Origin of the sequence: Nitrosomonas oligotropha (assembly GCF_009833085.1) — a bacterium.
Lineage (GTDB): Bacteria > Pseudomonadota > Gammaproteobacteria > Burkholderiales > Nitrosomonadaceae > Nitrosomonas > Nitrosomonas oligotropha.
On sequence record NZ_QRBZ01000002.1, the window covers coordinates 1 to 114,834 of the forward strand.

119 protein-coding genes, 4 tRNA genes and 1 pseudogene (1 of these 124 only partly in view) are annotated in these 114,834 nt (G+C 49.2%); 89 read left to right on the top strand and 35 right to left on the bottom strand.

The features are described from left to right. Window positions 1-230: 230 nt before the first annotated feature. The 7 genes from ABD07_RS00250 to ABD07_RS00285 all read right to left on the bottom strand — a co-directional run bounded on the left by ABD07_RS00250 (window position 231) and on the right by ABD07_RS00285 (window position 5,269). The gene (locus tag ABD07_RS00250) at window positions 231-437 is read right to left on the bottom strand and encodes a hypothetical protein (RefSeq protein WP_160816615.1); all 207 of its coding nucleotides are present in this window, start codon (window positions 435-437) and stop codon (window positions 231-233) included. Between the two features lie 562 nt (window positions 438-999). After that, window positions 1,000-1,584 (bottom strand): FxDxF family PEP-CTERM protein, encoded by a 585-nt coding sequence (locus ABD07_RS00255; protein WP_160816616.1) that lies wholly within the window; start codon window positions 1,582-1,584, stop codon window positions 1,000-1,002. Window positions 1,585-2,812: 1,228 nt separating this feature from the next. After that, a complete protein-coding gene (locus ABD07_RS00265) occupies window positions 2,813-3,250 on the bottom strand; it encodes a hypothetical protein (RefSeq protein WP_160816618.1) in 438 nt (145 codons plus the stop codon). Window positions 3,251-3,262: 12 nt separating this feature from the next. After that, window positions 3,263-3,607 carry a hypothetical protein gene (locus ABD07_RS00270; protein WP_160816619.1) on the bottom strand — a complete coding sequence of 115 codons (345 nt, stop codon included), beginning with the start codon at window positions 3,605-3,607 and terminating at the stop codon, window positions 3,263-3,265. 23 nt (window positions 3,608-3,630) lie between these two features. Next, window positions 3,631-4,188 carry a PEP-CTERM sorting domain-containing protein gene (locus tag ABD07_RS14855; protein ID WP_240142348.1) on the bottom strand — a complete coding sequence of 186 codons (558 nt, stop codon included), beginning with the start codon at window positions 4,186-4,188 and terminating at the stop codon, window positions 3,631-3,633. A gap of 25 nt (window positions 4,189-4,213) precedes the next feature. Further along, complete coding sequence (locus ABD07_RS00280; RefSeq protein WP_160816620.1) at window positions 4,214-4,726, bottom strand: hypothetical protein; 513 nt, start codon at window positions 4,724-4,726, stop codon at window positions 4,214-4,216. A gap of 63 nt (window positions 4,727-4,789) precedes the next feature. After that, window positions 4,790-5,269 (bottom strand): helix-turn-helix domain-containing protein, encoded by a 480-nt coding sequence (locus ABD07_RS00285; protein ID WP_160816621.1) that lies wholly within the window; start codon window positions 5,267-5,269, stop codon window positions 4,790-4,792. A gap of 94 nt (window positions 5,270-5,363) precedes the next feature. On the opposite strand from ABD07_RS00285, the gene ABD07_RS00290 reads away from it, so the two are divergent. The 37 genes from ABD07_RS00290 (at window position 5,364) to ABD07_RS00470 (ending at window position 35,051) form a co-directional block, all read left to right on the top strand. Continuing rightward, on the top strand, window positions 5,364-5,651 hold the full coding sequence (locus ABD07_RS00290; protein WP_164502707.1) for a Cro/CI family transcriptional regulator: 288 nt from the start codon (window positions 5,364-5,366) through the stop codon (window positions 5,649-5,651). Between the two features lie 257 nt (window positions 5,652-5,908). Then, window positions 5,909-6,298 (top strand): hypothetical protein, encoded by a 390-nt coding sequence (locus tag ABD07_RS00295; RefSeq protein ID WP_160816622.1) that lies wholly within the window; start codon window positions 5,909-5,911, stop codon window positions 6,296-6,298. A 226-nt stretch (window positions 6,299-6,524) separates the two neighbouring features. Beyond that, entirely contained in the window at window positions 6,525-7,007 is a 483-nt protein-coding gene (locus tag ABD07_RS00300) for a phage regulatory CII family protein (RefSeq protein ID WP_160816623.1), read from the top strand. Beyond that, window positions 7,007-7,216 carry a hypothetical protein gene (locus tag ABD07_RS00305; RefSeq protein ID WP_160816624.1) on the top strand — a complete coding sequence of 70 codons (210 nt, stop codon included), beginning with the start codon at window positions 7,007-7,009 and terminating at the stop codon, window positions 7,214-7,216. The genes ABD07_RS00300 and ABD07_RS00305 overlap by 1 nt, the downstream gene beginning before the upstream one ends. After that, complete coding sequence (locus ABD07_RS00310) at window positions 7,191-7,625, top strand: hypothetical protein (RefSeq protein WP_160816625.1); 435 nt, start codon at window positions 7,191-7,193, stop codon at window positions 7,623-7,625. The genes ABD07_RS00305 and ABD07_RS00310 overlap by 26 nt, the downstream gene beginning before the upstream one ends. A 63-nt stretch (window positions 7,626-7,688) precedes the next feature. Then, window positions 7,689-8,735, top strand: coding sequence for a BRO-N domain-containing protein (locus ABD07_RS00315; RefSeq protein WP_205010640.1), 1,047 nt, complete (start codon window positions 7,689-7,691; stop codon window positions 8,733-8,735). Then, on the top strand, window positions 8,732-11,164 hold the full coding sequence (locus ABD07_RS00320; RefSeq protein WP_160816626.1) for a VapE domain-containing protein: 2,433 nt from the start codon (window positions 8,732-8,734) through the stop codon (window positions 11,162-11,164). Before ABD07_RS00315 ends, ABD07_RS00320 begins: the two co-directional genes overlap by 4 nt. A 257-nt stretch (window positions 11,165-11,421) precedes the next feature. Beyond that, window positions 11,422-11,700, top strand: a complete 279-nt coding sequence (locus ABD07_RS00325) for a hypothetical protein (RefSeq protein WP_160816627.1) — start codon at window positions 11,422-11,424, stop codon at window positions 11,698-11,700. A gap of 16 nt (window positions 11,701-11,716) precedes the next feature. Next, entirely contained in the window at window positions 11,717-11,896 is a 180-nt protein-coding gene (locus ABD07_RS00330) for a hypothetical protein (RefSeq protein WP_160816628.1), read from the top strand. 11 nt (window positions 11,897-11,907) lie between these two features. Next, complete coding sequence (locus ABD07_RS00335) at window positions 11,908-12,330, top strand: hypothetical protein (protein ID WP_160816629.1); 423 nt, start codon at window positions 11,908-11,910, stop codon at window positions 12,328-12,330. A 46-nt stretch (window positions 12,331-12,376) separates the two neighbouring features. Beyond that, a complete protein-coding gene (locus ABD07_RS00340) occupies window positions 12,377-12,706 on the top strand; it encodes an HNH endonuclease (protein WP_160816630.1) in 330 nt (109 codons plus the stop codon). 112 nt (window positions 12,707-12,818) lie between these two features. After that, window positions 12,819-13,286: a phage terminase small subunit P27 family gene (locus ABD07_RS00345; RefSeq protein WP_160816631.1), complete on the top strand. Its 468-nt coding sequence runs from the start codon at window positions 12,819-12,821 to the stop codon at window positions 13,284-13,286. Beyond that, window positions 13,243-14,967: a terminase large subunit gene (locus tag ABD07_RS00350; protein WP_160816632.1), complete on the top strand. Its 1,725-nt coding sequence runs from the start codon at window positions 13,243-13,245 to the stop codon at window positions 14,965-14,967. Before ABD07_RS00345 ends, ABD07_RS00350 begins: the two co-directional genes overlap by 44 nt. A gap of 154 nt (window positions 14,968-15,121) precedes the next feature. After that, window positions 15,122-16,462, top strand: coding sequence for a phage portal protein (locus ABD07_RS00355; protein WP_160816633.1), 1,341 nt, complete (start codon window positions 15,122-15,124; stop codon window positions 16,460-16,462). Beyond that, on the top strand, window positions 16,455-17,027 hold the full coding sequence (locus ABD07_RS00360; protein WP_160816634.1) for an HK97 family phage prohead protease: 573 nt from the start codon (window positions 16,455-16,457) through the stop codon (window positions 17,025-17,027). Before ABD07_RS00355 ends, ABD07_RS00360 begins: the two co-directional genes overlap by 8 nt. Window positions 17,028-17,147: 120 nt before the next feature. Further along, a complete protein-coding gene (locus tag ABD07_RS00365) occupies window positions 17,148-18,374 on the top strand; it encodes a phage major capsid protein (protein WP_160816635.1) in 1,227 nt (408 codons plus the stop codon). Window positions 18,375-18,430: 56 nt separating this feature from the next. Then, window positions 18,431-18,874 (top strand): hypothetical protein, encoded by a 444-nt coding sequence (locus ABD07_RS00370; RefSeq protein WP_160816636.1) that lies wholly within the window; start codon window positions 18,431-18,433, stop codon window positions 18,872-18,874. A gap of 62 nt (window positions 18,875-18,936) precedes the next feature. Further along, window positions 18,937-19,419: a hypothetical protein gene (locus ABD07_RS00375; RefSeq protein ID WP_160816637.1), complete on the top strand. Its 483-nt coding sequence runs from the start codon at window positions 18,937-18,939 to the stop codon at window positions 19,417-19,419. Window positions 19,420-19,421: 2 nt separating this feature from the next. Further along, on the top strand, window positions 19,422-19,646 hold the full coding sequence (locus ABD07_RS00380) for a hypothetical protein (RefSeq protein ID WP_160816638.1): 225 nt from the start codon (window positions 19,422-19,424) through the stop codon (window positions 19,644-19,646). Window positions 19,647-19,649: 3 nt separating this feature from the next. Beyond that, window positions 19,650-20,573, top strand: a complete 924-nt coding sequence (locus ABD07_RS00385) for a head-tail connector protein (protein WP_160816639.1) — start codon at window positions 19,650-19,652, stop codon at window positions 20,571-20,573. Between the two features lies 1 nt (window position 20,574). Further along, window positions 20,575-21,177, top strand: coding sequence for a motility associated factor glycosyltransferase family protein (locus ABD07_RS00390; RefSeq protein ID WP_160816640.1), 603 nt, complete (start codon window positions 20,575-20,577; stop codon window positions 21,175-21,177). Further along, complete coding sequence (locus ABD07_RS00395; protein ID WP_160816641.1) at window positions 21,174-21,500, top strand: head-tail adaptor protein; 327 nt, start codon at window positions 21,174-21,176, stop codon at window positions 21,498-21,500. The genes ABD07_RS00390 and ABD07_RS00395 overlap by 4 nt, the downstream gene beginning before the upstream one ends. After that, a complete protein-coding gene (locus ABD07_RS00400) occupies window positions 21,497-22,069 on the top strand; it encodes an HK97-gp10 family putative phage morphogenesis protein (RefSeq protein WP_160816642.1) in 573 nt (190 codons plus the stop codon). The genes ABD07_RS00395 and ABD07_RS00400 overlap by 4 nt, the downstream gene beginning before the upstream one ends. Next, window positions 22,066-22,467: a hypothetical protein gene (locus tag ABD07_RS00405; protein ID WP_160816643.1), complete on the top strand. Its 402-nt coding sequence runs from the start codon at window positions 22,066-22,068 to the stop codon at window positions 22,465-22,467. Before ABD07_RS00400 ends, ABD07_RS00405 begins: the two co-directional genes overlap by 4 nt. A gap of 98 nt (window positions 22,468-22,565) precedes the next feature. Further along, window positions 22,566-23,030, top strand: a complete 465-nt coding sequence (locus tag ABD07_RS00410) for a phage tail protein (protein WP_160816644.1) — start codon at window positions 22,566-22,568, stop codon at window positions 23,028-23,030. 111 nt (window positions 23,031-23,141) lie between these two features. After that, the gene (locus ABD07_RS00415) at window positions 23,142-23,552 is read left to right on the top strand and encodes a hypothetical protein (protein WP_160816645.1); all 411 of its coding nucleotides are present in this window, start codon (window positions 23,142-23,144) and stop codon (window positions 23,550-23,552) included. Window positions 23,553-23,569: 17 nt separating this feature from the next. Then, on the top strand, window positions 23,570-23,962 hold the full coding sequence (locus tag ABD07_RS00420) for a hypothetical protein (protein WP_160816646.1): 393 nt from the start codon (window positions 23,570-23,572) through the stop codon (window positions 23,960-23,962). A 1-nt stretch (window position 23,963) separates the two neighbouring features. Continuing rightward, window positions 23,964-28,190: a phage tail tape measure protein gene (locus ABD07_RS00425; RefSeq protein ID WP_160816647.1), complete on the top strand. Its 4,227-nt coding sequence runs from the start codon at window positions 23,964-23,966 to the stop codon at window positions 28,188-28,190. After that, complete coding sequence (locus ABD07_RS00430; protein WP_160816648.1) at window positions 28,187-29,122, top strand: hypothetical protein; 936 nt, start codon at window positions 28,187-28,189, stop codon at window positions 29,120-29,122. Before ABD07_RS00425 ends, ABD07_RS00430 begins: the two co-directional genes overlap by 4 nt. After that, a complete protein-coding gene (locus ABD07_RS00435) occupies window positions 29,123-30,838 on the top strand; it encodes a hypothetical protein (RefSeq protein WP_160816649.1) in 1,716 nt (571 codons plus the stop codon). Window position 30,839: 1 nt separating this feature from the next. Beyond that, window positions 30,840-31,400 (top strand): DUF4376 domain-containing protein, encoded by a 561-nt coding sequence (locus ABD07_RS00440; RefSeq protein WP_160816650.1) that lies wholly within the window; start codon window positions 30,840-30,842, stop codon window positions 31,398-31,400. A gap of 17 nt (window positions 31,401-31,417) precedes the next feature. Next, the gene (locus tag ABD07_RS00445; protein ID WP_160816651.1) at window positions 31,418-31,711 is read left to right on the top strand and encodes a hypothetical protein; all 294 of its coding nucleotides are present in this window, start codon (window positions 31,418-31,420) and stop codon (window positions 31,709-31,711) included. Window positions 31,712-31,727: 16 nt separating this feature from the next. Continuing rightward, entirely contained in the window at window positions 31,728-32,048 is a 321-nt protein-coding gene (locus tag ABD07_RS00450; RefSeq protein ID WP_160816652.1) for a phage holin family protein, read from the top strand. Window positions 32,049-32,145: 97 nt separating this feature from the next. Next, window positions 32,146-32,454 carry a hypothetical protein gene (locus ABD07_RS00455; protein WP_160816653.1) on the top strand — a complete coding sequence of 103 codons (309 nt, stop codon included), beginning with the start codon at window positions 32,146-32,148 and terminating at the stop codon, window positions 32,452-32,454. Further along, window positions 32,454-33,353, top strand: coding sequence for a hypothetical protein (locus tag ABD07_RS00460; RefSeq protein ID WP_160816654.1), 900 nt, complete (start codon window positions 32,454-32,456; stop codon window positions 33,351-33,353). The genes ABD07_RS00455 and ABD07_RS00460 overlap by 1 nt, the downstream gene beginning before the upstream one ends. Before the next feature lie 8 nt (window positions 33,354-33,361). Then, window positions 33,362-34,477 (top strand): hypothetical protein, encoded by a 1,116-nt coding sequence (locus tag ABD07_RS00465; RefSeq protein ID WP_160816655.1) that lies wholly within the window; start codon window positions 33,362-33,364, stop codon window positions 34,475-34,477. Window positions 34,478-34,490: 13 nt separating this feature from the next. Then, window positions 34,491-35,051 carry a hypothetical protein gene (locus ABD07_RS00470; protein WP_160816656.1) on the top strand — a complete coding sequence of 187 codons (561 nt, stop codon included), beginning with the start codon at window positions 34,491-34,493 and terminating at the stop codon, window positions 35,049-35,051. A gap of 114 nt (window positions 35,052-35,165) precedes the next feature. Here the strand turns inward: ABD07_RS00470 and ABD07_RS00475 are convergent. From ABD07_RS00475 to ABD07_RS00490, 4 genes and pseudogenes are all read right to left on the bottom strand, one after another. Continuing rightward, window positions 35,166-35,264: pseudogene (locus tag ABD07_RS00475) on the bottom strand (PEP-CTERM sorting domain-containing protein); the annotation flags it as partial. A gap of 1,087 nt (window positions 35,265-36,351) precedes the next feature. Continuing rightward, window positions 36,352-36,427: transfer RNA gene (locus ABD07_RS00480), tRNA-His, on the bottom strand. A gap of 83 nt (window positions 36,428-36,510) precedes the next feature. After that, window positions 36,511-36,587, bottom strand: a tRNA-Arg gene (locus tag ABD07_RS00485). 34 nt (window positions 36,588-36,621) lie between these two features. Next, window positions 36,622-36,698 (bottom strand) — tRNA-Pro (locus ABD07_RS00490). Window positions 36,699-36,972: 274 nt separating this feature from the next. Here ABD07_RS00490 and dksA point away from each other — a divergent pair. Further along, on the top strand, window positions 36,973-37,398 hold the full coding sequence (gene dksA / locus ABD07_RS00495; RefSeq protein ID WP_090316207.1) for an RNA polymerase-binding protein DksA: 426 nt from the start codon (window positions 36,973-36,975) through the stop codon (window positions 37,396-37,398). A 103-nt stretch (window positions 37,399-37,501) separates the two neighbouring features. Here the strand turns inward: dksA and pnp are convergent, their stop codons facing one another. The 3 genes from pnp to ABD07_RS00510 all read right to left on the bottom strand — a co-directional run bounded on the left by pnp (window position 37,502) and on the right by ABD07_RS00510 (window position 41,843). Beyond that, complete coding sequence (pnp, locus tag ABD07_RS00500) at window positions 37,502-39,622, bottom strand: polyribonucleotide nucleotidyltransferase (protein WP_160816657.1); 2,121 nt, start codon at window positions 39,620-39,622, stop codon at window positions 37,502-37,504. Between the two features lie 126 nt (window positions 39,623-39,748). Then, on the bottom strand, window positions 39,749-40,018 hold the full coding sequence (rpsO, locus tag ABD07_RS00505) for a 30S ribosomal protein S15 (RefSeq protein WP_108698442.1): 270 nt from the start codon (window positions 40,016-40,018) through the stop codon (window positions 39,749-39,751). A gap of 361 nt (window positions 40,019-40,379) precedes the next feature. Then, a complete protein-coding gene (locus tag ABD07_RS00510) occupies window positions 40,380-41,843 on the bottom strand; it encodes a dynamin family protein (RefSeq protein ID WP_108698443.1) in 1,464 nt (487 codons plus the stop codon). Between the two features lie 426 nt (window positions 41,844-42,269). Between ABD07_RS00510 and ABD07_RS00515 the strand changes: the two genes are divergently transcribed. Continuing rightward, window positions 42,270-42,980, top strand: coding sequence for a DUF502 domain-containing protein (locus ABD07_RS00515; protein WP_160816658.1), 711 nt, complete (start codon window positions 42,270-42,272; stop codon window positions 42,978-42,980). A 35-nt stretch (window positions 42,981-43,015) separates the two neighbouring features. Here the strand turns inward: ABD07_RS00515 and ygfZ are convergent, their stop codons facing one another. Beyond that, on the bottom strand, window positions 43,016-44,056 hold the full coding sequence (gene ygfZ, locus ABD07_RS00520) for a CAF17-like 4Fe-4S cluster assembly/insertion protein YgfZ (protein ID WP_160816659.1): 1,041 nt from the start codon (window positions 44,054-44,056) through the stop codon (window positions 43,016-43,018). Window positions 44,057-44,179: 123 nt separating this feature from the next. Here ygfZ and ABD07_RS00525 point away from each other — a divergent pair, with 123 nt between their 5' ends. After that, the gene (locus tag ABD07_RS00525) at window positions 44,180-44,626 is read left to right on the top strand and encodes a protein YgfX (RefSeq protein ID WP_160816660.1); all 447 of its coding nucleotides are present in this window, start codon (window positions 44,180-44,182) and stop codon (window positions 44,624-44,626) included. Between the two features lie 237 nt (window positions 44,627-44,863). Beyond that, window positions 44,864-45,142, top strand: coding sequence for a hypothetical protein (locus tag ABD07_RS00530; RefSeq protein WP_108698447.1), 279 nt, complete (start codon window positions 44,864-44,866; stop codon window positions 45,140-45,142). Window positions 45,143-45,228: 86 nt separating this feature from the next. Here ABD07_RS00530 and nadB read toward each other — a convergent pair whose 3' ends face one another. Beyond that, window positions 45,229-46,824 carry an L-aspartate oxidase gene (nadB, locus tag ABD07_RS00535; RefSeq protein ID WP_160816661.1) on the bottom strand — a complete coding sequence of 532 codons (1,596 nt, stop codon included), beginning with the start codon at window positions 46,822-46,824 and terminating at the stop codon, window positions 45,229-45,231. Window positions 46,825-47,099: 275 nt separating this feature from the next. On the opposite strand from nadB, the gene rpoE reads away from it, so the two are divergent. From rpoE to lpdA, 14 genes are all read left to right on the top strand, one after another. Continuing rightward, window positions 47,100-47,699 (top strand): RNA polymerase sigma factor RpoE, encoded by a 600-nt coding sequence (gene rpoE, locus ABD07_RS00540; protein WP_090316177.1) that lies wholly within the window; start codon window positions 47,100-47,102, stop codon window positions 47,697-47,699. Window position 47,700: 1 nt separating this feature from the next. After that, entirely contained in the window at window positions 47,701-48,258 is a 558-nt protein-coding gene (locus tag ABD07_RS00545; RefSeq protein ID WP_160816662.1) for an RseA family anti-sigma factor, read from the top strand. Then, entirely contained in the window at window positions 48,255-49,250 is a 996-nt protein-coding gene (locus ABD07_RS00550; protein WP_160816663.1) for a MucB/RseB C-terminal domain-containing protein, read from the top strand. The genes ABD07_RS00545 and ABD07_RS00550 overlap by 4 nt, the downstream gene beginning before the upstream one ends. A gap of 156 nt (window positions 49,251-49,406) precedes the next feature. After that, a complete protein-coding gene (locus tag ABD07_RS00555; RefSeq protein WP_160816664.1) occupies window positions 49,407-50,822 on the top strand; it encodes a DegQ family serine endoprotease in 1,416 nt (471 codons plus the stop codon). Beyond that, entirely contained in the window at window positions 50,806-51,096 is a 291-nt protein-coding gene (locus ABD07_RS00560) for a glutaredoxin family protein (protein WP_160816665.1), read from the top strand. The genes ABD07_RS00555 and ABD07_RS00560 overlap by 17 nt, the downstream gene beginning before the upstream one ends. A 94-nt stretch (window positions 51,097-51,190) precedes the next feature. After that, window positions 51,191-52,987 carry a translation elongation factor 4 gene (gene lepA, locus ABD07_RS00565; protein WP_181257998.1) on the top strand — a complete coding sequence of 599 codons (1,797 nt, stop codon included), beginning with the start codon at window positions 51,191-51,193 and terminating at the stop codon, window positions 52,985-52,987. Between the two features lie 91 nt (window positions 52,988-53,078). Beyond that, a complete protein-coding gene (gene lepB / locus ABD07_RS00570) occupies window positions 53,079-53,885 on the top strand; it encodes a signal peptidase I (protein ID WP_160816666.1) in 807 nt (268 codons plus the stop codon). Between the two features lie 31 nt (window positions 53,886-53,916). Next, window positions 53,917-54,288, top strand: a complete 372-nt coding sequence (locus ABD07_RS00575; RefSeq protein ID WP_160816667.1) for a DUF4845 domain-containing protein — start codon at window positions 53,917-53,919, stop codon at window positions 54,286-54,288. Window positions 54,289-54,308: 20 nt separating this feature from the next. Further along, on the top strand, window positions 54,309-55,016 hold the full coding sequence (gene rnc, locus ABD07_RS00580) for a ribonuclease III (RefSeq protein ID WP_160816668.1): 708 nt from the start codon (window positions 54,309-54,311) through the stop codon (window positions 55,014-55,016). A gap of 50 nt (window positions 55,017-55,066) precedes the next feature. Next, window positions 55,067-55,960: a GTPase Era gene (era, locus tag ABD07_RS00585; protein ID WP_160816669.1), complete on the top strand. Its 894-nt coding sequence runs from the start codon at window positions 55,067-55,069 to the stop codon at window positions 55,958-55,960. A 47-nt stretch (window positions 55,961-56,007) separates the two neighbouring features. After that, entirely contained in the window at window positions 56,008-56,733 is a 726-nt protein-coding gene (gene pdxJ, locus ABD07_RS00590) for a pyridoxine 5'-phosphate synthase (protein ID WP_160816759.1), read from the top strand. Continuing rightward, the gene (gene acpS, locus ABD07_RS00595; RefSeq protein WP_108698459.1) at window positions 56,730-57,107 is read left to right on the top strand and encodes a holo-ACP synthase; all 378 of its coding nucleotides are present in this window, start codon (window positions 56,730-56,732) and stop codon (window positions 57,105-57,107) included. The genes pdxJ and acpS overlap by 4 nt, the downstream gene beginning before the upstream one ends. A 2-nt stretch (window positions 57,108-57,109) precedes the next feature. Next, the gene (gene nagZ, locus ABD07_RS00600) at window positions 57,110-58,159 is read left to right on the top strand and encodes a beta-N-acetylhexosaminidase (RefSeq protein ID WP_160816670.1); all 1,050 of its coding nucleotides are present in this window, start codon (window positions 57,110-57,112) and stop codon (window positions 58,157-58,159) included. Window positions 58,160-58,253: 94 nt separating this feature from the next. Beyond that, the gene (gene lpdA / locus ABD07_RS00605; RefSeq protein WP_160816671.1) at window positions 58,254-59,714 is read left to right on the top strand and encodes a dihydrolipoyl dehydrogenase; all 1,461 of its coding nucleotides are present in this window, start codon (window positions 58,254-58,256) and stop codon (window positions 59,712-59,714) included. A 72-nt stretch (window positions 59,715-59,786) separates the two neighbouring features. Here lpdA and ABD07_RS00610 read toward each other — a convergent pair whose 3' ends face one another. Next, entirely contained in the window at window positions 59,787-60,218 is a 432-nt protein-coding gene (locus tag ABD07_RS00610; RefSeq protein WP_108698462.1) for a hypothetical protein, read from the bottom strand. A gap of 474 nt (window positions 60,219-60,692) precedes the next feature. On the opposite strand from ABD07_RS00610, the gene ABD07_RS00615 reads away from it, so the two are divergent. From ABD07_RS00615 to grxD, 6 genes are all read left to right on the top strand, one after another. Continuing rightward, window positions 60,693-60,769: transfer RNA gene (locus ABD07_RS00615), tRNA-Val, on the top strand. 296 nt (window positions 60,770-61,065) lie between these two features. After that, window positions 61,066-61,566 carry a CreA family protein gene (locus ABD07_RS00620; RefSeq protein ID WP_160816672.1) on the top strand — a complete coding sequence of 167 codons (501 nt, stop codon included), beginning with the start codon at window positions 61,066-61,068 and terminating at the stop codon, window positions 61,564-61,566. A 128-nt stretch (window positions 61,567-61,694) separates the two neighbouring features. Then, complete coding sequence (gene hemA, locus ABD07_RS00625; RefSeq protein ID WP_108698464.1) at window positions 61,695-62,948, top strand: glutamyl-tRNA reductase; 1,254 nt, start codon at window positions 61,695-61,697, stop codon at window positions 62,946-62,948. Next, window positions 62,945-64,024 (top strand): peptide chain release factor 1, encoded by a 1,080-nt coding sequence (gene prfA / locus ABD07_RS00630; protein WP_108698465.1) that lies wholly within the window; start codon window positions 62,945-62,947, stop codon window positions 64,022-64,024. Before hemA ends, prfA begins: the two co-directional genes overlap by 4 nt. 35 nt (window positions 64,025-64,059) lie before the next feature. After that, complete coding sequence (gene prmC / locus ABD07_RS00635) at window positions 64,060-64,896, top strand: peptide chain release factor N(5)-glutamine methyltransferase (RefSeq protein ID WP_160816673.1); 837 nt, start codon at window positions 64,060-64,062, stop codon at window positions 64,894-64,896. 92 nt (window positions 64,897-64,988) lie between these two features. Then, window positions 64,989-65,297 carry a Grx4 family monothiol glutaredoxin gene (gene grxD / locus ABD07_RS00640; protein WP_108698467.1) on the top strand — a complete coding sequence of 103 codons (309 nt, stop codon included), beginning with the start codon at window positions 64,989-64,991 and terminating at the stop codon, window positions 65,295-65,297. A 75-nt stretch (window positions 65,298-65,372) separates the two neighbouring features. Here the strand turns inward: grxD and ABD07_RS00645 are convergent, their stop codons facing one another. Beyond that, window positions 65,373-65,792, bottom strand: a complete 420-nt coding sequence (locus tag ABD07_RS00645; protein ID WP_160816674.1) for a YqaA family protein — start codon at window positions 65,790-65,792, stop codon at window positions 65,373-65,375. A 291-nt stretch (window positions 65,793-66,083) separates the two neighbouring features. Between ABD07_RS00645 and ABD07_RS00650 the strand changes: the two genes are divergently transcribed. The 4 genes from ABD07_RS00650 to ABD07_RS15250 all read left to right on the top strand — a co-directional run bounded on the left by ABD07_RS00650 (window position 66,084) and on the right by ABD07_RS15250 (window position 69,037). Next, window positions 66,084-66,563, top strand: a complete 480-nt coding sequence (locus tag ABD07_RS00650; protein WP_160816675.1) for a tautomerase family protein — start codon at window positions 66,084-66,086, stop codon at window positions 66,561-66,563. A gap of 92 nt (window positions 66,564-66,655) precedes the next feature. Further along, window positions 66,656-68,062, top strand: a complete 1,407-nt coding sequence (locus tag ABD07_RS00655) for an NAD-dependent succinate-semialdehyde dehydrogenase (RefSeq protein ID WP_160816676.1) — start codon at window positions 66,656-66,658, stop codon at window positions 68,060-68,062. Window positions 68,063-68,151: 89 nt separating this feature from the next. Further along, window positions 68,152-68,673 carry a Fic family protein gene (locus tag ABD07_RS14860; RefSeq protein WP_240142349.1) on the top strand — a complete coding sequence of 174 codons (522 nt, stop codon included), beginning with the start codon at window positions 68,152-68,154 and terminating at the stop codon, window positions 68,671-68,673. After that, entirely contained in the window at window positions 68,654-69,037 is a 384-nt protein-coding gene (locus tag ABD07_RS15250) for a Fic family protein (RefSeq protein ID WP_338040425.1), read from the top strand. The genes ABD07_RS14860 and ABD07_RS15250 overlap by 20 nt, the downstream gene beginning before the upstream one ends. A 174-nt stretch (window positions 69,038-69,211) precedes the next feature. Here ABD07_RS15250 and ABD07_RS00665 read toward each other — a convergent pair whose 3' ends face one another. Together ABD07_RS00665 and ABD07_RS00670 are read right to left on the bottom strand one after the other, a co-directional pair. Then, window positions 69,212-69,673: a hypothetical protein gene (locus tag ABD07_RS00665; protein ID WP_160816677.1), complete on the bottom strand. Its 462-nt coding sequence runs from the start codon at window positions 69,671-69,673 to the stop codon at window positions 69,212-69,214. A gap of 300 nt (window positions 69,674-69,973) precedes the next feature. Next, window positions 69,974-70,873, bottom strand: a complete 900-nt coding sequence (locus tag ABD07_RS00670; RefSeq protein WP_160816678.1) for a LysR family transcriptional regulator — start codon at window positions 70,871-70,873, stop codon at window positions 69,974-69,976. A 104-nt stretch (window positions 70,874-70,977) separates the two neighbouring features. Between ABD07_RS00670 and metE the strand changes: the two genes are divergently transcribed. The 3 genes from metE (at window position 70,978) to ABD07_RS00685 (ending at window position 74,599) form a co-directional block, all read left to right on the top strand. Beyond that, a complete protein-coding gene (gene metE, locus ABD07_RS00675; RefSeq protein ID WP_160816679.1) occupies window positions 70,978-73,275 on the top strand; it encodes a 5-methyltetrahydropteroyltriglutamate--homocysteine S-methyltransferase in 2,298 nt (765 codons plus the stop codon). A 70-nt stretch (window positions 73,276-73,345) separates the two neighbouring features. Further along, entirely contained in the window at window positions 73,346-74,089 is a 744-nt protein-coding gene (locus ABD07_RS00680; protein WP_108698359.1) for a 4-aminobenzoate synthase, read from the top strand. A gap of 147 nt (window positions 74,090-74,236) precedes the next feature. Beyond that, a complete protein-coding gene (locus ABD07_RS00685; protein WP_160816680.1) occupies window positions 74,237-74,599 on the top strand; it encodes a hypothetical protein in 363 nt (120 codons plus the stop codon). Window positions 74,600-74,611: 12 nt separating this feature from the next. Here the strand turns inward: ABD07_RS00685 and gshB are convergent, their stop codons facing one another. Continuing rightward, a complete protein-coding gene (gshB, locus tag ABD07_RS00690) occupies window positions 74,612-75,571 on the bottom strand; it encodes a glutathione synthase (protein WP_160816681.1) in 960 nt (319 codons plus the stop codon). An 8-nt stretch (window positions 75,572-75,579) separates the two neighbouring features. Continuing rightward, the gene (gshA, locus tag ABD07_RS00695; RefSeq protein WP_160816682.1) at window positions 75,580-76,875 is read right to left on the bottom strand and encodes a glutamate--cysteine ligase; all 1,296 of its coding nucleotides are present in this window, start codon (window positions 76,873-76,875) and stop codon (window positions 75,580-75,582) included. 115 nt (window positions 76,876-76,990) lie between these two features. Between gshA and ABD07_RS00700 the strand changes: the two genes are divergently transcribed. The 3 genes from ABD07_RS00700 (at window position 76,991) to ABD07_RS00710 (ending at window position 80,996) form a co-directional block, all read left to right on the top strand. Next, a complete protein-coding gene (locus ABD07_RS00700) occupies window positions 76,991-78,973 on the top strand; it encodes a cation:proton antiporter (RefSeq protein ID WP_160816683.1) in 1,983 nt (660 codons plus the stop codon). Window positions 78,974-79,211: 238 nt separating this feature from the next. Next, window positions 79,212-80,357 carry a copper-containing nitrite reductase gene (nirK, locus tag ABD07_RS00705; RefSeq protein WP_240142350.1) on the top strand — a complete coding sequence of 382 codons (1,146 nt, stop codon included), beginning with the start codon at window positions 79,212-79,214 and terminating at the stop codon, window positions 80,355-80,357. 111 nt (window positions 80,358-80,468) lie between these two features. After that, window positions 80,469-80,996: an adenine phosphoribosyltransferase gene (locus ABD07_RS00710; RefSeq protein ID WP_160816684.1), complete on the top strand. Its 528-nt coding sequence runs from the start codon at window positions 80,469-80,471 to the stop codon at window positions 80,994-80,996. A 40-nt stretch (window positions 80,997-81,036) separates the two neighbouring features. Here ABD07_RS00710 and mpl read toward each other — a convergent pair whose 3' ends face one another. Beyond that, window positions 81,037-82,383 carry a UDP-N-acetylmuramate:L-alanyl-gamma-D-glutamyl-meso-diaminopimelate ligase gene (gene mpl, locus ABD07_RS00715; protein ID WP_160816685.1) on the bottom strand — a complete coding sequence of 449 codons (1,347 nt, stop codon included), beginning with the start codon at window positions 82,381-82,383 and terminating at the stop codon, window positions 81,037-81,039. Window positions 82,384-82,568: 185 nt separating this feature from the next. On the opposite strand from mpl, the gene gluQRS reads away from it, so the two are divergent. The 5 genes from gluQRS to ABD07_RS00740 all read left to right on the top strand — a co-directional run bounded on the left by gluQRS (window position 82,569) and on the right by ABD07_RS00740 (window position 86,418). Further along, entirely contained in the window at window positions 82,569-83,471 is a 903-nt protein-coding gene (gene gluQRS / locus ABD07_RS00720) for a tRNA glutamyl-Q(34) synthetase GluQRS (RefSeq protein ID WP_164502708.1), read from the top strand. Between the two features lie 109 nt (window positions 83,472-83,580). Then, window positions 83,581-84,744 (top strand): FAD-dependent oxidoreductase, encoded by a 1,164-nt coding sequence (locus ABD07_RS00725; protein WP_160816686.1) that lies wholly within the window; start codon window positions 83,581-83,583, stop codon window positions 84,742-84,744. Window positions 84,745-84,768: 24 nt separating this feature from the next. Further along, window positions 84,769-85,233 (top strand): SRPBCC family protein, encoded by a 465-nt coding sequence (locus ABD07_RS00730; RefSeq protein WP_108698349.1) that lies wholly within the window; start codon window positions 84,769-84,771, stop codon window positions 85,231-85,233. Between the two features lie 73 nt (window positions 85,234-85,306). Continuing rightward, on the top strand, window positions 85,307-85,759 hold the full coding sequence (locus ABD07_RS00735; RefSeq protein WP_160816687.1) for a PAS domain-containing protein: 453 nt from the start codon (window positions 85,307-85,309) through the stop codon (window positions 85,757-85,759). Window positions 85,760-85,905: 146 nt separating this feature from the next. After that, a complete protein-coding gene (locus ABD07_RS00740; protein WP_160816688.1) occupies window positions 85,906-86,418 on the top strand; it encodes an aspartate carbamoyltransferase in 513 nt (170 codons plus the stop codon). A 70-nt stretch (window positions 86,419-86,488) separates the two neighbouring features. Here ABD07_RS00740 and ABD07_RS00745 read toward each other — a convergent pair whose 3' ends face one another. Next, window positions 86,489-87,886 (bottom strand): PAS domain S-box protein, encoded by a 1,398-nt coding sequence (locus ABD07_RS00745; protein WP_160816689.1) that lies wholly within the window; start codon window positions 87,884-87,886, stop codon window positions 86,489-86,491. 35 nt (window positions 87,887-87,921) lie between these two features. Further along, a complete protein-coding gene (locus ABD07_RS00750) occupies window positions 87,922-90,363 on the bottom strand; it encodes an EAL domain-containing protein (RefSeq protein WP_160816690.1) in 2,442 nt (813 codons plus the stop codon). A 493-nt stretch (window positions 90,364-90,856) separates the two neighbouring features. On the opposite strand from ABD07_RS00750, the gene ABD07_RS00755 reads away from it, so the two are divergent. From ABD07_RS00755 to ABD07_RS00780, 6 genes are all read left to right on the top strand, one after another. Then, window positions 90,857-91,423: a DUF2780 domain-containing protein gene (locus tag ABD07_RS00755; protein ID WP_108698343.1), complete on the top strand. Its 567-nt coding sequence runs from the start codon at window positions 90,857-90,859 to the stop codon at window positions 91,421-91,423. Window positions 91,424-91,701: 278 nt separating this feature from the next. Next, window positions 91,702-92,601: a hypothetical protein gene (locus ABD07_RS00760; protein ID WP_160816691.1), complete on the top strand. Its 900-nt coding sequence runs from the start codon at window positions 91,702-91,704 to the stop codon at window positions 92,599-92,601. Window positions 92,602-93,048: 447 nt separating this feature from the next. Continuing rightward, the gene (gene ppa, locus ABD07_RS00765) at window positions 93,049-93,582 is read left to right on the top strand and encodes an inorganic diphosphatase (protein ID WP_160816692.1); all 534 of its coding nucleotides are present in this window, start codon (window positions 93,049-93,051) and stop codon (window positions 93,580-93,582) included. 301 nt (window positions 93,583-93,883) lie between these two features. Then, a complete protein-coding gene (locus tag ABD07_RS00770) occupies window positions 93,884-94,729 on the top strand; it encodes a carotenoid biosynthesis protein (protein WP_160816693.1) in 846 nt (281 codons plus the stop codon). A gap of 159 nt (window positions 94,730-94,888) precedes the next feature. Next, window positions 94,889-95,350 carry a hypothetical protein gene (locus ABD07_RS00775; RefSeq protein WP_108698339.1) on the top strand — a complete coding sequence of 154 codons (462 nt, stop codon included), beginning with the start codon at window positions 94,889-94,891 and terminating at the stop codon, window positions 95,348-95,350. Window positions 95,351-95,389: 39 nt separating this feature from the next. Continuing rightward, the gene (locus tag ABD07_RS00780) at window positions 95,390-95,719 is read left to right on the top strand and encodes a hypothetical protein (protein WP_160816694.1); all 330 of its coding nucleotides are present in this window, start codon (window positions 95,390-95,392) and stop codon (window positions 95,717-95,719) included. A gap of 110 nt (window positions 95,720-95,829) precedes the next feature. On the opposite strand, the gene ABD07_RS00785 is transcribed toward ABD07_RS00780, so the two are convergent. Continuing rightward, entirely contained in the window at window positions 95,830-97,233 is a 1,404-nt protein-coding gene (locus ABD07_RS00785) for an alkaline phosphatase PhoX (protein WP_160816695.1), read from the bottom strand. Between the two features lie 354 nt (window positions 97,234-97,587). On the opposite strand from ABD07_RS00785, the gene ABD07_RS00790 reads away from it, so the two are divergent. Next, a complete protein-coding gene (locus ABD07_RS00790; RefSeq protein WP_160816696.1) occupies window positions 97,588-98,037 on the top strand; it encodes a hypothetical protein in 450 nt (149 codons plus the stop codon). Window positions 98,038-98,109: 72 nt separating this feature from the next. On the opposite strand, the gene ABD07_RS00795 is transcribed toward ABD07_RS00790, so the two are convergent. From ABD07_RS00795 to ABD07_RS00805, 3 genes are all read right to left on the bottom strand, one after another. Continuing rightward, a complete protein-coding gene (locus tag ABD07_RS00795; protein WP_160816697.1) occupies window positions 98,110-98,472 on the bottom strand; it encodes an exosortase system-associated protein, TIGR04073 family in 363 nt (120 codons plus the stop codon). Window positions 98,473-98,533: 61 nt separating this feature from the next. Further along, on the bottom strand, window positions 98,534-99,058 hold the full coding sequence (locus tag ABD07_RS00800; RefSeq protein WP_160816698.1) for a hypothetical protein: 525 nt from the start codon (window positions 99,056-99,058) through the stop codon (window positions 98,534-98,536). Between the two features lie 294 nt (window positions 99,059-99,352). After that, on the bottom strand, window positions 99,353-99,895 hold the full coding sequence (locus ABD07_RS00805) for a hypothetical protein (RefSeq protein ID WP_160816699.1): 543 nt from the start codon (window positions 99,893-99,895) through the stop codon (window positions 99,353-99,355). Between the two features lie 203 nt (window positions 99,896-100,098). Here ABD07_RS00805 and ABD07_RS00810 point away from each other — a divergent pair, with 203 nt between their 5' ends. Then, entirely contained in the window at window positions 100,099-100,968 is an 870-nt protein-coding gene (locus ABD07_RS00810) for a phosphoribulokinase (RefSeq protein WP_108698333.1), read from the top strand. A gap of 151 nt (window positions 100,969-101,119) precedes the next feature. Next, window positions 101,120-103,318: a UvrD-helicase domain-containing protein gene (locus tag ABD07_RS00815; protein WP_160816700.1), complete on the top strand. Its 2,199-nt coding sequence runs from the start codon at window positions 101,120-101,122 to the stop codon at window positions 103,316-103,318. A gap of 19 nt (window positions 103,319-103,337) precedes the next feature. Here ABD07_RS00815 and ABD07_RS00820 read toward each other — a convergent pair whose 3' ends face one another. The 4 genes from ABD07_RS00820 to ABD07_RS00835 all read right to left on the bottom strand — a co-directional run bounded on the left by ABD07_RS00820 (window position 103,338) and on the right by ABD07_RS00835 (window position 106,459). Then, entirely contained in the window at window positions 103,338-104,204 is an 867-nt protein-coding gene (locus tag ABD07_RS00820; RefSeq protein WP_240142351.1) for a BPSS1780 family membrane protein, read from the bottom strand. Between the two features lie 44 nt (window positions 104,205-104,248). Then, a complete protein-coding gene (locus ABD07_RS00825; RefSeq protein ID WP_160816701.1) occupies window positions 104,249-105,199 on the bottom strand; it encodes a homoserine kinase in 951 nt (316 codons plus the stop codon). Window positions 105,200-105,277: 78 nt separating this feature from the next. Further along, entirely contained in the window at window positions 105,278-105,730 is a 453-nt protein-coding gene (locus tag ABD07_RS00830; protein ID WP_240142352.1) for a DUF2782 domain-containing protein, read from the bottom strand. Between the two features lie 9 nt (window positions 105,731-105,739). Further along, a complete protein-coding gene (locus ABD07_RS00835) occupies window positions 105,740-106,459 on the bottom strand; it encodes an LOG family protein (protein ID WP_108698330.1) in 720 nt (239 codons plus the stop codon). Window positions 106,460-106,474: 15 nt separating this feature from the next. Between ABD07_RS00835 and polA the strand changes: the two genes are divergently transcribed. Continuing rightward, the gene (polA, locus tag ABD07_RS00840; RefSeq protein WP_160816702.1) at window positions 106,475-109,216 is read left to right on the top strand and encodes a DNA polymerase I; all 2,742 of its coding nucleotides are present in this window, start codon (window positions 106,475-106,477) and stop codon (window positions 109,214-109,216) included. A gap of 31 nt (window positions 109,217-109,247) precedes the next feature. On the opposite strand, the gene ABD07_RS00845 is transcribed toward polA, so the two are convergent. Further along, on the bottom strand, window positions 109,248-111,788 hold the full coding sequence (locus tag ABD07_RS00845) for an Rne/Rng family ribonuclease (RefSeq protein ID WP_160816703.1): 2,541 nt from the start codon (window positions 111,786-111,788) through the stop codon (window positions 109,248-109,250). Window positions 111,789-112,165: 377 nt separating this feature from the next. On the opposite strand from ABD07_RS00845, the gene ABD07_RS00850 reads away from it, so the two are divergent. After that, window positions 112,166-113,191: an RluA family pseudouridine synthase gene (locus tag ABD07_RS00850; protein ID WP_240142353.1), complete on the top strand. Its 1,026-nt coding sequence runs from the start codon at window positions 112,166-112,168 to the stop codon at window positions 113,189-113,191. Between the two features lie 37 nt (window positions 113,192-113,228). Here ABD07_RS00850 and ABD07_RS00855 read toward each other — a convergent pair whose 3' ends face one another. After that, window positions 113,229-113,876, bottom strand: coding sequence for an arylesterase (locus tag ABD07_RS00855; protein ID WP_160816704.1), 648 nt, complete (start codon window positions 113,874-113,876; stop codon window positions 113,229-113,231). Between ABD07_RS00855 and ABD07_RS00860 the strand changes: the two genes are divergently transcribed. Together ABD07_RS00860 and ABD07_RS00865 are read left to right on the top strand one after the other, a co-directional pair. Next, on the top strand, window positions 113,875-114,561 hold the full coding sequence (locus ABD07_RS00860) for an ABC transporter ATP-binding protein (RefSeq protein WP_160816705.1): 687 nt from the start codon (window positions 113,875-113,877) through the stop codon (window positions 114,559-114,561). The genes ABD07_RS00855 and ABD07_RS00860 overlap by 2 nt on opposite strands. Before the next feature lie 61 nt (window positions 114,562-114,622). Continuing rightward, on the top strand, window positions 114,623-114,834 hold the 5' end (the start) of the coding sequence (locus tag ABD07_RS00865) for an ABC transporter permease (protein ID WP_160816706.1). 2,299 nt of this gene lie beyond the right edge of the window; 212 of the gene's 2,511 nt are visible here — the first part of the coding sequence; the start codon lies at window positions 114,623-114,625; its stop codon lies beyond the right edge, outside the window.

Genomic DNA, 114,834 nt, shown 5'->3' on the forward strand with positions numbered 1-114,834 from the left:
GATGATCTGACATTAGGTCGAACAAAAAACCCGCTCGGGGCGGGTTTTTTAAGAAAAGTTATTTTTTCTTATTCGGGCTTTTATTCTTATCATTTTTATCTTTATCTTTTTGATCACCAGTTAATTGATTCATAGTCGTTCTCCGAGGTTAAAGAAACATTATGCAATCATAAGAAATAATGTGTCTGTGTAGTGGCGCACATAGGAATCATCAGGAAATTGTTAATGATTCAATCATCTAACTTGCCGTCGTCAGTCACCACTTTGATTTCATAATCATCGCGCTTGAATTCATTCACGAATCCTTCCTCGATCGCTAATCCCCAAGCTTCGTCACAGTACTTATCATTAGAAAGCCCTTCTGATTCATAAGTAGGGTATTCAAATACCACTTTGCTCGTAGATTTTTCGATAATTTGTACATTCTTAATGACCATCAAAACTCCACCATAATTTTTAGGGGTTAAAAAGTCGCCGCAGATTTGTTCGGCCTTGGTTTATTTTTGAGGAGAATCCTTTTCTGGGTAAGTGTCTGGAGGAATTTTCTCTGGTGTAAGTGGTTGCGGTGGAATTTGCGGTGATGGGTCATACTCAGGAGGGATTATTTCAGGTGGTCTAGGCTGGGGAGGTATTATTTCTGGAGGTATTGGAAGAGGAGGGACGGTGGATTGAGTTTTAGTAAATTCATACATGATAATTCTCCAATCTTAAAGAATTATTATGTATCCTCTAGGAAGACCGTGTCTGTGTGATTGCTAACAAATCGGTTAATGCGATGCATGGGTGGGTGAGATTAAACAACAAAAAACCCCTCGGGACGGATTTGGTGGATGAATTTTTTTGCTAAAGATTATTAACTGAGTGCCGTTTAAGCATATTCCTTATCAGAAGCAAGCGGCCCTGTGGAGCGTTCTACGTTCTGCAGGGTTTTTTTTCATTAACAGAACGGGAGCCTAAGCTCCCGTTCTGAATTGAATCAAAGTTTAATGAGACTGCTGATTATTTTTTGCGGCGTGCCATGAAGCCAAGTAAACCTAGGCCAGCTAAAAGCATAGCGTAGGTTTCTGGTTCCGGAACTGGTGAAACGTACCAAGCAGAGTCCGGTGAAAATTTTGTTGCTTGAACATGCAATGCTAACTGACCATCAATCGGTAAAGGATCAGATCCTAAACCTCCAACATGCCAGGTTACTGACTCATTGGCTGTGAGTCTGTCTGATGCTCCACCGCTACCGAAATCGTACCTGAAATCAAAACTTCCACCAGGGCCGCCACCATTTGCAGGATCGACAACAGTCACGCCACCACCCAGATCGGTTGAGCTAGATGTTGGCTTTGTGCCATCTACCGCCAATGTACCAATAAATGAACCAGTGCCGAAGATTGCATCTAAATCCAAAGTGGTCAGTGTAAATGTCCAGTTTCCTCCGCCATCATCAGTAGCACTGAGGTCGGCAAAGTGAACACTTGCCGGTCCGCCGCCAGATAATAATTGGCCAAACGAATAGGTATTTGCTTGAACAGCACTTCCGAAAATGAGTGCCCCCGTTGCGATCATTGATATCGCTAGTTTTTTTAGAATCATTTTTTGCTCCTTTTATTTTTACATACTAGTACTAACAGTTTTTCCTGCTCCAAAATTCCAGTAATGAAATTATGAATATAGGAAATTCTATTATATAGTTTAGAAGACCCTTATAGATATAAGGGTTATGCTTATTTTTAAGGAAGATGCTACTCATGGACATTTGAACGAGCGTGCGGTAGCGAACAGAACAAGACTTGGGATTAATATATAGTTAAACCGTCTATTGAAATCTACCTCTCTAATTAGTTTTGATAGACAAACTGGTTATACTTTGTACGGAGGAATAATCGGTTTGAATCCAGTGCGCTCGCCCGGGCGCACTGGATTTTTTTGTTACTTTCCGCACAGACATGCTGCATTGATTGTTGCACCATATAAAAAGATTCTGGGAATCTGATATGCGTTCCAGAATCTCCCAGTTATCCTTACTCCTATCTGTGGTAACTGGGTCATTACCTATTTAAATACTAGACCAAGCGCAATTTACCTTTATGTGTGCGATAACGAACAGAAATAAAAATCCCCGAAGCGCATCATAACAACAGGTCAGATTTATTCTCACCGGTAATTTGACCTCCCGGCCTTCTTTCCCCCTTGGATATGAAGGCTGGGTTTTCAAAACACTTCTCTCTTCTCCATCTTATAAGACGCGTTTTGGTTCTATCCTTTCACTCAAAACGCGCCTCTTTTTTTCTACCTGTTGCGACCCATACAGGGCTTGGTTTTAGTCATATTCTCGTTTCTTCTTGCGATCACAAAAACTTCATTATCAAGTTGATACACTGTTATTGGTTCGATTTTTACTTGCTGTTTAATCGATCCCCCGGTTATCAATCCCCTCTAAGTTTTAATAACCGGGTTAATGACAGGGTTTACCCTTTTAAAGCGCGTTTCCTTTCCCATTGGGAAACGCGCTTCTTTATTTCTCCGCTTTCCTGCAACTATGCTTAACCCCTTACGTGCTTGCCCTTGCTGTTTAAAACGAGATACTCATGCATAATAAAACTGCCTATTAATAGACTCCCTATTGATTAGGCAAATGGTTTTACTACTTGACCATAGTACTAAGACCGCGTGAAACGAGATTATCCAGTGCGTTTTCACAGGGCGCACTGGATTTTTTTATGCGTTAACCCGGCTGCTTTTCGTCTGGTTTTTCAAACTAAAACCAATCAACCCCAGCCCGGCTGGCAGCTGGGCGTAAGTGGGTGTGATTTGCGGTGCGTTATTTCTTGTCGTTAGCTAATTTATCTACACTAGCTGATAATTTATCAAGGGATGATTTGATGGAGGTTATATCAGATTTAATTTCTCGGACTTCTTGCGTGAGCGAGCCAACGTCGGTTTGGATTTTTTCAGCTTTATAATCCAGGGTAATTATTTTTAATTCGGTTGAATGCAAATCTTTGGAGACACCATAAAATGCCCCAGCAATCGCCAAAAGCAATGTAATACTAACAATAAGTATTGATCTAATATTGGTTTTAATATCACCAATATTGGATTCGATGGTTCTAGATTTTTCTTCTAGAACAGATACTCTGCTTTCCATTCCGTCACCGTCGTCATTCCCGCCATTGTTTTTAAAAGTATACACCGGTTCGGCCGATCTGATAGGCACAACTTTTTTACTATTGGTGGTAGAGTCGTGATATGAATTCATTTTAATCAGCTATTAGACTGGGATTCTGGCTAATAATTCTTTTAATTTTATAAGCGATTCTTTAGTTATTGTTATCCTGGCCTTGTCCTCGATAAATTTCTCTATATCAACATGCTCAACTTTCAAATCTACTGGAGTACCATGATTTGTAAAATTTACATCGGCGGGCAGCCGTTCATATTCTGTTGTTACTGTAACCACTTCAGATGAAAACGTTAGAAAATACAATTCCGCGTCAGTCGATATAGTGACACTCACGCTGGACGCAAAATCGCTAATGAAATTTTTTGATTGCCTGTGACTGACAGGTATTAGCTTGGATTCTTTCTTAGGTTCTTTCTCAGATTCTTCGCTCATATTTCTACCCTTCTAAACCGTTGCTATTTCCCACGTAGACTAAACCCCAACAACCCCAGCCCGGCCAGCAGCATGGCGTAGGTTGATGGCTCTGGTACCGCAACTAGGGGAACATCGCCGTGGTGGACTGGCCAAACGCTGAAACCGGTGATTCCTGGATCCGAGAAAGGGTATGTGTCGAGCATTCCGGGCGAGAATGCGGTTCTGTTGATTATGCCAATTACGTCCGAGACCCAGTACCAATTAACCCAGCCCGGCTTATCCAGTGGCGGCAGTGGGATTGATCCGGGGCCGCCCCATCCGATGATAATGGAGTGGTTGGCGGCGAAATCCATTAGCTCTCTCACTTTTGGTATTTCCCACCCGCCGGTCCCGCCGAGCGAAAATGTCGTCATGAAGGACTCGTACTCAAAGTAATTCAATCCTAGCGTAAGATTCTGTTCCGGTGCCGCCCAGGTCAGGCCGGTGTCTGTGTCGTAGTAGGCCATCCCGCTGAGGCGCGGTTCCAGGGTTGCATTGGCGGTTGCGGCTGCTGTTAATAGGGTTGCTGTGAGTGCTGACAGGATTATTTTATTTTTCATTGTTAATCTCCTTTTTTAGTTATTTTTACTCAAACGGTTTTAGATCGAGTACGGCGCCATAATGCGCTTGCTTTCCATCGACTATATGCCCACCGGTAATGAGTGCGCCGCATGTTGTGGTTTGCCCGGTTAGTTTCTTTGCACCAAGTCTCCGACGGAATCTTCTGGCGTCTTCCCGGCTCAGGTGACCGACGTGCAGGCCGTTGATTTCGACGCGTACTGCTTTATCGTCGTATTCGTTAAAATCGTCCGGGATCAAGTGGGCGGTTAATGGTTTTGCTGCTTCGTTTCCAACGGTACTGTCAGCGTGTTCGTTTGCTAATTTTGCCAATGCCGGTTGGTAATAGGATTCCCCAACAACTTCAAACTCAAACTCGTTCAGTGCTGGCCATGCAAATAATGTCTCTGGGTTCTCTTGTTTGCGTTGTCGTTTTTGGGGTGCCCGGGTAATCTTGCTTCGGCTGGTTGTTTTGCGGTTTGAGAGTTTTAAAAGGACATAACAGATTGCAATAGTGATCAAGATTATTGTTATGTCCATATTAATTATCCATTCTTACACTTGCATGGTTCAGTTTCACACCGGTCTTTCATGTTAAAAACGTTATTCTGATTTTTCCCCGTTTGCTTCTTTGCTTTTGCCTCTTTCGGTGAGTTCGTATTCTTGTTTTGGATGGTTGATAACAAAAAGTACATCCGTGCTTTGGGGTATGTTTTTCTTTTTCACCATCAGGGCCTCCTTGATTAATCTAACAAGGTCGAATGTCAGATCCTTATCGCTGAGGCTGTCAATAATTTGTACCAGCATCCTTTTTATTTCACTTCTTGGTTTTTCCTGCGGTGCAAGGTCTCCGTTTTCTAGTGTCTTGCGTTTTTTCCCTATCCCGGTTGCCAGCCAATGCGGATCGACATTCAAGTAAGTTGATGCCGGAATCAGGTTCTCGGCTTGCATACTCTTTGTTTTACCAGTTACCCAGTCGCTTACCGATGGCGGGGATATTCCGCAGGCCTTTGCCAGCCCGATTTGAGTCTTATCTGGCTGTTCTTCTAAGCATTCTTTAACTCTATCTGCGAGTGTACTCATAGTTAGGTAATCCTAACAGCAAAATAATAAGGTATGCCTATTGACAATTAAATAAGGCATGCCTAATATTGGAGGTAAATAACTAAACAAAATTATGAAGACTGCAATTAATGACGGCCTGATAACGGCGGAAGAAATAATCGAGTCCCTTGGCGGGACAAGTATTGTCGCTGAGATTCTAGGCATTAAACCTCCTTCGGTGAGTGAATGGAAAACCAAAAACGAGATACCAGACGATAAATTGATAAGGCTGGCTGTTTCACTTGAGATAAAAACTTCTTCAAGAATCAATCGCAGAATGCTTTTCCCGGTTGATTGGAGAGAGATATGGCCAGAACTTTCCGAGGTTGATGGTGTTTGTGCATGCTCATGCCAGTCCTAATTTAGTTTTTATCAGTTACCAGAGCCGCGCCCGTTCGGTAGCGTTTAAGCGGGATATGCCGGTGAACCGGTGCTGTAAGTGATGAGGCCATGACTGTCCGGCTGCCCGCTGATTCCTATCAGCACTACCCGTTAGCGGGTAGCCGGTTTTTTTGGATGGGATTTGGATTTATTGGGAGAAGGCTACATCCGAATGACCGGCATAGTCTATGACCATAACAAGCGCAGTAACACCAAACAAACAATAGAGGTGGAGCGATGGATAATTTGAATGAAAGAAATGGGGTGATTAGCTTTGCTCTCGAAAAACCTGAAGAGTCAAAGCTAATCGCAACATTTAACGAATTACTTGCCGATCTTGCTAATGCTTCTCCCGAAATCCAAAGCAATGCTATCCGCTTGCTTAAGGATCTCTCTAAATTGGCCACCATCGATAGCGTCACCACACCCGGGGCAGCTATTACCATCTTGTTTAAACCATCGGACTTCTTGCTTGATGTTTGTATTGCAGTTCGTACAGGTAAGTTCGATAACTTGATCGTCGGGAATGAGCATAGTTTCTCCTCTGTTGATAGTGGGTTGCGGGAACTTCCTAGTTTATCAACATTGGAGAAACTTCCAATGAATGCGGAAAAAATGGCGGAATGATTTTTCATGTTTTTTCTTTTTGGTTATCGATTTTAGGTTGTGATGGTCCCTTCTTAATTGGGCATGGGTTGGTGGAGCTCCCCATGCGGCGGTTTCGGAGGGGCCGGCATGAGGGGACCCGCTGCGTTTTCCTTCCTTTGGCGCAGCGGGATTTTCCGAAGTGTGCAGGTTAATGATGCAGCATCTGAGATTTTTATAAAACGGCGTTTTAACGGGGGAAACCGGCATGGCTCTAAAAGACATTATTTATGCGGAAGTGCACGGCTACAAGGGCGGATGCGATGCGGTGGCGCTACGGATGCGCAGCATGGGTTTCCCGAAAATGACCGGGGACACGTTGCAGAAAAAGGTCAGCACCACGTGCGACACGCATCATTTGCGCGCGGATGAGGTTGAGATTCTGCAAGAGATTCTGGATACGGACCGGTTCGCGATTGAGCTGGCCAAGCAGCGTTTCATGGTGTGTATCCCGCTGGTGCGGTTTGCCGGTGTCTCGGATCAAGAATTGCTGGACCTGGTTTTTAAATCGGAAGAACAGCGCGGCCAATGGGCAGCAGCTTGCCGGGATGCGCTGAAAGATGGGCGCATCGATCTGTTGGAACTGGAAGTGATTAGAGCACAATATTTTGAATACCTGGCCGCCGATGCCGAACTGATCGCGCGGCTGGAATCGATGGTTAACCCTGCTGAATTAGAACGGAGGAAGTAATGGGAATCGAGAAAAAAGAGATCGCGCATACAACGGATCAAGAACTGAAATTTATCGATAAATTGGGATTTTTTTCAGAATGCGAGTTGACCCGTAAACAGTTGTTAATTAATTACATCGCTGCGGCTGAAAAGCGCACCGATTGGGGCGGTATTGTGCGCGATATGGTTGTCGGGTACGCGCATGGATGTTTGGCTAAGTTGGTGTGATCTGGGTTTTGTGATTATGGAATTATTTTTTTACATAGTGGCTTTTTTATGTGGCGTATGTATTTCAAATCTCTTTTTGTCAAAGAGCAGCGATTCTGCATATCGGCGTGATATTAAAGAACTTATTGAATTTAAGGAAATAACTATTAGTTCTGGCGATGTTTTGGTTCTGAGGTTTGATCGAGAGGTTGATCGAGAAATAACTAAATGTTTGCAGGATAATTTTTCCTGCTTATTGGACACTGGAATTAAGGTTCTGATCTTGAGACATGATATGAGTATTCACTCAGTGCTGCGGCGAGGTTCACAATTTAATGAAAGCAATATAGAGACCGGCAACAGCAATAAGGAATCCCAAGAACCATCTCCAGTCTCTGCGAAGAAAATCAATGACGATGCGAGCAAGTGAGGCTGTCCAATGACGCTCATGGTGACCACCCAGGAAAACGAGATAGGAGTCTGGATCGTTTTCATGCGGAATATATTTACCTTCGTACCATGCTTTGATTCGGTCAATAAGATTCATATGGGCTCCAATGCTTTGAGCAAAGCCTACAACAATTCGATTTTGTTGACAAACTCATCCGCACAGGATTATTCTGCGCATGTCACGGCAAAATCCGTGATCAGGTTTGGAAGCCTGGATGATCGCGGCGATGAGCCGCAAACTTTGTGTAATGCGGCTTTTTTATTGTCTGGTGTTGCTCTCTATGGGCGGGCTGGACAGGGAGCCGCAAGGCTCGCCGGTGCGATCCCGGTCTTCCAACCTGTTCAGTTCCGTCCACCACGTTTGGAAGCGTGGAAGGCGGTTCGTTCAACGAATTGGAGATCGCGCATCATGAGTAAAAATCCTCTAGGCGTTCAAGCGCCCGTAGTATTCAGTTTTAATTCCCTTTCCATTCGCGCTGTCACTGATGAACATGGTAATCCGTGGTTCGTTGCCAGTGATGCTTGCAACATACTTGGCTACAGAAACAGCAGTAAGGCAATTGAAGATCATTGCCGTGAAGCTGGTGTAACGAAACGTTACATCAGGTCAGGTGGGCAGAATCGTAAAGTAACCTTCATCAACGAAGGTAATCTTTATCGCCTGATCATCAAATCCAAGAAACCGGAAGCGGAAAAATTTGAGCGGCTGGTGATGGAAGAAATCCTCCCGGCCATTCGCAAAACCGGCAGTTATTCCGGCGGCAAAAAACAAATAACGGAAAAACCGGCCAATCAGCCTAAACGCTACAACTACCCGCGGGCTCTGCTGGAACAGCCTTACTTCACGACAGAAAAGTATTCCGCTCGCTTGAGCGTCAAGATGCTGAGCAATACGAAGAAATTCATTTCGCCGTTGTTGAGCTTGCTCAATGAAATGCGGGTCGACGGTCACGATGTTTCCGGCCCGCTGGCTGAGGCGCAAGCGTTGCGCGAGGCATTGATAACGGCGGATGAAGCGCTTTCAGAAATATGGGACACCGTACTGAGAGCGCAAAACATTCCAACTAGCCAAGCGCTGGGGTCGAAATGACTTCGCGCCGTCCTCCGATTGATTTCCACTCAATCGCCAGCGCCGCATTAGGCAGTGCGCGGCACTGGCTGGCGGAGTGGTTGCCGGGTGGTGAGTGGTCGGGCGATGAGTACAAGCCGCGCAATCCTACGCGGGATGACAAGCGGCCTGGGTCGTTCGTTATCAATGCGCGGACTGGCAAGTGGATCGACAATGCCACCAGTGATTCCGGCGGCGATCTGATCAGCCTGTATGCGTACATTAATTTTGTGGATCAGATCGCTGCGGCCAGGGCAGTGGCGGCGATGATTGGGGTTGTAATAGATGAGGGTGGCGATGCGCGGGGTACCGAGACGGCTTCGATTGATGCGAGCGCGGGAGCAAAGACTCAAGCTAAAACGCAACAAAAAACAGGAAAAATCCCGCTTAACGAAATTCAGCGTGAGCATGCCAAAACCCCTTGGGTTCCTATCATGCCGGTACCGGACGATGCGCCGGTTCCACCGGTTGCGCATTATGTGCGTGGGCGGCCTGATGCTGTTTATATTTATCAGTCATCCGATGCCCGCGTTAATGGTTTTGTTTACCGGTTTGTGACGTCCGATGGCGGAAAGGAAACGCTGCCGGTTAGTTTCTGCCGCAACCGCGATGACGGCAAGCAGGAATGGCGGTGGATGGGATTCCCTGAGCCGCGTCCGCTTTATGGGTTGGATATTCTGGCTTTGTATCCCGATCTTCCGGTGTTGTTGGTTGAGGGTGAGAAGTGCGCGGATGCCGGGCATGCGGTGTTGCATGATACCTATGTAACCGTGACCTGGCCTGGTGGGACGAAAGCGGTTAAGAAAGTTGATTGGTCACCACTGGCTGGAAGGAAAATATTCGCCTGGGCTGATTGCGACGCGCAGCGCAGGAAATTGACTGGGCATGAGAAGTCGACCGGTGTTGATCCTGATTCCGTGCCGTTGCTGCCGGAATCCGATCAGCCGGGTATGCGTGCAATGCGAGAGATCCACAAGATTCTGCTGGAAATTAATCCGGATGTTGATTTTCGTTTTGTTGATATCCCAAAGCCTGGTGACAAGCCGGGTGGTTGGGATATTGCGGATGCTATTCAAGATGGGATGGATTGGGGTGATTTGGTTGCGTTCATTTCAAAAGTACGGCAACCAGCCACGAAACAACTACAAAAAGGCACCGTGAATCGTTCCGATAACGGGCTTTTGTTGAATAGAGACAGAGAGATACGCGCTTGTTTAGCTAATATTTACGACATTCTGCGCACGGATTCGCGGTGGAGTGGCGTGCTGGCGTTTAATGAGTTCGCCTACACCATCGAGAAATTAAAGCCGCCGCCATTTGACTACGGCGCTGTTGGTGAGTGGGAGGCGAACGACGATGTGCAGGCTTCGATGTGGCTTACCCGTGAGTATGGTTTCGCTCCAACGCCTGCGCAGGTTGGGGAGGCCGTCGAAGCGCTGGCGCGGGCGAATGGTTTCCATCCGGTGCGCAATTACCTGAATTCTTTGAAGTGGGACGGTGTTCCGCGACTGGATGAGTGGCTATTCGATTACATCGGCGCGGCCAAGAGTCCCTACACGATGCGTGTTGCCCGTTGGTTTTTGATGGGGATGGTCGCGCGGGTGATGGAGCCGGGGGTTAAGTTTGATTGCTGCTTGGTGCTTGAGGGTACGCAAGGGCGGCGCAAGTCGGCGATGTTGCGCGTTTTGGCCGGGGAGTGGTTCGGCGATACCGATCTGGATTTGAACAATAAAGATTCTATGGGTTCGATTCGCGGCAAGTGGTTGTATGAGTTTGCGGAGTTGGATTCTATTGCCCGGGCTGAGGCTACGCGGCAGAAGTCGTTTTTATCCCGGCAGGTGGATGAGTACCGCCCGCCGTATGGTCGCAGGGACATTCGCAGCCCGCGCCAGCTTGTGTTTGGGGGAAGTACAAACGTCAACTGGGGTTGGAATAAGGATGAGACCGGCGGACGTCGATTCTGGCCGATTGAGTGCTCTTACGATATCGACTGCGATGGATTGGCTGCGGTGCGTGACCAATTGTTTGCTGAGGCTTATGAGTTGTACAAGCAGGGCAAGCGGTTCTGGCCTACGTCTGAGGAACAGAAAGCAATATTCGATCCTGTGCAGATGATGCGCCACCAGGTTGACAGTTATGTTGAGCTGTTGGCTGATTTTGTGGCTCAGAGGGTTACTGAGTTTCGCATGATCGATGCTGTGGATTGTTTGAAGATCGATCCGGCGCGGTTGACGCGGGATATTCAAACGCGCGTTGGCAAGGCGTTGATCATGCTGGGTTGTAAACGTGTTGAGAAGAGGGCGAATGCCGTCAGGTTTTGGTATCAGCCGCCGGTTACTCCGGGCGGAACTGGGGACAAGAATGATGGAACGGGTGTTGATGGAGGGTTTGCCGATGGCATTCCTTTCTAAAAACTTCCATACCTCGCTTGAGGTATGGAACAAGTATGGAACCTGGAAAGGCGCATGGAAGCTTGTTCTTCCATACCTTCCATACCTTCCATACCTGGCACCTCCCGCGTGTATACGTGCGGGTGCGCGTGCGTGTGCGCGCGCGTGTATGCGTATGTGTGTTTTTAGTATGGAAGGTATGGATGTATGGAAGAGGTGCATGAATAAATGATCTCCAACTTCCACACCTGTTCCATACCTGTCTATAGGTATGGAAGATGAGTGAAAAGATTGATCCGGTTCCGCAGGATGGTCCTGTTAGCAGAGACCAAGTGCGCGCTTTGTTTCCAGAGGTTACGGCTGTGGCTGACAAGATACGGGCTGAGTTCGGTAATGGTGTGAAGCTGGTTTACGCGGAAGAGCATGGCCGGTGCATCGGCAAGCGGTCTGTTGTTGATCCTGATGGTTTGGTTAAGTTGAGCGAGATGGTTCTGGATTCGCGCCCGTATGCGGAGATTGTGGCTGAGCGTGAGAAGGGGATGAAACGTGCGAAGTAATGCTTTGCCTCATTTTATGTACCGAGACCCGGCTGATGTGCTTGAGCATGCGGAGTTTAATCAGTTGGGGTGCCGGGCGTGTGTGTCGCATCGGGTGGTGTTTGATCGGGTGTTGTGCGGCGATGTGCGTAACGAGACGCAGCAGGCTGGCGTTCCGCGCATCGGTCATCGGTGTAAGTGGTTTGTCGAAAAATAGGAGTGTGCGCGATGGGTATTTATGATTTGGATGCTGGTTCGGTTGATTCGCGGTTACGCCGTTGGGGTGCTTGGAAGATGCAAAGCGGGGTTGCGTTGGGATTCCCGTCGCAGTCTGCTTTTATGCGGCTGGTTCCAGCTGGTGATAATCATGATCGGTTCGGTGAGATCGATCATGAGTGCATCGAGACTAACGATGCTGTGGAGTTGTTGCCGTTGATTCCGCAGGTTGTCATCCGGGTTGAGTATGTGCTGGCTTACAGTTCGGTGGCTGTTAAAGCGCATCAGTGCGGGGTTTGCAAGCGTTCTTACCATAACTATCTGGCCGATGCGAAGAAAATGTTTGCGAACATTTTGAATAAAAACTTGCGTGTCGTGCACGATTATAGTATAAATCCGCTAAATTGTTCGTCAGTGCGCCCGCAAACGGTGTAGTACGATTTTAAGACACAACCAAGCCAGCCTAGAGCTGGCTTTTTTTATGCCTAAACCCCGCAGATATGATGATAGACAATCATCTGCGGCGCGCGGTTATGGATACAAGTGGCAGAAAGCCAGAAAAGAATTTTTAAAGGATAATCCGCTTTGCATTGATCATAAAGAGCGCGGCTATATTGTTGATGCGACTGTTGTCGATCACATCAAGCCGCATCGCGGTGATCAAGAATTGTTTTGGGATCGATCGAACTGGCAAGCGCTTTGCGAAGTTTGCCATGACAGCCACAAACAACGGCTGGAAAAATCAGGAATAGATGCCGGTTGCTCGGTTGATGGAATCCCGATTGATTCAAACCATCACTGGAACAACTGACCGGGGGCGGTGAAAATCTTCCCAGCCCTAAAAACTATAGACCGCTCCTTGCCTTCGTTTGCAGAAACCGCAAAATTTATAGGGGGGGTATTAATCATAGCCTCTCACTGAAATGACAAAAGCCACAGTTACAAAAATAAATGAAGGAAGGCGCGGTAAGCGTGGGCTCAATAAGCAAGAGCCAGATCCGGAATATTTATCGGATCTGACGCCGCCATCATTTCTATCTGAAGCGGGAAAAGAAGTGTGGAATGAAATTGCACCTGAGCTTCGCAAAGCAAAGCTGCTCGCAAAGATAGACATACCAATGCTATCGATGGGATGCGAGGCGCTTGCCAGATACAGAAAGCTGACAAAAGAATCCATTGAAGATCAATGCGGCATAGGATCTGAAGAAGACAAAAAAGACGCATGGATAAAAACCACAATCCAATCCATGAGCTTTAAACAAGCAATGCAGGTCATGCAACAATTTGGCATGTCGCCAATGGCGCGGACAAAAATAGCAATACAGCCGCAAGGCGACTTATTCGGTAATGAACCGCCAGGTAAAGGCTACTTCACGCGACCCAGTAACTAGATACGCACGCAACGTTCTCTCAGGAAAAATCATCGCAGGCCCGCACGTCAGGGCCGCATGCCAAAGACACATCGATGACCTAAAAGGAGCCCCGCTAAGGGGCTTTTTTTTCGACCTGGAAAAAGTTGAGCGCGTTATCGGATTCTACCGGGACGTACTCAAGCTCAATGGCGGAGAATATGAAAACAAACCGTTCGAGCTCCTCGAATGGGAAAAATTCGTAGTAGGAAGCATCTTCGGCTGGGTAGATGAAAACGGCATGCGGCGGTTCCGCATCCTCTACACAGAAACAGCGAAGGGTAGCGGAAAATCACCGCTGCAAGCCGGGATAGGACTTTACTGTCTGGTTGCCGATGGTGAAAGCCGCGCGGAAATATACGCCGCCGCAACGAAAAAAGATCAGGCAATGATCCTGTTCCGCGATGCGGTAGCGATGGTCAATCAATCGCCAGACCTATCCGCGGTCATTAAAAAAAGCGGCGTCGGTGAACAAACCTGGAACCTATCGTACACCCTTGGTGACGGCAGTTTCTTCCGTCCGATATCATCGGACGATGGCCAATCAGGACCGCGCCCGCACGCCGGACTGATCGACGAAGTGCACGAACACAAAACAGCGCTAGTCATCGACATGATGAAAGCCGGGTTCAAGTTCCGCAAGCAGCCGATCCTGTCGATGATTACCAACAGCGGCAGCGACAAGAAAACACCCTGCGGCGTGTTGCACGATTACGGCGTGAAAGTAGCATCGCAACAAATCGTTGACGACGAATTCTTCGCGTACATCTGCGCGCTGGATGAAACAGACGATCCGTTCAACGACGAAAAATGCTGGCCCAAGGCAAACCCAAGCCTGATACACGGACTGCCCGGCAAAAAATACCTGCGCAGCCAGGTCAAAGACGCCAAAGGCATGCCCAGCAAAGAGGCCATCGTGCGGCGGCTGAATTTCTGCCAATGGACAGAAGCCTCAAATCCCTGGATATCCAGAGACGTCTGGCAAACTGCGCGCAGAGTTTACGACTGGCGCGACCTGCAAGGCCGCCGCGCATACGGCGGACTTGACCTATCGTCTACACAGGATTTAACAGGCCTGGTGTTATGGATAGAACCGGAACAGCAGGGCGATCCATGGCACCTCGTGCCGTTCGCATGGCTTCCAGAAAAAGGACTGTGGAGCAGGGAAGACAAAGACCGCGCGCCGTACACAACCTGGAAAATGGCCGGTTTCCTGGAAACCACTCCGGGGAATGCAATCAGCAAGCTGCATGTTTTAAAACGCCTGCACGAATTGCAAGACTTTTTCGACATTCAATGCATAGCTTTTGACCGATGGCGGATAGAAGACCTCATTCAGATGGCAGCCGATTACGACATACCGCTGCCAGAAATGGTGCCGTTCGGCCAAGGTTACAAAGACATGAGCCCGGCCTGCGAGGCATTTGAAACTGTGTTGCTGAACGGAGAAGCAGTCCACAACGGACATCCAATCCTGACCATGTGCGCAGCGAATGCAGTCATCGAACAAGACCCGGCGGGCAACGTGAAACTATCGAAAGTGAAAGCCACAGGCCGCATCGATCTGATGGTTGCGGCGGTTATGGGTGCGGGCGTTGCGTTGCAACACAAAGAAAAACCGGAAGAGACAATCTACAACCAGCGCGGAATTTTATTCGTATGACCCCGAACGAAAATATAATTTATATCGTGTACCTGTTGATTTCGCTATTGATTGCGAACATTGCAACGTACATAAAAAATCCATCGTTCACGATCTCTCTGGATTCGCGCGATTGCATGTTTTTCCTAGGGATCATATTGGTCGGCGCCGGTGCGTGGATGATCTATCAACCGGCTGGATTGATCTCATCCGGGTTGCTGCTTTTCTGGACAGCCAGGCCGCGCTAATGGGATTCATCTCAAACCTTGAAGCAGAAACGCGCTCAGCAATAGGGCCAAGCGCGCATCCGCGCGATCCTGTTCTGGCGGAATGGTTCGGCGCAGGTGGCTACGCAAACTCGGGCGTATCGGTCACGCCAGATTCAGCGATGCGTGTCACAGCCGTTTTCCGCGCGGTGGCGTTGCTATCAGGAACGTATGCCAGCCTGCCGGTCACGGTGGATAAATTCATGCTGGATGGCGGCCTGGAAACAGACAAAAATCATCCGCTGTACGACATCATCGTTTACCAGCCTAACAAATGGCAGACATCGTTCCAATGGCGCGAAATGATGGCGGCGCATTTTGCCCTGCGCGGCTGCTGCTACTCTGAAATAATCAGCTCAGGAAAGCGCGGTATCGATCAACTGATTCCGCTTCATCCGGATAGAGTGCGCCCATTCCATGCCCCGGATGGCAAGATTGCATTTGGTTATACGCCGCCGAACGGACCGCAGCGTGTCATTCTGCAAGACGATATGCACTGGATGCATTTCATGGCATCCGATGGAATAAAACCGATTTCCCCGATTAGCTATTGCCGGGAAGCAGTCGGCCTATCTTTGGCAACGGAAGAACATGCGGCGCGGCTGTTCAGCAACGGCGCAAAGCCCGGTGGCATTCTGAAAATGCCGGGGCATTTCAAAGACGATATTGCGCTGCAAAGATTTAAAAAGGAATGGCAGGCGGCTCATGGCGGTGTCAGTAACACCGGAAAAACGGCAGTACTTGAGGACGGCTTGGAGTGGCAACAAATCGGCATGACATCAGAAGACGCGCAGTTCCTTGAAACGCGCAACCTGCAAGTTGCGGAAATTGCCCGAATATTCGGAGTCCCGCCGCATAAACTGTTCGACCTGCAACGATCCACGAACAACAACATCGAGCATCAAGGAATCGAATTTGTAACCGACACCATCCGCCCTGGCTGCGTGCGATGGGAACAAGACATGCAGCGTGACCTATTCAATGGCAAACGCACGCACTGCGTGCAATTTGACCTTGACGGACTCATGCGCGGAGACTCCGCAGCGCGTGCGGCGTTTAACTCATCGGCGCTGCAAAACGGCTGGAAATCGCGCAATGAAGTGCGCCGGGACGAAGGATACAACCGCAGCAATACCGAAGGCATGGACGATTACACAGTGCAGTCGAATATGATATCCATCGTCAATATGGGCAAAGTAATGCCTAAGCAACCGAAAGAGCCATCGTTACCAGGGAACAGCAATGAATAATGATATCGAGCGTAGAAATTATCAGCTGAACGAACTTCGGCTTGATGGTCAAGAAGGCGCGCAGCCCAAGATCATCGGCCATGCCGCCGTGTTCGATCAGCTATCCGAAAATCTCGGGGGTTTCCGTGAGCGCATCGCGCGCGGTGCGTTCGCAAAAACATTGCTGACCGCCGATGTTCGTGCGCTTTTTAATCACAATATTAATTTCGTGCTGGGTCGCAGCAAATCCGGAACGCTGCGCATGACAGAAGACTCAACCGGACTGGCAATCGAAATAGACCCGCCGGATACAACATTCTCTCGCGATCTCCAAATCTCGATGAAACGCGCTGACATCGATCAAATGTCATTCGGGTTCCGCACAATCAAAGACTCATGGGATGAGGTTGGCGGTGAGTGGATTCGGACACTGTTGGAAGTGGAACTGCTCGATGTGTCCCCGGTAACATTTCCGGCCTATCCGCAAACAGACGTTGCCGTCAGATCGATGCAGCAATTGATCACGGCGAAACACAAAGACGATTACCGCATCGGCCTGATGAAAAGGCGAATGCAAGTTATCTAAAGAACACGGTATTAAAAAATCACAACCCGCCTCGAGCGGGTTTTTTATTTTCAGGCAATCCGCGAGAACAGGGCAGCGGATGCCACTGCATTAACTGCCCTGGAATTTTTGGAGACAATAATGTCACAGAAAATCAGAGAACTGATCGAAGAAAGAAACCGTGTCACAAACGCAGCTCGCGAGATTTTGGATAAGGCAGAAAGCGAAAAGCGTGAACTGACCGTCGAAGAATCCGGCAAATGGGATGAACTGATCGGCAGATCGAGCAAAGTGAAAGAAGCAATCGACAGAGAAGCGCGGCAACAAGAAGCCGAACGCGCTCTTGCAACCGCAGAATTACGCGAAACCGCAAGCGGAAAAGAAACGGCCTCAGCATCCAATGATCCGCGCGCAACCGAAGAGTATCGAAGCGCATTTATGAGTTTCCTAACATTTGGCCGAGATGGGCTGAGCGGCGATGAGAAACGCGCATTGCAGGCAGATCAGCAAACCACTGGCGGTTTTCTGGCAATGCCAATGCAAATGGCGAATGCACTTATCAAAGCGATAGACAATGTCGTGATGATCCGCAATAAAGCCACCAAGATCCCTGTTCCACAAGCTCACAGTCTTGGTGTTCCATCATTGGATTCAGATCCTGATGACGCTGATTGGACGGCAGAATTGGGAACCGGCAATGAAGATAACGGCATGGGTTTTGGGCGCCGGGAATTGCGTCCGCGTCCTCTGGCAAAGCGAATCAAAGTCAGTAATAAATTACTAGCGCTTGTTCCAGGGTCGGAGTCTCTAGTAATCGACCGGCTGGCCTACAAGTTCGGAATCGCAGAAGAAAAAGGATTTTTGCTTGGCAATGGCGTCAATCAGCCGCTTGGTTTGTTTGTTGCCAGCGCATCGGGTATTTCAACCGGACGTGACGTTTCTACCGGGAACGATCCAACGAGTCCAACTTTCGACGGTCTGCAGAACGCAAAGTACTCTGTAAAACAACAATACATGCGCACCGGTGAATGGCTATTCCACCGCGATGCAGTTAAGAAGCTTGCTCTACTGAGAGATGGCGAAGGTCAGTATCTATGGCAGCCATCAAAGAGAGAAGGAGAGCCAGATATTCTGTTAGGCCGCCCAGTAAACATGAGTGAATACGTTCCGAACACTTTCACGTCTGGTTTATATGTTGGTCTGTTTGGGGATTTGAGTTACTACTGGATTGCAGACGCGATGAATATCGAAGTGCAGCGGCTTGTTGAGTTGTACGCGGCAACGAACCAGATCGGCTTGATTGGCCGCGCTGAAGTGGATGGTATGCCAGTACTGGAAGAAGCCTTTGCCCGCATAAAACTCGGTTAATCCACAAACGCTGAAACACAGCGATCCGAAAACTACGAATAATCTGTGAGGAAACCATGCAAAATTTATTAAAAGAATGCAAAGTATCGCGCGTCGCAAACTCAGCAGCAGCCGCGCAGACGGAAGTTTTAAGCTCGGTGCTGGATATGTCCGGATATGACGGCGTGATATTTATCGCCCTGTTAGGAGATGTTACTGTCAACAGCGTGTTGACACTGACGGCAAAGGGCAACACAGCCAACAGCACATCATCCCCGACGCCGGTCACGCAAAAAGCAACCGACGCCTACACCGCAGCCGCATCCGACGCGGATAACAAACTGCTGATTGTGGACGTTCCAAAACCGCAACTACGCTATATTTTTGCATCCCTAACACGTACCGCCGCGAACGCGGTTGTTGACGGCATTATCGCGATCCAATATCAAACGCGCAGCAAGCCGGTATCGTTGGATGCAACCGTACTGGCAGCCGCTCTTGGTCTCGGTGCTGCATCCTGATAATCGATACGGGTGAGCAATCACCCGCTGAATATCCAACAACTGATTAATCGGGAGCGAAAATGGCAGATTCACAGTACACAACAGATGTCTACAACAAACAGGGCGGACGTGAACTGGTTGTTAAATCAACCGGCATGATCCGCAACCAAGGCTACGACATCAAGAAGCAATCCGCACCAACGGCAAAAACAACAGCGGTTACGCTTACCATTGCCGAACTATTGACCACCATCATCACCGGCACGCACGCCGCCGGTGCAACGCAGGCCTACACGCTGCCGGATGGTTCGCTGATTGACGCCGCTTTCCTGGCGGCCGGTTTATCGTTGGAGGCGGATGATAGTTTTGACTGGTCGCTGATTAACTTGTCCGCTGCGGCATTGGATACCATTACCGTCACGGCCGGTACCGGTCACACCATAGTCGGCAATCCAATCGTGCAATCCGCGCATTCTTCCACCGGTGGCGTTTACGGTAACTCATCGCGCTGGCGTACCCGTAAAACGGCGGCGGATACTTACGTTAGCTACCGGATTGCCTAGCCATGAAAATCAAAATGATTACCACCATGGCAGGGCCAGCGCGATCTGTGCAGTCTGGTCAAGTAATCGATCTGCCTGGATCCGAAGCGGTTGACTTGATCAGCGGCGGTTACGCCGTACCGTTTAAATCTGAAACGATTGAAACGGCAACGGTGCAGCCACCAGAAACATCCGCAGTCATCACGCCGCAGCCGGAAAAGAAATCCGCAAAACCTAAAAAGCCTTAACCAATGCCATCGCTCGTAGTCTACACACCGCCAGCCACAGAGCCGGTAACCGTTGCGGAAGTCATGCAACGCTGCCGGATCGACACGGTAAACCAGGAACCGGCGCCGGGCGCGCCATCGGTTGCGCTCGGTTCCGGTTCCGGTAATGTCGACAACGGCGCGCACCGGTACCGCGTGACGTTTGTCACAGCGGACGGTGAAACGCAGGGCGGTGACATCTCCGCAGCGGTGACCGTATCGGACAAATCGGTCAACGGGAAAATTGAACTGAGCGGAATACCATTGGGCGGCTCACTCGTAACAGCCCGGAAAATCTACCGTACTACCGCGAACGGATCAGCCTATTTATTGCTGGCAACGATTGCAAACAACACGGCAACCACGTACACCGACAACATCGCGGATATAAACCTGGGCGCATCCGTTCCCAGCACGAACGCAACCGGTGATCCGGAATTGCGCCTGCTGATTTCAGCAGTCCGGCAAAAAGCGGAATCAATCCTCAAGCGCTACCTGATCACGCAAACGGTTGACATGTACCTGGATTGTTTTGAAAGCTGGGAAATCCGCATGCCGCCGTTGCAGTCGGTCACATCGATTGTGTACACCGATGGCAACGGCATCGAACAAACGTTGTCTGCATCGGATTATCAAGTCGATTCAGTTGGAGCCCCGGCACGGATCACCCCGGCTTACAACAAGACATGGCCAGAAACGCGCGAACAAATGAATGCCGTCCGCATCCGCTTTGTTGCAGGGTACGGAACCGCTGCCGATGTTCCGGAATGCGTCAGGGACTGGATGCTGAAGCGCATCAAGCATGCGTACGACAATCGTGACCCTGTCAACGTTGGCAACATCGTGACCGAGTTTCCGCATTCTTATGTAGACGGAATGCTCGAACCGGAACGCGTTTACGGAGTATGAGATGACAACCAAATGGACAATCCCAGCCGATCTATGGTTCGGTGAAACCGTTGCCATCCTTGGCGCCGGGCCTGACATGACGGAAGAGCTCGCAGCCAAAGCCAAAGGGTTCAAGACTATCGCCTGCAACCGCGCAATTAAATTCGCGCCATGGGCTGATATGTTCGTTGCGCTCGATCCGCATCATCCGTTTTGGGAAGAAGCGGACAATCTTGGATTTAAAGGCATGCGCATCATCGGTGTCGAGCATGACGGATTTGATGCGCTGTACCCCGGCATGCTGTACGAAACCGTGCGCATGTCGCAATTCGAGACGATCCACATCCGGAACAACGCGCTGGCAGCCATCCGCATTGCATACATGGCCGGAGCAAAGAAAATCATCCTGCTCGGGTTCGATCCGGAAAGATACGAAGAAATCCACGCGCAAACCGGATTCCGCGGACTGAAAGAAGGACTGGAACAAATCACTGCAGAACTGCGCGCGAATGGCGTGGAAGTTGAGCGCATCGATAGCGAGATCAAGAAACCAGGATCAAAACCGCCGCGCCGATCTGAGATTGATCCGAAAACATTTCCGCAGACTGAGAAAGCACCCGAATGATCGTCAAACTAGACCGTCGCTGCCGCATTGAAAAGCCGGTGAATTCCATCGACCCGGTATACGGATCGGCGGAAAAGACCTGGCAGCTTCTCGCGGTGGTTTGGTGCAATGTTCAAGACGTGTTGCCCAGCCGTTCCGAGGCGGTAAAGAATGGCCTTGCTGTTGGAACAAAACAAAGCCGGATCAGATTTCGCTACCGTGACGATATCGATTCATCCATGCGCATCATGCTGAATAACGTGGCGCATCAAATCGTCGGCGGCCCGGCTGAACTAGGACAGCATGAATACATGGAATGTGTCATTGAGGTTTATACGTCATGACTGAAATTTATGTAAAAGGGTTGGATGAGCTGCAAAAATTTATGGATCAACTGCCTGCGAAGATGGAAGCGAACATCATGCGCGGCGCTCTACGTGCTGGCATGAGTGTTGTTAAAGATAAAGCCAAAATGAGCATTGAAAATCAGTCTGGCGAGTTGGCATCAGGATTGAGAGTTTATACAAGAATTCGAGAAGGCATTATTAGGGCTTCACTTGTTACGGGTGGTTATCATGGTTATGTTGCGATGTGGGTTGAGTTCGGTACTCGCCCGCATTTGATAAAGGTTCAAGAAGAAGAGAAGAAAATAAATTATAGATTATCTGCAAAGCGTGGAGAGTTAGTCCGCGAATCCATGACGACTGTCAATCGCAGGGTTCTGATGATAGGAGGCAATTTTGTAGGACCTGTAATAAAGCACCCTGGCGCCAAACCGAAACCTTTTTTAAGGCCAGCGTTGGATACTGAAGGAACCAGAGCGATTGTGGCCGCCGGTAACTATATAAAAATGCGCCTTGAGAAAAAGCATGGCCTGGACACTTCAGGTATTGTTATCGAGGCTGAAGAATGAGCGGTGTAGCCATCATCCGCAGCATACTGGTCAATGACGCCACGCTCACGACAGCAATACCGGCTGATCGCATTATGGCTGGCGTTGTGCCGATCGGCGCAGAACTTCCAGCGATATCGATCACGCAAGTGAGCGGAGTCAACTCGTTCAGGCCGGTTGGCGCGCCGGGATCATTAACCCGCGAGCGCGTGCAGGTGACCATTGAAGCGAATAAATACCCGCAGGTTAAATCGGTCATGAAATTGGTTAAGGGTGCATTCAGCACTTATGCGCGCGGTACATATGCCGGTTTCAAATGTGATTCAGTGATTCCTGATAATGAAGGTCCGGATTTGCGGGATCCGGAAACGGAGATTTGCTCGCAATCGCATGATTTCATCGTGAACTGGATTTCGTAACAGATTAGATTTTTAGTTGTAGGCCCCGGCCATTGTCGCAAGACATCGCCGGGTTTTTTATTTTTTGACGCCGCGAGGCGATTGAGGGGTACAAACAAATGCCAGGACGTACATCAGTAATATCGATCAGCGGCGCAACGCTATCACTCAGCGCAGGATTGCCTGCCACATACGACGCCGCGGGATATGGCGCCACAACCATCACGTGGACAGCGGTGGGCGAAATAGAAACCTATGGCAATCACGGCGTAAAAGCGAATATCGGTACGCACACGCCAGTCGACACGGCTGTTGTGGCAAAGGTTAAGGGCTCTAAAGATTACGGCAGCATGCAGCTTGTAATTGGTTCTATTCCTAGCAACACGGGGCAGGCGCTGTTGAATACTGCGTCCGAATCGAATAATCACTACAGCATAAAAATGGCCTATCCGGATGGTGAGATCCACTACATGGATGCCCTGGTTTCGTCATTTGAATATCAAGACGGGTCGGTGAACGACTTGAGCAAAGTAGCAGTGAGTCTCGAAATCTGCAAGAAACCGGTGATCGTTCCAGCATCTTAATAGTTTGGCGTGCTAACCCACGCAACCCGGCACCGGCCGGCCTGTGTCTTCCTATCCGTGGGAAGCGCAGGCTGGCACGGGCATCTTTAAATCTCACGGAGAGGAAATAACATGGATATCAGAAAATTTGCCGTTTCGCCAACCTCAGAACTGCACCTGCGCGATGCGAACGATGAACTTATGTACGCGGATGAAGAAAAAACCAAGCCGATCACCGTGAATCTGTACGGCCCCGGCTCAAAAGAATACGCCCGGGCTCAGGCAGCGCAGAGCAACCGCATGGTTGACAAGCTGAAACGCAAAGGCAAAACCGAACAATCAGCCGAACAGCGCGCCGCTGAGTCGGCCCAGTTCCTCAGTGACTGCACCGAAAGCTGGGACAACTTGGAATACGGTGAACTGACCGGTAGAGAACTGTCAATTGCCGTGTATTCCGATATCACCATCGGTTTCATCGCCGATCAGGTGGTAAAGCACATCAGCGACTGGGTTAATTTTACCAAGCCCTCTACGACGAACTAGAACTATTCGTCAAACATTTGGCATGGCTCAACGCCGTGCCGGATGAAGAGGGCGGAAAGAACAAACTATCGCGGCGCGAAGAGTTTGAGAAAAACAAACTGGATGTCGAAATGCCGGAATGCGATGCGCAGTACGTCATCAATCACCTGTTCGATATCGGCATCACGCTAGGTGATCAAGCAACAACACACGGCGAAATCGACAGCTACCAGCGCAACACCGGGATCGAGCTAAACACCTGGGAAATACTCACCATCAAGCGTTTGTCCGAAACCTATTTGAGCGAATCGTACAAAGCGCGCGAACCTAATGCTGCAACACCGTGGATTGAAGCACCGTACTACATGACCGGCGCATATAGAAACGCAATGCGCTCCAAAGCATCGATCAGGAAACTGGCGGAAATATAAAATGATCGCAGGGCAACTTGAAATCCAACTGATGGCCAACATGGCGCGCCTAGTATCCGATATGGATCGGGCCAAGCGCACCGTGGGCAATGCTGTGGACACGATGAATAAAGTCCTGGGTACCATCGGCGTTGGCTTGAGTCTTGCCGGTATCGCGTCGCTGGTGAAAGGTGTGGCGGATGTAGGAGACAAGCTCAACGACCTGCGCAAGATCACCGGCATGACTGTCAACGAGCTTGGCGGATTGGACAAAATGGCCAAGCTGAACGGTAGCGATCTGGATACCGTGGCTAAAGCGGTCGGTATCATGTCGAAAAACATGTCCGCTGGGGAGCGTGTTTTCAGCCTGATGGGTATCACCATTAAGGACACGAACGGTAAGCTGCGCGACTCGAATCAAGTTTTTCTGGAAGTGGCGGACAAGTTCTCACGCTATCAGGATGGTGCGGCAAAATCGGCATTGGCCAATGAATTGTTCGGTAAAGGCGGGCGCGATCTGATCCCGTTACTGGATGAAGGACGGGCAAAGCTTGAAGAAGCAGCGGAAGCGCATCGTAAGTATTCCGGTTTCACGGATGAATCTGCCCAGGAATCGGATAGATTCAACGATACCATCGAGATGCTTAAAGGGAGGGTATCTTCCCTCGGGAATAACTTTGTCGTCGGTTTGCTTCCGGCTCTCAGCGATGTCGGATCAGCTTTTTTGCAAACGACAAGCTATGCCAATGCCTTCAACAAAGCGGGGGAGTATGCCGGTATCGCGTTCAAGATGCTGACTATCGGCGCAGTCACGTCGTACAATGTATTGCTATCTTTCGGTACTGCGATCGATGGAATAATCAAGCAAGTCGTCGCGCTGACAAATCTCGATCTCAGGAAAGCGATTGAAATCGGCAACGATTATTTTGCAAAGATCGACAATAATGCAAAAGCTACAGCTGAATTCGTTCGAACGATAAAGTACGGCGATCAAGCCCTGCAAGATGCTGCGGAAAGTCAGAGAGAACTGAACAATCAGCAATTGCTCGCTCCGCCCACACTCGAGAAAATTGCCGCCGCGCAAAAAGAAACCGTCACTGAAGCGCAGCGCTTTATCGATGCGCTGCAGAAAGAAGCGCGCGAAACCGGCATCACCGGCACGGCATTGACGCGCCTACGAGCTGAGTATTTAGGCGTATCCGATGCGGCCGAAGCCTACATCCAGGAGATCGAACGTAAGAACCGGGCGGCCCGGATCGAGGAAATGAACACGCAACAGATCGTAAAAAATCTCGAGCGTTACAAAAAACTCACCGAAGAAACACAAACCGCGCAAGAGAAATATCAGGATCAGGTCAAGTACATCAACGAAGCGCGCAACGCTACCGATGGCACCGCCATCAGTCAGGAGACTTACAACCGCGCGCTGCAAAAAGCACAGGAAGAATTTAAAAAAGCGGGCGAAACAGGCAAGACCGCGATGAATGACCTGGATCAGTACACCATCCAGGCCGCACGGAATATCCAGAATGCATTCGCAAACTTCCTGTTTGACCCGTTCCAGGATGGTGTAAAAGGCATGCTGGGAAATTTTCTGAATGCCATCCGCCGCATGGTTGCCGAAGTTGCAGCCTCAAGGATCGCAAATGCAATCGGGCTGAATGGCTTGCTGGGCATCGGTGGAACAGCAGCGGCAGGAGCTGCGGGAACCGGTTCCGGTGGCGGCCTGAATCTGCTCAATATCGCCAGCCTTGGGTCAAGCGTCATGTCTGGAATCCGTGGCGGTTTTGGCATCCCTGGTTTCATAGGTAACATGGGCATGTCATTGCCTGGTTCTGTCGGTTCATTCTTTGGCGGGATGGCTGGAAAAACTGCAACGCAAGCAGCTGCCGAAGCCGGTGCGATGGCGTTGTGGGGAAGCTCAGGCGCCACTGCTGGAATTGCATCTGGTATGGGGGCGGGTCTTGCGGCTGCCGCTGGCCCGTTAATGGTGGCTTTTGCGGCAACACAAGCATTTAAGATGCTGGCCGGTGATAAGCGGATGGGCGGTGGATTCGGAAAGTTCATGAATACAATCGGCGACATTCCTATTTTAGGTGATTTCATTCCGGTTGTGCCATTGCTTAACAGTCTCTTCGGGCGCGGCCCACTGAAACAGCAAGGAACTCTGCTTCAAGGGCAGATCGGCGCGGAAGGTTTTGAATCCGGAATGCTGCAAACTAGATTTAAAGCTAAGGGTGGTTTGTTTAGATCCGACAAAATAGACTTTGCGCGCGTTGATGCAATGACCGGTGAAACCTGGACAGATAACCGCAAGCTGCAAGGTTTTGCGGATGATCTGGCCAAAGCAGCGCAGGAAGTATTCGGCCTGATCAACGACACCACTAGTAAAACCAGCGCCAGCCTGCGGGAGATCGGTAAAGACCTGGGACTAAGTACTGAAGGCATAGATAAATTTGGCTACTCAATCAATATCCTGTCCGATAAAGGCAAGATGCTGACAGAGGAGCAGATCGGTAAGGAGATCGAAAACATCACCGATGGCCTCGCACGCAGTCTGTTGCCGCAAGTGGATGAACTAGCCAAACGCGGTGAAACCGCCCTGCAAACAGTCAGCCGCCTGGGCACAGAGTTCACTAGCCTGGTCGATGCTGCATCATTAATTCTCGGCAAATCCTCTGCGGATGCGCGGGCGATGATCAGCGGCACCAGTTTCGCAGGCCGCACGGCATTTGTCGATGCTGCTGGTGGTACGGATGCGCTCGGGCAGAAAGCCGCGTTCTTTTCGCAGAATTTTTTCACGTCGACCGAACTGCTGACACAATCGCAAGCGCGTCTTGATGAACAGCTGCAATCACTTGGGCTTTCATCCGATCTCACAAAGGATCAGTTCAGGGGCCTGGTGCAATCGTTCGGTCAGGTTGGCGGGATTTCCGAAGACCTGCTGCAATCGCTTCTGAATCTCGCGCCTGCGTTTGTTTCGGTGCGCGCGGCGGAAGAGCAATTGGCAGAACAGCAGCGCCAGCAAGCCGCGCAGGTGCAACAGCAGCGCCTCGGACTGGAAACGCAACTGCTGCAGTTGCAGGGCAACACCGTCGAACTGCGCCGCCGCGAATTGGAAGCGCTTGATCCTGCGAACCGCGCACTGCAAGAAAACATATTTGCGCTGATCGATCAGCAGGCCGCCGCGCAATCGTCTGCCGAAGCAATTAAAAATAGCCTCTCCGATGCATTCACGGTGCTGCAAAGATCGGTGGCGCAGGAAAAAACCCGCATCACCGATGCATACAACAAAGCCATCGCGGAATCGCAGAAACATATCGATGATGTAACCGGATCGATATCCAAACTCAAAAGCCTGTCCGATGCGCTGAAATCAACAACCGATGCGCTGCGGCCTATCGGATTAATGCAGGCGCGCGCGCAAATACAGGATGCGATTGCCAACGCTAAAAACGGAATCTTCCCGGATGCCGCCGGTATCGGCCAAGCGCTGTCAGCATTGAGCAATCAAAATACGGATAGATTCGCGTCGAGATTCGATTTTCTATCGAGCCGCGCGCAATCGGCTGGGCTTGTGGATCAGCTGGGTGCGTTGACCGCAAATAAAATGACCGACGAACAGCGCATGCTAGAAACGCTGCAATCCAGCAAAGACGCTCTCACCGATGGATTTAACGTGCAGATAGCCCAGCTTGACGGCCTGATCACCAGCGCGCAGCAGCAAATCGACATCATGAACGGTACTTACTTTGCGATCAAATCGGTGGGTGATGCGATTGGGGATTTGAACAGAGCGCTGTTACAGGCAGGTGCTGGCACCATCGGCGATGGCCATGTATCCGGCAACCCGGCCATCAGCAACCAGGCGATTGCCGATTATTTCAAATCAGCCAGAACGCCGGATGAGATTTTCCGCGATGTATCAAAGTACGGTGTCAGCTCGTCGCAGATCATGGGTGCAACCGGATACACGCAAGAGCAAGTGGACAAATTCTTCGCAGACAATCCACGCATTCCGCGCTTTGCCACCGGATCGTCATACGTTCCGCGCACCGGCCCGGCCATCGTGCACCAGGGTGAGCGGATCATAAACCCGCAGCAGAACGGTGACATTGTCGATTCGCTGAAAACGGTTGCGCGCAAAACAGAAGAGAATACCAATGCAATCAACAATCTATACCGGCTAGTGCGGAATACAGTGCAGGAAACAACTACTGGTTTCGCGTTAACGACAACCCCAGCATGATAACCGGCCGCCCGATCAAAATCAGCGACGCGCAGATCGTATCATCCAGCGTGTCGTATCCGTCTACCGGTGAAACGGCCTGGGTAACGGCAACCGCTTACGCCGTGGGCGAAACCGTTTCTTACCTGATCGATGCCACTTATCACAAATTCCAGTGCATTCAGGCGCACACCAGTGGCCCTACTAATCTGCCGGAAGCGTTTCCGGATGACGAAACCAATGGTTATTGGATCGACCTGGGCGCGGTGAATAAATACGCGCCATTCCAGATCGACCGAAACACGCAGAATAACGCGCCATCGCCGTACGTTGTGGAGATCAATCCAGGTGAGCGTTTCACCGCAGTGGCATTGGGCAACGTGATCGCGGATGAAGTTACCATCGAAGTGTTAAATGAATCGGATGAGGTTGTAACAACCGACACCAAAACATTGCTGGTGCGCGATATCTACAGTTGGTACGACTGGCTCTACCAGCGCCATCGGCAGATCACGAAAACCATATTTTCCGGATTGCCTGCGGTCAGTTCGTACCGCTTCCGGTTGACGTTTACCAGGGCTGCTGGGTATGTGCGGGTAGGGCAAATCATCCCGGCGGTGGCATTCGATATCGGGCAAGCGCAGTACGCTGCCACAGTGAAACGTGAGAATTTCTCCACATTCGTTCGTGATTTCGACGGTGAAGCAAAAATCAAACGCCGCCGCAACATACCGAACATATCACTGCAATTGATGCAAGATAAAAGCAGATTGGACGGTATTAAAAACATTATTGACGATCTCAACAGCGAAGTGACTTTTTGGTCTGGCATCGTCAGAACAACCGACGGATATTTTGAAAGCCTCTTTGCAATCGGCCTGTACAAAGATTATTCCTACTCGCTGGCGTATCCCCTTAATGTACTCGCAAACATTGAAATACAGGAACTATAAATGGCAATAGACTTAATAACGGCAAACCCGGATGAGAACAACCCGGACACGATTGCGGTTGAAATAGACCTGTTCGTGCAGCAGTTGAAGGGATCGATCCCGCAATATAACGCGCAGTTTGCCGCCGTCAATGCCGCTGTCGCCGCCGCCGAATCAGCAGTTTCCGCACTGGCAAACACCGTATGGGTATCCGGTACAAGCTACACCGCCGGTGTGGTGCGCTACAGCCCAATTGATTTTTTAAACTACCGCCGCAAAACAAACGGGGCGGGGACAACAGACCCCAGCCAAGACCCCACAAACTGGGAATTGCAAACCAGCACCAGCCTGGGCGGATCGGAAACAACGACAAGTGCGATAGACATCACGCTGACATTTACCAGCGCGCGATTGCAGATCATCAACATGACCGCTGCGGGGAAAAAGGTCACGAATCCGCCAGCGTCAACACTCAAAAAAGGCACGCCGGTTTTTGTGTACAAAAATGACGGTGCGTATCGGTTCTCGGTGCATAAAAACGGCGGCGGTTTTATTTGCTACGTTAATCCCGGACAGGTCGTTGCCGTGCATTGTTCGGATACCAGCTCATCTGCCGGTGTCTGGCAAGTCAGCGGGGAGGATATCGAGCAAGTTTATAGCGGCAACAATGCCGAAGTGCTCAATGCCGTTGATTCGCGTTATCTGGCCGTGGCAATGCTGTCTGCCACGCAGGCGATCTGCGCGTTTGCCGATAACGTCACCGGCTACCCGAATGCGGTTGTGCTCAATTACGGATCAGCATCCGGAACCCCGGCGCAGATCACCAACGAGGCGGCCGTTGATATCAGCATCGCGGCGCAAACAAATAATCAGGCCACCGTGGTTTATAAAATGTCAACTGGCGTGACCAAAGCCGTGGTGCTGGATATCTCATCCTCAACGTTCACGCCCGGCACTGTACGGCAGATCGACGGCGGGACAACCGGGCGCGGCACGTCTGTCGATGCGCTGTCATCAACGCAGCTGCTGGCGGTGTATTACGGCGCATCCGGCGGCGTGCCGAAAATGCGCGTGCTGGATATTGCCTCGAGCGTAATCACGGAATCGGCAGAGGTTACAGCGGACGGAACTAATGGATCAGGCCTGTATCTGCGCATCAGGAAAGTATCAAGCAGCAAAGCGCTGCTGATATTCCTTGATAACACCAATAAGAAAATGCAATGCAGATTGATATCGATCACGGGATCCATCCCAGCACAAACAGGCAGCCTGCTGGATTTAACCAGTGTTCTGCCTGGCTCGCTCGCAAATAAACAATTCGGCATGGCCGTATTGTCAACGACGCGCGCGGTGGCTGTAACTGCGGTAGATCGCACGTATTGCGATTTTGTCGTGTCGCTGCTGGATATTTCAGGATCAAGCCCGGTACTGCTGCGCAGCCGTGTATTTAACGTTGGTGTTACTGCAACCGTGCACGCTACGGCTACAAAACTCGATGCAAATAGCTTGTACGTGACATGGACCGGCGGCTACAGCAACGGTGTGGATGGCGTACGCATCGCAATCACGGCTGACGATAATATTTTGCTCGGGGAAATCTCTGAAAACGTAGAGCCGGGCGTGACGGCAGCAGGGTTTTACGTAGCCTGTGCGGGACTCGACAGCGGACATGTGATGCAGGTTGTGCGCAACGCTAACACTTACCTAAGCGCCAGAACGCTCGAACTGGCATCGTAAGATGAAGATCATCAAACGCAGAGCTGATAACGTGGTTTTGTTTGCCGGGAATGATTTGGTTCTCGACGAACAAGGATTGCGCGGCGCTGGGTGGACTTTCCGCAGCAACATAGACCCTAACGAGCTGGTGCTGGAAGAAGCCGCCGAAATTCCGGAAGGTTTTACCGGTGGCGGCTGGGCCTACGCGGATGGCGTTTGGACGATCAACGCCCTGGGCGAACAAGCGCTGCTATCGGGGAAACGCGCGGAAAAAATAGCCGAACTGGAAGCCGCGCGCCTGGCGATGGAATACTCAAACCTTGAGCACGCTGGGCAAACATGGGCTACGGACAAAGACTCTCGGGCATTACTCGCGGAAGTCCTAGCACCGGGCAGCGTGCGCCCTGGCGCGTACTGGCGCGACATATCCGGCGCTGAGCACGTAATGACATACGCGGAAATGCAGGCGCTTGGCCGCGCGATATCGGATCGCGGCTACGATGCGGATGAAACGCTGAAAGCAAAAATAACAGCCGTCAACGCAGCAACGACAGCGGCAGAAATCGAAGCAATCACTTGGTAACCCCAACGGAGGAACGCATGAAACCTGACGAATTAAAACAGCTACTCGAAGCACAGCTCGAAAAAATACAGACCGCGATGAGTACATCAAGCGTGGTTGATGTGAAAAAGAATCTCGAGATTGCAATCGCGAAAGCAAAGACAGAGATTAACGAGCATATCAGCACGTTCGAAGCCGCCAATGCGAAAGCGGACGGCATCATCGATCCGCTGCTGGAAAAAGCGCAGAAAAGCCGGTTCACGCCGCTGCTTGTTGCATTCCTGATCCTATCCGCAATGGCTGCCGGTGTTGCTATCGGCATCCATTTGTAGCATGGAAATGAACAACATGCCGATCAAAGACCCGACCACGTGGTCGCTCGCAACGTGGGCGCTTGTCATTATTGTCGGGATGATGGGTGGAATGGTGCGCTGGCTGCGCAGTGTTAAATACGGCCACCCGAGGGCATTCAACTGGTTCGAGGGCGCAATCGAACTGCTCACCAGTGCGTTTATCAGCGTACTGACGGTGCTGGGAGTGACCTCGCTGGGTTTTGACCTGGGCATTGCTGCCGCACTGGGTGGCGTTGCTTCGCATTACGGAATCAGGTCGATTTACCTGGCGCAGGATGTTATCAAAAAGAAAGTCAGCAGCATAAAAAAACAGTGAAGAAACACAGCAAATCATAACGGCCATTGCCGCTAGTTAGTTTTTCGTAATAACCCAAAGCCGCCACGTGCGGCTTTTTTATTTTTCGAGGTGAGAGATGGGCGCGAAGACGAAAGGAGAATCCGGCTATCCGCCGGTGACAGCCAGCATCACGGCAACAAGCATCGGGCCGGTCACAAGGAGCGGAAAGTATCAAGTCAGCTGCACCGGCAGCGCAATCTACATAAGGCAAAGTACCAGCCAAGCGGACGCCGAAACAGTAACACCGCCTAGCGGCAGCGTGCGAGGTAGTGAGCTCTTTGGCGGAAATGCTAAAGACTGGTACTTGGATTCTGGAGATTACCTGGGCGTGATCACCGCCGCCGGTACATCGGTTGTTAATCTGCACTTTGAGCGGGAGTTCTAATGTCAGGTCAAATCGATGTTTCACGCCTTGGCGCAATCCGCGCCGCCCTGAACTCAGCTGGCAATATAGCAGGGTTTATTGATAGGGACGGCAATGTCATGAAACAAGCAAGCATCCTGTGGAGCGAGTTTCTGGCACTTACCCCGGCCATGGTTGCGAATGAGGCTGTGGCTTACGTGCGCGACAAGCAATGCTTATTCGTTTGGAACGCCCTGGCGTCTCGGTGGTTCATAATTGGCGGCCGCCTGGTTTTTGACGATTTTACACAACCGCCAGCCCCGTCCGCAAAATGGGAGGGGCTTAGATGTCGTGTTAAATCTGGCATCGGCATCGGAGGGGCAGAAATTGAAGTGCGCCTGGTTGGATCGGCCTACTTGTGGCGATACACATCAGGAAGGGCACTGCTTGATTCTATCAATGCAGACATATTATTCACTCCTAGCGATGGCAACTACACAACAGAGAGCCTGGTTAGGTCGTTTGCTATACCGATCAACAACTTGAAATCGATTATGCAGATCGGTGATTTTTTTGAAATCAGGTCGGTTGTTGGTCGAGCCGCTACCGCAACAACATTCACGCGATCTTTTAGGTTAGGGACTGCTGGCACGATAGGAGACCAGCTTATTGAAACAGTTAATACATCGCCGGGGCAACCAACATCCGGCGAATTCAATATTCTGCGCAGAAAAGCCAGCAATAAAGTAATAGTTGCTGGCGCGATATCTGGTAACAAATGGGCTGGCACTTCTGGATCAGCTCCCAATCCAGAGGTAACTGTTACCGATTTGGATTCGGCAACAAGTTACCTGCATTTAACGCTAGATCAAAGCGCAAACACAAATGAGAGCGTTGCTTTAAAAGATTTCCATCTTCATTTAGTTCACGCGGGCGGCTAGGAGAGATCATGTCTACAGATTACAGTTTTTTATTTCCGAAAAAGTTTTCTCCTAATGCCAATTTGTTGTTCGCAACCAGGGATACAGGGATAACGCTTGGTACGCCTGACCGTTTTTCTGCGGTGGATTGCTGGGTACCATTCACCGGGACTGATACTCTGACTGGGTTTAGCGTCTCAGATTTGGCGGCGTTGCCTCTAGCTGTTCGTCCGGTGGGCGGAGTATCCAGCAATCCAGGCGGATACGCAGTCTATGCAATTTGTCACGTCTTCGACCCTTCGGGCAATTTCCCGACTTACGATCAGGCAGGCTTTAACAATAACTTTGATGCTTCGATCGCTCCGCAGACTATTGAGGGTTTATCTCTAAACGCACTGAGCACGCGGATAAAAAACACAGGGAATGCCGGATCTTCTGGCGGATTTCAGGCGCAAATATGGCGGCATCTGTATAGAGATTTGACGCTGGCCACGGGAGATTTGCCAGAGTTATGTTATGAGTTCGTACTCACGTTACCCGACTTGAGCACTCTCACAGACTCGTCAAATCGCACAATGACTCTATTCGACATAAAATCAAGGGGCAGCAGCGTCGGTCAAGGCGATCAACGAGATACATTCGGTATATTTAGATCAACCGGCGCATATGATGAGTACGGGGCGGCGTCTGGAACAATCGGCTGGTATTGCCAGGGTGATTCGAGAGGTAATACTGAGGTATCCCCGGCAGAGGACTACTTCCGATACAAAAATTATTCAGTCAGTGTGCCGGTAAACGAACCTTTTAAACTACGAATATATCGCAAAAGGGCTGCGACATTTGCCGATGTTTCTACAGGTCGATTCCGTGTTGAGATAACAAAAGCTGATGGCTCACATGCGGTTCTTTTCGATTGTACTGAAGGATATGCGGCTGCGTGGAACGCTGCGCACCCAACAATCACGGCAGGTGTCGTCCAGCCGGCAAGAAACATATCGAAAGGCAAATTCGGCAGATGGGTGCAGGCCATATTCCTGCCTGGTGTTTATTTCGGCGGCAAGGCCAACCAGGATGTAACGACCAAGACCGCTGCATTTAATTTGTGGGACGGCTATCCGGACGTACTTCCGGATCCAGCTATTTAACTGAGGAGACAATATGACCGGATACGCAACACTCATCCGCTATGCCCTTTTGGCAGCCCTAATCATCGTTTGCGCGGGTTTTGTCTGGTGGATGGCATCAACCATCCATGACAACATTTTCGACGACGGCCGCGCAGCTGAGCGTGCGGAATGGCAGGAAAAAGAAATAAAACGCACTGAAGACCTTGCCAAAGCCATTGCCGATGCGACCCAGGCTTTGGCCAAAGAACGTGAAACACAAGTCAACGGATTAACAGGAGCATTAAGTGATGAAATTAAAGCGCGCGAAAAACTTAATAACGATATGGCTACTATCAACCGCACTAATCGCGGGCTGTGGATCGACGCCAAAAACTGCCGAAACCGAACCGCAGAAACCGCCGGAAAAACTGAAAGTGCCAGCGTCGGTGCTAGCGGAACCGATAGAATCAGACTTCCCGGGGAGATTGAACAGAATCTTCGAGACTACTCAGTAGATGCGCAGAAGGTTGTAATACAGTACAACACATGCCGGGAAATTCTGGCTCCGTTGGTTGAGATTGTGACAGATCAGGTAGTTGTTCCAGGATCATAGTGGATTTTATCGGAACTTAAAAAACAGAACGGGAGCCAAAGCCATAATTTCTCTCGTTCTGATCAAAAAAACGAGGGCCAGAGCCCCCGTTCTTGAAAAAATATAAGCGTGAAATTACACAGAACTCTCTTTTCTGCGGCGTGCTGAAAACCCTAGTAATCCCAAGCCTACCAGTAGCATGGCATAAGTTTCAGGTTCAGGGACGGCCATGATGTATTCATAACCTATTGTCGCGGATTGGCCGGCCGCAATAGTGTGGAGATCGTAGCCTATATTAATCGAGCTATCCGCAAATCCATAAGCACCGACTGCTTGCGCCGCAGCCAGCATTACACCTGGGAGAACAGGAGCACAGCAGCTCGCCGGATCAACGTAAGGCCGCATATCGAAAGCTCCGGCACTAGTGGTATTGGCCAGCGTGACCATAAAGCCATCCGCCGTTGCTGCCGAAACGGAAGAATCGGTAGTGCCTGTCGCGTTGATGTAATTGAATGTGCCATTGCCAAGGCCGACTGCTCTGCCTTGATCCGGGTCAAAACCAACGCCCCAGTGCACATCTTTGGCATCGACGCCGGTATTGTTCGTCAATTGTACTTTAACGGCAACATGGCCGGGTGCTGGGATACTGACCGTTTCTACGAAACCCCAGCCACCACCTCCGCCGCCGAGGTTCGTGGTAACCGATACCTGACCGCCGCCAAAAGGTCCAAAAGTTATTGAAGTCAGCGGATTGCTCAGCGCTACTTCATCGGCTGTCGCCACAACTCCACCGTTGGCTTCAAGTGTGTAGTTGGATGCCTGAATATCCCAATTGACATATTCCCTCCCCATAAAGCTTAAACCGATACCGCCAGGCTGGAAATAACCAGCATCTGCGATCGTGGCAGAGGTACCAGCACCATCGGTAATGAAAACCGGTGCAGCCTGCACCGAGGTAATAGCAGCTCCACATAAGGTAATAGCAAAGACTTGTGCAATACAGTTCTTTTTCAATTCGAATTTCATATTCGCTGCTCCATTAAGGTTTTTGAAACAAAATAATTCATTACCAAACTACGGATTCATTCTGGCGGTTAAACTCTTTAATAGATATAAGCGAAATGCTTATTTTTAAAAATAAATTTTCCTGTACTGATGTAGGATTAGTGGGATTCGAAAGCTTAAATTTAAATCCCAATAGTAGTAGGTTGGGTAGAGGGAATAAGTCTTTGTAGGGGGTGCGTATTAAATTGCCATCTTACAAAAATCGGCATTTATCTTACAAAGTTTGCTTTATGCTTTGACTAAGTTATTGATTGCTTGGGGTGGCTGATGGGACTCGAACCCACGACAACCGGAATCACAATCCGGGACTCTACCAACTGAGCTACAGCCACCATATGAAGAAAAGTGATACGGTCTTGCACACAAAAACCGAGTTGAACAATTCAGTCCATCCATGAGGAAGATATAATATTTGTGGCGTGCCCGACAGGAATCGAACCTGTAACCCCCAGCTTAGAAGGCTGGTGCTCTATCCGATTGAGCTACGGGCACTAAATCGGGCTGCTCTAAATATTAGGGCTGAAATTGGTCGGGGTGGAGAGATTTGAACTCCCGACATCCTGGTCCCAAACCAGGCGCGCTACCAGGCTACGCTACACCCCGGAAAAGGCGACACTATACCTTCTTAGCTGTGAAACGTCAATTTCTTCGTGCTTCAAGTTGAGAATTTTGCTAATTTTGTTCAGGCACGATTAAAAACCAGAAATGTTTACAATTTGCATGCGTAATGTCACAAATTGAATTTATATTGATGTGCTATCGTAGAATTCAATCGATGACAAACACCAACTATGGATAAATAACTTGTTATCGAACATGTTTTCTGATAATACTATGCGATTTTTGTACGCTACCGGAATTAAGAGGAGCCTGAAAGATGCCAAAAGAGCTGCAAAGTAAACAAGTGACTCCCTATGAACCCAAAGCAGGTGAAGAATATATGGGGCCTGATCAGCTGACGCATTTTCGTAAGATACTGGAAGATATGAAAGTGGAGTTAGGCCAGGATATTGATCGCGCCGTTCATACCATGCAGGATGAAGCGACGGTTTTTGCCGACCCTAATGACCGCGCCAGTCAGGAGTCTGATATGACGCTCGAATTACGTAACCGTGACCGGGAGCGCAAGCTGATCAAGAAGATTGATGAGATTATCGGCAAGATTGATTCCGGTGATTATGGCTACTGCGAGAGTTGCGGTGTGGAAATTGGATTGAAACGATTAGAGGCGCGGCCAACGGCGACACTCTGCATCGATTGCAAGACATTGGATGAAATGCGCGAGAGGCAAATAGCTAAATAGTTTTGAACGGAGTGATCTGAACGGCTTTGTGGCTGGTAAAAATGAAAAGCCCTGCTTATGAGGCAGGGCTTTTGTTTAAATTAACGCGTAAGCCTGAGACGATTTAAGACTCTTCCGTAGTAGGGGCCGCATTATCTTCATCGGCAGATACTGCTTTCATGCTGAGGCGCAATCTGCCCTTGTCATCCGCTTCAAGCACCTTGACACGAACCTGCTGGCCCTCATTCAGGTGATCGGAAACGTTGTTGACGCGCTCATTGGCGATTTGCGAAATATGCAACAAGCCGTCTTTTCCGGGAAGAACGCTAACAATAGCACCAAAATCGAGTAATTTTAGGACTACACCGTCATAAATTTTACCCACCTCGACTTCCGCAGTGATGTCTTCAATGCGTTTCTTGGCCAGTTCGCCGCCTTCCGCATTAACACAAGCGATCGTGACTTGACCGTCATCAGTGATATCAATGGTGGTGCCGGTTTCTTCTGTGAGCGTGCGTATTACAGCGCCGCCTTTACCGATAACATCGCGAATTTTTTCCGGATTGATTTTTAGTTTGATGATGCGCGGTGCATGCACTGAAATATCTTCCCGGGTCGATGGCAGCGCTTGTTTCATGATCTGCAGAATGTGTATCCGCCCTTCATGAGCCTGTATCAATGCCGCATGCATGATTTCTTTGGTGATACCTTGAATTTTGATATCCATTTGCAGGGCAGTAATGCCTTGCTCGGTACCCGCTACCTTGAAATCCATATCGCCGAGGTGATCTTCATCGCCAAGAATATCCGTCAGTACAGCAAAACGGTTGCCATCCTTAATCAAACCCATGGCGATCCCCGCGACATGCGCTTTCAATGGAACACCTGCGTCCATCAATGCGAGGCAGCCGCCGCAGACCGATGCCATTGAACTTGAGCCATTGGATTCGGTAATTTCGGATACCACGCGCAGTGAATAACCGAATTCTTCGGGAGTCGGTAGTACGGCGGCAATAGCGCGTTTGGCAAGCCGTCCGTGACCGATTTCACGGCGTTTTGGAGTGCCGACACGGCCGATTTCTCCGGTTGCATAGGGCGGCATATTGTAATGCAGCATGAACCGGTCGTTATAATCGCCTTGCAGCGAATCTATTTTTTGTTCATCGCGCGCGGTGCCTAAAGTTGCAACCGCCAGTGCCTGTGTTTCTCCACGGGTAAATAACGCTGAGCCATGCGCGCGCGGCAGCACACCGTTACGAATTGTAATGGGCCGGACAGTCCGCGTGCCGCGGCCATCGATCCGAGGTTCACCATCCAGGATTTGGTTGCGCACAATTTTCGATTCTAGTGCAAAAAAAGCTTCCTTGAATGACTGAAGATCGGGACCACCCTCGGTATCAACACCGATTTCGGCGGAGATGCGTTGACTGATGACTTCAATCGCTTCGCTGCGTGCTTGTTTTTGTTTAATTTTGTATGCTTGCCGCAAATCAGCTTCCGCCAAGCCGTTAATCTTTTCTTCAAAAGTGACATCTTTTGCCGGTGGTGTCCAATCCCAAGCGGTAACACCCGCTTCATCGGCAAACTCGTTTATCGCATTAATAACGACCTGCATTTGCTCATGACCAAACGTCACGGCTCCTAGCATCACTTCTTCCGAGAGTTCCAGCGCTTCCGATTCAACCATCAAAACAGCGTTCTGTGTACCTGCAACAACCAGATTCAATTGCGTGTCTTTCAGTTCGGAAGTGGTTGGATTTAAAACGTATTCATTGTTGATATAACCGACCCGGGCTGCGCCAAGCGGGCCATCGAATGGAATGCCGGAAAGAATTAATGCAGCGGAGGTGCCAATAATCGAAGGTATATCCGGGTCCACTTCATTGTCGGCCGACATTACCGTGGCTACTATTTGCACTTCGTTATAGAATCCTTCGGGGAAGAGCGGTCGAATAGGGCGATCGATCAATCGGGAGGTTAATGTTTCCTTTTCTGATGGACGACCCTCTCGTTTAAAGAAACTGCCGGGTATTCTGCCTGCTGCGTAAGATCTTTCCTGATAATCCACTGTCAGTGGAAAGAAATCCTGTCCTGGTTTTATATTTTTTGCGCCAACTACAGTGACAAGTACTACTGTATCGTCCATTGTAACCATTACGGCGCCATGTGACTGTCTTGCTATTTCACCTGTTTCCAGTGTGAGTTGATGGCGTCCATAGGTGATACTCTTCTTAATAGGTTTCAATTAACAATCCCTTTTTCCTATTTGATGAATCTTTCCGAATTTTGATTTGCCTGCAGACAAGAACATTGATTGCATGACAGAAAAATGGCCTGCTCGATTGGCCCTAGCCAAGCCTGAGAAGACCATTTATTTACGTAAACCAAGGCGTTCAATCAGTGTTTGGTAACTATCAGCATTGCGGTTTTTTAGATAATCAAGCAGTTTGCGGCGGCGCCCAACCATGCGTAACAGACCGCGGCGGGAATGATGATCCTTGACATGCGTTTTGAAATGACCGATTAAGTCATTGATTCTAGTTGTTAAGAGCGCAACTTGGACTTCAGGAGAGCCAGTATCCCCTTCGGCTCTTTGATAGTCGCGCACTACCTGTGCTTTTTGGTCGATCGTGACTGACATAAAATTCTCCGGTTATTAAACTACCCTTGGGTATAAAGAGCCGGAATTTTACTCTTTAATATCGTTCTTGTCCAAACCAGAACAAGCTATGAAACTAAATCGAACCGGTAACAGAGGCCTTAAAGCGCATTGCCGCTTAAAAGCTGAATTTTGGGGAAGTGTGATTCCGGACAAACCGGAACGGACACTGGCAGAAATTGGCGAAAGAAGAAACTGTGTGATCTAGGGAAAACAAAAGAATTGATATCGTGAATTGGGATTCTTTTATCAATTCTGTTTGCTATCCCTAGGGGCTGATTAAGATCGTTTGCGTAGCACAGTGCGTATTTAGCAATGCTAAAAAGATTTTAATTGTGGAATCTTAAACTTGCGAATTTCCACCTTCATTTCCCGAGGGATTGGTGAACTGATCGTTCAATGCCTGAATATAATCGTTGGCTTCGTTAATGATTTCATCAATGGTCTGTTCTGCAACATCATTCCAGCCAGCCGGTCCGCTGAGCAGCATTGGACGGTACGTGGCGGTACTCTTATTAAATGCCTGCACATACTGTTTGTAGGCCTCATGATCGTTGCCGATTTCATTCGCCAGATTTTTCAGTAGCTTATTGGCAACAGCGCGGCGGATGGAAAAATGGATAAAAATAATGCTCAATGCCAGAAAAGAAGCGATGGCGACTGCCGTAGTATCTCCCTGCATGAGCTCTTCCGGGAATGTTTTGACAATGCCCCAGGACTCGTTCATCGTCAAGGCTACTCCTGCCAACACAGCCAACGTGCCAAAAGCTAAGCCATCGAATAATATGACTTTGCTTTTCCATTTTTTTAACATGTCAGATAGTTTGTTAACAATCTGATTTTTAATTCCTTTGGCTGTTTGTTCCAGTTTCCCGACAATGCGATACGAACGTTCGACTTCGATCTGATGCATTCTTGCATTGATGTCGGCCATATCTTCTTCGCGTTTTTTCTCGAACCGTTCTTTGATGTGCGGGTTGGCGATCGGAACGGCAGCGGCGGGGTTATAGATGCGATAGAACCGTCCGGTGACTAAGCCTACTTCAGCGAGCGAGCGTTGCCAGGCCGAAACAACTTCTTCCGGATTGTCTTCCTGCGCGGTGACATCGATCTGATTCAGAATGTACAGGAATTTGTTGGCATCGGCGCGGTTAACGCTGGCCGATACCAAATAGGCCAGTGTATCCTGCATGGCTTTCGGTTCGGGGTGGCGCGCGTCAAAAAATACCAGCACAAGATCGGATAAATTAATGATGTGCTGCGTTAAGCGCAATGTCGATGCACGCTGATTGTCGGCATCGAAGCCGGGAGAATCGATCAGGATTTTTCCGCGTATGTTTTCGGACGGGCAGGTTTTCAATTGCAAATAAGCATCGATACGTTCTTGCCCGGCTTCGGAAATCTCTTCAATGCTACGGCTGATTTGAAAGAACGGGAAACGCGGATCGGCATCGAGTGCAATGCCCGGCAGCGTCTTCGTTTCATTATGATGGCTGTAGCAAATGACCGTGAATTTATCATCGACGGCTTGATTACCGGTGCGTTGCAGCTTCATATCCAGATAGGAATTAATATAGGTCGATTTTCCGGCGGAGAAGGTGCCCAATACGGCGATCATGGGCCACCAGGTCACACAGGTCGCATAGGATTCATCTTTGTTGAGTAACCCCATGCTGTGGCCGACATAATCCATTTTTCTGAAGCTTTTTACGGCATTGGCCAGTGTCGGGTTATCCGGATGCTCATCAGCTAAGTGTTTTTGTAAACTCTTAAGATACTTATTAATTTGTGTTGAGCTATGTGACATAACGATCCCTTTTCATTCCTATGAGAGTACACCCTGAATTGCGTGAAGGTGATTTTTTAGTTTAAAAATTCATTTTTCTGCATGAGATGGTGCTGTTTTCAGTCAGTTACTCTGGTTCTTTGGAATGCGTGCCAGCCAGAATTTTTTTGCTACTTCTACTGTAAATGAAAACAGATTTTACGGATAACGCATGTTCAATGCCAGTCGATCTATGTCAGAAATTGTTGCCGCGTGTCCGGCGATTCTACCAAGAACGCCGCAGGCTTGCCAGTATATGATATTTCTAATATTTGCATCGGTTTCGGGCAAAATAATATTATCATAGCCAGTTTTATGCACGGCCGGTTTCCGGTAGTTTGTGCCTCTTGATTGGAAGAAAATAAGGCATGGATCGTACACACTTTTAGCGGGAGAAAATTTTAAAGCATGTCAACAGAAAGTAATCCAGAACAACCTGCAGCACGTTCCGCTCATCTAGCGCGCTATATACTCATTGGCTTTCTTACCGTGGCGCCGCTGTGGGTGACGTGGCTGGTATTTGATTTTTTATTGAATTTATTGGCACAGATAGGAGCTCCTCTGCTAAAAGGGATGGCGCGCGCTGTCCGGCCATTTTCCGATACCACCGCCAGCTGGCTGCTCGATTCTAATTTTCAGCATGCGGTGGCCGCTCTGCTTACGATCGTGAGTCTTTATGGCATCGGCCTGCTGGCATCTTTTGTGATTGGCAAGAAAGTCATCGGCATTTATGAAAATATTCTGGCAAGACTGCCTTTGGTGCAAACAATTTATGGCGCTACCAAGCGTTTTTTGCACACGGTCAGCCAGCCGCCGGTTACCGGGCAACGTGTTGTGCTGATCAGTTTTCCATCGTCAGAAATGAAAGCAGTTGGATTTATCACGAAAGTCATAACGGATAAAAACAGCGGAAAAAAGCTTGCTGCGGTTTATGTGCCGACCGCACCCAATCCGACTTCCGGTTATATCGAAATTGTCCCGATGGACGATGTCATTCTGACGGACTGGACGACTGAAGAAGCGATGACGTTTGTGGTGACAGGCGGAACCAATGCACCCGATAGTTTGAATTTTTCCAATCAACCTAAGCCGCAAGCACCGGCCGCTGAGAAGCAATAACGTGACGTAACAAGCGGTGCCGAAGCGTTACGTTTTTACGCCGGCAATGAATAGGGCAGCGGTTTAATTTCCAGCGTTGGCCCTTGCAGCGATTGCCAATGTATCTCGCCGGTGTCGACACTGCTTTGTTGAATGACGGCTAAAACATTAAAACCGCCTTGCGGTGACGGTGCTGCATTGACAATGTTGCCGCTGGATTGATCTTCCATATCGCTGCTGTATAACGCATCACCTGCTTGAATTGTTTGTGTCGAGCCGATATGCGCTAAAAACATGCGCCGCTTAAGTTTCCCGAGATATTGCGTGCGCGCCACAATTTCTTGCCCCGGATAGCAGCCTTTTTTGAAGCTGACACCGCCAATCGCGTCCAAATTGACCATCTGCGGCAGAAACATTTCCTGGGTTTCAGGCAATATGACCGGAATTCCCGATTCGATATCTAACCAATTCCAGCAATCCGCGCCAACCGGTTTGGCCTGTTGATCAAGCCGCTGCCAGAGTACAGGCGCATTTTCAACCGGGGTGATCAATTCGATACGTTGCGGAGCAAGACAAAGAGTGCTCAATGCACCATCTTGCGTGACTTGTAACGGATGATCACAATGGCATGTTAAACCGGTCACATCTTTAACCAGCAAGGCGGCATCCGGGCCTGCGACACCGATTCGGATCAAGTCATTGCTGGCATCGGTCAACCGTACTTTGGCGCGCAGCACGTACATGGTTAACCGCTTTTGTATGGCAGCGGATAAACCGGCAGGCAATTGCATGAAAAGATCGTCCTGGTACTGCCAGAGCAGAAAAGTTGCCAGAATCCGCCCTTTAGGGGTGCAGTAGCTGCCATATTGCGCCTGGTTTGGATTGATTTCCTGGATATCGCAACTGAGCTGGCTTTGCAAAAAGGTTTTTGCATCTTCGCCGGAAAAACGAATTACGCTGAGATGGGATAGATCAGCCATGACGGTGGTTGTTGGCGTCTCTTGAAGCTCGGTCGCGATATTGCCAAAATGTGCCACACGATCATTTTCAATGACGGCGTGACGATCACGTAAAAAAGTTTGCCATGCTGGGTTCATACAAAAGCTTCGGATGAATAAACGGGCAATGATTATACGATACTCAATCCAGGTAAAAGCAAGCGTGCGCCGCGGGCGATTTTATTTTCTGTGAGTGTCAAGGTTGGAATAGCGATTTTAAATATGCCTGATTTATTCATTCATCTTCAACCATCCCATCGCCTCGTAACGATACTGAGTCTGGCGCACTTGATTACTGCCGGCTTTTTATGGCCGCTGGAATTACCTATGGAAGTAAAGATAGCTATCGTAGTCTTGCTGATCATCAGTCTGCATTATTATCTGCGTAAAGATGCATTGCTCAGTGCAAATGATGCGGTAATCGCTTTACAGCTGAAGGAGGATATGTGCTGTATTGTAACAATGCGATCCGGACAATCGATTGCTTGCCGCATATTGGGCAGCACTTTTGTCGTTCCCTATCTGACAGTGATGAATCTGCAACCGGAGGGGAAATTTTTTATGCGCAGCGTCGTGATACTACCCGATAGCATCAAAGAAGAGGAATTCAGGCGATTGCGGGTCTGGTTGCGGTGGAAATGGAAGCAGGATCAAGAAGCCGGTCAATAATCTTGCCAATCGATTAGCGATAGCGAGTGGATTTCATACCCTACGGTCGACGGGATATATGCATGGTGCTTGTTTGTGCTGGGAGTGAGTGTCTTGATCAATGTAAGTGTGCTGTTTATCTTGAAGTATTTTCTGACATAAGCGATAAAAACAATTTGCACGCAATAGAAATTTTTTCTGCTATCCTAATTATGCAAAGAGGGAGTTCTTTGCTTGTAAACTAAAAAGGGAGAAAATATGTTTAAAAAAACTGTTCATGCATTGGTATTAGTTATTGCAATGGTGTTTGCTACCAGCCAAGCTTTTGCCGCTTGTAGCCTGGATACCGAGAAAGATGGAAAAACAGCTTGTGGAGCAAACCAAGTGTGTTATCTGGTGGATGGCACCTGTATTGATAAAAAGAGCTTGCCAGCGGGTAAGTCCTGTAAGAAATCAGGTGTTTGCCAAAATTCTTGTGTGAAAGATGATGGTACAGAGACCAAGAGTGATGGTTCCGAAACAGGAAAATGCAGTTAGTCTTTTAAAATAGGGATTGTCTAGTTACTGACCTAAGCCGGTATAACCGGCTTAGGGGCTGAAAAGCAAGTCCATTTTTGTTGCACTTAAATTTCCCTTTGCAGTATCGTATCTTGCGCTACCGGTAAGGTATCCGGGTAATCCTTGCTATAGTGCAATCCCCGGCTTTCATGGCGCAGCATGGCGCATCGCACAATGAGATCGGCGCTATCGACGAGGTTGCGCAGCTCTAACAAATCACTGGTAACACGGAAGTTTGTATAGTATTCATTGATTTCTTCGCGTAATAGCGCAATACGATGCTGCGCGCGTTGCAATCGTTTGGTTGTGCGCACAATGCCGACATAGTTCCACATGAAGCGGCGCAGTTCATCCCAGTTGTGTGCGATGACAATTTCTTCATCTGCATCCGTAACCCGGCTTTCATCCCAGTCAGGCAGTTGAGGGAGTCCATTCATCGGCTGATTGGCGATATCGATTCCCGCAGCTTGCGCCAATACCAGGCACTCCAACAAAGAGTTGCTGGCTAGACGATTGGCGCCGTGCAATCCGGTATGCGCTGTTTCTCCGATGGCGTATAGGTTGTCCAGGTCGGTTTTGCCATGCTTGTCAGTCACCACGCCGCCGCAAGTGTAGTGCGCCGCCGGAACGACCGGAATCGGTTCCCGGGTAATATCGATTCCCAATTCCAGGCAGCGGGCGTAAATGGTCGGGAAATGTTCTTTGAGAAAATCGGCGGGTTTGTGGGATATATCCAGATAGACGCAATCCAGTCCTCTTTTTTTCATTTCAAAGTCAATGGCGCGAGCCACGATATCGCGCGGCGCGAGTTCGGCGCGTTCATCATGCCGTGGCATGAAACGATCGCCATTCGGCAATTTCAATAAACCGCCTTCACCGCGCACGGCTTCACTGATCAAGAATGATTTTGCATGCGGATGATAGAGGCAAGTCGGATGAAACTGAATGAATTCCATATTGGCAATCCGGCAGCCCGCCCGCCAGCCCATTGCAATCCCGTCACCCGTGGCGGTGTCGGGATTGGTCGTATAAAGATAAACCTTGCTGGCTCCGCCTGTGGCTAATACGGTGTTTTGCGCTGTAAAAGTAAGCACCTTATCCTGTTTCTTGTCCAGCACATAAGCACCAAAACATCGTTTATGCTGCGCGCGGGGGTAGTCGGACAATTTGTCGCTGGTGATCAGATCGATGGCGATATGATGCTCCAGTACCAAAATATTCGGATGTGTTTGTATTTTCTGGATTAAGGCTTGCTGCACAGCTTTTCCTGTCGCATCGCCGCTATGAATAATGCGCCGTATGCTGTGACCGCCTTCTTTTGTCAGGTGATATCCGGTTTCACTGGTTTTGTCGCTGGTGAAAATAACACCTTGATCTATCAGCCAGTGAATTGCATCTGCTGCATTTTCGGTGATGAATTGGGTGATTTCCTTATCACATAAGCCGGCTCCGGCGATCAATGTGTCTTGTACATGTTGTGATGGAGAATCGTTATCGGATAATGCCGCCGCAATTCCACCTTGCGCCCATGAGCTGGCGCCCGAATCAGCACTTTGTTTAGTGACGATACAGATTTTTTTATGCCGCGCCAAATGCAATGCCAGCGTAAACCCAGCTAATCCACTGCCGATGATCAGCGTATCGAAATTGTTGTTAGGCATCAAACTTGGCCATCTATTTTTGTAATTGACGGGCTGAATGATAACAGACTCGGAGCGCTTCAATCGGTATACATGGACTTGCTTTTACTGATACCAAAAAACTGAATTGTGAACTAATCGATAGGATTAATTGTCTCTGAAACAATGATGATGCAATTACGTAGTTCCCGAGATTCATTTGGATATGTATACTTGTTCTGTTGTGTCATTATGCTACATTTAATGGAACAAGAATAAACTATAAATTCATTTAAAATGCTCAGGGATCAGGTTGTATGGGTGATCGGGAAATCGATCAACAGTTAGTAGAACGAGTTCAAGGCGGAGATAAGCATGCATTTGATCTACTAGTCATTAAATATCAACGTAAGCTGGCTCGTTTACTGTCACAGTTTATTCGTGACTCAGCTGAAGTTGAGGATGTTACGCAAGAAGCTTTTATCAAAGCGTACAGGGCATTACCTTCATTTCGTGGAGATAGTGCTTTTTATACGTGGCTGTACCGGATTGGTATCAATACAGCAAAGAATTTTCTGGTATCTCAGGGGCGTAAGCTGCCGACATTGCAAGGATTTGACAATGAAGATGCCGAAGATTTCGAAGATAGCGGCTTGTTGAAGGAAATGAATACGCCTGAAAGTGAACTGATGAGTCAAGAAATTGCTCAAACGGTTAATCAGACGTTGGATTCGTTACCTGAAGAGTTGCGTACGGCGATTGTTTTAAGAGAAATTGATGGATTAAGTTATGAAGAAATTGCCAATATTATGAGTTGTCCCATTGGGACTGTACGTTCGCGCATATTTCGCGCACGTGAAGCGATATCTGAACAGTTGCGTCCTTTGCTAGGGACAAGTAAAGACAAGAGGTGGTAATGTGAAAAGTAAAGTATCTGCATTGATGGATGGTGAGCTTGATCAGCAAGATGTTTCAAATATTATTGAAGCGATAAAAAAAGATGATGGTCTGCGGGATGAATGGAAAGCGTATCACGTGATTGGTGATGCGCTGCGGCAATCATCTCGACTATCGATGAATATATCTGCCAGTGTCAGCCAAAAGTTAAAAGCCGAACCAACCATACTCTCTCCCCATAATAGTTCTCGTAACGTAGAAAAGAAACAAACACATAAAGTCCTGGCCTTTTCAATGGCCGCCTCGGTGATAGCGATGGTTTCGGGGTGGGTTATAATGAATAATCTCTATAAGCCGCAACAAGTTATGGTGGCTGAACAATCAAAACGCGACAATAACTTAACTGCCACACCCGTCACAGTTTCTTCTCCTCCCTTAATTCATAATTACTCACATCCCCCGGTTGAAATGAATGATTATCTCTTCGTGCACCGGGAATTCTCTCCAGGTATCACGATGAATGGGCAAGTTACCAATGTCAATAACGTGACTGAATACCACGAAAGATATGGTAGATGATTAGCCGCAGAATATTTGCGCTGTTTTCGCTATTTTTACTGTTAGTAGTAAGCCTTCAAACAGCGGTTGCACAAGAGTTATCTCGTTCAACGCAGAGTGCGCTGAGTTGGTTAAAAAAAATGGCCGACGCGCCGCGTCGCCATAATTATTCCGGAACGTTCGTTTATTATGCCGATGGTCATATAGAAACTTCGCGCATTGTGCATAAAGCCGGTCCAACCGGTGAACATGAAAAAATTGAAGTACTAGACGGACTGCCGCGCATTGTTTTTCGTAGTAACGATGAAATGCAGTGTTATCTTCCTGAAAGTAAAAAAATATATACTGAGAAACGTTGGTTCCGTAAATTCTTTCCTGATATTCTTCCTTTACCATTAGACAATGTTGACGAGAATTACTCCGTCAAGGAAATCGGCCGCGAGAGGATTGCGGATCATGAGTGTCAGGTCTTGTCTCTGATTCCGAGAGATACATTACGATATGGTCATAAATTTTGGATTGACACCGCAACCGGAGTGCCGGTGAAAGTGGCTGTGATTAATGGCAATCAAATCATTGAGCAATTTGCTTTTGCACAACTGGAAATCGATGGAGATATTCCTCCCAGTCAATTGAAACCGAACCAATCTTTGATCTCGGGCGAATGGGAAACGACAAAATTACTGACTTCAATTTTGAGTGAAGGTGAATTACCGTGGCAGGTCAGAAATCTTCCAGCGGGTTTTAGGAAGCTGGTTGAAATGAAACGCAATTTAACCGAAAAACCTGCTCTGATCGATCATATTGCCGTATCTGACGGACTTGCGACAGTTTCAGTGTTTGTCGAACCGATTAGTAAGGATGCGCCGTCACCGGTTTCCGGTTTTTTTACCAGCCGTGGTGCGATAAATATCTATGTGCGTACACTCAATGATAATAAAATAACGACAGTCGGTGAAGTTCCATTGGAAACCATTAAACTAATAGGCGATTCTGTTGTTAAAAAAGATTAATTTCCGCAAGTTAAAGCATACTGAACCTGCAAAATTCTTCCGCTTCCCATCGATATTCACAAGAAAAAATTGAACATATTTCCCGGTTCGACGGTTAAAAAAAGTGATGTACACCCACGTTGACTGCTTGCCAAATGTAAAGTAAGGATAAAAATCATGCTTCGATTGATAGTAATGTTATTGTTTTTGTATACCTCAACAGCATTCGCACAGACCAATCAATTACCCGACTTTACCGGGCTGGTTGAGAAACATGGCGCCGCGGTGGTCAATATCAGCGCGGTGCAGAACGCAAGTGCGGTGAACAATCAGGGTTTCCCTGAAATACAGGGTCTTCCGGAAAATTCGCCGTTTTACGATTTCTTCAAGCGGCATATGCAACCTTTTCCCGCGCCGAGAAAATCAGAACCTAAGTCTTTAGGCTCCGGTTTTATCATCAGTGCGGACGGTTATATTTTGACAAATGCGCACGTCGTTGAAACGGCTGATGAGATTACGGTAAAGCTGAATGACAAGCGGGAGTTTACCGCGGAGATCATCGGCACTGACCGGAAAACCGATATTGCTTTAATTAAAATCAGCGCCACGGATTTACCAAAAGTGACGCAAGGGAATCCGGAAAATCTGAAAGTAGGGGAATGGGTCGTTGCAATCGGCTCGCCATTCGGTTTTGAGCACAGTGTGACGGCCGGTATCGTCAGTGCAAAAGGACGTTCCCTGGCGCAGGAAAATTATGTTCCGTTCATACAAACCGATGTGGCGATCAATCCGGGAAATTCCGGCGGCCCGTTGTTCAATATGCGCGGTGAAGTGGTTGGAATCAACTCCCAGATATACAGCCGGACCGGTGGATTCATGGGATTGTCATTTGCCATACCGATTAATGTGGCGACCGAGATTGCGGATCAATTAAAGGCCAATGGTAAAGTGAGCCGGGGAAGAATCGGTGTGATGATTCAGGAAGTTACCAAAGAACTTGCGGAGTCATTCGGTTTATCCGACAGTAACGGCGCGCTGGTCGTGTCAGTGGAAAAAGGCGGTCCTGCCGATCAAGCAGGGATCAAGGCGCGCGATATTATTCTGAAGTTCGATGAAAAAGAAGTGGGAACTTCCGCAGATCTGCCGCGCATAGTTGGCAATACCAAACCGAAATCCAAAGTATCGATAGAAGTTTGGCGAGAAGGTGCTTTGAAAACAATCAAAGTCGAAGTTGGAGAAACGCCTTCCGATGATGCGGCGGAAAATCGCAAGCAGAAACAAGGTAAAAAAACGAATACGTCGAATCGCCTGGGACTGGCATTGAGCGAAATTAACGACGAACAAAAGAAACAGCTGGAGATTACCAATGGGTTGCTGGTTGAAGATATGCAACCCGGCATTGCCAGCCGCTCGGGAATTCGCATTGGCGATATTATTCTCGGCTTAAACAGTAAGGATGTGAAAACTGTTGAGCAATTTAATGAGCTGTTGAATCAGGTCAAAAGCGGAAAGAATATTGCATTGCTTGTTAAGCGAAGCGATATCACCACTTTTATCACGATGAAGCTGACCGACGATGACAAAAAAGACTGAGTCCGGCCCGGCGGTTATGGATCAAGTACCCGAATTGATCGTTTATGGCCGTGAAGAATGCCATCTGTGTCAGGACATGATGCTTGCGCTGCGAAACTTGCAGGCGCAAGTATCTTTTGCTTTTCAGGTGATTGATATTGATTCCGATCCTGAGCTGGTTGCCCGCTACGGGGACAAAATTCCTGTGCTGATGTCCCCGCATAACGGCCAGGAAATCTGTCACTATTTTCTGGATTTAGCAGCTTTAGATGATTATCTTGCTGAATTTCGTTAGAATGCTGCCTCTTTTAACTGCCAATACAATATTTTAATTTCCAGTCCAGCGGCGTTAATCTTATAGTACTGGAAATATTTATATATCTCATATCTTGATGCAGCATATTCGTAATTTCTCCATCATTGCCCATATTGATCACGGCAAATCGACACTGGCGGACCGTATTATTCACTTATGCGGCGGCTTGTCTGATCGTGAAATGGAAGAACAGGTCCTGGATTCCATGGATTTGGAACGCGAAAGAGGCATTACCATTAAAGCCCAGACGGCGGCATTGCGCTATAAGGCCAGAAATGGTGAAACTTACTTACTGAATTTGATCGATACGCCCGGGCACGTGGATTTCTCCTACGAAGTTTCGCGCTCATTAGCGGCCTGCGAGGGCGCGCTTCTGGTGGTTGATGCCTCGCAGGGTGTTGAAGCGCAAACGGTTGCCAATTGCTATACCGCAATTGAACAGGGGGTCGAAGTCATTCCGGTGCTGAACAAAATTGATTTGCCAGCTGCGGACCCGGAACGGGTTATCGATAATATCGAAGAGGTTATCGGAATCGATGCGCACGATGCCGTCAGAATCAGCGCGAAAACCGGCCAAGGTGTCGCGGATGTTTTAGAAGCATTGATTGCAAAAATTCCCGCGCCGGAAGGCGACCCTAAAGCACCGCTGAAAGCATTGATTATCGATTCCTGGTTCGATAATTATGTCGGTGTCGTGATATTGGTCAGGGTCATGGACGGCACGCTAAAACCCGGCGATAAGATTTTGTTGATGGCGAGTAAGGCGGTTCAGTTATGCGAACAGGTCGGGGTGTTCGTGCCAAAATCCTTAAATCGCGATTCGCTTAGCGCCGGTGAAGTGGGTTTTATCATTTCCGGCATTAAAGAGCTGGATACGGCTAAAGTGGGAGATACGGTAACATTGGCCGCGAATCCGGCGGAAAAGCCGCTGCAAGGCTTTAAAGAAATAAAACCGCAAGTATTCGCCGGATTATATCCGGTGGAATCCAATCAGTACGATGCTTTGCGCTCAGCGTTGGAAAAGTTGAAGCTGAACGACTCGTCGTTGCACTTTGAGCCGGAAGTATCGCAAGCATTGGGTTTTGGCTTCCGTTGCGGTTTCCTGGGACTGCTGCATATGGACATTGTGCAGGAGCGGCTGGAAAGAGAATACGATATGGATCTGATTACGACTGCACCGACAGTGGTATATCAAGTGCTGATGCGCGATGGCACCATGATCGAAATTGAGAATCCGTCGAAAATCCCCGATCTCTCTAAAATCGAAGAGATACGCGAGCCGATTATCACATCCACCATCATCGTGCCGGAAGAATACGTGGGCGCGGTGATTACCTTGTGCGTAAGCAAACGCGGCAACCAGACGAATATGCAGTATATGGGTAAGCAAGTGATGCTGACCTATGAGATGCCATTGAATGAAGTCGTGATGGATTTCTTTGACCGGTTGAAATCGACCAGCCGCGGTTATGCTTCATTGGACTATGAATTCAAGGAATTTCGCGCTTCCGATTTGGTGAAACTGGATGTGTTGATTAATGGCGATAAAGTCGATGCGTTGTCGCTAATTATCCATCGCAGCAACAGTCACTACCGCGGTCGTGAACTGGTGCAAAAAATGCGTGAATTGATTCCGCGCCAGATGTTCGATATTGCGGTGCAGGCGGCTATCGGTGCGCATATCATCTCGCGCGAGACAGTCAAAGCGTTACGCAAGAATGTGTTGGCAAAATGTTACGGTGGCGATATATCCCGTAAACGAAAGTTGCTGGAGAAGCAAAAAGCAGGTAAAAAGAGAATGAAACGGGTGGGTAATGTGGAAATTCCGCAAGAAGCATTTCTGGCAATTTTGCAGGTTGATAATAAATAATGAAGCGTAAAAATACAGTTTTGTTGTCCGGTTTTGAATTAAAGCCGGATTGCTTTAATGCGATATTTCATGTGTCATCGAAGGAATCACAATGAATTTTCCTTTGATTTTGTTCGTACTGCTGGTGATTACCGGTTGTATATATTTGCTGGATTTTCTGTTCTGGAAAAATAAACGCGCCGAAGGAGAAAGCGAACCTTGGTGGATCGAATATCCCAAGAGTTTTTTTCCGATTATTCTGATCGTTTTCAGCCTCCGCTCCTTTGTGATCGAACCGTTCAAAATTCCTTCCGGGTCGATGATACCGACGTTACTGGTCGGTGATTTCATTTTGGTCAACAAATATACCTATGGAATCCGCTTGCCGGTTATCAACAAAAAAGTTATCGATATGAATGAACCGAAGCGTGGCGATGTGCTGGTATTCCGCTATCCCGAGGACCCTTCGATTGACTATATCAAGCGCGTGGTCGGACTGCCCGGCGACGTGATCACTTATCATAATAAGCAGCTAATTATCAATGGTGAAGTGATCAAAATGGACTATGACGGCGATTACAAATATGTCGAGTCCGGGCACGGCTATATTTATTCCGACCGTTATTCGGAATACCTCAACAAGGAAGAAAGTCATTCGATTCTGATTAATCAGGACGTTAAAGGACTGCAATACTCGAATGTCAGGGACTTTCCGTTTCGCGATAACTGCAAGTACCATCGCACGGGATTTACCTGCGAAGTGCCGCCGGGAAATTATTTCGCCCTCGGGGATAATCGCGACAGTAGTAGCGATAGCCGTTACTGGGGGTTTGTTCCGGAGCAAAATATTGTCGGCAGAGCCTTCATGATTTGGTGGAACTTTGGAAGCTTTGATCGTATCGGGCTATCCATTAAATAATGGATAAGCTTTTCTAAATGTGGAAGAAAGCATGAGATATCAGACGCTGCGGCAAAAACAAAGGGGTATCAGTTTGTCCGGTTTGCTCGTCTGGGCTGTGATTATAATTCTGGTTTCAATTTCCGGTTTGAAAGTTGCACCTGCTTATATTGAATTCTCATCGATCAAAAGAAATCTGGCCTCCATTGTGAAAGGCATCGATACGCAGACCACTAGCCCAAGTCAAATAAAAATACTGTTTGATAAACGCGCTCAAATCGATAGTATTAAATCTATCAACGGGCAGGATATTAAAATCAATAAGGAAAATGGCCGCATTGTTCTCAGCGCGAACTACGTAGTCCAAATACCCTTGGTTTCCAATATTTCCCTGCAAATTGACTTTCAAGCATCCAGCGAGTGATAGCGGAAATATCGTGTCCAATGTCGCTACCTAGTAATAATCCATTGTTGTTCGATCAATTTTGTAAACGCCTGGGGTATACATTTACACAGCCTCAGTTGTTACAGGAAGCATTGACGCATCGGAGCCATAGCGCAGCGCATAATGAACGGCTTGAGTTTCTTGGCGATGCGGTACTGAATTGCGCGATTGCCGGATTAATTTATACGCACTTCCCGGATCTTCCCGAAGGCCATTTATCGCGCTTACGCGCCAATTTTGTCAATCAGAAAGCGCTGTCCGGCATGGCGCTGAGCTTGCAGATCGATCAATTGATACGATTGGGCGAAGGTGAGCTCAGGAGCGGCGGCTGCCATCGGCCATCGATTCTGGCTGATGCCCTGGAAGCGGTATTGGGCGCCATCTATGTGGACAGTAATTACGCACAGGCGGAAGCTGTCATTAAATCGCTCTATTTGCCCTTGATGCAGGATATCGATTTTAAAACGCAAGGCAAGGATCCGAAAACTCTATTGCAGGAATTTTTACAAGGCCAGAAACTGGCGCTGCCGGAGTATGTGGTGGTGACCACCAGCGGTAAAGCGCATAAGCAGAAGTTCCAAGTGGAATGCGTGATACCGGCATTCGATATCCGCACTTCGGGCGAAGGCACCAGCCGTCGTGGCGCGGAGCAGGCCGCGGCAAAGCTGGCTTACGACGAAATTTGCTTGCATCACGCCTATCCTTAATGTGACAGCTACTCCAGATAATACGCTATGACAACCCAAGATTTTTCAGTATGACTGTTGCAACCCCTTTCTGTACCGGCTACATCGCCATTATTGGCCGTCCCAATGTGGGTAAATCAACATTACTCAATAAGCTGTTGCAACAAAAAATCAGCATTACTTCCCGCAAAGCCCAAACGACTCGTTTCCGCATCAACGGTATTTTGACGGACCAGCAAACGCAGTATGTTTTCGTCGATACGCCCGGTTTTCAGACGCAATTTGTCAACCGTTTAAACACGGCCATGAACCGGGTGGTTACGCAAAGTGTGCAAGATGTCGACGTTATTTTGTTTGTCATCGAAGCGCTACGGTTTGATCAGCGCGATCTTGCGGCGCTTAAAATTCTGCCAGAGAAAATTCCGGTTATTTTGGTGATCAATAAAATTGATAAGCTGGCTGACAAGAACCGGCTGCTTCCGTTCTTAAAGGAAGTGGGTAATACCTTCAAATTCGCCGACGTGATACCGGTCAGCGCCATGCATAAAATCCAATTGCCGGAGCTTCTCACCACCATCCGTCAGTATTTACCGGAAAACCCGCCTTTATACGGTGAAGATGAAGTGACGGATCGCAGTGAGCGTTTCATTGCGGGAGAGTTTATCCGGGAGAAACTATTCCGTTTGGTCGGCGACGAAATCCCTTATTCGACCAGTGTCGTGGTCGATCAATTCAAGCAGGAAGATGGGGTGCAGAAGATTTACGCCACGATTCTGGTTGAGAAACCGAACCAGAAAGCGATTATCATTGGCAAGAAAGGTGAAAAACTGAAGCAAATCGCCACTCAGGCGCGTAAAGACATGGAATTGCTGCTGGGTGAAAAGGTCTATTTGGAAGTATGGGTGAAAGTGAAAAGCGGTTGGGCTGATAATGAAAGTGTGTTAAGAAATCTTGGTTACGAATAATGTGTTAGAAGTTTTTTCTAACGGGCTTTTCTTGGGAAATTGCAATGATGATTGAGCTAGGCGTCAATATTGATCATGTGGCGACATTACGGCAGGCGCGCGGCACAAATTATCCGGATCCGATCGAAGCGGCGTTGATCGCGGAATCGGCCGGAGCGGATGCGATTACGCTGCATTTACGCGAAGATCGCCGTCACATACAGGATCGCGATGTTGAAATCTTGCGTGACCGGCTGACAACCCGGATGAATCTGGAAAGTGCGGTGACCGATGAGATGATCGGTATCGCATTGCGCATTAAGCCGCACGATATTTGCCTGGTGCCGGAGCGGCGCGAAGAGCTGACGACCGAAGGCGGGCTCGATGTGGTCAAGCATTTTGAACAAGTCCAGCGGGTGTGCGGGCAATTGGCGGAAGCGGGGATACGCGTTTCGTTGTTCATCAATGCCGATCCGTTGCAAATCGATGCGGCTGCGCGTGCGGGCGCGCCGGTGATCGAAATTCATACCGGCGGTTTCGCCGATGCGCATACAGCGGAAACGGAAGCGGAACAATTTGCCGCCATCCAAAAAGCGGTTGCGCTGGGTATCGATCTGGGTCTGAAAGTCAATGCCGGACACGGTTTGCATTATGGCAACGTGCAAACTATAGCGGCTATTTCCGATATTTCCGAGTTGAATATCGGTCACGCGATTGTCGCGCGGGCGATTTTTACCGGTTTTAAGCAGGCCGTGCAGGAAATGAAGCAGCTGATGCTTGAGGCGCGTGGATGATCTACGGTATTGGCACCGATATTGTCGAATCGGCGCGCATTGCGCAATCGCTGGACCGTCATGGCGAGCGCTTTGCGCGGCGCATCCTAACCGACAGCGAATGGCAGGAATATCATTCGAGCAGCAAGCCGGTTTTGTATCTGGCCGGCCGTTTTGCCGCCAAGGAAGCATTGTCTAAAGCGATGGGCACTGGATTGCGCCATCCGGTGAATTTCACCTATATCACGATTACCCATGACGATCTGGGTAAGCCTTTTTTTCAGTTTCATCCCGAGCTTGATCAGTTCATCAACGCTAAAGGCATTACCCAGCACCATCTTTCCATCAGCGATGAGATCAATATGGTGTGCGCCTTTGTCGTGCTGGAAAGATAATCGTGCCGCTGGGTCCCGTAATGCTCGATATCGCCGGTACGCAGCTGACCGAGGACGATAAGCGCAGGCTGCTGCACCCGCTCACCGGCGGTGTGATTCTTTTTACCCGCAATTATGACAACCACCGTCAATTGACTGAATTGACGCAACAAATTCATGCTCTGCGCAGCCCGCACTTGTTGATTGCCGTTGATCATGAAGGCGGCCGGGTGCAACGTTTCCGGGAAGATTTTACGCGCATACCCGCGATGCGCGAATTAGGAAAAATTTGGGATAAGCAGCCCGCGCGCGCGCGTCATCTCGCTAAACAGACCGGCTATGTGCTGGCGGCGGAGTTAAATGCCTGCGATGTCGATTTCAGCTTTACGCCGGTGCTGGATATCGATCATGGACAAAGCGGTGTGATCGGTGATCGCGCTTTTCATCAGGATCCGCATGCCGTTTCCGATCTGGCGCATCAATTGATGCTGGGTCTGAAAAAAGGCGGCATGCTGGCGGTCGGCAAGCATTTTCCGGGTCACGGTTATATCAAGGCCGATTCCCATCTGCAAAAATCCATCGATCAGCGTCGCTTCGTCGATATCGAAATGAACGATCTGATTCCTTTCCGGCAGATGATTGATTTTGGATTGGCCGGAATAATGCCGGCGCATGTCATTTACCCGGCTGTGGATGCGAGACCGGCCGGGTTTTCCACGATTTGGCTACAGAAAATTTTGCGCGAGCAACTGCAATTTGAAGGTTGTATTTTCAGTGACGACTTGACGATGCGCGGCGCCGGAGAATTTCTCGAGTCGATGCTATCACGCGCGCAAGCGGCGCTGGCCGCAGGCTGCGACATGATACTGGTTTGCAATAATTCCGCCGGTGCGGATGAGATTTTAAATGGCTTGCAGTGGGAGATGACAGCCACCAGTCTCTCCCGCTTGGCGCGGATGCATGCCAGAAATCATTCCGGTTCACTGACAAAACTGCGCGAGAATGGCGATTACGTGCAGGCAGTACGTGAAATCAGCGGTATCGGCTGCGAAAGCGGAGAGCTGCCGCTGTAGTGCTCGAGTCTGCCAGTCTAAACAAATCATCAACAGCCATTTTGTTTTACTTTAAAATTACTCCCTCATTACGATCTTCCCATAAGGTTTAATCATGTCAGAAACATTTGATGTAGCAGTAATCGGTGCCGGTCCCGGCGGTTATGTGGCGGCAATCCGCTGCGCGCAACTGGGTTTGAATACCGTGTGTATCGACGAATGGAAAAATCCCAAAGGCAAAGCCAGTCTTGGCGGCACCTGTTTAAACGTCGGTTGTATTCCATCCAAAGCGTTATTGGAATCCTCGGAAAATTATTTCCAGATTCAACACAAGGTGTCTGCGCACGGTATCACGGCGGAGAATGTATCCGTCGATGTTCCGGTGATGATTGCACGTAAGGATAAGATTGTGACTATGTTTACCACCGGCATTGCGTCGTTGTTCAAGAAGAACAAAGTGAAATCGATGCATGGCCGCGGAACCTTGCTGAAACGGGAAGCATCCGCCAATACCTGGCAGATCAAAGTGGACGATAACGGTACTGCCGAGACCATTCAGGCCAAACATGTCATCGTCGCGACCGGCTCGGTTCCGCGCCCGTTGCCTTTTGCCGAAGTGGATAATGTCAGGATCCTGGATAATGCCGGTGCCTTGGCGCTGACGGAAGTGCCCAAACGATTGGGTGTCATCGGTGCGGGGGTGATCGGTCTTGAAATGGGCAGCGTATGGCGCAGACTGGGTGCGGAGGTCACGATACTCGAAGCCATGCCGGGTTTCCTGATGGCAGCGGATGAGCAAATCGCCAAGGAAGCTAAAAGTGTTTTTGCCAAAGAAACGGGGCTGCAAATCAATACCGGCGTCAATATCAAATCGGTCAAAGTAACCGGAGATACGGTTACGGTCGGTTATAGCGATTCAAATAATCAGGAGCGGGTTCTGGAAGCCGACAAGTTGATCGTGGCCATCGGCCGGATTCCGAACACTGCGGGACTGGGTGTTCAGGAAAACGGTTTACAGGTGGACGAGCGCGGATTTGTTGTGGTCGATCAATACTGCCGTACCAATCTGGCTAATGTGTATGCCGTGGGTGACGTAGTGCGCGGCCCGATGCTGGCGCATAAAGCTTCGGAAGAAGGAGTGGCCGTTGCCGAAATGATCCAGCATGTGGAAAAAGGACAAACCGACGAACTTGAGGCTGTGGATTTCAATACGGTGCCATGGGTCATTTATACAGCGCCGGAAATTGCCTGGGTGGGGAAAAACGAACAGGAGTTAAGAGCGGCCGGTATCGCTTATAAAGCAGGCCAGTTCCCCTTTATTGCCAACGGTCGCGCCAGAGCCATGGGTGAAACCAGCGGTTTTATCAAAGTGTTAGCGGACGAGAAAACCGATCGCGTACTGGGTGTTCACATGATCGGCCCGCATGTGTCGGAGCTCATTTCGGAAGCGGTAATGGCGATGAAATTTTCCGCCAGCAGTGAGGATATCGCCTGCATAGTGCATGCGCACCCGTCGTTATCGGAGGTGTTTCACGAAGCTGCACTTGGCGTGGATAAGCGTGCGTTGCATATTTAGAATTACGGCTTGTAATTCTCGTATCACGGCACTCTTATCCAGGATTGTTGCGATTAGTTGCGGAATCAAATATTAGAAGCAGTGGGTCTTGTCCGGGTCAACCGTGCAAGACCAGCGTAAATGATGCATCCCAGCTATTTTATTCACGAGGTAGTCGGCACGGAGTTGTTTGTTTTGTTCCACGGATAGTGCAGCGGTTTCGGGCACAAAGCGTTCTTCGCTCCAGAATCTGATTCTACAGAATTGATCGGAAGGGCTGCAAAGCCGGTTGATGACCGCGCTGTAGATGGTCTTGTCGGTGTAGACCGCGTGATCGATGAGTACCAGATTAACGAATTTTCCAGAGGTGCCCAGTTCGACTTTCCGGACCAGACGCCATCCATTCCCGCTATCCAATTCCGATGCTGATTCGTCGTGGCTGTGGTCTTCGCCTTCATGAGCGAAAACGCTGAAAGGTAAAGCAAGTATCAAAAACAAAAAAACGCTAGGTAACAGTTTATGCATAAATTCTCCTTGGCGAATGCCAGTTCCATTATTTATTAATAAAATCTTAATCTCGTTTTAACGCATTGCTTCCAGATCAGTTTTTCTTCTCCGGAGCGTTCTTGCAGCGGGGCAGTATACTTGAAAATCAAGTTTTGAACATTATTGATGTTTGGTTTTACTGATAAACAAGCCATGTGATTAAACCAAGGGTGGAATGCACGGGAATGTTACTTGCAATAATGCGGGTGTGGCGTGCGGTGCTGGATTATTTAACCAACAACCAAAATGCCTGTTACAGATTGTTTTTAAATGAAAAAGAGAATTTGTGTCGTAGACGGGATATCCTAGATACCGGAAGAATTGAACTGATCGCTCGAATCCTTTGTACGGCAAACCGCTTAGGCTTAGAGTAAAGCAGAGCGCATTCTCCGGGATGGTTAGAACAATTACATTTGTAGCGTTTAACGGTTTCAGTTAAAATCCGCTTTTCCCAGGCGCGTAGCTCAGCTGGTTAGAGCACCACCTTGACATGGTGGGGGTCGTTGGTTCGAGTCCAATCGCGCCTACCAGAAAAATCTGGTAATTTCCTTCCATTATCTCTCCATTTGTGTCTGGACATGAATTGCCAACTTAACCAGCACAATAAACACCTCGCAAAACCAGGTTCTATCCGGTGTATTATGAACTCTCACAAGTTGATCGCATGAATCGAATGCAGGAATGAAACTAACTTGTAACCTGAGACTCAATGGCTAATAATTAATGCCTGCTGACAGCAGAGGCAAATTTTATGGAATGTGAATGTGTATAAAAGTGCAGTTTATAAACTAAAAACAGGTAATGCCAAGGTTGCAGGGAGAAGATAATGCGGTTTCAGAGCAATAGTAAAAAAAGAATTGCGGTACATTTTATCGGGATGCTGAGCTTATTGTCATTTGCCGCCGGTATTGCTGTGGCGGAACAAATCGGCAGTGTTTCAACCAAGTTCAAATTATTGGGCGCGAATGACAAAATCGTCATTGAAGCATTTGACGATCCCGAGATTCCCGGCGCGACCTGTTATTTAAGCCGGGCAAAAACCGGTGGGGTCGGTGGTGCGGTTGGTGTTGCCGAGGATACTTCCGATGCTTCGATCGCCTGCCGTCAGATCGGGCCGATTACGTTACCGGAAAAAATAAAGAATGGGCATGAAGATGGCAAAGAAGTTTTCAAAAAAGACACATCGTTGCTGTTCAAAACGTTACAAGTAGTACGGTTTTACGATGCAAAGCGGAATGTGCTGGTTTACTTGACTTACAGCGATAGAATTATTGAAGGATCGCCTAAAAACAGCATTTCGATCATTCCCATTACACCATGGCATTAATGGGAAGCGCGTGCGTAAACACGGAATTGTAAAATTAATTATTCTGATTGATGGTATTTAAGAATTCCTAATATTATAATTGCGGGCTATTTCTTACCCATTGCTTTTATTGGCTAACACTATTTCTCATGCAGTTATTCGCCTTCGGTATTAATCACAATACTGCGCCGTTAGATGTGCGTGAGCAGGTCACTTTTCCTGAAAATACGATGGAATTGGCGCTGAGGGATCTGGTCGGACGCAATCCGATTAAAGAAGCCGCTATTGTTTCCACTTGTAATCGCACGGAAGTCTATTGCTGCACCGATAAACCGGAAGATGCCATGGCGTGGCTGGCGGATTTTCATCATTTGCCAACGCGTGAACTGGATCCCTATTTATACAAATTTCCTCGCGAACACGCCGTAAAACACGCCTTCCGGGTTGCCAGCGGTTTGGATTCGATGGTGTTGGGAGAACCGCAAATACTCGGACAACTGAAAAGCGCGGTGAAATCGGCGGAACATGCCGGAACACTGGGCTTAATGCTACATAAACTGTTTCAACGCACCTTCTATGTCGCCAAGGAAGTGCGCACCTCGACTGAAATCGGCACCAGCTCGGTATCGATGGCTGCCGCCGCAGCGCGACTGGCCGAACGGATTTTCGGCGATATTAGCGAGCAGCGTGTATTGTTTATCGGGGCCGGCGAAATGATCGAACTGTGCGCCAATCACTTCGCCGCGCGCAATCCCAAGAAAATAACCGTAGCGAACCGTACTACCGAGCGCGCCGAAGCGCTGGCCGAGCGTTTCAATGCACAAGCGATTACGCTCAGCGAATTACCGGAACAATTGGCGTTGCACGACATTGTCGTGACATGTACCGCAAGTCCGTTGCCGATACTGGGTAAAGGCATGGTCGAACGTGCCATCAAAATCCGTAAGCATCGCCCCATATTCATCGTCGATCTGGCTGTGCCGCGTGATGTGGAATCGGAAGTAGCAGAATTGGATGATGTATTTCTCTACTATGTCGATGATCTGGCGGAGATTGTCAAAGAAGGGTTGGATTCGCGCCAGAATGCGGTGGCGCAGGCCGAAACGATCATTGATTCCAATGTGGTCGATTTCATGCGCTGGCTGGCGACGCGGGAAATGGTGCCAACCATTCGCGCCTTGCGTGACCAGGGCGAACGTTACCGCCGCCATGAATTGGCCCGGGCACAAAAACTGCTGGAAAAAGGCGAAGATCCGAAAAAAGTCATCGAAGCGCTCAGTAATAGCCTAACCAATAAATTTCTGCATGTACCGTCCAGCGCCTTGAATCAAGCGGCTGCGGATGAACGCGAGGAATTAGTCGAGCTGATCAACCGGTTATACCAGCTGCATCGTCCGCAATGAACAAAAACATCACGGACAGGCTCACTCGTCTGAGTGTGCGGTTGGAAGAATTAAATCATTTGCTCAGCAGCGAATCCGCCACCGCCGACCTGGACAGTTACCGCAAGCTCACGCGTGAACATTCAGACATCGTCCCCATCGTAGAACTCTACCGCGCCTACCAGCAAAGCGAGCGCGACATCCAAACCGCGCGGGAAATGCACGCCGATCTCGACATGCGCGCTTTTGCCGAAGCCGAGATACAAACCGGCAAAGAGAAACTGATCAAGCTGGAATCGGAAATACAAAAACAGCTGCTGCCGAAAGATCCCAACGATGAACGCAATATTTTCCTGGAAATCCGCGCCGGAACTGGCGGTGACGAATCCGCTTTGTTTGCCGGAAACTTGTTCCGGATGTATTCGCGTTATGCGGAAAGACGCGGCTGGCAAGTTGAGATCATTTCGCAAAGCTTGTCGGATATCGGCGGTTATAAGGAAATCATCGCCAAAATCATCGGCCAAGGCGCTTACTCTCGCCTTAAATTTGAATCGGGCGGGCATCGCGTGCAACGGGTTCCTGTGACGGAAACGCAAGGGCGCGTGCATACTTCGACCTGTACCGTGGCGGTTATGCCCGAAGCGGATGAAGTCAGCGAAGTGGTGCTGAATCCCTCCGAGTTGCGCATCGATACATTCCGCGCTTCCGGCGCGGGTGGCCAGCATATCAATAAAACCGACTCGGCCGTGCGCGTTACGCACTTGCCAACCGGCATTGTGGTGGAATGCCAGGATGGGCGTTCGCAACACAAAAACAAAGCGCAAGCGCTGAGTGTATTGGCAGCGCGCATCCATGCCAAGCAGATGCGCGAACAGCATGCGGAACAAGCCGCCACACGGAAATCACTGGTAGGCAGCGGCGAGCGCTCGGAACGGATCCGCACCTACAATTTTCCTCAGGGACGCATAACCGACCATCGCATCAATCTGACGCTCTATAAAATGGATCAGACCATGGATGGCGATATCGATGAGCTGTGTTCGGCGTTAATGGCCGAACATCAGGCAGAACTCTTAGCCGCTTCCGTGCAAGAATAATCAGCCGTACGGTTGATTATCCTGATTGCATCACTATGCAACCCATCACCATTTCCCAAGCATTAGCAGTTGCTTGCCGCGATATCGACCGGATCGATGCGCGCTTGTTGTTGCAGCATGTGCTCGATGCCGATCATGCGTGCTTGCTGACTCATCCGGATCGGATACTGACTGCGCAGCAATGGGACGAATTCTCGCAGTTGATTCAACGGCGGAAGGAAGGTGTGCCGGTGGCATATTTGACTGGGGAGCGGGATTTTTACGATTTGACACTCAAAGTCAGTGCAGCGGTTCTGATTCCGCGCCCGGAAACGGAATTACTGGTTGAACTGGCGTTGCAGTTGATTCCGCCTGATCAACCCTGCCGGATCCTCGATTTGGGTACGGGCAGCGGCGCGATCGCGCTGACCATTGCCAAACACCGCCCGCGCGCTCGAGTCACCGCAGTTGATTTGTCTCCGGCTGCGATTGCCGTTTGCCAATCGAACGCGCAGAATCTGCACATTCAAAATCTGCAACTCGTCACCGGCAGCTGGTTTGATGAACTTTCCGGGGAAAGATTTGATCTCATCGTATCCAATCCGCCTTATGTAGCGGACAACGACCCGCATCTGCAACAAGGCGATCTGCGTTTTGAGCCGGCACTGGCGCTATCCGCCGGTGATCATGGGTTGTCGTGTATTAGCCATATCATCGATAAAGCGCCGGATCATCTAATGAACAACGGATGGTTGCTGCTGGAACATGGCTACGATCAAGCGCCCGCGTGCCGGCAATTGTTGCAGGAGAAGGATTTTAGTAATATTTGTTCCCACCCGGATTTGGCTGGCATAATGCGCGTCAGCGGCGGTCAATTGAATTTTTTGATGTAAGCTAAAAGCAGGGCGCTAGTGTAGTAATTTAGAATGCGGTTTTTTGTTTCTGTATAAAACTTTTGGAATGATTTTTTGGAGAAATTAACACTATGAATGTTGAAGATTTAATTGAACAACAAGTAACCACGCACCCGGTCGTACTCTATATGAAAGGCACCCCGGACCAGCCGCAATGTGGTTTCTCAGCGAATGCTGTGAATATTCTGAAGGCTTGTGGTGTTGATAATATTTACGCTGTCGATGTGCTGGCCGATCCGGAAATCAGGCAAGGTATCAAGGATTATTCTAACTGGCCGACCATTCCACAATTGTATGTGAACGGCGAGTTTATCGGCGGTTCTGATATCGTCACCGAAATGTATCAAAGCGGTGAACTACAGAAACTGTTTGAAAATTGATAGCGGTTTAATCGATTCATTACGATTCAGTTTATTCGCATCGATGAATAAACTGAATCGTAATCGCAAATCCAGTCAATTCACCGCAGTCGCAATCACCCAATAGCGGGCAAATTTCCCCGCCGCAATAAATAACAAAGCCCACAGCCAATTAGCGCGTAACCATCCGGCTGCGACGCATAAAAGATCGCCAATCAGTGGCGCCCACGATAGTAACAAAATAGGCGTGCCATGCCGCCGCACCCATTCCAATCCCCGCGCAGTGCCTCCCGCTTTCTTGAGCACGGCTTTCTCATCTGGTAATAACCGGCCGATTAAATACGAGCTCATGCCACCCAAGGTATTGCCGGTCGTCGCTAAAATCAGCGCCTGCCAATGCAAATCCGGATACGCCAGCAACACCCCCACGAGCACCGCCTCCGATCCGCCGGGAAGCAGGGTGGCAGCGAGGAAACTGCTGGTGAATAACGCGAGTAGGCTTGATTGTTCGTCCATGAAGTCATACGGATGGTTGGTTTTTCAGAGGCACTAGTTTAACCCGAATCTGGATAGTCTTCTGGGTGTCTAATTATTCAATATAAGTGTTTTGAGCAGGATAAAACTTACCTAGCTGTAATTCTTGCCATTCTCTTTCCAGTTAAAACCAACAATGATGATTTTTGAAATTTCGATTAAATGGAAGTTGCAATCTAGACTTGCATTTTGAAAGTTACATGATTACACTAATGTAACTTGCTAGTAGCAAGTAACAAAAATTATCGAATAATGATTGAAAGGAGAAGCATCATGCCATTGTGGAAAATTTATCACCCTGCGGGATCATTGACTGCCGAAGACAAAAAGAAACTCTCGGAAAAGATCACAGATGTCTATGCGAGCATTCCTTTGCCAAGATTTTATGTGGTGGTTATTTTTGAAGAAATAGCAAACGATTCCTACTTTGTTGGCGGAGAGTTGCACAACAGGTTTATCCGGTTCAAGGTCGATCAGATCGCGCGAACTCTTCCAGGGCCGGTCATTCGTGAATGGTGGGTTAGAACACTTGATTCGGTCATAGCGCCTTATGTCAGGGACAAGGGATATGATTGGGAGATTTCGATTGACGAAACACCTTTTGATCTATGGTCGCTGCAAGGAGAGATTCCTCCTCCCTTTGAATCTGTGGCTGAAAAACGGTGGGTAAAAGACAATAAAGCAAGTTCTTATTCCTATGCAGAAAAACTTCCGGCGAATCTGGTTCTCGCTCCGGGAATCGTAGATCGCTGATTTTTAGTGGACTGATCTCAATCGAGATCAGTCTTTTTAAAAAGCGCAATAGCATGATCAGGGAAATTCTTGCATTCATTTAGGAGGATAGGATGACTTATCAAACGATTAATCCAGCCACAGGTAAGCTGATTACAACTTATGCGGGCATTTCTGCTCAGGACTTAAATGTTGCGCTTGATCAAGCGCATTCGGCCTTCAAAGCTATTTGGCGGGAATACTCAATCGTCGAGCGTGCCAAGATAGTTTCAACCGCAGCGGATCTCTTGCGCAAAAAGAGCAAGGAATATGCAGACTATTTGACACTGGAAGTAGGAAAACTTGCGATTGAAGCACAGGCGGAAGTCAGTCTCTCTGCGGATATACTGGACTACTATGCTAGAAATGCCAGTCACTATCTGAAACCGCGTATGCTTCCGGAATCTCCAGGAGCGGAATTGCACCTGGAACCCATTGGCATTCTGCTCGGTATTACCCCTTGGAATTTTCCTTACTATCAAATTGCCCGGATAGCGGGACCGCAGTTGATGGCAGGAAACGTACTCTTATTAAAACATGCGGAAAATGTGCCTCAATCCGCCCTGGCATTTGCCCGGCTTTTTGAGGAAGCAGGCGCACCACCCGGGGTTTATACTAATCTCTTTGCGAGTATTGACCAGATTGGGAAAATTATTGCAGACCCGCGTGTGCGTGGCGTTACGCTAACCGGCAGTGAACGTGCGGGCGCAGCAGTTGCAGAGCTGGCAGGCCGCAATCTGAAGAAATCAGTATTGGAAATGGGTGGTAGCGATCCATTGATCGTGCTTGAAGATGCACCACTAGAAACGACGCTGGATAGCGCATTGTTTGGACGAATGTTTGCTACCGGTCAATGCTGTGTTGGTACAAAGCGCATCATAGTCGTTGGTAAACAACGCGGAAAAGAATTTCTTGATGGCTTTGTACAACGAATGGCGGCTCTCAAAGCTGGAGATCCCCAAGATCCTGGCACCACGTTAGGGCCGTTATCATCTGAAAAATCACTCGACATGTTACTCAACCAGATCGCATTGGCTAAGCAGCATGGCGGCAAAGTTGCAACGGGTGGTAAAAGAATTGACCGACCCGGTTTTTATTTGGAACCGACCGTGCTTACCCATATTGAACAAGACAATCCCATTTATACGCAAGAATTATTCGGCCCAGTCGTATCGTTTTATAGTGTTAATAATGAAGAAGTAGCGGTTAATTTGGCGAATGACACGCCCTTCGGTTTAGGGGGGTCAATTTTTACAGCTGATGTAGAACGTGGTCGAAAGCTGGCAGAAAAAATTGAAAGCGGCATGGTTTTTGTCAACCAGCCCGTATGGACAGCCGCCGAACTACCATTCGGTGGCGTCAAAAATTCAGGCTACGGCCGAGAGTTATCAGCGCTGGGATTTGGAGAATTCATCAATCACAAATTGGTTCATGTGGCGCCATCAGGCTCTCCACCTTGGGGACCTGTCAGCTTAGGCTGAAAGAATCGATAGGTAGCAAATTTTGCTGGGCTGCTTCAGTGCCGAGTTTCCAGGTAGGCAATCCGGCGTAATCCGGTATACATTCCGGCATGATGAAGACCGATTCACATCAGATCACGCCGGAGCGCCTGCTGGCCAACCTCGAAATCAAACGTTTCACCAGCCGCGACGAACAGGAAGTTGCCGGTTATGCCGAGGCGATGGAAACCGTTTTTCAATCCTGGGCCGACATTCCCGTCACGGAAAATCACATCAAACAGCTCCATCGTGATCTCTTGCGCTACAGCGACAAGGACGAACGGCATCGCGGCGAATACAAGACGCTGCGCAATGACGTGGGAGCCTTCGACGCAGACGGAAAAATGATCGGCATCGTATTCGAGACCGCCTCACCGTTTGATACGCCGCGCCGGATGCGGGAACTGGTGCAATGGTTGAAAGACACCCGTGAGCTGGCGCGCCTTCATCCGCTACTGATAACCGGTATCTTCATTGTCACCTTCCTGGAGATTCACCCTTTTCAGGACGGCAATGGCCGCTTGAGCCGTATCCTGACCACGCTGTTACTGTTGCAGGCCGCGGCTATGCCTAGTGCCGTATTCGTCACTTGAAGGCATCATCGAGAACAGCAAAGAAAGCTATTATTTGGCCTTGCGCCAAACCCAAGGCACTATCCGCACCGAAGCCCCGGATTGGCAACCTTGGCTGCTGCTCTTTCTGCGCGCTTTACAGCAGCAAAAACGCCGTCTGGCCGTGAAAGTCGAGCGCGAGAAGAACGCATTCGCCATTCTGCCGGAGCTGGCGGTAAAAATCCTGGATTATGTGCGTGACCATGGCCGCGCCACTACCCGCGATATGGTACGTGAAACCGGCGCAAGTCCGAACACACTGAAAGCAACTTTCACGTCACTGGTAGAAAAAGGTCTTTTGGTTCGCCACGGCGGTGGGCGGTCGACTTGGTATAGCTTGCCCTAAGGAACGGGAGGAACCAAAATTCATTTCCAACCAACAAGGAAAGCTGTCAATAGTTGTTGTGGATGGTCAATGCGCAGCCAAGCATTTCATGGAATGTTAGAGCAGCAACTTTTTTGAAATGATAGTGTTCCTTGATGCGGCTATTCACTTGAAATGAATAGCCGGTAGGTGTTTCTAGAAACTGATATCTCTAAAATTTCCCGTGATTTTATTTCCACTAAGTTCAAAATTCGGCTGAAAAGCAGCAATTGATGTGGCGCTAGGATCAATATTGTTAAAAATAAACTTAACTTCAACAGGAACCCCTTGTATTGCCACAAAAGCTATATTTATGAATTCCCCTAGTCCACCACCTGATTTGCCAAGCGCTGTGACAGATGAGGTTTCGTATACTTGACTCAAATTATCATAAAGCTTACTGGTTGAACCGGCCATTGCGCTAATGCCGGCATCTTTATTAGGGCTTACAACCTTCGTCAGGCATGTTATTTGATTATGTCCCGAACGTGCGCAACCATGAAAATCAACCTTGATTCCTCCGGCAGACATCGTTCCCAACGCCGTAGGTGAAAAGGAAGTATCTTTCGGTGTTGCATTCAGTATCGAAAAAGTACCGGTTTGGAGATTGAGTTGCAAGGTAACACTCTCATAATTCGTTGTGCCATCGACTGAAACATCCGGTATGACCAAAATACCGTTGCTGCTGGTGAAATTAGAGGTGGCTAAGAGTGGGGGGGGGCACTACCAACAGTGCAACGGCAAGAAGTATTTTCTTCATTGTTATTGTTCCTTAGTGATTAAAATAAATAATGCTTGTTGTATTGAATGTCTGCCAGTTTTTGCTGACATCGGCATTTTATATGTAAACAGTCATAATGGAAGGTAGTCACTTGTAAAATTGGGGATATTTTTGTGATATACCGGGAAGTATCGGGCTTAAACGGATGATTTCCCGGTGTGTGGTTGCCTTGAAGTGATAAAAAATTGGATATATGGAACCGCCTTATCCGCTTCCCGCAGCGCCAAATACAATTTCTGAAACAGACCTTGCTCGCCGATCCGGATTTTTTTCAGATTCAAGTCCTTGTTTTTGATGTCGGCGAGCCATTCCGGTAGCACGCATACGCCGCGGTTGAGGGCGGTCATTTGCAGCATGATTTCGAGCGATTCGATTTGTTTCAGTTTATTGGGTTCGAGGTGTGCGGGGGTGAGGAAGTGGGTGAGGATGTCGAGCCGTTCCAGCGGTACCGGGAAGGTGAGCAGCGTTTCCTTGCTCAAAAGCTCCGGCGTGATTTGCGGTAAATCCGCCAACTGATGACCGGGTGCTACCAGCAGGACTAACTGATATTCCGCGAGGATTTCGTACGCAATATTGTCTTTCCGCACCAGGTCGGGTGTGATCAGTACGTCGATGTGGTGATTCAGCAAGCCTTCCAAACCGGAAAATTGAAATTTCTGCACGATGTCGACATCGATGCCGGGCATTTGCCGCATGTATTGACCGATCATGCCGGTGAGCCATTCAAAACAGGGGTAGCATTCCACGCCGATGCGCAGGATGCCTTGCCGGCCTTCGCCGTAGGCTTCGAGGGTTTTTTCGGTTTGTGCCAGCACCGGCAGCACTTGATTGGCGGCTTCCAATAACAGCTTGCCCGCCTGGGTCAGACGCAGGCTGCGGCCTTCGCGCTCCCATAGCGCCACCCCTAATTTCTTTTCCAGATAACTGATTTGATGCGATAGCGCGGGCTGGCTCAGGCAGAGCGCATTGGCGGCTTCGGTTAAGGTGCCGTTGGTGTGTAATGCTTGAATGATTTTCAGGTGGCTGTGTTCGATCATCTATGAGGGAACCTTATCGGAACATTAAAACTTATCATTATTATTCATTACTCATTGTTCATACAATAGCGCCACGATTATTAATCATAAGTGGTGATTGAACGATGGTAACGACACACAACCTTGGATTCCCGCGTATCGGCAGAAACCGGGAATTGAAATTTGCTTTGGAGAAATACTGGCAAGGCGCTATTTCCGAAGCTGCTTTATTGGCTAGTGCGAAGAATCTGCAAACGCAGCATTGGCAGGAGCAGTCGCAGCTCGATTGGATTCCGGCGGGTGATTTCTCATTGTACGATCATGTGCTGGATATGAGTTTCCTTCTGGGGAATATTCCCGCGCGCGTCAGTGCATTGCCGGGCGGTATGCTCGATCATTATTTCCGCGTGGCGAGAGGCCGTTCGGTCAGCGATCATGCGGATTGCGCTTGTGTTCACGCGGGGGAAATGACGAAATGGTTCGATACCAACTACCATTACATCGTGCCTGAATTGGCGCGGGATAAGCGTTTTTCATTAGATGCCAGCCGCTTGCTGGAACAAATCCGGCAAGCGCAGCAAATTCATCCGCGCGTCAAGCCGGTCATTCTCGGTCCGGTGACGTATTTATGGCTGGGAAAATCCAAGGATGGCAGCGATAAGCTTGATTTGCTCGATGATCTACTCGATGTGTACGCACATTTGCTGCAGGAATTTAAAAACGCCGGTGTTGAGTGGGTGCAAATCGACGAGCCGGTGTTGGTGATGGAGCTCGATCAGGCATGGAAGCATGCGTTGCGTAAAACGTACTATCAATTGCAGGCTGCGCCGGTCAAGTTGTTGTTAACTACTTACTTCGGGCAACTGCAAGACAATCTGCAATTGGCATGCGAATTGCCGGTCGCCGGATTGCATCTGGATGCGGTCGCGGCGCACGATGAAATCGCCAAGGTGATCGATTGGTTGCCCGTGCACAAAATCCTTTCCCTAGGCGTGATTAACGGCCGCAATATCTGGAAAACCGATTTGACCGCAGTATTGGATTGGTTGGAGCCTGTGTATGCGCGGCTAAATGAACGGCTCTGGCTTGCGCCGTCTTGCTCGTTATTGCATGTGCCTGTGGACTTGGAGAGTGAACAAAAGCTCGATCCGGATATCCGCTCCTGGCTGGCTTTTGCCGTGCAGAAATTGCATGAGGTGGATGTTCTGGCGCAAGCGCTGAATCATGGCCGGGCAAGCGTGGCTGAATTGCTGCGGGAAAATAGCGCCGCCGTCACCAGCCGCAAAGAATCGAAACGTGTGCATCAAGCCGCGGTGAAAGCGCGTGTGCTTGAAATCACGGATGCGATGGGTAGCCGTCAATCGCCGTATCAGCAGCGGGCAATTGCGCAGCGGAAGAAATTTCAACTGCCGCTTTTCCCGACTACCACCATCGGATCGTTTCCACAGACGCAGCAAATCAGGCAAACGCGCCGTGATTTTCGTGAAGGCAAATTGGCTGAGCCGCAGTACCGCCAGGCCATGCGGAGCGAAATCGAACTGTGTGTGCGTGAGCAGGAAGTGCTGGGCTTGGATGTGTTGGTACATGGCGAGCCGGAACGTAACGATATGGTGGAGTATTTTGGCGAGCAATTGGAAGGTTACACTTTTACCCAGTTCGGTTGGGTGCAGTCGTACGGGTCGCGGTGCGTCAAGCCGCCGGTTATTTATGGCGATGTGTCGCATGTCAGAGCGATGACCACGGAATGGATTCAATACGCCCAATCGCTCACCAGCAAGCCGCTGAAAGGCATGTTGACGGGGCCGGTAACGATGCTGAATTGGTCGTTCGTGCGCGATGATCAATCGCGTGCGGAGACTTGCTTGCAATTGGCGTTGGCGATACGCGACGAGGTACTGGCCTTGGAAAAAGCGGGTATTCGCATGATTCAAATCGACGAAGCCGCGCTGAGAGAAGGGCTGCCGCTGAGAAAATCGCAGTGGAACAGTTATCTCGACTGGGCCATTCGCGCCTTTCGCATCACCGCCAACGGCGTCAGGGACGAAACGCAAATTCATACGCACATGTGCTATTCGGAATTCAATGACATTATGGAAGCGATCGCACGCATGGACGCCGATGTCATCACCATCGAGACTTCCCGCTCAGCTATGGAATTGCTCGATGCCTTTGACCGGTTTCAGTATCCAAACGAGATCGGTCCGGGGGTGTATGATATCCATTCGCCCAACATCCCGTCGGTCGATTCGATCGTCGATTTGATGAAAAAGGCCGCGCAACGCATTCCCGTCGAGCGCTTGTGGGTGAATCCGGATTGCGGATTAAAAACACGCAATTGGGAAGAAGTAAAACCGGCATTGCGCAATATGATTGCTGCCAGCCGCTATTTGGCCAATCAATTGAACATCGCGCAAGCCAGCTAAATTTGACTTGCCGGTGTTATTTAGCGATGATATGCAGCACTTTATCCAACACGGTTTATAAGGAGTAATCATGACAACCAATACCCTGCTCAAGCAAAAAATCAGTGCCATTATCAGCGAAAAACATTTGCTCAAACATCCATTCTATATCGCATGGACCGAAGGCAAATTGACCAAGGAACAACTGCGTCATTACGCGGAACAATATTTTTACAACGTACTGGCCGAACCGACTTATTTAAGCGCGGTGCACTTCAATACACCGCACATCCATTCGGAAACCAACAGCGGCGACATCAGCGTGCGTCAGGAAGTGTTGCGTAACCTGATCGACGAAGAACACGGTGAAAAAAATCACCCCGCATTATGGAAAAATTTTGCCTTTGCACTGGGCGCGAACGATAAAATTCTGGCCAATACAGCGGCATTGCCATCGACCGAGAATCTGGTCGACACCTTCCGCGATATTTGCCTGAACCGCCCGTTCTATGCCGGATTGGCAGCGCTGCACGCATTTGAATCGCAAGTGCCTGATATTGCCGCGGTGAAAATCGATGGCTTGGCTAAATTTTATGGCATGAAAAACCCTGAAGATTATGAATTCTTCTCGGTACATCAAAAAGCCGATATTTATCATTCTCAAGCCGAATGGGCGATCATCGAACGCTTTGCCGATACCCCGGAAAAACAAGCCGAAGTACTGGCTGCAACCCAAGAAGCGTGCGATGCGCTGTGGGGCTTCCTCGACGGTATCCATGAAACCTATTGCAGCAATCTGATTTGCGAAGAAAAACAAGCTGCAACGGTTCACTAAGTTTGTAACAACAAGCTGTAAGCTGACGATCAGCCCGGAACGGATCACAATGCAAGTTGTGTCTGTCCCGGGCTTGTTACTGATGAATCCGGTTTTTCGTGATCTCAATCGTTATTAAACCTTCTCCGCTTCAAATCGACTGAATCCATGCCTACACACGATCGATGCTGTTCAATAGCACCGTATTTCAAGATCGCCGAGGGTAAAATCGGCCAGTTCAAACAGCTCTGCGAGCAGTTCGTTGCCAGAGCAAGCAGCGAACAAAAGTGTCTCTACTATGGTTTCTGCTTTCAGGGTGACGAAGCGTATTGCCGCGAAGGGTACGAAGGCGCGGAAGGATTGCTGGCGCACTTGGACAATGTGGGTGATCTGCTGCAACGCGCGCTTGAGATCGCTGAGATTGTCCGTTTGGAAATCCACGGACCCGAGGAAGAACTGAAAAAACTGTACGAACCGTTAGCACAGTACAATCCACAGTATTTTGTGCTGGAATACGGTTTCCGGCGGTAATTGACTGTTTGATTAATGCCTGTTTTGGATGCTAGCTTCAATCGCATCCAGCATCATTCCTGCGACATTAAATCCCGTTTGCTGGGTTATTTCCTGCATGCCCGTTGGGCTGGTGACGTTAATTTCTGTCAGATAATCGCCAATCACATCCAAACCGACCAGCATTAAACCGCGCTGGGCTAATTCAGGTCCGAGCGATTCGGCGATTTCCCGGTCTCGCTGTGACAGCGGTTGTGCCACGCCGGTACCGCCAGCGGCCATATTGCCGCGTGTTTCACCCGGTTTGGGGATGCGCACCAGCGCATGGGGTACAGGCTTGCCGCCGATGAGCAAAATGCGCTTGTCGCCTTGCGCAATCTCGGGGATAAACCGTTGCGCCATGATGGTTCGTGTGCCGTAATGGGTCAGTGTTTCAAGAATCACGCTGATATTGTGATCGGCGCTGTGCACGCGGAACACGCTGGCGCCGCCCATGCCGTCGAGCGGTTTCAGGATGATATCCCGGTGCTGCGCGAGAAATTCCCGGATCAAATGCGCCTGGCTGGTGACGAGGGTAGGGGCGATCCATTGTGTAAATTGCGCAATCGCCAGCTTCTCGTTGTGGTCGCGGATCGCGCGCGGACTGTTAATGACGAATGCGCCTTGCGTTTCCGCCAGTTCCAGTAAATAGGTGCTGTACACATATTCCAGATCAAACGGCGGATCCTTACGCATCAGCACGGCGTCAAATTCGTTCAACGGTACCGGTAAGCTATCGCCGGTGTTATACCAATGTCCATCGCGCTGGGGTGTGTCCGTCAAAGTCAGGGAACGGGAAAAGCCGGTTACCGTGTGATCGATTAAGGCGATATCGTGCTGATAGAGCACGTAAATCTGGTGATTCCGGGCAAACGCCTCGCGCATCATCGCAAAGCTGGAATCTTTTGCGGTTTTAATCGAATCCAGCTGATCGATGATAAAGGCGAGTTTCATGGCGGTATTCAGGCGGATAGTGGCGGTTGCGCATCCGGATCGGTCTGCTCCAGTTCCAGTGCGGCGGCTAGCAGCGCGAGACGGGCAACGACGCCATAGGCATAAAAGCGATTTGGAATGATGTTCGGTTGTGCAGCGTTGGCTTCCAGACAGGAGGTTTCAAATGCCAGCGGCACGAAATGCATGCCGGGTGCGTTCAGGTTTTCATCGATGCCGCGCCCGGTGTGCACGCGGTAAAAACCACCGACGACGTAGCGGTCGATCATATAAACGACCGGCTCCGCGACGGCCTGATTGATGGTCTCAAAGGTGTAAACGCCTTCCTGCACCAGCACATGGGAAACTTGCAGCCCTTCTTTCACCACGGCCATTTTGTTACGCTGCTTGCGGTTGAGATTATAGATATCCTCGCCGCTCTTGACTGTCATGATGCCCATGCCATACGTGCCGGAGTCCGCCTTGACGATGACAAACGGATCTTCCTTGACGCCGTACTGCTGATATTTTTTACCGATGACCGAGAGAATCCGGTCGATCCCGGCTGCGACGCATTCCACCCCTTGTTTTTCCAGGAAATTGATTTCTCCGCATGAAGTAAAACGTGGATTGATCAACCAGGGGTCGATGCCGATCAGATCGGCAAATTCCTGCGCCACGCGATCATAGGCAGCAAAGTGCTCCGATTTGCGTCGCGTCGCCCAACCGGCATGCAAGGACGGAATGACGGTTTGGTGCAAGTTCTGCAAAATATCCGGGACACCGTTGGATAAATCATTATTCAGAAGCACCGCACAGGGATCAAAATTTTTGACGCCGAGTTTGTTATTTTTACGAATAATCGGTTCAAGCGTGATGAATTGCCCATCCGGCAAGTCAATCCGGGTGGCTTCGGTGATTTCGGGCAGCAACGTACCCAGGCGCACATTCAATCCGGCGCGCTGTATGATGTTTTGCAGGGTTGCGATATTCTGCAAGTAGAATGTATTGCGCGTGTGATTTTCCGGAATCAGCAGCACGCTGTGCGTATCCGGGCATATTTTTTCAATCGCGCTCATCATCGCCTGCACGCATAGCGGGATGAACTCCGGGTTCAAGTTATTGAAACCGCCGGGAAACAAGTTGGTATCCACGGGCGCCAATTTGAAACCGCTATTGCGCAAGTCGACCGAACAGTAAAGGGGTATGGCATGTTCGCGCCACTTACTCCTGAACCAGTGCTCAATGGTCGGCATGGCATTGATAATACCGCTTTCAAGATCAAGGATAGGGCCGCGCAGAGCAGTAGAGAGATGAGGTACTGGCATTTCCGTATGAAGTGTTAAATCGGAGCGATTATAGCATTATGTCTTGGGCAGATTGTGAAGCGCGCTATCCTCAAGTATCTTATGGTTCTTTGCTTAAAACCAATTTCTTACCGGTATGTTCAATCCATTACAGCCTGTTCTCATTTTGTTAGCCGTGTCGGTATTGGCGGTGGTCGTTTTCCGTTTATTGCGGCTGCCGCCGATGCTGGGTTATTTATTGGCGGGTGTGAGCATCGGTCCGTATGCGCTGGGTTGGATCGCGGATAGTGATGAGACTCGCCATTTGGCTGAGTTTGGCGTGGTATTTCTGATGTTCAGCGTGGGTCTGGAATTCAGTTTACCCAAGCTGATTACGATGAAACGGATTGTTTTCGGTTTTGGCACGGCGCAAGTGGCGATCTGCATTCTTCTAGTGATGGCAATCGCCTGGATGCTGGCGCTGGATTGGCGCACCGGGTTGGTATTGGGCGGTGCTCTGGCAATGTCTTCCACCGCCATTGTGAGCAAAATACTGACGGAACGGGCCGAACTCAATTCCACGCATGGCAGGCAAGTGATCGGCGTGTTGCTCTTTCAAGACCTGGCGGTTATTCCATTATTGATTGTGATGCCCGCGCTGGCGGCTGAGATTGATAGTGATTCGAACGATTTCAGTCTGATGTTGACGGTCGCTTTGCTGAAAGTGGTCGCTGTTCTGACCTTTCTGTTATTTTTCGGGCAGAAGTTGATGCGCCCCTGGTTTCATTTGGTCGCCCGGCAGAAATCATCGGAATTGTTCGTGCTGAATGTGCTGTTGATTACGCTGGGTATCGCGTGGTTAACCGAACTGGCCGGCCTGTCAATGGCTCTCGGAGCATTTTTGGCGGGTATGTTGATCTCCGAAACGGAATACCGCTACCAAGTGGAAGACGATATCAAACCCTTTCGCGATATTTTGCTGGGTTTGTTTTTTGTGACGATTGGTATGTTGCTGGATATGCAGGTCGTGATTGAGAACTTCCTGTGGATATTTGCTATTTTGGCGGCGCTGATCGTGCTGAAAATAGTCGTGATTGCCGGACTGTCGCGCTTGTTTGGCGCGGATGCCAACGTCGCGATCAGGACGGGAATGAATCTGGCGCAGGCAGGGGAGTTTGGATTCATTCTGTTGGCGCAAGCGGGTGAATTCGGTTTGATCGGCAATTCGATTCTGCAGCCGGTGCTTGCGGCGATGGTGCTATCGATGTTTATCGCGCCCTTTATCATTGAGTACAGCGAATCGATGATTCACCGTTTTTACGGCTCGGATTGGATGTATCGCGCGATGCAGATCACATCCATTGCGGCGCAAACGATGGTGACGCAGAATCACGTCATTATCTGCGGCTACGGGCGTAGCGGCCAAAGCATGGCGCGGATATTGGAACAGGAGTCGATACCGTTCATCGCCTTGGATCTCGATCCGCAACGTATCCGCGAGGCGGCCGGCGCGGGGGAGGCGGTGGTGTACGGCGATGCGGCCCGGCGCGAGGTGCTGATTGCGGCGGGTTTGATGCGCGCCAAAGTATTGGTGGTCAGTTATGCCGATACGGTTTCTACGTTAAAAATTCTGAAACACGTCCAGGAGTTGCGTCCGGATCTATCCGTTGTTGTTCGCACACGTGATGACACCGATATCGATTTATTGAAGGAGGCCGGGGCTACGGAAGTGGTCGCGGAAATCATGGAAGGCAGCTTGATGTTGGCATCCCATGCGCTGATGTTTGTCGATATATCGACCGGGCGAATTTTGCGCCGCATTAGAAAAATCCGTGAGCAGCGTTATAGCCTGTTGCGCGGCTTTTATTATGGCGTGACCGATGAAGCAGAGGACAACAGCGATAAACTGTTGCCGCGTTTGCTGACGATCACCATCATTCAAGGTGCGGCTGCGATTAATAAAACGCTGGGTGACATGGATCTGGCAAGTCTGGATGTCGAAGTCACCGCGGTGAGAAGACGCAACATCCGCGGATTATTGCCTACCGGGGAAACGCGTCTGGAACTTGGCGATGTGATTGTGCTTCGCGGAACGCAGGAAAATCTCGCGGCGGCTGAAATCAAGTTAATACAAGGCTGAAAATTGCTGATTGAGTGGATTTTGGTTCGATGGCTAGATAACAACAGGATTTATTGTGATATCGATTCGAGTCATTGCAATCCCATTCATTCAGTATGGCTATAATCGTTACAAGCTACTAAGAATAGACAGTTTTCTTCAAAAAGTGTATATTCTCCGTTCCGTCCTTTTGGCTCTTCATAGCTTAAAAGGCAGATGTTGGTAATCTTGACGATTACATGACAAGTAGTAATTAAGAATGGCGCATAAAGAAGCGCGAAATTCATCATTTATGGAGGGATATATGATTAAAGCTGTTCAGGCGGTTGTAGGACTCGGATTGCTCTGTCTAGGCGCAACACAAGCTGTTGTTGCTTCAACAGACATCTCTAAATTGCCACGTGTAAAACAAGAATTGGTAGCTCCACCAAATGTACCTGTACACGATCAAGTTTCAAAAGGGCCGAAAATTGTTGAAATCACAATGGAAACCCAAGAGAAACTGGTTGAAGTGGCTCCTGGTGCGAAAGTTTGGGGTCTTACCTTCAATGGTAGCATTCCTGGTCCGCTCATTGTCGTGCACGAAGGCGACTATGTTGAATTGACATTAAAAAATCCAAAAAGCAGCACATTGGCGCATAACGTAGACTTCCATGCAGCAACCGGTGCATTGGGTGGCGCAGGTTTGACACTGGTTCAACCAGGTGAAGAAGTTGTGTTGCGTTGGAAAGCAGTTAAAGCAGGCGTGTTTGTTTACCATTGCGCACCTGGTGGAACCATGATTCCATTCCACGTTATTTCCGGTATGAATGGCGCTGTTATGGTATTGCCAAAAGATGGCTTGAAAGATGCCAAAGGCAAGCCATACAAATATGACAAAGCATTCTATATTGGTGAACAAGATTTCTATCTGCCAAAAGATGCAAGCGGAAAATTCAAAACCTATGGCTCTCCAGCTGAAGGTATGGCAGACATGTTGGAAACTGCAAAGGGACTCATTCCTACTCACGTAGTGTTTAACGGTGCTGTTGGTGCAATTACAGGCGACAATGCATTGAAAGCAAAAGTAGGCGAGAAAGTATTGTTCATCCACTCACAATCTAACCGTCCTTCCTATCCGCACTTGATCGGTGGCCATGCTGATCTGTTCTGGCAAGAAGGTTCATTCAACGACGTTCCTTTAACCAGCCAAGAAACCTGGTTTGTTGCAGCTGGTGGTGCTGTTGCTGCTGCATATGAATTCAAACAACCTGGTTTATATGTTTACCTCAGTCATAACCTGATTGAAGCTGTATTATTAGGTGCTGCGCTGCATATGAATGTTGAAGGTAAATGGGATGATGATCTCATGACTCAACTTAAAAAACCTGCAAGCTTTGACGCAAAAGCTGCAATGGATCACTAAGATTTGATGTAGTGTTCTATTGAGGTAGTGTTTAAAGGCCTCAACCTGTTATGGGTTGAGGCCTTTGCCGTTTTGACCCCTTGAGTTTTCATTTTTGCTTGCGACAACTTTATGACGATTAAATCCCATATTCGTACGGTTCCTCATTATCCCCATCACGGCATCATGTTCCGTGATATCACGACATTGCTAAAAGATTCCATCGGACTGCGGACAACCATTCAGGAAATTGCAAAGCGTTACAGCAATGTGGAGATTGATAAAGTCGTCGGCATTGAGTCGCGCGGTTTTATTATCGGCGCGCCTGTGGCCTATCAGCTGGGTAAAGGCTTCGTGCCGATTCGTAAGCGAAATAAATTACCGGCGGAAACCATAGGAAGAGACTATCAACTGGAATATGGCAGTGACCGGATTGAGATTCACGTCGATGCGATCCAGCCGGGAGAACGAGTGCTGCTTGTGGATGATCTGATTGCGACCGGTGGAACCGCTGAAGCTGCTGTTGGCCTGATCCGGGATATGGGCGGTGAAGTGGTGGAATGCTGCTTTGTGATTGATCTGCCCGATGTGGGCGGTAAAGCCCGGCTGGAAAATTTGGGATGTCCGGTGTTTGCGTTGTGCGAGTTTGAAGGCGATTAGATACGCCGTTTATAGCATTCTTTTTAGTTTGAACGGATTTTTACGTTTGCTCTAATGCGGATAGTATTTTTTCATGGATACCGCCAAAACCTCCGTTGCTCATGATTAAAATATGATCGCCAGGCACTGCGATCGCTGCGATCGCTTGGACGAGCTGATTCAGATCATCAAAACAACGCGCCTTGTTATGTAATGGTAGCATGGCATCTTTAGCCCAGTGTGCATCGCGGGTGAAACAGAGCACCTGATCGGCTTCGCTCAGACTCTGCGCAAGCGAATCTTTCCATACCCCCATTTTCATGGTGTTTGAACGCGGTTCCAGGACTGCGATAATCCTTGCTTGACCGGTATGAGTCCGTAAGCCTTCGATTGTTGTCTGAATGGCGGTCGGGTGATGGGCAAAATCATCATAAACGGAGATACCGTTGACCGTGCCGCGTTTCTCCATGCGGCGTTTAACATTCTTGAACTGCGCTAATGCTTCGATGCTTACGTTGACCGGTATTCCGGCATGCCGCGCAGCGATCAACGCAGCCAGGGCATTCATACGGTTATGTTCGCCCAATAAATCCCATTGCAAGCAACCATGTAATGTTTCGTTGCAATAGATATCGATCGTATTGTTTGTTTGCGCTTTGGTATGCCAGCCACTTTCAGTACCGAATTCTTCCACCGGTGTCCAGCAGCCTTGTTTGAGGACATGCCTCAGATTTGGATCTTTGCCATTTACGACGATTAAACCGTTATTCGGAATAACTCGCACAAAATGATGAAATTGTCGTTCAATCGCTGCAAGATCGGCAAAAATGTCCGCATGATCGAACTCAAGATTATTCAGTATTGCAGTTTTCGGATGGTAGTGAACGAATTTGGAGCGTTTATCAAAAAATGCCGTGTCGTACTCGTCCGCTTCAATGACAAAGAAAGGCGAGGTGTTCCCGATTCTTGCCGAAATGCCGAAATTCTCGGGAATTCCACCGATCAGGAATCCCGGATTCAATCCGGCGTACTCCAAGATCCAAGCTAACATGGAGCTGGTCGTTGTTTTTCCGTGAGTACCGGACACAGCAAGCACCCAGCGCTGCCGTAGAATATTTTCCGACAGCCAATGCGGGCCGGAAATATAGGGTAAATTCCGGTTGAGTATTTCCTCCATCAATGGATTGCCGCGTGTAACGACGTTACCGATGACGAAAATATCCGGCTGCAACCGGATCTGCTCGGGTGAATAACCCGCTATTAATTCGATCCCTTGCGACTCAAGTTGCGTGCTCATGGGGGGATAGACATCCTGATCGCAACCCGTCACCGTGTGACCGGATTCGCGTGCAATGGCTGCAATGCCGCCCATGAAGGTACCGCAAATTCCGAGTATATGAATGTGCATGATTGGTTTGAAATTCTTGATTCTGCTGACTGGAAACCACTAATATGATTGGCAAGTTTGGGCAATTATAATGGATATGACAGGGCAATACCGGAAGTTGTTGATACTTTATTCTTTCATAGAACAGCTGGAAGGAAATGGCGCAGTGGTAATTATTCTTTTAATTTCAATGCATTGATTGAAAGATGGAAAGTATTCGATCGATTAACGTGAATTATCGCGGACGATTCGCGCCATCACCGACCGGACCGCTGCACTTGGGTTCGCTGGTCGCGGCCGTAGGCAGCTATGCCGATGCGAAATTTCATGGCGGCAAATGGCTGGTTCGGATTGAGGATGTCGATTTGCAACGTAGAGTGCCCGGAGCGGCCAAGCAAATTTTGGATACGCTTGAGAAATTGGGTATGGAGTGGGACGAGGAAGTCATCTACCAAAGCCGCCGCTCCGAGGCATACCGGGACGCTTTGCAGGTTTTGAATGAACAAGGCTTGCTTTATCCCTGCACATGTTCCCGGAAGGAAATCGCCGATTCCAGCATCACCGGTTTATATGGTTACATTTACCCCGGAACCTGCCTGAATAATCCTGCCTCACCACAAAATGCACATGCGCTGCGTATTCAAACTAATGATGAGATCATTACGTTTCACGATGGTTTGAAGGGACTGTATACGCAGAAACTGTGCAGTGAAGTGGGGGATTTTGTGTTACGACGGGCCGACGGAATTTATGCGTATCAGCTTGCGGTTGTTGTGGACGATGCCGCGCAGAATATTACCCATGTGGTTCGCGGCGCGGATCTCATCGATTCCACACCGCGGCAAATATTTCTGCAGCAGCTGCTGCGTTATCCGATACCGCACTACATGCACTTGCCCGTGGTCACAAACGCAGCAGGGGAGAAGCTCAGCAAGCAAACAAACGCTGCTTCGGTGAATACCGCCGAGGCATTACAGGAGCTAGTTGATGCGCTGAATTTCCTGGGTCAGCAGCCGCCACTGGAAATTCTGCAAGGCGATATTGCTTCTTTTTGGCGTTGGGTCATACAAAATTGGCGCGTGAATCAAATTCCAAACGGTGTGGTATAAAGATAAAGCCATGCAGCCGGTAAGTATGCTAGGCTGTAGTGCAGCCGGGTTCAAGTTAACAATACTGGCAAGGTTTTGCGTTCATCATAGATAAAGGTAAGGAGTTACCGTGGCTTTTCTGCCATTTAATATTTCCAAGCAAGAAAGATTGAAGGTGGTTATTGCCGGTGGCGGATATGCCGGTCTTGCCGCGTTGACCAATCTTTTACAATTTGCGCCAGATACCGACATTACGCTGATCGATCCTAAAACGCAGCATCTGAAGATTACGCACTTGCATGAAACATTTCGCTATCCGCTCGCCGATTTGCTGGTTCCTTTTGCCGATATCGTAAGTCGTTACGGATGCCGGCATACTCCGGCAGCACTGAGCTTTGATCAAAGCGCGTTGGAGAGCTATCAGGACGAGCGGCAGCTGGTGGTGAATGGTGAAGTGATTGATTTTGATTATTTGATCGTTGCGAGCGGTTGCGAGAGCCAGGAACATGATCATAACGATAACGGCAATCTGCTGAATCTGCACGATTTTACCACGGTGAGCGGAGCGGATTTATTGACCAGGTTGCTCGACCGGAGTGATTCACCGCAGCCGTCGATTTCGGTTGTGGGCGGAGGAGCCACGGGAATACAGTTTTTGTTTGAAATAAAGCAATTTCTCGATCGGATCAGACATAAGGCGGAATTACGCCTTATCCATTCAGGTGAACATGTGCTGGAGCAATTTCCTGCCGGGTTTGGTACTTATGCGGAATCCCGCATGCGGGATATGAATATCGCTTTTTATCCGGCTACGTATTACCGTGCACAGCAAAGCGGAAAAATTTTACTGACGGAAAAAGTGACTGAAAAGCAGTTTGAATTGCCTTCCAATTTGACCCTGCTGTTTTTGGGAAAAAAGCAGCGCAATATTTTTACCGCAAATGCTTTCGGACAGGTTATAGTTAATCAGAAGCCGCTGCCCAATATTTTTGTAGCGGGTGATTGTTCGTATTACCAGTCGCTCGGATCGAACACATTGACCGCGCAATCCGCTGTCCGGAAAGGTAAATTAGTGGCGCGTAACGTGCTGCGGCATGCGGGATTCCCCGGATTGCTCGAGCCTTATCTTCATCATGAATTGGGTTATGTGGTGAGCTTGGGACCGTCGGATGCGGTAGGTTGGCTGGTTGCGGAAGGTAACTTGATCACCGGTATTCCGGCTTTAGCGATTAAAGAAATTGTTGAGGCGCAATATGACTTATTATTGGCAGGAATCGATACCTATTTGGTTTAGCAAACACCGTGCGGGAGGCATTTTATGCTTGGTTTGTTCAAAGACAGCCCTGTAATTGGCAAGGCCAGTGCAATAATTCAAAGTCCCACCGATAAACTTTTCAATTTTATCGGTAATGATCTGCTTATTAATTATCCTCGATGGTCTCCGGAAGTTAAGGAATTGGAGAAAATCACCGATGGTCCTATAAAAATAGGAACCGTCTGCCGTCAAGTCCGCATCGATCAAGGCAATCGTTCGGAGTCGACCTTCAAAGTTAAATTTTTTGATATTGGCGCGCGTATCTGTTTTGAAGGCGTTTCCAATCCGTACCGGTGTGATTATGTCATTGAATCAGTGAATGCTTCCGATAGCCGGATAACTTTTATTTTTGAGTTGCTGAGTTTGGATCTGCATGTCAGGCCGTTTGAGAAGCTGGTGCGTATCGCTGTTCAAGATGGAACCGAAAGAACTGTCAAGAATATCAAGAAACTGATCGAGGCGGAGTAGGTTGATTCGAAATGGCAGGCCCGTTCGTACGTATTTAATTATGCTAACAGTTGATTAACCTGGAGAGAAGATCATGGATTTTATCGTTGAAAAAGACCCTGGATTAATTCCACAAGTATTGTCCAAGATTCTTGATTCATGTGTGAACGGTGTAACACTGGCTGATCCCGATCAAGAGGACATGCCTTTGGTTTATGTCAATAAAGCGTTCGAGATAATAACCGGTTATACGTTAGCGGAAACGGTAGGCAGGAACTGCCGTTTCTTGCAGGGTGATGAACACGATCAGACCGGTGTTAAGCAGCTGAAGGAAGGAATAAAGCATAGAAAACCGGTGGAAGTGGTTCTGAGAAACTTTCGTAAGAACGGTGAGTTATTTTATAACCACTTACTGGTTTCCCCGCTCTTTGATTCGCACGGAAACTTACTTTATTTCCTCGGCGTGCAATTAGACATCACCCCGAAAATCCGTGCGGAAGAGGAAATAAAGGCGTTGAAGGAACAACTGGCGGCACTCAAGCGATAAAGCCGGATGTATGAGCAGCATCCGAATCAATAAAAACCGCACTACCCGCGCATGAAAAAGTCAAACGAGGTGGAGGATTTGCTCAATATGCGGTTGACTCCATCAATCCGATCAGTTTTGTCAGTTCATCGCAGCGGAGAAATAAAATGAATCAACTGATTACTGTAACTTTCCTGCTGGCTTTTCTTTTGCCGGTGTCGATTGCTGCTGCGCCAGCGGATGAAAAACGACTGAACGAGGTGGCGGAACGCGGTGCTCATGTCATGCCGTTTGATTTGGAAAAGACCGTGCATGTTTTTACCAAGACTGAAAGTGGAGGCATTCAGAAGGTTACCGTCAAAAACATATCGGATCAGGAACAAGTCAGTCTGATCAGAACACATCTGTCTGAAATTGCTAATGAATTCAAGCAAGGTAATTTCTCGAGCCCGGAAAAAATTCACGGTGGAGACATGCCCGGATTGGCTGAATTAAAAGCAGCCAATCCGGGAGAAATCAAGATTGAATACAAAGTGCTCCCTATCGGCGCGCAAATCGGCTATTCCTCAGAATCACCGCAACTTATCCATGCAATTCACCGCTGGTTTGATGCGCAGTTAAGCGATCATGCCCGTCATGCCGAACCCGGACAGCCGCATCAGCATCCACCCAGTAAATAATCCGTATCGCATGCATTCGATACCGCGGGTTTCAGCGCTAACTTGCGATACTTTAAGCAATACAATCCTTTCAGAGTGGAACAATCAGCGAAAAGCGAGTCGGGTTCTTACGCTGGATCGTGAGTTCTGCGGAGATCTGCTCACTGAGTAATTGAACAAGCTGTAAACCTAGGGTTTGGGTATTTTCAATATCGAAATCGTCCGGTATCCCCACACCGTCATCACTAATACACACCAGCAGCTGTCCCGGATTCTGGCGCTTAAGGCTGATATCGATATTGCCGCAGCGGTTCTCAATAAACGCATACTTCATCACGTTCGTGCACAGCTCGTTCAGGATCAGCCCTAACGGAATGCTGACATCAATGGGAAGCAGCACCTCCGGATCGGTATCGATATTTATTACGATTCTGGATGTATCCAGCGCATAGGAAACGGATAAGTTATCAACCAGGGATTGAATGAAATTGGAAAAATCGGTACGGGAAAAATCCAATGATTGATATAACACTTGGTGAATCAAAGCCATGGATTTCACGCGGTTTTGACTTTCTTTTAAAACTGATATGGCAGCACTATTATTCAACATGTCAGATTGCATGCCGAGCAGGCTATCGATGATTTGCAGGTTGTTTTTAACCCTGTGATGGATTTCCGACAGCAATAAATCTTTCTCCTTTAACGCGGCTTTGAGTTGTTCCTCTTGAGATTTGCGTTCAGTGATATCAATCACGGAAGCAAGCACCATCACCCCTCTGGGTGTTCGGATCGGGTTCAGGCCTACCTCGACCGGGAATTCTTTGCCATTTTTGTGTTGCCCGTGAAGATCCCTGCCATGCCCCATAGCGCGCGTACTGGGATGTTTTATAAAATCGCTTCTTAACGCCGGATGGTGGGCACGGTGAGATTCCGGTATCAAGACCTCAATCGATTGACCGAGCAATTCCTCGCGTTGATAACCGAAAAGCGCCTCGGTCGTTGTATTGACCATCATGATTTTTCCTTCATGATTGGTCATCACCATGCCGTTCGGGGAAGCTTCGACCGCGAGATGTATCATTTCCTCGGCGTGCTTGCGATCGGTAATATCGACGATGGCAGCCAGCACAAAAATGCCGTCGTGCTCGGTTTCTACCGGATTCAGACCCACTTCAACCGGAAATTCCTTACCGCTTTTATGCAAACCGTAAAGATCCCTGCCATGACCCATGGAACGGGATTTTGATTCGCTGATATAAGCTTGCCGGTAATCGGGATGATGGTGACGGAAGCGCGCGGGAATAAGCACTTCGATCGAGCGGCCGATTAATTCCTGCCTGGAATAACCGAATAGCTTTTCCGTGGCGGAATTCACCATAACGATTTTTCCATCGCAGTCTGTCATGACCATGCCATTAGGGGAAGCTTCTACTGCCAAATGCATCATTTCTGCGGTATTGCTGAAATTTCCAAATCGAGTTGGCGGCATATATATCTGATCCTGTTGTGAGAATGGGACTAAGCCTAAGATTTTAGAGTATTCAGACGATCCGGTAATTTTCTGAGCAAATAAGGTATTTGCTCAGCATCAACTGGTTTACTCAGTAAATAACCTTGCAGCTCATCGCAACCAAGGTTGCCAAGAAAATCAGCTTGCTCGTATGTCTCAATACCCTCGGCAGTTACCTGCAGATTGAGTTTCTGCGCCAGTGCCAGAATAGCTGCTGCAATGGCGCAATCATTCGTATCGTAAGGAATGCCCTTGACAAAACTCTGATCGATTTTCAGCCGCCGTATCGGAAGATTCTTCAATGAACTCAGGCAGGAGTAGCCGGTGCCAAAATCATCGATGGAGATCGGTATGCCCAGGCTTTCCAGTTGTTCCAGGCAGCGGATATAAATTAATTCATTTTGCAGGCAGGATTCGGTGATTTCCAATTCCAGTGAGTGAGCTGGCAATGCATACTGCTGTAACAGTTTCGCGATGAATTGCTGCAAATCTTTATCGGCAAGTTGGCGGATGGAGATATTGACAGCCACGCGGAGATCGCTAAAACCTTCGTCTCGCCATTGTTTGAGTTGCCTGCACGCTTCGGCCAGAATCCAGTTACCGATTTCTACAATCAGCCGGCTCGTTTCAGCGACCGGAATAATTTCAGCTGGGGATAACAGGCCCTTTACCGGGTGTTGCCAGCGGATCAAAGCTTCCACGCCGGTTATTTTTTTCTGCGCTAATGAAAATTGCGGTTGATAATGCAGCCGAAATTCATTTTTAATCAAGGCATGATGCAATTCCCGCTCTCTCGTTAAATAATGAGCGGCTTTTTGAGTCAGCGACGGATGATAAAAAGCGTAACTGTTACGCCCTTTATTTTTTGCTTCGTACATGGCTGTGTCCGCCATTTGCACTAACTCATCGGGATGTAAGGAATGATCCGGGTATGCGCTGATACCGATACTGCATGATGGGATGACTTCCATGTTGTTGATGACGATTGGATGGGACAGGCATTCCAGTATTTTTTCCGCGACTGTGACCAAGGCATCGCGGGATTCGGCATTCGTCACGATAACGATAAATTCATCACCGCCCAATCTACCCAGGGTGTCGCTTTGCCGCAACACCGAAAGCATTCTTTGCGCAACCAGGCAAAGCATCGAATCGCCATGCGAATGTCCCAGGGTGTCATTGATTCTCTTAAAATTATCGAGGTCAATAAACAATACGCCGAGAAACGAGGAACTCCGGATAGCCTTTGCCAGCGCCAACCGGAGCCGGTCCATGATCAGCATGCGATTAGGCAAGTTGGTCAGATTATCGTAGTACGCAATATGCGATAACTGTTCCTGTGTCTCACGGATGGTCGTGATATCCGAAATCATGACGACAAATTGCTGTTCTTCGCTCGCTTCAGCGGGAATGAGTCCAATCGTCAGCCAGACATACATGGTTTCATTATTTTTTTTGAAAGCCGTGATTTCCCCTCGCCAATGGCCACGCTTATCAATGCTTTGCCATATATTATTGTAAGTATTTTCGCCCAAGGAATGGCTGGTAAGAAACGGTAACTCCTTATCTTGGAGTTGATGAGGCTGAAACTTGGTGATTTTATAAAACGCGTTATTGGCGCAATTAAATTTTCTATTTTTATTCAGAATAATGATGCCTTCCGAGGCACATTTGAACACAGTTGCCGCTTGCGCTAACCGGTCTTTCGCCAGACGGCTCTCGGTCGTTTCCTGCAAGATGCCGACGATCTGATGCTTGCCTGCATCGCTATTTTTGAATGATTTACCATACAATTTGTACCAGTAACTTTTTCTGCTATCCGGGCTCACGCGAAATTCAATTTCCGCAGCGGTCCCCTTTTTATTGCGCAGCCTATCGATAAAGTCAGATACTTTCGGCTGGTCGGTCTCGTCTATCGAAAGAAAAAAGCTTTCCCAGTCGGATATCGGCTCAATCGTTCCTTCGGTGCTTTTACCCATGAATATCTCACGAGATTCTCTCGTCACCTCCCAAGTGCCTAATCGCGCTGCCTCCAGTGCGAGACGAAAATGTTGTTCATTCTTTTTTAGCAGAATATCGTTTTCGTAACGCTCGATACTGACTTGGATGATGATGTGCAGTTCTCTGTCGGAGAATGGTTTTAACAAATAACCGTAGGGTTTTGTCGCTTTCGCCCGGGTCACGGTTTTTTCTTCGGAGTAGGCGGTCAAGTAAATGATGGGAATGCTATGCGCTTTTTGCAGCTGGTCCGCCACTTCAACGCCATCCATATCACCTTGAATATGAATGTCCATTAACACAATGTTGGGGATCTCCTGATCCACCAGCGCCAGTGCTTTCTGACCGCTGGCAGCCATTCCCGTGACTTGATAGCCTAATTTTGTCAGACGTCTTTTCAGGTCAAGCGCAACAATCTTTTCGTCCTCGACAATCAGTATCTTGATGTATCCGCTCATACGTGCCCAGCCTCCTGCCAATAATTATTTCGAATAGACAATTACTTGAAATTCAATACCTCTTCCGCGGTGATTTTTTCTAAAAGCCAATAAATTGGGGAACGTAATGTATTGGCTTGAACAAACATCCTCGATTGATAACTATGTTTAAAATGCCGGAACGTTGTGTGGAAGGAATCAAGAAGGAGGAAAACAAGTTAACAAAAAGCAGAATAAATTTATATCAGCGTTGTCTTACACGCGTATTAAAGAAACCTTGAGTGGTTTCGGGTTTTAGGCAGCTACGCACCGGCAATGCGCCGGTTAACGTGGATTTAAAAGAATTTGAAGGGCGCCGGGAAACAGCCTGATGCACTTGCCAAGGAACTATGGTAGGTTATCGGATATTATTAACTCTGCTAGTTTAGAGAGGCTAAAATATTTTTTATGTTCAGCACACATGTATTATGACTATAGCCATCGATCACATATCTATACACGAGAAGGAGTTATGATGAAAAAAAGCAATTACGTTCAATTAGGCGCCGTGATCATTTTAACGGCAATGACGGGCTGCGCGACCAATCCGGGCGGTACGAATCCTGTGGGTGCGGTCAATCAAAGTCTATCAACGATAGAAAACGCAGCACAGAGCGGCAAACAAGTGCTGAATGCCGGTGCTGCGGTTGCCGGTAACGCTGAAGGAGCTGCGCAGATTGGTCTGGTGGATATTTTGGCTCACCGTCTTGGTGTTTCGCCGCAACAGGCTCTAGGTGGCGCCGGGGCGATATTTCAAATGGCGCAAAGCAATATGAATCCGCAGGCATTTTCGTCATTGTCTCGGTCCGTTCCCGGAATGAATACAATGCTGGGCGCAGCCCCCGCCATGTCCAATCTATCCGCGTTAGCGGGTGGTAATAGCACACTTGGCAGTGCTGCTGCGCTTGCCGCATCCTTTCAGCAATTGAATCTTTCCCCTGATATGGTAGGAAAATTCATTCCGGTGATTACCAATTATGTGAGCAAAACAAGCGGACAGGCAACGGCCAATCTGCTGCAATCCGCTTTGACTTCCCGCTAAATTCCAGCGTTTGATTAACGGAAACGAGCAAGTGCAAGTGCAAGTCACACGATGTAAGTGACTTGTGCCTTGTTCGTGCCGTTGCAGCCGAGGTGTAGTGTAGTGTAGTGTGGTGTGGTGTACCGTTACTGCACCTCGAATCGAGCCATAAAACGTAAACAACCTATCCGGCACTTTTCTCCGGATTCTGCCGTTACCTGTAAGATGCTGATAATCGGAGCGCATTGTATTTTGCAATGCAAGCACTCGGGATAAGGTGGTTCCAGAAGAGGGACAGGATGCAAAATCGGACAACTATTCTGAAAGCGGGCGCTTATGCGGGGTTCGCTGGTGCGACGGTGTTCATTGTGCAGGCTGTTTTTACGTCGGTCAGCTCAACCGCCGCTATTGGCCTGATCATGATCCCTTTCTATGGTTTTCCGGCAGCGGGCGCGGGGTGGGCGTTGGTTTATAGCGCTTTTGCATTGCTCGATTTACGTTCCGGCAAAGCGTCATGGAATAGCAGAAATGTACAATTTGCTGCCATATTCCTAACCGCACTTCTGCTCGCGGGGTTAGTTTTCTTCGTGCAACAGCATGCGTTAGCGGTTGCCAAGAATCCTGGATCTGCACCGCAAGCGCTTGAAGCGGTAAATCAACGCTGGATTCCTTGGGGTCGCCGGGAGGTGGAAATCGCGCTGGCTCAGCATCCATCGACGCCACCGGCCATGCTCGAGAGGCTGGCCATGTCCGGCGATGATGCCGTGGTGCAGCGTGCTGGCGCCAATGCCAATATGCCGCTGGCGGCTTTGGAAGGAATCGCGGCAGGGCCGCTCACTTACGAGCGGGTTGCAGGGCTGGCCGGTAATCAAAAAATCTCCCGCGCCATCATGGAAAAATTGATAGCGGCGGCGATGAACGATAGCCATGCGGCCGATCCCGTTCGTCAGGGATTATATAAAACCTATGTTTTGTCGGCGCTCGCCGCCAATGCGGCGCTTCCGCAAGATCTTTTCGATCGCGTGGCTGCTGGCGATTCACCTACGCATTTCCTGATACTGGCGGTGATTAATGCGCCCCGCGCCAGTTGCTTGCAAATGTCCGGGCTGCTCGCTTCTACGCCTGCACTGGAGAATGCCAGCCTATACAATACCATCCTGAGTAAAATGACCGGGAAAGATTGCATCGTTGAGAACTAGCGTCTAAAAACAACCAGTAAACGAGTAAACTGCCGGGGTTGATCTGCGTATACGAATTCGGCATCTGACGCGGGCATCGCTTGAAAAACTGAGAGGAGTGAGAGTGTGATGGACAAAATCATCTATGGCGCTGCGGTGATACTCATGGTCGCCGCAATCGCTTACGGCGGATCGTGGTTATATCAATTTTTACTGGAGCTGTTTAAGAAAACCGTGTAGCAAGAACATTTGCAAACACTGCGATTGGGGATGCATCGGCAGATAGAGCTGGATCATTCTCTGCTAAATCTAGCAGCACGCAATTTCTAAGCGGCTGGATTGGCGCATTGGCGGTGATGTGCGGTTTTTTCAACGCTGGTTTGACAGCCTTTTCACTCCTCAGTACACTCAAACCCAATGAGCGGCAACTTCTGTCTCTCACTTCAAACCTAGTAAAAAGGCAATTCCATGGATATCAACGCTATTCCTGTAGGCGGAAATGTGCCTAACAATGTCAACGTCATCATCGAAGTACCGACCGGTGGTGAACCTGTCAAATATGAATTTGATAAAAAATCCGGTGCACTGTTTGTGGATCGTATCCTGCATACGCCCATGCGGTATCCGGCCAATTACGGTTTTGTTCCGCACACCTTGTGCGATGATGGCGATCCGCTCGATGCGCTGGTGATTGCCCGTTCGCCATTTCTCGCCGGTTGCGTCGTGCGTGCCCGGCCGATTGCATTGCTGCATCTTGAGGATGAGCATGGCGGTGATGAAAAACTGATTTGCGTGCCGGATAATAAAACCTTTCCGTATTACGCCCATGTGTGTGAACGCGACGACCTGCCCGATATTGTGTTTCAGCAGATTGAACATTTCTTTACGCATTACAAGGATCTCGAGCCGGAGAAATGGGTACGCGTGGGCCGTTGGGGTGATTCCGCCGAAGCGCGTGACACGGTGATGCGCGCCATCGACATGGCAAAAGCCTCAAACTGATCACTGCTGTGCCCGAAGCAACGATACGGGCTGCACGGCAAAAGTAGCAGATTGAGCGGCGAATACTATCCGGCAACGCAAAATGTGCGTTGCCTTGTTTCGTTCCGTTCCGTTACTGTACTGTTCATCTGCCAGATTAAGCGTATTGCTATCCTTGATAGCGAAATCAGTCAGACAATAAAACCCGGTAGGTTGTGACGATGCTGGGAATCGCAGACCGATGCCGCGGATACATTGCCGGAACAGGCGGTTTTCCCTCAAATCGAACGGACTGAACGGTTCGTCGGCCTAGGAGTTATTCATGTTTGATACCGCAATTGACACCATTGTCATGCGTCCCTATGTATTTACTTTTTTTGCGGCATTTCTGCTGGTTTGTGTGCCGCATTTGGGCTGGCGCAAGACGCTGACTTTTACACTGGCCGGATATTTGATCGCGTTTACCTCCGAGAAACTCTCGATCACCACCGGATTTCCTTACGGCTGGTACTACTACATCGACGATACAAGCCATCAGGAGCTGTGGGTTTGGGGAGTGCCGTTCTTCGATTCGCTTTCTTACGTTTTCCTGACTTACTGCAGCTACACGACGGCATTGTTCATTCTGTCTCCGTTAGCGACCAAAGGTGCGGATCTGATCACGCTGGAGACGCGCGCCATCCGGCATTCTTGGGCCGCACTGGTATTGGGCGCTTTTTTGCAGACATTTCTGGATATCATCATCGACCCGGTGGCATTGCAGGGAAATCGTTGGTTTCTTGGGCAAATTTACGGATACTACGAAGCAGGATTGCATTTTGGCGTACCGATTTCAAATTACCTTGGCTGGCTGCTGACCAGTTTCCTGCTGGTGGCCGCTTTGCAGCAGATAGATCGCAAGCGGGACGGGAAAGCACCGCGCGGGATTTTTGCCATGCCGTTCCGTTCTCTGTTGGGGCCGGTTTTGTATTTGTCGGTACTGATCTTTAACTGGATAGTCACACTGTGGATCGGCGAGTATCTGATCGCGCTGACCGGTATATTGATTTTTACCCTCCCGGTCGTCATGGTGATCGTTTTGGCTGCTTTGCGGGTCAACCGCTACCGTGCGGAAGAATTGCAGGAGCATTTGGAAAATTATCCTTGGTCACCGCTGAATAAGTCATGAAATTGCAAACCGGTCGCCGGTCCGGTGCAAATTTGACGGTAACCGTGGTTTGTCTTGTCAAGCAATGCATACTTAGGCACTATGGTAGTGGTGTTAGATTAACCAGGAAGTTAGGTTTATCCATTGATTAACCGGGTTATATCCATCAGGAGATGACAAATGATGAAAATTGATCGAAGAATACCGGGATTCGGCGTTTTTTTAGTTTCTGTTTGTCTGGCGGTGACGCTGGCGTTATCCGGTTGTACTGTGAAACTGGTCAGCGGTTATGACGAGACGACCGACAGAGCGGTGACTGATTTACAGCGCAAAACGGAAGCGCATCTGGTGGCGCTGGAATCGGTAGAAGACCTGCCCGAGTGCACATACGAGAATCATAAGCAATTTTATGATGAAGCCAAGGTGGACATTAGCGCGATTACCGTCCGTGCTGCGGCAATTCCGAAAAATGACATCACCACGCAAGAGTCGCAGTTGCTGGCCAGTCAGTTGGATAATCTCGAAAAGCTTCATAAGATCGCGTGCTTATCCAAGGATCAAATCACGCTCGTGCGTACGCACTTCAATACCAGCTTTACGGCAATTCTAAAGCTCGAGTTTGCGAAACGGCGTGGCGAGTAATTGCTGCGCAACGATTGATATCTATCTGAGGAGAATATGATGAGCCTGGATGCGGTTAAATTGGGAAAAGACATACTCGCTGCGTTGAATGGCAGCCTCGCGGAAAAATGGCCCGATGTCAAAGATTATGGCGAGGCCGAAGCGAAAAAACTCGCGCAGACATTGGTGATGATCGGAACGCTGAAAGCCACCGGGAAAATCAATAAGGAACAGGCTGAGTTACATTTGGAAATGCAAAAGAATGCGACGCGGATGGTATTGATGACGATTGAAGGATTAGGCATTCTATCCGCCGAAGCGGCCATCAATTCGGCGCTGATTGCCGTGAAGGATAATGTGAATAAGGAAATTGGCTTTACGTTACTGTAACAAGCTGTTCTCTAAAAAAGATCACCCCTGATTTCTCCGGGGTGATCCGTCCATTGCAAAGTTCTATGTCACGATTATACGGCTGGCATTGAACTTCATGAAATGATCGATTACGAATTGCCGTGTGCAGGATTTTTTCTGCGATACACGGAAGCACCCACCAAACCAAGACCTACCATCAGCATCGCGTAGGATTCAGGTTCCGGCACCGCAATCATCACGGTACGGTCATCGCCGCTGAAAGGATGTTGCACATTCACATAAGCGATGTTCGGGTTGAATTTATCAAAATAGAGCCCGGTCGGTTCTGCACCCAAAGTGGATAGGGAAGCCCAACGGCCAACCGATTCGGCAATACCGTCGTTATTCGCGTCTTGAGCAAACCAGATATCGGCGGAGCCGCCAGGCTGGTCTTCCACAATGTAGATATTGCCTTTGGCATCGATCGCCAAATTATCGGGATTTTTGAATACGCTGCCGACGCCCAAGCCGGTGGCTTGATCAAGCGTGGAAGTGTTGACAAACAGACTGGCGTTATTGCTGGCGAGATTGAAGGAATATACTTCATCCGTGGTCGTGGTGGCTACGTAGAGGATTTGATCGCCGTTCTCCAAGGTTTTGATTTCCAGATCTTCCGGGCGTTGATAATCGGTTGAGAGGACATTGTTGGCGGACAAACGGCCATCGATGGTGCCGTCGGCGTTCAGTATGGAGACTCCGGGCAGCGCGCCGCCGCTGGTATCGGTAATCGGCGCCCAGGTGATGGCGCCGGTTGCGTTGGCATTGTTACCGCCGTTAACCAGCATCACGAAGGTTTGTCCGGCGGTAAAATAATCGTCGCCGTTGGATGCATTCGGATTCGCCGGAACATACTTGTAGATCCCGCCGCCGTTCACCTCATCGATGAAGTACAAGCTGTTGTCTTTGTCGAATACCAACCCTTCGTGCGACACGCGCGGAAGAATGCTGCGTTGCACAAAATTGGAATCACCTGAGCCGGTTGCAGTGACCGGGTTGGTCAATTCGAATAAACGTCCTTTGCTGCTGCCCGCGCCCCATGATTCCTCGGCGGTCAGGTAGCCACCCCAGGGAGTCCAGAGCGAAGCGTCACCGGCCACGAAGTTTTGTGTGCCGGATGCGACCAGCGTCACGGTGCGGGTATTGTAATCGGCATTCCACAAATCGATACGTTGCACGCCAGCGGATCCGGTTTCAAACGGCATGAACAGATAACGGCCTGCATCCGCACCGGATTCGTTGGCCGTGATCATATCCCAGTTGCCGCTGTTATCGATGCCTTGGCTTAATTGATTGGCGCGATTGGCAATAGAAGTTTGGCTCCAGGTGGGATTGGCGAATAGAAACGGACTGGATTCTGGTAACGAACCGCCGGGAACGCTGCCAGATAAAGCAGTAATGCTGTCAAAACTGTTGCTGGCAAAGGCTTGCGGTGCTCCGTATATCATCATGAGCGCCCCGGAAACGACCGTGGCGAGTATTCTTTGTTTGTACATTGTATTCTCCCGAAATAATCTAAAAAATTCTTTAATTCGACGATCAGTACAGGCAATCTGGCTATCTGCGTTGCAGATCCTGGATTTTCCGGTCCCCGGCTCACACCGGGTATAGCTTTACAGTACGCGATGGATTATAAGAACGGGATGTGACGTGCCTATTGCAGGACTATTACCGGATCGGTTGGAACCTGCCGGGTGCCGGAATAGCCGGTGTGGAGGGTTACGGCTGTGATTGGCCGAGGAAGAAAATATCGCGATGGAAAAATGCGATAATTTTATTTAGAGCGATTAAGTGCTGCCCCGCAACGGGATGGCGCATGCTTCGGATTAACAGTCATGAGAGGAGAATCAATGAAGTTGTTTGTTTTGCCATTTTTGGCGATGGCCTTGCTTGGCTGTTCTGCATTCACAGCCGGTAATCAGCGCCCTGCGCTTGATGTCAAACTGATCGGGGTATGGACAGGAGAATACCTGGAAGAGGGCGGTACGATAAAACGCTGGACGCAAACGCGAAATGCCGATGGCACTTATTCTATCGAATTCAGTTTCACGGCAGCGGATGCAACGACGCAGGGTTTTACCGAATCCGGCCGCTGGTGGATCAAAGATGGTTTATTCCACGAGATTGCTTTACCGGAAAAAGGGCATCCCGATAAATACCGCTATTCCTTCAAAAAGAAGGATTGCGTCAGTTTTGTATTGGTTGAAAGCGAGGGATTCGCCGAAGAGGAGGATAGTTATGTATTCAGTGAATGTCTGGAAGCGGATTCACCACCGGCAAATTTTGGTAAATCCATTTAGTTTTTAACAAAGCTTGTTTTCTGCCACGGCGCATTCCGCTGAGAATGGGCAATGGCAGAAATAGTGCAGCGATTAGCGCATGTGCGCTTCGACAAAAGTGGTTTCGCGGTTGAAATCATCCCAGATGTTGGCTGGTTTGACAAAAGGCGTCGTCGGTACCAGAAAGGTCGCAATATCGAATGCTCCGCTCAGTGAGCGGCCTACCGCATTGGCGATACCGGTCAGAAAGCCGACGGTCATACCGTGAACAACGCCATCCCGGTTGCCGACAATCGTGATGGTTTTCGGTATTTCAACGACTCCGGTCACTGCATTGGCAATGCCATTTCCCAGTTTTTCTATAACTTTGTCCGGATACTGATCGGCCAATACCCATTGAGGTGCTGCTAAAAGCATCGTGCAGACGATTAATAGTGCTTGAATCGTTTTTTTCATTGTCAATCCTATCGAGTAATTAAGTGAATTTTTCATTTTACCGAAATGCCGGGCGATTTTTTTAGTTGCCATTACCGGATTTGGCAGGTTGTTTCAAAATACCCAGAATTCCTTCAACATCACGGTCGATCCGGCTTTCCGCATGTCCCCGGTTTTGCAGTTCCGTTCTGATCCGGTAGGCGATTTCCAAAGCGAGCAAATCCATGGTGTTTTTGTCACCTTTCTGCGATGCCGCTTGATACTCTACTTGGAACCGGTCGATAGCATTCAGTACCGTATCGTTCTTGATATTCAAACTGGATAAAATGGAATCCAATTCATATTTCAGATTGCCGGGTAATGCCGGTTGCGCCACCTGAGGACCTTTTTCCGGCTCATACGGCATGTATTTGGGCATCAAGACCGAGAACATGAACAGGGCTACACCCGATCCCACAGTGATTGCTACAAACTGCCAGATTTTATATTCCTTCCCACGCAGTTTTATGATGCTGGTCCGTTTCACACCAAACCAGGCTTGAACGATTATTCCAATTAAAAACAGAATGGCACCAAGTGCCATGATAATAGGTACAAGCGGATGCACAGTTTTACTCCTATGTTCTTATCTTAAAGTTCAAATGTAATTGGCAAAAAACGAATGGTGGATTTCTATCCTGAAGCGCCGGTTGCCGGTGTTCAGCGATCGTTTTCGATGCCTATTCTAACGTAATATGATACTGAGTTATTGGTTGTTTGATAAGCAATGATCGATCCTGCTGAACACGGATTCATGACAACCTCACCGTAAGCTTTTCTCTCCACACTGAAACTCCGGTTATTGATGATCCGCAATGTTATACCTTGCTAGTGCTTTCAATACAGGAATCGAAGCGAAAAATTATCGTGGTGGCGGTGGCGGGGGATTACCCGGGGGTGGAGGCGGCGGAGTAAAATTGGATGGCGCAGGCGCCGTGCCGCTACCGCTATATGCGGGAGGACCGCCGCTAATTCGGCCGGATACCGGGACACGATGTCCTTTGGCATACATGCATTGAATATAGCCCATGTCGTAGCGCTGCTGATTGACGTACGCGGAAGTGCTGGCCGTGCCCGAACCGGCTAGCCCGCCAGCTAACAAACCGGTACCCGCGCCAATCGCCGCGCCTCCACCGCCTGCGATGGCGGCGCCCGCTGCCGCACCAAGTCCGGCACCGATCGCTGCACTTTCCACACCACTCGCTTGCGCCGATTGCCGTGGCGTTACACCGCCGACTTGCTCATAGGCATAGCGGCGGCATTCGTAATCGTCATAGCGGAACTGCTCGAAGCTTTTACCGGAACCTGGCAAGGTCATGACGCTGGGGCCGGTTGGTAAACTGACGCAAGCTCCCAGCATGCAGGAAGCTATCGACGGTATGATCAGTTGTTTGATTGCTTTCATGGTGCTTTCACTCCATTATCGTGTCTACGGGTTCAAGGACTGCGTGCGGTCAAGCGGCGGTAGTTCTCGATCTGTGGATTCGTATAATTCTTTCACACAAAGTTCAATGCAAAGCAATTATCCCTGTCAAAGATTAGCAGAAAAAAGGTATCATATAGGATGCAAAATTTTAATAGTGATATATATTTTAGGAGAAAATAAGAATGTCGCAAAAACACCCGGTTATCGCCGTTACCGGATCATCAGGTGCAGGCACCTCAACGGTTAAAACCAGTTTTGAACATATTTTCCGCCGCGAGAAGCTCAATGCGGTGGTGATCGAGGGTGACAGCTTTCACCGCTACGATCGTGAAGCGATGAAGCAAGCCGTAGCTGAATCAGAAAAAAACGGAAACCGCCCGATCAGCCATTTCGGTCCTGAAGCCAACGAATTTGAGAAATTGGAAGCGCTGTTTAAAGAATACGGCGAGAAAGGCACCGGGCAAAAGCGTTTGTACTTGCATAACGAAGAAGAAGCTGAGCCTTGGAAACAAAAACCGGGAACATTCACACCCTGGTCGCAGATTCCAGCCGGATCCGATTTGCTGTTTTACGAAGGACTGCATGGCGGCGCCAAGAGCGATACCGCCGACGCTGCCAAATATGTGGATTTATTGGTCGGTGTAGTGCCTATCGTCAACCTGGAATGGATTCAAAAAATCTATCGCGACACGAATGCGCGCGGTTATTCGGCTGAAGCTGTCACGCACACCATATTGCGCCGCATGCATGATTACGTGCATTACATCACGCCGCAATTTTCACGTACGCACATCAATTTCCAACGCGTGCCGACGGTCGATACTTCCAATCCGTTCATCGCCCGGGAAATTCCGACACTGGACGAAAGTATGGTGGTGATCCGCTTCAGACATCCTGAGACGACGGACTTTCCATTCCTGCTGAGAATGATCCATGATTCGTTCATGTCCCGTCCCAATACTATTGTTGTTCCCGGTGGCAAAATGGGTATGGCGATTGAATTGATACTGACCCCGCTGATTTTGGATATCGTTGCCAAAAGCAGGGCATAGCAGTTTCTAACCAACGGCCGGTTAATTCGTGAATCACGAGATCGAGTGCAAGCTTTGATTTATCGTATTCCGGATTAATCAGTGCGTTGAAAATGCATTCGATCCCCTTGGTTTCAAGTCTAGTCAGTCTGTTGCTGGCTATATCGGCCACATGACTTCTTTATTATCCAATCTCAATCCGCAGCAACTCGAAGCCATCACGCTGCCGCATCAATCAGTGCTGGTGCTGGCTGGCGCCGGTAGCGGCAAAACCCGTGTACTGACAACACGCATTGCTCATTTGATCCAGTCGGGGCAAGCGAGTCCGAACGGCATCCTGGCCGTGACGTTCACCAATAAGGCGGCCAAGGAAATGCTCACGCGCATTACTGCAATGCTGCCGGTGAATCCGCGCGGTATGTGGATCGGCACGTTTCATGGTTTATGCCATCGCATGCTGCGGACGCATTTCCAGGATGCCGGTTTGCCGCAAGCGTTTCAGATTCTCGATTCCGCAGATCAGCTGGCTTTGGTCAAGCGCATTCTGAAAGATTTATCGGCTGACGAGAAAAAATTCCCGTCGCGCCAGGTGCAATGGTTCATCAATAATGCCAAGGAAGCCGGATTGCGCGCGGCGTATGTCACGGTCGAAGACGCATACTCGCGCCGCATGCTGGAGTTTTATCAAGCGTACGAGCAGCAATGCCAGAAGGAAGGCGCGGTGGATTTTGCCGAATTGCTGTTGCGTAGTTATGAACTGCTTAGCCGCAATGAAGTCTTGTGCCAGCATTACCGCGAGCGTTTCCAGCATATTCTGGTGGATGAATTTCAGGACACCAATCCGCTGCAATACAAATGGCTCAAATTACTCGCCGGTACCGGAACAAAAAATGCCGCCGCAGTCTTTGCCGTTGGCGATGACGATCAGAGTATTTATGCGTTTCGCGGCGCTTATAGCGGTAACATGCGCGACTTCGAGCATGATTTCGGCATTACCCGGGTTATCAAGCTGGAGCAGAATTACCGTTCGCACGGCCATATTTTGGATGCAGCAAACGCTTTGATCGAAAACAATAGCGAGCGTTTGGGAAAAAATCTCTGGACGGCGGAAGGGAAGGGCGAGTTATTGCGGGTTTACAATGCCCCGAACGATTTCGATGAGGCGGCGTTTATCGTCGATGAAGTGAAAACCTTGCACGCGGAAGGTGTCGCCTTGTCGGAAATGGCGCTGCTGTACCGTTCCAATGCGCAGTCGCGAGTGCTTGAGCACAGCTTGTTCAATGCCGCGATACCGTACCGGGTGTACGGTGGCATGCGGTTCTTCGACCGGCAGGAAATTAAACATGCACTGGCCTATTTGCGTTTGATTGCCAATCCCGACGATGATAGCGCGTTATTGCGGGTGATTAATTTTCCGGCGCGCGGCATCGGCGCCCGCGGTCTGGAGCAATTGCAGGACGATGCCAAGACGCTGGGCGGCAGCTTGTGGACGGCTGCGGTACAGAAATGCGGTGGAGAAGATAGCTTATTGCAAAAATCACCGGAATCGTTAAAAGGCATCGCCGGGTTTGCGCATTTAATCCTGACCATGCGGCAGTATTGCCATGCTTTGCCATTGCCGTCCATTGTGGAACACATGCTGACGCATAGCGGGTTGCTGGTGCACTATGGCAAGGAGCGTGAAGGTGAGGAAAGACTGGAGAATTTAAACGAATTGATCAATGCCGCGACCAGCTTTGTGCATGAGGCGGAGAATGACAGTCTGGCTGAATTTCTTGCGCATGCTTCGCTGGAAGCCGGTGAACATCAGGCTGGCAGCGGTCAGGATGCGTTGCAACTGATGACGGTGCATGCCGCCAAAGGATTGGAATTTCACAGCGTTTTTCTGAGCGGTTTGGAAGAAGGATTGTTTCCGCACGAGAATAGCTTGAATGAGGTCAATGGCATTGCCGAAGAGAGACGGTTGATGTATGTGGCCATGACGCGCGCGCGCCGCCGGTTGTATCTCAGTTTTGCGCAAAGCCGCATGCTACATGGTCAAACCCGTTATCACATTGCGTCGCGTTTTCTCGATGAAATTCCGCAAGACTGCTTGAAATGGCTGCAATCAGCGCCGCGAATGAATCAAAGCGCCTACTATTCCAATAGTGGCGGTCAAACCGCAACAGGTTTTTCAAGAACCGCCTACGGTCAGCCAAAATCTTCCGGTGGAGAGTGGCGTATCGGACAAAATGTCTCGCATGCCAAGTTCGGTACCGGCATTATCATCAACTACGAAGGCAGCGGCAGCGATGCGCGCGTTCAGGTCAATTTCGATCATGCCGGCGCGAAATGGCTGTCGCTCGAATATGCCAAATTGACCGCGCTTTAGCGCACATGCATGCGCACGCTCAGCGGTCGTTTTGATCCCTATCCTGCGGTTTATTTCCGCTTGTAGTCGTTTCCTGTTTGACTTCAGGCTCAGGTTGTTCCGGTTGTTTATCAGCAGCCTCGCCCCAATTGGTTTTTTGTAAATCCGCTTCGGATTGATTGTTTTTGAAGCGGATGGGTTCATTCAGAAAGATGTCTTTGTAACTGACATAAATGGACGCGAAAATGGTGGGAATCAGGATGATCAGGCCGGCGCCGTAAGGCATCACACTGATGATGGTCAGCACGATCAGCGTGACGCCATACAATTGAAAGGGAATGAAGTTTCTCAGGCAGGCAAAAAAGCTTTTTTGCATTGCGACAACGGGCGGTATGTTCTCAAACACCACCAGCAGCGGCGAGAACCAGGAAGCCATCATCAGTGGAATGGAAAGCGTCAGTGCAATCAAGGAAGATGTCAGGAAACTGCTCATCACGCCCATCAGCTCACTTTCATCGACCCGCTTGCCATAAAGCATCATGTCGGTCATTTGCGAACCGCCGATCAGCATGACCAGACCGATGATGAGAATCTGCCCGATCAAATAAATTCCGCCGATCGTGATCAGTGGTACGACATTGGTTCTGAAGGCAGCGAAGAGGTGTGTCATATCAAGTGACTTGCCTTGTTCCATGTCCTTGCATCCCAGCATGATCCCCGCCAGAAATACTGGCGAAACCAAGGTGAAAATGAATTTTCCCAGCAATGGGATCAATGACATCGATATAGCGATCAACATCAGGGTAAAGCACACGAATATCCAAGCCAGCGGTGCTCTACGGAACATGTAGAAACCGCTTAGAATCCATTGCAATCCCTGTTTTGCGTGAACTTGATGAATTTCCATTAATGTTTCTCCAGTTAATTTCAGTAAACGGTTTTAATAGCGCGTTATATCCAGAGCTGCTGCAGTTTTACTGAATCGCGTGCATGATTTTTTAATATTTCCCGGAAATGCGCCGGATCTTTGGCGTGTGTCAATTCCCCCGGGCGCGGTAAATGATAGTCGTACAAACGGGATACCCAGAAACGCAGTGCACCGGCACGCAGCATGGCGGGCCAGGCATCGTGTTCGGCCGCGTTGAGCGGACGCACGGCATGATAGGCTTTAATCAGCGCCAGCGTGCAGGATTCATCCAGGACTTTGTTCTCGGTCATGCACCAGTCGTTGACCGTAATGGCCAGATCATACAAGTACGCATCGTTGCAGGCGAAATAAAAATCGATGACGCCGCCGATGGTGTGTCCGGTAAAGAGAATATTGTCGCGGAACAAATCGGCGTGAATAACGCCGCCCGGTAGCGCGCCGGTTTGCTGCGATTGTTGAAAATTCAATTCCGCCGCAAGCAGGGATTGCTCGTCAGCGGAAAGAAAAGGTGCAATTTCAGGCGCTCTGGCTTGCCACCAAGGGAGCCCGCGCGGATTACCCATTCGTCCCGGATACGAGCTGCCCGCTACATGCATGCGAGCCAGTATCCGGCCAACTTCCGCGCAGTGTTCCGCGACGGGCTGAATGACCGATTGTCCCGGCAGGCAGGTTACGATCGTTGCCGGTTTGCCGTTGAGCTCACCCAGCAATTGCTGATCCCGCATCGCAACCGGCGCGGGGCAGGGAATGCCATGCCGGGATAAATGCGCCATCAGATTCAGATAATACGGCAGTTCGTCGCGCGTCAGTTTCTCGAACAACGTCAGTACAAATTTGCCTTGCGTGGTCGTGACGAAATAATTGGTATTTTCGATACCCGATAAAATGCCTTGCAACTGGACCAACTGGCCCAACGCATAATTTTGTAACCAGACCGTGAGCTGGCTATCGGTAACAGGTGTAAAAACTGACATGGGCTAGCAGAATAAAAAAGCGGAAAAGTGGAAACAGAAAGGTTTCATCGGATTACATGCTTTCGCTCTTTATCGGGGTTAAAATTTCAAGAATTGCCACATCGGCGGGCTGACATCGATACCTGCCTCACCCGAGTGCGTATGAGCGCCCCGGCTGATATTCTTTTTCAGATAATACGGCGGACCGATGCGCGGAATCACTTTGATCATCATCAATTCGCCGTTGACGCGATGCTCTTCAATGGTGTCTTCGCCGCGCTTGATGATGGTTACTTGCGTTTCCAGTTCGGGATCCGGCTGAATATCCGGCGGAAGCGGCGGAGGATCCGCCAATTCCTTGGGTAATTCGGGAGGTTCCGGCAATGGAATAAGATTATCCGGGTGCGAAAGCTTTTTAGCCTGCTTCGGCTGATCGGATTGCGCCGTGGCAGGCAATGCAGAAATGATCGCCAAGATAAAAATAAGTGGATACAGGTACATCATGTTGGTTACCGGCGGGTCGAGATTAACGGGTATTCTACCTAAAATCATCGCTGACCGTTAAAGATTGAGTTGAATTTCTCGCTCGGCGGCGGTTGGTTCAAATCCGCTGCTTTCATAATATTTAAAAATGGCATTGACGATTTGATCCGGTTCATCGATGACCTGAATCAGATTCATGTCCTCCGCCGATATAAAACCTTCGGTGATCAAAGTGTTCTGAAACCAATCCAGCAAACCGCGCCAGAATTGCGAATACACCAGAATGATCGGCATCTTGCGGGTTTTGCCGGTTTGCACCAATGTCAATGCTTCCATCAATTCATCCAGGGTGCCGAAACCGCCGGGCAGCACAACGTAAGCCGTGGCGAATTTGACAAACATATATTTGCGCGCGAAAAAATGCCGGAAAGTCTGGCTGATGTCCTGATAAGCGTTGCGATGCTGTTCGTGCGGCAGCTGAATATTCAATCCGATACTGGGCGATTTACCGTAATAAGCGCCTTTATTGGCGGCCTCCATGATACCCGGGCCGCCGCCGGAAATGACCGCAAAACCGGCATCGGAAAGTTGTTTGGCAATCTGCTCGGCTAATTTGTAGTGCGGACTGCTAGGGTCGGTGCGCGCACTGCCGAAAATGCTCACGGCAGGCTGGATGGTATCAAGACGTTCTGTTCCTTCGACAAACTCTGCCATAATGCCGAACAGGCGCCACGATTCTTTTGCTGACCAGGGTTTATCCACAGACAAATGCGTGGCCGGTTTATCGTATAGGCTCATAGGAAAATCTTATCAATGAAAACATTGTTGCTGGTTGACGGTTCATCGTATTTGTATCGCGCTTTTCATGCATTGCCAGACTTACGTAATCATAACAATGAACCGACCGGCGCAATTCATGGCGTGCTCAATATGTTGCGGCGCTTGCACAAGGATTACCAGGCCGATTATAGCGCGTGCGTGTTTGATGCAAAAGGTAAAACTTTCCGCGACGAACTGTATCCCGACTATAAAGCGCACCGGCCGCCGATGCCGCCGGATTTGGCGGCGCAGATCGAGCCCTTGCATGCCTGCATTCGCGCGATGGGATGGCCGATGCTGATCGTTGATGGCGTGGAAGCCGACGATGTCATCGGCACGTTGGCCAAACAAGCCGCCGCTGCCGGTATGCGCTGCATCATTTCGACTGGAGATAAGGATATTGCGCAACTGGTGAATGCGCAGGTGACATTGGTGAACACTATGAGCAATGAAGTGCTCGACGCAGCGAACGTGCAGGCTAAATTCGGCGTGCCGCCGGATCGCATGCTGGATTATTTGATGCTGGTCGGCGATACGTCCGACAATGTGCCCGGTGTGCAAAAAGTGGGTCCTAAGACGGCGGTCAAATGGCTGGCGCAGTACGGATCGCTGGAAAATCTCATTGCGCATGCCGGTGAAATCAAAGGCTCGGTTGGTGACAATTTACGCCAGGCGCTGGCTTGGTTCGATACCTCGCGCCAGTTAATCACGATTAAATGCGATGTCGATTTGCCTGTGAGCATTACCGATCTTGCGCCGCAGCCGCAGGATACCGAGCGATTGGCCCAGCTGTATGAGCAGCTCGACATGAAATCGTCGTTGCGCGAGTTGCGCCAGCAGAGGATAGAGAGCCAATCCGGATCGGCCGCCGCTGGTGAAACGCTGGGTAACGCGATGAGCGACAGGAGCACTCCTGCTGCACTGGATCGTCCCGTCACGTACCAAATGATTCTAACCGAAAGCGAGTTGGATGACTGGCTGACCCGGCTGGATACAGCGTCCTTGGTGTCGGTCGATAGTGAAACGACCAGCCTCAATCCGATGCAGGCAAAACTGGTGGGCATTTCGTTTTGCATTGAAAGCCATCATGCAGCGTATGTTCCGCTGACGCATAACTACGCCGGTGTCCCGCAACAGCTTGCGTTTGATACGGTATTGAATCGATTGAAGCCGTGGCTCGAGAATCCGGCCAAACCCAAGCTGGGGCAGAACTTGAAATACGATAAGCATGTGTTTGCCAATCATGGCATTCAGTTGAATGGCATTGAGCATGACACGTTGCTGCAATCGTACGTGCTCGAATCGCACCGGCCGCACAATATGGATAGTCTGGCGTTGCGTCATCTGGATGTAAAAACCATCAGTTATGACGATGTGACCGGTAAAGGCGTGAATCGCATCGGGTTTGACGAAGTGGCGCTTGATATCGCCACGCAGTATGCCGCGGAAGACGCGGATATCACACTGCGCTTGCACCAAGCGCTGTATCCCGGCATTCAAAAGGATGAACGGCTAAATTACATTTATCGCGACATCGAGATGCCGGTTCTGGATGTGTTGTTTGAAATCGAGCGTAATGGTGTGCTGCTGGATTATAAGCTGCTGCAAAAGCAGAGCCACGAACTGGGCGAAAAATTGCAAACGTTGGAACAACAAGCGCATACGCTGGCAGGACAACCCTTCAATCTGAATTCGCCGAAGCAGATTCAGGAAATTTTGTTCACTCAACTCAAACTGCCGGTTATCAAAAAAACACCCACCGGCGTGCCTTCCACCGATGAAGATGTGCTGCAACAATTGGCGCTGGATTATCCATTACCCAAACTGTTGCTCGATTATCGGGGTCTGGCCAAACTGAAGTCGACTTATACCGACAAACTGCCATTGATGATGGATCGCAATACTGGCCGGGTGCATACCAATTATGCGCAGGCGGTTGCCGTGACCGGGCGTCTGGCGAGCTCGGATCCGAATTTGCAGAATATCCCGGTACGCACCAGCGAAGGCCGCAGAATCCGCGAGGCATTCATTGCACCGCGAGGTCACAAAATTGTTTCAGCGGATTATTCGCAAATCGAGTTACGCATCATGGCGCATATTTCCCAAGATGAAGGATTGCTCAAGGCATTCGCCGCCGGGGAAGATATTCATCGCGCAACGGCTGCGGAAATCCTGGGGATTCCGCTGGACCAAGTCGACCAGGAGCAACGCCGTTACGCCAAGGTGATTAATTTTGGTTTGATCTACGGCATGTCGGAATTTGGTTTGGCGTCTCAACTGGGCATTGAGCGCAGTGCCGCGCGCGCGTATATGGAGCGGTATTTTGCCCGCTATCCAGGGGTGGAAAGTTATATGCGGCAAACGCGGGAAAAAGCGCGGCAACTCGGGTATGTGGAAACCGTGCTGGGACGCCGGTTATGGTTACCCGAAATCAATAACGCCAATGGAAACCGCCGCCAAGGCGCGGAGCGGGCTGCCATTAATGCGCCGATGCAAGGTACTGCCGCCGATATCATCAAGCTGGCGATGATCGCGGTGCGTAACTGGCTGCATCAAGCGCAATTGCGCAGCAAATTAATCATGCAAGTGCACGATGAGTTGGTTCTGGAAGTGCCGGACGATGAAGTGGCGTTAGTCAAAAACACTTTACCGGAGTGTATGAGCAATGTGTTGCAGCTGGATGTGCCGCTGCTGATCGAAGTCGGTGTTGGGGATAATTGGGAGCAGGCACATTAAACTCACTGTGCCTGCTGCTTGTTACAGGTGCTTATTCGCGTGTTTCAACTTGCATTAGCGGTTCGGTTTGTGGCGTTGCGGCTTTTCTAACCCTTCTGCGCGGTCTTTTAGGAACAATGACTTCTTCAGTCACCATTTCGACTTTTTCGGGCGGTGTTTCTATCATGATCAGACCGCTTTTGCTCAAATCCGGAAGCTCCTTGACGACACTGATTTCCGCTATTGGAGGTGTAACCGGCGGAGATTCCGCTGAAATCGTACTGCTTTGCACTGTTGGACCGGCCGCCGGCGCTCTTCTGCTGGATTGCTTTTTAGCAGCAGGAGGCGGTGAGTCTACGCTAGCAGGTATGGCTTCCGTTACTACTACCGCTGCCGCTATCGCCGGTTGCGGGCTGATTGGATATTCATCCTGTTGAACAGCATCGCCCGGTGCTTCATCCGCTGCAGTTTCACGGTTTTCCGCAGCGTTTCTCGCTTGTCCGTTTTGGTCGCGGTTCTTATTGCCACGATGCCGGCGGCTTCGTCTGCGTTCATCGGTTTTTGTACCGTTATCTTCAGCGCTTTCGGTTTCCACAGCCGGAATATCGGTAATCCCAGCAGTTTCCTCAAAACCCTCGGCAACTGGCCGGACGATTCTTCTCGGATTGTTCCTTGGGGATTCCGCAGCTACCGGATTATATTGAGATGATTGTCCGGATTCCGGATTGTTGAAATCCTGCGCCGCACCGGTTGAATCTGGCGCATCGCTTTGCTTCGCCGGTTTTTGCGCGGAAGCGTCTTTGCGCTCATTCCGGTTGCGTCCGCGGCGTCCGCGCGAGCGTCCGCGCTCCTGTTGTCTGGTTTTATCCATATCAACCGGCTTTTCTTCAAGATCAACCCTTGTTTCTTCACTATGCGCGGGCTTAAACCAGCTGAAAAATTTATCCAGCAGCGAGGTATCGCGTGATTTATCTTCGCGGATTGGCGCCGGTTGAGCGGGTGTTATGCCTTGAACAGCGGCTTGAGGGCGGGTGGGTTTGTTTCTTTGCTCGGAAATGACCAGGTTGTTTTCCTCGGTATTTTTTTCGACCAGTTTATAACTCGCTATGGATTCGTTTGCTTTGCCGTCTTCGTGGCGTATTCGGGTGATATTGTAAGTGGGAGTTTCAATATGGATATTGGGTATGAGGACGATACTAATACGCTGTCGTACTTCAATATCATAAATTTCCGCTCGCTTCTCATTTAGAAGGTAAGTGGCCACATCCACCGGAAGCTGAACGTGCAGTGCACTGGTGTTTTCTTTCATGGCTTCTTCCTGGATGATTCTCAGCACATGCAATGCCGAAGAATCGGTTCCGCGGATAAACCCGGTGCCTTGGCAGCGTGTGCACGGAATATAATTGCTTTCACCCAGGGAAGGGCGCAGTCGTTGCCGTGATAACTCCAGCAGACCGAAACGCGATATTTTTCCAACTTGAATGCGCGCACGGTCTTGCCGCAACGCTTCGTGCAATCTGGCTTCAACTTCACGCTGATTGCGCTGCACATCCATGTCGATAAAATCGATGACGATCAGTCCGCCCAAGTCGCGCAAGCGCAATTGCCGTGCGATTTCATCGGCGGCTTCGAGATTGGTGTTTAAAGCGGTATGTTCAATATCCAATCCACGGATAGCACGTGCAGAGTTGACGTCAACGGATACCAATGCCTCGGTGTGATCGATCACAATTGCGCCGCCGGAAGGAAGCGTAACTTGCCTGGAATAGGCCGTTTCTATCTGATGTTCGATCTGAAAGCGTGAAAAAAGCGGAACATCGTCGTGATAAAACTTCAACCGGTCGACATTGGCGGGCATGACATGCGCCATGAACTGGCTGGCTTGTTCATAGATATCGCGGCTGTCGATTAAGATTTCACCGATTTCCTGACTGAAATAGTCGCGGATCGCGCGAATAACCAAGCTGCTTTCCTGATAGATCAGAAAAACACCATCCTGGTGATTGGCCGCTTCTTCAATTGCATACCAGAGCTGTGTCAGGTAATTCAAATCCCATTGCAATTCTTCGGTGCTGCGGCCGATTCCGGCAGTTCTGGCAATAATGCTCATTCCCTCAGGCACTTGGAGTTGCGCAATCACTTCGCGTAAATCGTTGCGCTCTTCGCCGGTAATGCGGCGTGATACGCCCCCGCTATTGGGATTGTTGGGTATTAAAACCAGATAGCGGCCAGCCAGCGAGATGTAGGTTGTTAGCGCGGCGCCTTTTGTGCCACGTTCATCCTTATCGACTTGTACGATTAATTCCTGGCCTTCTTGCAATAGGTCCTGAATGCGGCCATTGGCGGCGCCATTTTCGGCAAGGCAGGAGGAGGCTATTTCTTTGAAGGGTAAAAAACCGTGACGTTCGCAGCCATAATCTACAAATGCGGCTTCTAGACTGGGTTCTATTCGTGTGATGACAGCTTTGTAGATATTGCTTTTACGTTGTTCCTTGCTGATTGATTCAATGTCAAGGTCGATCAGTGTCTGACCATTGACGATTGCAACTCGCAACTCTTCAGGTTGGGTCGCATTAAATAACATTCGTTTCATTTACAAGCCTTACGTGTTCTATTTATAAATACACTATCCGCAATTTCTTCGGTTAGATTTTTTTGGTATGCGTAGTTGTAATGACGAGGCTTTGATTTAATTATTTTATTATTATATTTCAATATCTTATTTTTGTTGGTGAAATTCTTTTCGTGTCGAAATCATTAAAGCTCGCCCATGCTCTACTTAGCAGGTTTTATTGTCCTCGTTTAAGGTAACAGATTTTACATAAAGTTCCAAATAGAACTTTGTTTTATGTCAATATTATTATTAACACTGCTGGTAGTGAGTATAGCCGGTAATTTTACAGCAACAACTTTAAAAAGAAATAAGTAAAATCTTTAAATATCTGTCAGAAATCTGCATCTCTTTTATCAATGACTGAAATAATCCCACATGTGGCAATGAATACCCAATCCTCTATATCAATCGTCAAAGAATGCATAGGAGAAGAAGAAAACGATCAGCGGATTGATAATTTCTTATTCAAGCGTTTTAGGAATGTACCGAAAAGTCATATCTATCAATTGGTAAGAAGTGGTCAGGTGCGTGTAAACGGAAAACGGATAGATGCCAGTTATCGCTTGCAATCGGGCGATATGGTGCGGATTCCGCCGGTCAAGACTACTGAAAAGAATGTGGTCAAGCCGATTGCACCGGTCAATCTTTTTAACTTTACCGTTTTGTACGAAGATGATGCATTACTGGTGATCGATAAACCGAGCGGCATGGCGGTCCACGGCGGCAGCGGTATCAGTTTCGGTGTCATCGAACAATTGCGCGCGCAGCATCCAACCTGGAAATTTCTCGAACTGGCGCACCGCTTGGATAGGGAGACATCCGGCGTGCTTTTGCTGGCCAAGAAACGAAGCGCGCTGGTTGATCTGCACCGGCAGATTCGTGACGGTTTGATGGAAAAGCATTACCGGGTGATGGTCAAAGGGGAGTGGCGAAACGCCAAGCAGCATATCAAATTGGCGCTCGACAAATATGTAACAATAACCGGTGAGCGTCGTGTGATGGTCGCCAGCGGAACTCACAAAGACAGCAAGCCGATGCAGGCGCATACAATACTCACACTGCAAAAGTCCTGGAAAAATTTCAGCTTGCTCGATGCGGAGATAAAAACCGGGCGGACACACCAAATTCGCGTCCATTTGTCGCATCTCGGGTTTCCCATCGCCGGTGACGATAAGTACGGCGATTTTGAAATGAACAAGCAACTGGCTAAAGCCAGCGGGCGGAATAAGCTGGTGCGCATGTTTCTGCACGCGCACACGCTGCGTATCACACACCCGGTTTCAGGCGTGCGCATGCAGTTGCAATCGCCGCTGTCGATGGATTTGCAGAGATTTATCGAAGGTCTGGAGCATGCGCAAGCGTTGCACGCGCGCGAATCTTAATTGAATGTGGCTAAGTGCTATAATTGCAATTGCGCGGCTAGTTTCCCGCCGGGGTAGTGGCAACTCGTTTAGTTTTAAACATGGTGTATAAAACTTCCCAAATATTTTCTACAATCTTTTTCTGCGCAACTTCGTTCGGGTGTATGCCATCGGCCTGAAAATATTCGTGTTTATCGCCAAAACCGGCTAATAGAAATGGTACTAACTTGACTTGATAATTTTCGGCGAGTTGCGGAAAAATAGCCTGGAACTTTTGTGTATATGTCATGCCATAATTGGGCGGCAGTTGCATTCCAGCCAGTAAGACCAAAGTGTTGCGCTGTTGACATGCTTCAATGATCGCCGCCAGATTGTTATAGATGGATTTAATCGCCGCGCCGCGTAATCCATCGTTTGCGCCGAGCTCAAGGATAATGATCTCAGGGTGATGTTTCTCAAGGGTCTGTTGAATCCGGTTACGGCCACCCAGCGTGGTTTCACCGCTGATACTGGCGTTGACGATTTGATAATCGGCAAATTCGGATTGTAACCGTTGCGTAAGCAATGCAACCCAGCCGGCTTCTCTCGCTATGCCGTAATTGGCGGACAGACTATCGCCAAAAACCAACACTGTTTTGCTGGACGCAATAGCGGGAGCGGCGAAAGTAAAAACAAGAATCAGAATAATCAGGAAATTTTTTTTCATGTCAGATAATCGTGTTAATCAACCCATTCTTTGGACGCAGGCGCTCACCAAACAAGTGAATACCGGCGATCAGCAATTGACTATCTTGCAGGATATCGAACTGCAAGTAAATCCTGGTGAAGCGGTTGCAATTATAGGCTCATCCGGTTCCGGTAAATCGACTTTATTAGGGCTTCTGGCTGGATTGGATTTGCCGACTTCCGGGAAAGTTCATCTGGATGCCGTGGATATTTTTTCGTTGGATGAAGATAGCCGGGCGGCATTGCGCGGCAGGATTCTTGGCTTTGTGTTTCAATCATTCCAGCTGTTGCCTGCGTTGACCGCGATGGAAAACGTCATGCTGCCGCTGGAACTTGCCGCCAGCGGCAATGCGGAAGCCACCGCGCGAAGATTACTGGAGCGTGTCGGATTGGGTCAGCGCCTGCATCATTATCCCAAACAGTTATCCGGCGGCGAACAGCAACGTGTTGCGATTGCGCGTGCGTTTGCAACCGATCCCAAGTTGTTATTGGCAGATGAACCTACCGGCAATCTCGATTCGGCTACCGGTGTGCAAATCATCGACTTGATGTTTGAACTCAATCGCGAGCATGGCACGACCCTGGTGCTGGTCACGCATGATGAATCCTTGTCGCGCCGTTGCGCGCGCCAGATCCGCTTGGCGGACGGGCGATTGGTGCGGTAGTTGCAAAAACGGAGCAGCGCGGCTATTTATTCTCTATTTCTTCACCAAGGTCCTTATTTTCATGAATCATTTTAAGCTGTCTTTACGCATGCTACTCCGCGATTGGCGCGCGGGTGAGCTCAACGTTTTGCTGCTGGCTCTGATCATCGCCGTCAGTGGCATTGCCACGGTCGGCTTTTTTGCCGACCGGGTGGAATCGGCCCTGGCGCGTGAAAGCAATCAATTACTGGGCGCGGATTTGCTGGTTATTTCGAGCCAGCCGCTCCCCGAGCA

Bases quoted from the DNA above. Each gene is read 5' to 3' on its own strand.
- hemA (WP_108698464.1), top strand. From the start codon at position 61,695: ATGCAGTTATTCGCCTTCGGTATTAATCACAATACTGCGCCGTTAGAT.
- grxD (WP_108698467.1), top strand. From the start codon at position 64,989: ATGAATGTTGAAGATTTAATTGAACAACAAGTAACCACGCACCCGGTC.
- ABD07_RS00410 (WP_160816644.1), top strand. From the start codon at position 22,566: ATGCCAGGACGTACATCAGTAATATCGATCAGCGGCGCAACGCTATCA.
- ABD07_RS00785 (WP_160816695.1), bottom strand. From the start codon at position 97,233: ATGTACAAACAAAGAATACTCGCCACGGTCGTTTCCGGGGCGCTCATG.
- ABD07_RS00310 (WP_160816625.1), top strand. From the start codon at position 7,191: ATGGATGTTTGGCTAAGTTGGTGTGATCTGGGTTTTGTGATTATGGAA.
- ABD07_RS00300 (WP_160816623.1), top strand. From the start codon at position 6,525: ATGGCTCTAAAAGACATTATTTATGCGGAAGTGCACGGCTACAAGGGC.
- ABD07_RS00680 (WP_108698359.1), top strand. From the start codon at position 73,346: ATGACAACCAATACCCTGCTCAAGCAAAAAATCAGTGCCATTATCAGC.
- ABD07_RS00315 (WP_205010640.1), top strand. From the start codon at position 7,689: ATGCGGAATATATTTACCTTCGTACCATGCTTTGATTCGGTCAATAAG.
- ABD07_RS00460 (WP_160816654.1), top strand. From the start codon at position 32,454: ATGTCAGGTCAAATCGATGTTTCACGCCTTGGCGCAATCCGCGCCGCC.
- ABD07_RS00430 (WP_160816648.1), top strand. From the start codon at position 28,187: ATGATAACCGGCCGCCCGATCAAAATCAGCGACGCGCAGATCGTATCA.
- ABD07_RS00560 (WP_160816665.1), top strand. From the start codon at position 50,806: ATGACAAAAAAGACTGAGTCCGGCCCGGCGGTTATGGATCAAGTACCC.
- mpl (WP_160816685.1), bottom strand. From the start codon at position 82,383: ATGCACATTCATATACTCGGAATTTGCGGTACCTTCATGGGCGGCATT.
- ABD07_RS00750 (WP_160816690.1), bottom strand. From the start codon at position 90,363: ATGAGCGGATACATCAAGATACTGATTGTCGAGGACGAAAAGATTGTT.
- ABD07_RS00270 (WP_160816619.1), bottom strand. From the start codon at position 3,607: ATGAGCGAAGAATCTGAGAAAGAACCTAAGAAAGAATCCAAGCTAATA.
- ABD07_RS00450 (WP_160816652.1), top strand. From the start codon at position 31,728: ATGCCGATCAAAGACCCGACCACGTGGTCGCTCGCAACGTGGGCGCTT.
- ABD07_RS00425 (WP_160816647.1), top strand. From the start codon at position 23,964: ATGATCGCAGGGCAACTTGAAATCCAACTGATGGCCAACATGGCGCGC.
- ABD07_RS00650 (WP_160816675.1), top strand. From the start codon at position 66,084: ATGCCATTGTGGAAAATTTATCACCCTGCGGGATCATTGACTGCCGAA.
- ABD07_RS00670 (WP_160816678.1), bottom strand. From the start codon at position 70,873: ATGATCGAACACAGCCACCTGAAAATCATTCAAGCATTACACACCAAC.
- ABD07_RS00305 (WP_160816624.1), top strand. From the start codon at position 7,007: ATGGGAATCGAGAAAAAAGAGATCGCGCATACAACGGATCAAGAACTG.
- ABD07_RS00335 (WP_160816629.1), top strand. From the start codon at position 11,908: ATGGGTATTTATGATTTGGATGCTGGTTCGGTTGATTCGCGGTTACGC.
- ABD07_RS00645 (WP_160816674.1), bottom strand. From the start codon at position 65,792: ATGGACGAACAATCAAGCCTACTCGCGTTATTCACCAGCAGTTTCCTC.
- ABD07_RS00685 (WP_160816680.1), top strand. From the start codon at position 74,237: ATGCCTACACACGATCGATGCTGTTCAATAGCACCGTATTTCAAGATC.
- ABD07_RS00285 (WP_160816621.1), bottom strand. From the start codon at position 5,269: ATGAGTACACTCGCAGATAGAGTTAAAGAATGCTTAGAAGAACAGCCA.
- ABD07_RS00395 (WP_160816641.1), top strand. From the start codon at position 21,174: ATGATCGTCAAACTAGACCGTCGCTGCCGCATTGAAAAGCCGGTGAAT.
- ABD07_RS00755 (WP_108698343.1), top strand. From the start codon at position 90,857: ATGAAAAAAAGCAATTACGTTCAATTAGGCGCCGTGATCATTTTAACG.
- ABD07_RS00365 (WP_160816635.1), top strand. From the start codon at position 17,148: ATGTCACAGAAAATCAGAGAACTGATCGAAGAAAGAAACCGTGTCACA.
- ABD07_RS00510 (WP_108698443.1), bottom strand. From the start codon at position 41,843: ATGTCACATAGCTCAACACAAATTAATAAGTATCTTAAGAGTTTACAA.
- ABD07_RS00405 (WP_160816643.1), top strand. From the start codon at position 22,066: ATGAGCGGTGTAGCCATCATCCGCAGCATACTGGTCAATGACGCCACG.
- ABD07_RS14860 (WP_240142349.1), top strand. From the start codon at position 68,152: ATGATGAAGACCGATTCACATCAGATCACGCCGGAGCGCCTGCTGGCC.
- ABD07_RS00710 (WP_160816684.1), top strand. From the start codon at position 80,469: ATGACGATTAAATCCCATATTCGTACGGTTCCTCATTATCCCCATCAC.
- ABD07_RS00320 (WP_160816626.1), top strand. From the start codon at position 8,732: ATGACTTCGCGCCGTCCTCCGATTGATTTCCACTCAATCGCCAGCGCC.
- ABD07_RS14855 (WP_240142348.1), bottom strand. From the start codon at position 4,188: ATGAAAAATAAAATAATCCTGTCAGCACTCACAGCAACCCTATTAACA.
- gshA (WP_160816682.1), bottom strand. From the start codon at position 76,875: ATGCCAGTACCTCATCTCTCTACTGCTCTGCGCGGCCCTATCCTTGAT.
- ABD07_RS00295 (WP_160816622.1), top strand. From the start codon at position 5,909: ATGGATAATTTGAATGAAAGAAATGGGGTGATTAGCTTTGCTCTCGAA.
- ABD07_RS00255 (WP_160816616.1), bottom strand. From the start codon at position 1,584: ATGATTCTAAAAAAACTAGCGATATCAATGATCGCAACGGGGGCACTC.
- ABD07_RS00370 (WP_160816636.1), top strand. From the start codon at position 18,431: ATGCAAAATTTATTAAAAGAATGCAAAGTATCGCGCGTCGCAAACTCA.
- rpoE (WP_090316177.1), top strand. From the start codon at position 47,100: ATGGGTGATCGGGAAATCGATCAACAGTTAGTAGAACGAGTTCAAGGC.
- ABD07_RS00280 (WP_160816620.1), bottom strand. From the start codon at position 4,726: ATGGACATAACAATAATCTTGATCACTATTGCAATCTGTTATGTCCTT.
- pdxJ (WP_160816759.1), top strand. From the start codon at position 56,008: ATGATTGAGCTAGGCGTCAATATTGATCATGTGGCGACATTACGGCAG.
- prmC (WP_160816673.1), top strand. From the start codon at position 64,060: ATGCAACCCATCACCATTTCCCAAGCATTAGCAGTTGCTTGCCGCGAT.
- ABD07_RS00530 (WP_108698447.1), top strand. From the start codon at position 44,864: ATGTTTAAAAAAACTGTTCATGCATTGGTATTAGTTATTGCAATGGTG.
- gshB (WP_160816681.1), bottom strand. From the start codon at position 75,571: ATGAAACTCGCCTTTATCATCGATCAGCTGGATTCGATTAAAACCGCA.
- rnc (WP_160816668.1), top strand. From the start codon at position 54,309: ATGTCGCTACCTAGTAATAATCCATTGTTGTTCGATCAATTTTGTAAA.
- ABD07_RS00835 (WP_108698330.1), bottom strand. From the start codon at position 106,459: ATGAGCCTATACGATAAACCGGCCACGCATTTGTCTGTGGATAAACCC.
- ABD07_RS00825 (WP_160816701.1), bottom strand. From the start codon at position 105,199: ATGTCAGTTTTTACACCTGTTACCGATAGCCAGCTCACGGTCTGGTTA.
- dksA (WP_090316207.1), top strand. From the start codon at position 36,973: ATGCCAAAAGAGCTGCAAAGTAAACAAGTGACTCCCTATGAACCCAAA.
- ABD07_RS00575 (WP_160816667.1), top strand. From the start codon at position 53,917: ATGAGATATCAGACGCTGCGGCAAAAACAAAGGGGTATCAGTTTGTCC.
- ABD07_RS00440 (WP_160816650.1), top strand. From the start codon at position 30,840: ATGAAGATCATCAAACGCAGAGCTGATAACGTGGTTTTGTTTGCCGGG.
- ABD07_RS00515 (WP_160816658.1), top strand. From the start codon at position 42,270: ATGTCAACAGAAAGTAATCCAGAACAACCTGCAGCACGTTCCGCTCAT.
- ABD07_RS00390 (WP_160816640.1), top strand. From the start codon at position 20,575: ATGACAACCAAATGGACAATCCCAGCCGATCTATGGTTCGGTGAAACC.
- ABD07_RS00525 (WP_160816660.1), top strand. From the start codon at position 44,180: ATGCCTGATTTATTCATTCATCTTCAACCATCCCATCGCCTCGTAACG.
- ABD07_RS00730 (WP_108698349.1), top strand. From the start codon at position 84,769: ATGCTTGGTTTGTTCAAAGACAGCCCTGTAATTGGCAAGGCCAGTGCA.
- ABD07_RS00340 (WP_160816630.1), top strand. From the start codon at position 12,377: ATGCCTAAACCCCGCAGATATGATGATAGACAATCATCTGCGGCGCGC.
- ABD07_RS00415 (WP_160816645.1), top strand. From the start codon at position 23,142: ATGGATATCAGAAAATTTGCCGTTTCGCCAACCTCAGAACTGCACCTG.
- prfA (WP_108698465.1), top strand. From the start codon at position 62,945: ATGAACAAAAACATCACGGACAGGCTCACTCGTCTGAGTGTGCGGTTG.
- ABD07_RS00550 (WP_160816663.1), top strand. From the start codon at position 48,255: ATGATTAGCCGCAGAATATTTGCGCTGTTTTCGCTATTTTTACTGTTA.
- ABD07_RS00360 (WP_160816634.1), top strand. From the start codon at position 16,455: ATGAATAATGATATCGAGCGTAGAAATTATCAGCTGAACGAACTTCGG.
- ABD07_RS00380 (WP_160816638.1), top strand. From the start codon at position 19,422: ATGAAAATCAAAATGATTACCACCATGGCAGGGCCAGCGCGATCTGTG.
- ABD07_RS00780 (WP_160816694.1), top strand. From the start codon at position 95,390: ATGAGCCTGGATGCGGTTAAATTGGGAAAAGACATACTCGCTGCGTTG.
- ABD07_RS00775 (WP_108698339.1), top strand. From the start codon at position 94,889: ATGATGAAAATTGATCGAAGAATACCGGGATTCGGCGTTTTTTTAGTT.
- ABD07_RS00610 (WP_108698462.1), bottom strand. From the start codon at position 60,218: ATGCATAAACTGTTACCTAGCGTTTTTTTGTTTTTGATACTTGCTTTA.
- ABD07_RS00655 (WP_160816676.1), top strand. From the start codon at position 66,656: ATGACTTATCAAACGATTAATCCAGCCACAGGTAAGCTGATTACAACT.
- ABD07_RS00465 (WP_160816655.1), top strand. From the start codon at position 33,362: ATGTCTACAGATTACAGTTTTTTATTTCCGAAAAAGTTTTCTCCTAAT.
- ABD07_RS00700 (WP_160816683.1), top strand. From the start codon at position 76,991: ATGTTCAATCCATTACAGCCTGTTCTCATTTTGTTAGCCGTGTCGGTA.
- ABD07_RS00805 (WP_160816699.1), bottom strand. From the start codon at position 99,895: ATGAAAGCAATCAAACAACTGATCATACCGTCGATAGCTTCCTGCATG.
- ABD07_RS00820 (WP_240142351.1), bottom strand. From the start codon at position 104,204: ATGGAAATTCATCAAGTTCACGCAAAACAGGGATTGCAATGGATTCTA.
- ABD07_RS00250 (WP_160816615.1), bottom strand. From the start codon at position 437: ATGGTCATTAAGAATGTACAAATTATCGAAAAATCTACGAGCAAAGTG.
- ABD07_RS00860 (WP_160816705.1), top strand. From the start codon at position 113,875: ATGTCAGATAATCGTGTTAATCAACCCATTCTTTGGACGCAGGCGCTC.
- ABD07_RS00620 (WP_160816672.1), top strand. From the start codon at position 61,066: ATGCGGTTTCAGAGCAATAGTAAAAAAAGAATTGCGGTACATTTTATC.
- ABD07_RS00555 (WP_160816664.1), top strand. From the start codon at position 49,407: ATGCTTCGATTGATAGTAATGTTATTGTTTTTGTATACCTCAACAGCA.
- ygfZ (WP_160816659.1), bottom strand. From the start codon at position 44,056: ATGAACCCAGCATGGCAAACTTTTTTACGTGATCGTCACGCCGTCATT.
- ABD07_RS00290 (WP_164502707.1), top strand. From the start codon at position 5,364: ATGAAGACTGCAATTAATGACGGCCTGATAACGGCGGAAGAAATAATC.
- lepB (WP_160816666.1), top strand. From the start codon at position 53,079: ATGAATTTTCCTTTGATTTTGTTCGTACTGCTGGTGATTACCGGTTGT.
- era (WP_160816669.1), top strand. From the start codon at position 55,067: ATGACTGTTGCAACCCCTTTCTGTACCGGCTACATCGCCATTATTGGC.
- ABD07_RS00810 (WP_108698333.1), top strand. From the start codon at position 100,099: ATGTCGCAAAAACACCCGGTTATCGCCGTTACCGGATCATCAGGTGCA.
- ABD07_RS00330 (WP_160816628.1), top strand. From the start codon at position 11,717: ATGTACCGAGACCCGGCTGATGTGCTTGAGCATGCGGAGTTTAATCAG.
- ABD07_RS00790 (WP_160816696.1), top strand. From the start codon at position 97,588: ATGAAGTTGTTTGTTTTGCCATTTTTGGCGATGGCCTTGCTTGGCTGT.
- ABD07_RS00400 (WP_160816642.1), top strand. From the start codon at position 21,497: ATGACTGAAATTTATGTAAAAGGGTTGGATGAGCTGCAAAAATTTATG.
- ABD07_RS00740 (WP_160816688.1), top strand. From the start codon at position 85,906: ATGAATCAACTGATTACTGTAACTTTCCTGCTGGCTTTTCTTTTGCCG.
- ppa (WP_160816692.1), top strand. From the start codon at position 93,049: ATGGATATCAACGCTATTCCTGTAGGCGGAAATGTGCCTAACAATGTC.
- ABD07_RS00745 (WP_160816689.1), bottom strand. From the start codon at position 87,886: ATGCCGCCAACTCGATTTGGAAATTTCAGCAATACCGCAGAAATGATG.
- gluQRS (WP_164502708.1), top strand. From the start codon at position 82,569: ATGGAAAGTATTCGATCGATTAACGTGAATTATCGCGGACGATTCGCG.
- polA (WP_160816702.1), top strand. From the start codon at position 106,475: ATGAAAACATTGTTGCTGGTTGACGGTTCATCGTATTTGTATCGCGCT.
- ABD07_RS00735 (WP_160816687.1), top strand. From the start codon at position 85,307: ATGGATTTTATCGTTGAAAAAGACCCTGGATTAATTCCACAAGTATTG.
- ABD07_RS00345 (WP_160816631.1), top strand. From the start codon at position 12,819: ATGACAAAAGCCACAGTTACAAAAATAAATGAAGGAAGGCGCGGTAAG.
- nirK (WP_240142350.1), top strand. From the start codon at position 79,212: ATGGCGCATAAAGAAGCGCGAAATTCATCATTTATGGAGGGATATATG.
- acpS (WP_108698459.1), top strand. From the start codon at position 56,730: ATGATCTACGGTATTGGCACCGATATTGTCGAATCGGCGCGCATTGCG.
- ABD07_RS00830 (WP_240142352.1), bottom strand. From the start codon at position 105,730: ATGATTTTAGGTAGAATACCCGTTAATCTCGACCCGCCGGTAACCAAC.
- ABD07_RS00795 (WP_160816697.1), bottom strand. From the start codon at position 98,472: ATGAAAAAAACGATTCAAGCACTATTAATCGTCTGCACGATGCTTTTA.
- ABD07_RS00845 (WP_160816703.1), bottom strand. From the start codon at position 111,788: ATGAAACGAATGTTATTTAATGCGACCCAACCTGAAGAGTTGCGAGTT.
- ABD07_RS00470 (WP_160816656.1), top strand. From the start codon at position 34,491: ATGACCGGATACGCAACACTCATCCGCTATGCCCTTTTGGCAGCCCTA.
- ABD07_RS00445 (WP_160816651.1), top strand. From the start codon at position 31,418: ATGAAACCTGACGAATTAAAACAGCTACTCGAAGCACAGCTCGAAAAA.
- ABD07_RS00350 (WP_160816632.1), top strand. From the start codon at position 13,243: ATGAACCGCCAGGTAAAGGCTACTTCACGCGACCCAGTAACTAGATAC.
- ABD07_RS00760 (WP_160816691.1), top strand. From the start codon at position 91,702: ATGCAAAATCGGACAACTATTCTGAAAGCGGGCGCTTATGCGGGGTTC.
- rpsO (WP_108698442.1), bottom strand. From the start codon at position 40,018: ATGTCAGTCACGATCGACCAAAAAGCACAGGTAGTGCGCGACTATCAA.
- ABD07_RS00375 (WP_160816637.1), top strand. From the start codon at position 18,937: ATGGCAGATTCACAGTACACAACAGATGTCTACAACAAACAGGGCGGA.
- lpdA (WP_160816671.1), top strand. From the start codon at position 58,254: ATGTCAGAAACATTTGATGTAGCAGTAATCGGTGCCGGTCCCGGCGGT.
- ABD07_RS00815 (WP_160816700.1), top strand. From the start codon at position 101,120: ATGACTTCTTTATTATCCAATCTCAATCCGCAGCAACTCGAAGCCATC.
- nadB (WP_160816661.1), bottom strand. From the start codon at position 46,824: ATGCCTAACAACAATTTCGATACGCTGATCATCGGCAGTGGATTAGCT.
- ABD07_RS00850 (WP_240142353.1), top strand. From the start codon at position 112,166: ATGACTGAAATAATCCCACATGTGGCAATGAATACCCAATCCTCTATA.
- ABD07_RS00855 (WP_160816704.1), bottom strand. From the start codon at position 113,876: ATGAAAAAAAATTTCCTGATTATTCTGATTCTTGTTTTTACTTTCGCC.
- ABD07_RS00435 (WP_160816649.1), top strand. From the start codon at position 29,123: ATGGCAATAGACTTAATAACGGCAAACCCGGATGAGAACAACCCGGAC.
- ABD07_RS00385 (WP_160816639.1), top strand. From the start codon at position 19,650: ATGCCATCGCTCGTAGTCTACACACCGCCAGCCACAGAGCCGGTAACC.
- ABD07_RS00770 (WP_160816693.1), top strand. From the start codon at position 93,884: ATGTTTGATACCGCAATTGACACCATTGTCATGCGTCCCTATGTATTT.
- ABD07_RS00265 (WP_160816618.1), bottom strand. From the start codon at position 3,250: ATGAATTCATATCACGACTCTACCACCAATAGTAAAAAAGTTGTGCCT.
- ABD07_RS00455 (WP_160816653.1), top strand. From the start codon at position 32,146: ATGGGCGCGAAGACGAAAGGAGAATCCGGCTATCCGCCGGTGACAGCC.
- metE (WP_160816679.1), top strand. From the start codon at position 70,978: ATGGTAACGACACACAACCTTGGATTCCCGCGTATCGGCAGAAACCGG.
- ABD07_RS00325 (WP_160816627.1), top strand. From the start codon at position 11,422: ATGAGTGAAAAGATTGATCCGGTTCCGCAGGATGGTCCTGTTAGCAGA.